Annotated in this window: 82 protein-coding genes and 2 pseudogenes (1 of these 84 running past the window's edge); 37 read left to right on the forward strand and 47 right to left on the reverse strand. The window is 73.1% G+C overall.

The window, feature by feature from the left end; genetic code table 11:
* The 4 genes from IG05_RS0127595 to IG05_RS0127610 all read left to right on the forward strand — a co-directional run.
* Window positions 1–2,170, forward strand: the 3' portion of a protein-coding gene (locus IG05_RS0127595) for a glycoside hydrolase family 48 protein (protein ID WP_030346715.1). It extends 746 nt beyond the left edge of the window; 2,170 of the gene's 2,916 nt are visible here — the last part of the coding sequence; its start codon lies beyond the left edge, outside the window; the stop codon is at window positions 2,168–2,170.
* A 141-nt stretch (window positions 2,171–2,311) separates the two neighbouring features.
* Window positions 2,312–4,990 carry a cellulose binding domain-containing protein gene (locus IG05_RS0127600; protein ID WP_030346716.1) on the forward strand — a complete coding sequence of 893 codons (2,679 nt, stop codon included), beginning with the start codon at window positions 2,312–2,314 and terminating at the stop codon, window positions 4,988–4,990.
* Window positions 4,991–5,374: 384 nt separating this feature from the next.
* On the forward strand, window positions 5,375–5,833 hold the full coding sequence (locus tag IG05_RS0127605) for a Crp/Fnr family transcriptional regulator (protein ID WP_030346717.1): 459 nt from the start codon (window positions 5,375–5,377) through the stop codon (window positions 5,831–5,833).
* Between the two features lie 5 nt (window positions 5,834–5,838).
* On the forward strand, window positions 5,839–6,201 hold the full coding sequence (locus tag IG05_RS0127610; RefSeq protein ID WP_051790314.1) for an STAS domain-containing protein: 363 nt from the start codon (window positions 5,839–5,841) through the stop codon (window positions 6,199–6,201).
* Here IG05_RS0127610 and IG05_RS0127615 read toward each other — a convergent pair.
* On the reverse strand, window positions 6,198–6,971 hold the full coding sequence (locus IG05_RS0127615; RefSeq protein ID WP_030346719.1) for a class I SAM-dependent methyltransferase: 774 nt from the start codon (window positions 6,969–6,971) through the stop codon (window positions 6,198–6,200). The genes IG05_RS0127610 and IG05_RS0127615 overlap by 4 nt on opposite strands.
* A gap of 5 nt (window positions 6,972–6,976) precedes the next feature.
* Window positions 6,977–7,282, reverse strand: coding sequence for a 4a-hydroxytetrahydrobiopterin dehydratase (locus tag IG05_RS0127620; RefSeq protein ID WP_030346720.1), 306 nt, complete (start codon window positions 7,280–7,282; stop codon window positions 6,977–6,979).
* 180 nt (window positions 7,283–7,462) lie between these two features.
* On the opposite strand from IG05_RS0127620, the gene IG05_RS0127625 reads away from it, so the two are divergent.
* From IG05_RS0127625 to narJ, 3 genes are all read left to right on the forward strand, one after another.
* A complete protein-coding gene (locus IG05_RS0127625) occupies window positions 7,463–8,287 on the forward strand; it encodes a helix-turn-helix domain-containing protein (RefSeq protein ID WP_030346721.1) in 825 nt (274 codons plus the stop codon).
* Between the two features lie 99 nt (window positions 8,288–8,386).
* Entirely contained in the window at window positions 8,387–9,250 is an 864-nt protein-coding gene (locus IG05_RS0127630) for a helix-turn-helix domain-containing protein (protein WP_030346722.1), read from the forward strand.
* 156 nt (window positions 9,251–9,406) lie between these two features.
* Window positions 9,407–9,901, forward strand: coding sequence for a nitrate reductase molybdenum cofactor assembly chaperone (gene narJ / locus IG05_RS0127635; protein ID WP_030346723.1), 495 nt, complete (start codon window positions 9,407–9,409; stop codon window positions 9,899–9,901).
* A gap of 95 nt (window positions 9,902–9,996) precedes the next feature.
* Here the strand turns inward: narJ and IG05_RS0127640 are convergent, their stop codons facing one another.
* The 4 genes and pseudogenes from IG05_RS0127640 to IG05_RS0127650 all read right to left on the reverse strand — a co-directional run bounded on the left by IG05_RS0127640 (window position 9,997) and on the right by IG05_RS0127650 (window position 13,525).
* Window positions 9,997–10,422: an OsmC family protein gene (locus IG05_RS0127640; RefSeq protein WP_030346724.1), complete on the reverse strand. Its 426-nt coding sequence runs from the start codon at window positions 10,420–10,422 to the stop codon at window positions 9,997–9,999.
* A 66-nt stretch (window positions 10,423–10,488) separates the two neighbouring features.
* A pseudogene (locus tag IG05_RS49505) lies at window positions 10,489–10,715 on the reverse strand (hypothetical protein); the annotation flags it as partial.
* Window positions 10,716–10,742: 27 nt separating this feature from the next.
* Window positions 10,743–12,980, reverse strand: coding sequence for a phage holin family protein (locus IG05_RS0127645; RefSeq protein ID WP_030346725.1), 2,238 nt, complete (start codon window positions 12,978–12,980; stop codon window positions 10,743–10,745).
* Between the two features lie 113 nt (window positions 12,981–13,093).
* The gene (locus IG05_RS0127650; protein WP_051790317.1) at window positions 13,094–13,525 is read right to left on the reverse strand and encodes a hypothetical protein; all 432 of its coding nucleotides are present in this window, start codon (window positions 13,523–13,525) and stop codon (window positions 13,094–13,096) included.
* 84 nt (window positions 13,526–13,609) lie between these two features.
* Between IG05_RS0127650 and IG05_RS0127655 the strand changes: the two genes are divergently transcribed.
* On the forward strand, window positions 13,610–14,383 hold the full coding sequence (locus IG05_RS0127655; RefSeq protein WP_030346727.1) for an MBL fold metallo-hydrolase: 774 nt from the start codon (window positions 13,610–13,612) through the stop codon (window positions 14,381–14,383).
* Window positions 14,380–14,997: a DedA family protein gene (locus tag IG05_RS0127660; protein WP_030346728.1), complete on the forward strand. Its 618-nt coding sequence runs from the start codon at window positions 14,380–14,382 to the stop codon at window positions 14,995–14,997. Before IG05_RS0127655 ends, IG05_RS0127660 begins: the two co-directional genes overlap by 4 nt.
* Window positions 14,998–15,033: 36 nt before the next feature.
* Here IG05_RS0127660 and IG05_RS0127665 read toward each other — a convergent pair whose 3' ends face one another.
* The 3 genes from IG05_RS0127665 to IG05_RS0127675 all read right to left on the reverse strand — a co-directional run bounded on the left by IG05_RS0127665 (window position 15,034) and on the right by IG05_RS0127675 (window position 18,492).
* Window positions 15,034–16,143, reverse strand: coding sequence for an MBL fold metallo-hydrolase (locus tag IG05_RS0127665; protein WP_030346729.1), 1,110 nt, complete (start codon window positions 16,141–16,143; stop codon window positions 15,034–15,036).
* Window positions 16,140–17,399 (reverse strand): aminotransferase class I/II-fold pyridoxal phosphate-dependent enzyme, encoded by a 1,260-nt coding sequence (locus tag IG05_RS0127670; RefSeq protein ID WP_030346730.1) that lies wholly within the window; start codon window positions 17,397–17,399, stop codon window positions 16,140–16,142. The genes IG05_RS0127665 and IG05_RS0127670 overlap by 4 nt, the downstream gene beginning before the upstream one ends.
* A gap of 184 nt (window positions 17,400–17,583) precedes the next feature.
* Window positions 17,584–18,492, reverse strand: a complete 909-nt coding sequence (locus IG05_RS0127675) for a hypothetical protein (RefSeq protein ID WP_030346731.1) — start codon at window positions 18,490–18,492, stop codon at window positions 17,584–17,586.
* 314 nt (window positions 18,493–18,806) lie between these two features.
* On the opposite strand from IG05_RS0127675, the gene IG05_RS0127680 reads away from it, so the two are divergent.
* The 4 genes from IG05_RS0127680 to IG05_RS0127695 all read left to right on the forward strand — a co-directional run bounded on the left by IG05_RS0127680 (window position 18,807) and on the right by IG05_RS0127695 (window position 22,256).
* Window positions 18,807–20,603 (forward strand): thiamine pyrophosphate-requiring protein, encoded by a 1,797-nt coding sequence (locus IG05_RS0127680; protein ID WP_030346732.1) that lies wholly within the window; start codon window positions 18,807–18,809, stop codon window positions 20,601–20,603.
* A 77-nt stretch (window positions 20,604–20,680) separates the two neighbouring features.
* Window positions 20,681–21,058, forward strand: a complete 378-nt coding sequence (locus tag IG05_RS0127685) for a DUF2795 domain-containing protein (RefSeq protein WP_030346733.1) — start codon at window positions 20,681–20,683, stop codon at window positions 21,056–21,058.
* Between the two features lie 44 nt (window positions 21,059–21,102).
* Window positions 21,103–21,708 carry a diguanylate cyclase gene (locus IG05_RS0127690; RefSeq protein ID WP_420707631.1) on the forward strand — a complete coding sequence of 202 codons (606 nt, stop codon included), beginning with the start codon at window positions 21,103–21,105 and terminating at the stop codon, window positions 21,706–21,708.
* 5 nt (window positions 21,709–21,713) lie between these two features.
* Complete coding sequence (locus IG05_RS0127695; RefSeq protein ID WP_030346735.1) at window positions 21,714–22,256, forward strand: type 1 glutamine amidotransferase domain-containing protein; 543 nt, start codon at window positions 21,714–21,716, stop codon at window positions 22,254–22,256.
* A gap of 138 nt (window positions 22,257–22,394) precedes the next feature.
* On the opposite strand, the gene IG05_RS0127700 is transcribed toward IG05_RS0127695, so the two are convergent.
* Entirely contained in the window at window positions 22,395–22,682 is a 288-nt protein-coding gene (locus IG05_RS0127700; RefSeq protein WP_030346736.1) for a DUF6158 family protein, read from the reverse strand.
* A 171-nt stretch (window positions 22,683–22,853) separates the two neighbouring features.
* Window positions 22,854–24,473: an ABC-F family ATP-binding cassette domain-containing protein gene (locus IG05_RS0127705; protein WP_030346737.1), complete on the reverse strand. Its 1,620-nt coding sequence runs from the start codon at window positions 24,471–24,473 to the stop codon at window positions 22,854–22,856.
* A gap of 115 nt (window positions 24,474–24,588) precedes the next feature.
* Between IG05_RS0127705 and IG05_RS0127710 the strand changes: the two genes are divergently transcribed.
* Window positions 24,589–26,085 carry a bifunctional phosphatase PAP2/diacylglycerol kinase family protein gene (locus tag IG05_RS0127710; protein WP_030346738.1) on the forward strand — a complete coding sequence of 499 codons (1,497 nt, stop codon included), beginning with the start codon at window positions 24,589–24,591 and terminating at the stop codon, window positions 26,083–26,085.
* Window positions 26,086–26,446: 361 nt separating this feature from the next.
* Window positions 26,447–27,268, forward strand: coding sequence for a class I SAM-dependent methyltransferase (locus IG05_RS0127715; RefSeq protein ID WP_030346739.1), 822 nt, complete (start codon window positions 26,447–26,449; stop codon window positions 27,266–27,268).
* Between the two features lie 107 nt (window positions 27,269–27,375).
* Here the strand turns inward: IG05_RS0127715 and IG05_RS0127720 are convergent, their stop codons facing one another.
* The 13 genes from IG05_RS0127720 to IG05_RS47105 all read right to left on the reverse strand — a co-directional run bounded on the left by IG05_RS0127720 (window position 27,376) and on the right by IG05_RS47105 (window position 35,948).
* Window positions 27,376–27,666 (reverse strand): gas vesicle protein K, encoded by a 291-nt coding sequence (locus IG05_RS0127720; RefSeq protein ID WP_030346740.1) that lies wholly within the window; start codon window positions 27,664–27,666, stop codon window positions 27,376–27,378.
* Window positions 27,663–27,851 carry a gas vesicle protein gene (locus IG05_RS0127725; protein ID WP_030346741.1) on the reverse strand — a complete coding sequence of 63 codons (189 nt, stop codon included), beginning with the start codon at window positions 27,849–27,851 and terminating at the stop codon, window positions 27,663–27,665. The genes IG05_RS0127720 and IG05_RS0127725 overlap by 4 nt, the downstream gene beginning before the upstream one ends.
* Window positions 27,848–28,642 carry a GvpL/GvpF family gas vesicle protein gene (locus tag IG05_RS0127730; protein ID WP_030346742.1) on the reverse strand — a complete coding sequence of 265 codons (795 nt, stop codon included), beginning with the start codon at window positions 28,640–28,642 and terminating at the stop codon, window positions 27,848–27,850. Before IG05_RS0127730 ends, IG05_RS0127725 begins: the two co-directional genes overlap by 4 nt.
* The gene (locus IG05_RS0127735; RefSeq protein WP_030346743.1) at window positions 28,639–28,986 is read right to left on the reverse strand and encodes a gas vesicle protein; all 348 of its coding nucleotides are present in this window, start codon (window positions 28,984–28,986) and stop codon (window positions 28,639–28,641) included. Before IG05_RS0127735 ends, IG05_RS0127730 begins: the two co-directional genes overlap by 4 nt.
* Complete coding sequence (locus tag IG05_RS0127740; protein WP_030346744.1) at window positions 28,983–30,227, reverse strand: SRPBCC family protein; 1,245 nt, start codon at window positions 30,225–30,227, stop codon at window positions 28,983–28,985. Before IG05_RS0127740 ends, IG05_RS0127735 begins: the two co-directional genes overlap by 4 nt.
* Window positions 30,224–30,871, reverse strand: a complete 648-nt coding sequence (locus IG05_RS0127745) for a hypothetical protein (RefSeq protein ID WP_030346745.1) — start codon at window positions 30,869–30,871, stop codon at window positions 30,224–30,226. The genes IG05_RS0127740 and IG05_RS0127745 overlap by 4 nt, the downstream gene beginning before the upstream one ends.
* A gap of 1 nt (window position 30,872) precedes the next feature.
* Window positions 30,873–31,130, reverse strand: coding sequence for a gas vesicle protein GvpG (locus IG05_RS0127750; RefSeq protein ID WP_030346746.1), 258 nt, complete (start codon window positions 31,128–31,130; stop codon window positions 30,873–30,875).
* Window positions 31,131–31,161: 31 nt separating this feature from the next.
* On the reverse strand, window positions 31,162–31,932 hold the full coding sequence (locus tag IG05_RS0127755) for a GvpL/GvpF family gas vesicle protein (RefSeq protein WP_030346747.1): 771 nt from the start codon (window positions 31,930–31,932) through the stop codon (window positions 31,162–31,164).
* A complete protein-coding gene (locus IG05_RS0127760) occupies window positions 31,929–32,348 on the reverse strand; it encodes a gas vesicle structural protein GvpA (protein ID WP_030346748.1) in 420 nt (139 codons plus the stop codon). Before IG05_RS0127760 ends, IG05_RS0127755 begins: the two co-directional genes overlap by 4 nt.
* A gap of 66 nt (window positions 32,349–32,414) precedes the next feature.
* Window positions 32,415–32,807 carry a gas vesicle protein gene (locus tag IG05_RS45760; protein WP_078894521.1) on the reverse strand — a complete coding sequence of 131 codons (393 nt, stop codon included), beginning with the start codon at window positions 32,805–32,807 and terminating at the stop codon, window positions 32,415–32,417.
* Window positions 32,808–32,852: 45 nt separating this feature from the next.
* Window positions 32,853–33,788 (reverse strand): non-homologous end-joining DNA ligase, encoded by a 936-nt coding sequence (gene ligD / locus IG05_RS0127770; protein WP_030346750.1) that lies wholly within the window; start codon window positions 33,786–33,788, stop codon window positions 32,853–32,855.
* Window positions 33,785–35,632, reverse strand: coding sequence for a transketolase (locus tag IG05_RS0127775; RefSeq protein ID WP_030346751.1), 1,848 nt, complete (start codon window positions 35,630–35,632; stop codon window positions 33,785–33,787). The genes ligD and IG05_RS0127775 overlap by 4 nt, the downstream gene beginning before the upstream one ends.
* Window positions 35,633–35,675: 43 nt before the next feature.
* Entirely contained in the window at window positions 35,676–35,948 is a 273-nt protein-coding gene (locus IG05_RS47105) for a hypothetical protein (RefSeq protein WP_030346752.1), read from the reverse strand.
* 544 nt (window positions 35,949–36,492) lie between these two features.
* Here IG05_RS47105 and IG05_RS0127785 point away from each other — a divergent pair.
* The gene (locus IG05_RS0127785) at window positions 36,493–37,449 is read left to right on the forward strand and encodes an LLM class F420-dependent oxidoreductase (RefSeq protein ID WP_030346753.1); all 957 of its coding nucleotides are present in this window, start codon (window positions 36,493–36,495) and stop codon (window positions 37,447–37,449) included.
* 95 nt (window positions 37,450–37,544) lie between these two features.
* Here the strand turns inward: IG05_RS0127785 and IG05_RS0127790 are convergent, their stop codons facing one another.
* The 10 genes from IG05_RS0127790 to IG05_RS0127835 form a co-directional block, all read right to left on the reverse strand.
* Entirely contained in the window at window positions 37,545–37,997 is a 453-nt protein-coding gene (locus IG05_RS0127790; protein WP_030346754.1) for a phage holin family protein, read from the reverse strand.
* A 99-nt stretch (window positions 37,998–38,096) separates the two neighbouring features.
* The gene (locus tag IG05_RS0127795) at window positions 38,097–38,660 is read right to left on the reverse strand and encodes a GNAT family N-acetyltransferase (protein ID WP_030346755.1); all 564 of its coding nucleotides are present in this window, start codon (window positions 38,658–38,660) and stop codon (window positions 38,097–38,099) included.
* Between the two features lie 17 nt (window positions 38,661–38,677).
* Window positions 38,678–39,601 carry a S66 peptidase family protein gene (locus IG05_RS0127800; protein ID WP_030346756.1) on the reverse strand — a complete coding sequence of 308 codons (924 nt, stop codon included), beginning with the start codon at window positions 39,599–39,601 and terminating at the stop codon, window positions 38,678–38,680.
* Window positions 39,598–41,553 (reverse strand): S9 family peptidase, encoded by a 1,956-nt coding sequence (locus IG05_RS0127805; RefSeq protein ID WP_199808393.1) that lies wholly within the window; start codon window positions 41,551–41,553, stop codon window positions 39,598–39,600. Before IG05_RS0127805 ends, IG05_RS0127800 begins: the two co-directional genes overlap by 4 nt.
* A gap of 15 nt (window positions 41,554–41,568) precedes the next feature.
* Complete coding sequence (locus IG05_RS0127810; protein ID WP_030346758.1) at window positions 41,569–42,885, reverse strand: M20/M25/M40 family metallo-hydrolase; 1,317 nt, start codon at window positions 42,883–42,885, stop codon at window positions 41,569–41,571.
* Complete coding sequence (locus IG05_RS0127815; RefSeq protein ID WP_030346759.1) at window positions 42,878–43,711, reverse strand: M55 family metallopeptidase; 834 nt, start codon at window positions 43,709–43,711, stop codon at window positions 42,878–42,880. Before IG05_RS0127815 ends, IG05_RS0127810 begins: the two co-directional genes overlap by 8 nt.
* 70 nt (window positions 43,712–43,781) lie before the next feature.
* Entirely contained in the window at window positions 43,782–44,501 is a 720-nt protein-coding gene (locus tag IG05_RS0127820; protein ID WP_030346760.1) for a class I SAM-dependent methyltransferase, read from the reverse strand.
* A gap of 77 nt (window positions 44,502–44,578) precedes the next feature.
* Window positions 44,579–47,029: a SpoIIE family protein phosphatase gene (locus IG05_RS0127825; RefSeq protein ID WP_030346761.1), complete on the reverse strand. Its 2,451-nt coding sequence runs from the start codon at window positions 47,027–47,029 to the stop codon at window positions 44,579–44,581.
* 143 nt (window positions 47,030–47,172) lie between these two features.
* Window positions 47,173–49,557, reverse strand: coding sequence for an MFS transporter (locus tag IG05_RS0127830; RefSeq protein ID WP_030346762.1), 2,385 nt, complete (start codon window positions 49,555–49,557; stop codon window positions 47,173–47,175).
* A 148-nt stretch (window positions 49,558–49,705) separates the two neighbouring features.
* Window positions 49,706–50,149: an SRPBCC family protein gene (locus IG05_RS0127835; RefSeq protein WP_030346763.1), complete on the reverse strand. Its 444-nt coding sequence runs from the start codon at window positions 50,147–50,149 to the stop codon at window positions 49,706–49,708.
* Window positions 50,150–50,286: 137 nt separating this feature from the next.
* Here IG05_RS0127835 and IG05_RS0127840 point away from each other — a divergent pair, with 137 nt between their 5' ends.
* From IG05_RS0127840 to IG05_RS0127855, 4 genes are all read left to right on the forward strand, one after another.
* Window positions 50,287–51,330 (forward strand): Rv2578c family radical SAM protein, encoded by a 1,044-nt coding sequence (locus IG05_RS0127840; protein ID WP_030346764.1) that lies wholly within the window; start codon window positions 50,287–50,289, stop codon window positions 51,328–51,330.
* Window positions 51,331–51,478: 148 nt separating this feature from the next.
* Window positions 51,479–53,038, forward strand: coding sequence for an alpha/beta hydrolase (locus tag IG05_RS0127845; RefSeq protein ID WP_030346765.1), 1,560 nt, complete (start codon window positions 51,479–51,481; stop codon window positions 53,036–53,038).
* 89 nt (window positions 53,039–53,127) lie between these two features.
* On the forward strand, window positions 53,128–53,526 hold the full coding sequence (locus IG05_RS0127850) for a RidA family protein (RefSeq protein WP_030346766.1): 399 nt from the start codon (window positions 53,128–53,130) through the stop codon (window positions 53,524–53,526).
* A 20-nt stretch (window positions 53,527–53,546) separates the two neighbouring features.
* Window positions 53,547–54,038, forward strand: coding sequence for a GNAT family N-acetyltransferase (locus tag IG05_RS0127855; RefSeq protein ID WP_199808395.1), 492 nt, complete (start codon window positions 53,547–53,549; stop codon window positions 54,036–54,038).
* A 7-nt stretch (window positions 54,039–54,045) separates the two neighbouring features.
* On the opposite strand, the gene IG05_RS0127860 is transcribed toward IG05_RS0127855, so the two are convergent.
* Complete coding sequence (locus IG05_RS0127860; protein ID WP_030346768.1) at window positions 54,046–54,627, reverse strand: adenylosuccinate lyase; 582 nt, start codon at window positions 54,625–54,627, stop codon at window positions 54,046–54,048.
* A gap of 389 nt (window positions 54,628–55,016) precedes the next feature.
* Between IG05_RS0127860 and IG05_RS0127865 the strand changes: the two genes are divergently transcribed.
* From IG05_RS0127865 to pssA, 9 genes are all read left to right on the forward strand, one after another.
* Window positions 55,017–56,831, forward strand: a complete 1,815-nt coding sequence (locus IG05_RS0127865) for a 3-hydroxyacyl-CoA dehydrogenase family protein (RefSeq protein WP_030346769.1) — start codon at window positions 55,017–55,019, stop codon at window positions 56,829–56,831.
* Between the two features lie 160 nt (window positions 56,832–56,991).
* Complete coding sequence (locus IG05_RS0127870) at window positions 56,992–57,804, forward strand: TetR family transcriptional regulator (protein ID WP_030346770.1); 813 nt, start codon at window positions 56,992–56,994, stop codon at window positions 57,802–57,804.
* 418 nt (window positions 57,805–58,222) lie between these two features.
* Entirely contained in the window at window positions 58,223–59,560 is a 1,338-nt protein-coding gene (gene ccrA / locus IG05_RS0127875) for a crotonyl-CoA carboxylase/reductase (RefSeq protein WP_030346771.1), read from the forward strand.
* 18 nt (window positions 59,561–59,578) lie between these two features.
* Window positions 59,579–61,606, forward strand: coding sequence for a protein meaA (locus IG05_RS0127880; RefSeq protein WP_030346772.1), 2,028 nt, complete (start codon window positions 59,579–59,581; stop codon window positions 61,604–61,606).
* Window positions 61,603–62,565: an HpcH/HpaI aldolase/citrate lyase family protein gene (locus IG05_RS0127885; RefSeq protein ID WP_030346773.1), complete on the forward strand. Its 963-nt coding sequence runs from the start codon at window positions 61,603–61,605 to the stop codon at window positions 62,563–62,565. Before IG05_RS0127880 ends, IG05_RS0127885 begins: the two co-directional genes overlap by 4 nt.
* A 5-nt stretch (window positions 62,566–62,570) precedes the next feature.
* Window positions 62,571–63,083, forward strand: a complete 513-nt coding sequence (locus IG05_RS0127890) for a MaoC family dehydratase (RefSeq protein WP_030346774.1) — start codon at window positions 62,571–62,573, stop codon at window positions 63,081–63,083.
* Between the two features lie 2 nt (window positions 63,084–63,085).
* Window positions 63,086–64,291: an acyl-CoA dehydrogenase family protein gene (locus IG05_RS0127895; RefSeq protein WP_030346775.1), complete on the forward strand. Its 1,206-nt coding sequence runs from the start codon at window positions 63,086–63,088 to the stop codon at window positions 64,289–64,291.
* A 170-nt stretch (window positions 64,292–64,461) separates the two neighbouring features.
* Window positions 64,462–65,118, forward strand: coding sequence for a phosphatidylserine decarboxylase (locus tag IG05_RS0127900; RefSeq protein ID WP_030346776.1), 657 nt, complete (start codon window positions 64,462–64,464; stop codon window positions 65,116–65,118).
* A 22-nt stretch (window positions 65,119–65,140) separates the two neighbouring features.
* Window positions 65,141–65,959: a CDP-diacylglycerol--serine O-phosphatidyltransferase gene (gene pssA, locus IG05_RS0127905; RefSeq protein WP_030346777.1), complete on the forward strand. Its 819-nt coding sequence runs from the start codon at window positions 65,141–65,143 to the stop codon at window positions 65,957–65,959.
* 162 nt (window positions 65,960–66,121) lie between these two features.
* Here pssA and IG05_RS0127910 read toward each other — a convergent pair whose 3' ends face one another.
* Window positions 66,122–67,258, reverse strand: a complete 1,137-nt coding sequence (locus IG05_RS0127910) for a glycerate kinase (RefSeq protein WP_030346778.1) — start codon at window positions 67,256–67,258, stop codon at window positions 66,122–66,124.
* A gap of 164 nt (window positions 67,259–67,422) precedes the next feature.
* Between IG05_RS0127910 and IG05_RS0127915 the strand changes: the two genes are divergently transcribed.
* The 3 genes from IG05_RS0127915 to IG05_RS0127925 all read left to right on the forward strand — a co-directional run bounded on the left by IG05_RS0127915 (window position 67,423) and on the right by IG05_RS0127925 (window position 69,822).
* Window positions 67,423–68,496: an ADP-ribosylglycohydrolase family protein gene (locus IG05_RS0127915; RefSeq protein WP_030346779.1), complete on the forward strand. Its 1,074-nt coding sequence runs from the start codon at window positions 67,423–67,425 to the stop codon at window positions 68,494–68,496.
* 28 nt (window positions 68,497–68,524) lie between these two features.
* Window positions 68,525–69,019: an NUDIX domain-containing protein gene (locus tag IG05_RS0127920; protein WP_030346780.1), complete on the forward strand. Its 495-nt coding sequence runs from the start codon at window positions 68,525–68,527 to the stop codon at window positions 69,017–69,019.
* 65 nt (window positions 69,020–69,084) lie between these two features.
* The gene (locus tag IG05_RS0127925) at window positions 69,085–69,822 is read left to right on the forward strand and encodes an SIR2 family NAD-dependent protein deacylase (RefSeq protein ID WP_030346781.1); all 738 of its coding nucleotides are present in this window, start codon (window positions 69,085–69,087) and stop codon (window positions 69,820–69,822) included.
* Between the two features lie 17 nt (window positions 69,823–69,839).
* Here the strand turns inward: IG05_RS0127925 and IG05_RS0127930 are convergent, their stop codons facing one another.
* The 9 genes from IG05_RS0127930 to IG05_RS0127970 all read right to left on the reverse strand — a co-directional run bounded on the left by IG05_RS0127930 (window position 69,840) and on the right by IG05_RS0127970 (window position 81,023).
* On the reverse strand, window positions 69,840–70,322 hold the full coding sequence (locus IG05_RS0127930; protein WP_030346782.1) for a methylated-DNA--[protein]-cysteine S-methyltransferase: 483 nt from the start codon (window positions 70,320–70,322) through the stop codon (window positions 69,840–69,842).
* 11 nt (window positions 70,323–70,333) lie between these two features.
* Window positions 70,334–71,812, reverse strand: a complete 1,479-nt coding sequence (locus tag IG05_RS0127935) for an AlkA N-terminal domain-containing protein (protein WP_030346783.1) — start codon at window positions 71,810–71,812, stop codon at window positions 70,334–70,336.
* Window positions 71,813–71,883: 71 nt separating this feature from the next.
* Window positions 71,884–72,732 carry a methylenetetrahydrofolate reductase gene (locus IG05_RS0127940; RefSeq protein WP_030346784.1) on the reverse strand — a complete coding sequence of 283 codons (849 nt, stop codon included), beginning with the start codon at window positions 72,730–72,732 and terminating at the stop codon, window positions 71,884–71,886.
* A 213-nt stretch (window positions 72,733–72,945) separates the two neighbouring features.
* The gene (locus tag IG05_RS0127945) at window positions 72,946–73,398 is read right to left on the reverse strand and encodes a DUF7144 family membrane protein (RefSeq protein WP_030346785.1); all 453 of its coding nucleotides are present in this window, start codon (window positions 73,396–73,398) and stop codon (window positions 72,946–72,948) included.
* Between the two features lie 135 nt (window positions 73,399–73,533).
* Window positions 73,534–74,043 (reverse strand): O-acetyl-ADP-ribose deacetylase, encoded by a 510-nt coding sequence (locus IG05_RS0127950; RefSeq protein ID WP_030346786.1) that lies wholly within the window; start codon window positions 74,041–74,043, stop codon window positions 73,534–73,536.
* Window positions 74,040–75,461, reverse strand: a complete 1,422-nt coding sequence (locus tag IG05_RS0127955) for a phytoene desaturase family protein (RefSeq protein WP_199808394.1) — start codon at window positions 75,459–75,461, stop codon at window positions 74,040–74,042. The genes IG05_RS0127950 and IG05_RS0127955 overlap by 4 nt, the downstream gene beginning before the upstream one ends.
* 86 nt (window positions 75,462–75,547) lie before the next feature.
* The gene (locus IG05_RS0127960; RefSeq protein WP_030346788.1) at window positions 75,548–76,393 is read right to left on the reverse strand and encodes an inositol monophosphatase family protein; all 846 of its coding nucleotides are present in this window, start codon (window positions 76,391–76,393) and stop codon (window positions 75,548–75,550) included.
* A 364-nt stretch (window positions 76,394–76,757) separates the two neighbouring features.
* Window positions 76,758–79,064 (reverse strand): BTAD domain-containing putative transcriptional regulator, encoded by a 2,307-nt coding sequence (locus IG05_RS50045; RefSeq protein ID WP_267883327.1) that lies wholly within the window; start codon window positions 79,062–79,064, stop codon window positions 76,758–76,760.
* Between the two features lie 504 nt (window positions 79,065–79,568).
* On the reverse strand, window positions 79,569–81,023 hold the full coding sequence (locus tag IG05_RS0127970; RefSeq protein WP_030346790.1) for a flavin monoamine oxidase family protein: 1,455 nt from the start codon (window positions 81,021–81,023) through the stop codon (window positions 79,569–79,571).
* A gap of 362 nt (window positions 81,024–81,385) precedes the next feature.
* Between IG05_RS0127970 and IG05_RS0127975 the strand changes: the two genes are divergently transcribed.
* Together IG05_RS0127975 and IG05_RS0127980 are read left to right on the forward strand one after the other, a co-directional pair.
* Complete coding sequence (locus IG05_RS0127975) at window positions 81,386–82,564, forward strand: acyl-CoA dehydrogenase family protein (protein ID WP_030346791.1); 1,179 nt, start codon at window positions 81,386–81,388, stop codon at window positions 82,562–82,564.
* A gap of 55 nt (window positions 82,565–82,619) precedes the next feature.
* Window positions 82,620–83,501, forward strand: coding sequence for an NAD(P)-dependent oxidoreductase (locus IG05_RS0127980; RefSeq protein WP_030346792.1), 882 nt, complete (start codon window positions 82,620–82,622; stop codon window positions 83,499–83,501).
* Between the two features lie 526 nt (window positions 83,502–84,027).
* Here IG05_RS0127980 and IG05_RS0127985 read toward each other — a convergent pair.
* Window positions 84,028–85,632 carry an aspartate aminotransferase family protein gene (locus IG05_RS0127985; protein ID WP_030346793.1) on the reverse strand — a complete coding sequence of 535 codons (1,605 nt, stop codon included), beginning with the start codon at window positions 85,630–85,632 and terminating at the stop codon, window positions 84,028–84,030.
* Between the two features lie 268 nt (window positions 85,633–85,900).
* Here IG05_RS0127985 and IG05_RS0127990 point away from each other — a divergent pair, with 268 nt between their 5' ends.
* Window positions 85,901–86,362 (forward strand): flavin reductase family protein, encoded by a 462-nt coding sequence (locus tag IG05_RS0127990; protein ID WP_234336049.1) that lies wholly within the window; start codon window positions 85,901–85,903, stop codon window positions 86,360–86,362.
* A gap of 73 nt (window positions 86,363–86,435) precedes the next feature.
* Entirely contained in the window at window positions 86,436–86,849 is a 414-nt protein-coding gene (locus IG05_RS0127995) for a YybH family protein (protein WP_234336050.1), read from the forward strand.
* 92 nt (window positions 86,850–86,941) lie between these two features.
* On the opposite strand, the gene IG05_RS0128000 is transcribed toward IG05_RS0127995, so the two are convergent.
* The gene (locus IG05_RS0128000) at window positions 86,942–87,352 is read right to left on the reverse strand and encodes a YybH family protein (RefSeq protein WP_030346796.1); all 411 of its coding nucleotides are present in this window, start codon (window positions 87,350–87,352) and stop codon (window positions 86,942–86,944) included.
* 373 nt (window positions 87,353–87,725) lie between these two features.
* Between IG05_RS0128000 and IG05_RS42570 the strand changes: the two are divergent.
* Window positions 87,726–96,398: pseudogene (locus IG05_RS42570) on the forward strand (SDR family NAD(P)-dependent oxidoreductase); the annotation flags it as partial.

The raw sequence follows: 96,398 nt of genomic DNA on the forward strand, positions 1-96,398 counted from the left end.
GGGCGTCCAGCAGGGCAAGTCGGGTTCGTTCTCGGTGAAACTGTCGGCGCAGCCGGCCGCGGATGTGACCGCGAGCGTGGCCCGTACCGGCGGTAACACGGGTCTGTCGGTGACGGCGGGTTCGTCGTTGACGTTCACGCCGTCGAACTGGGACACCGCGCAGCAGGTGACCGTCACGGCCGACTCCTCCGGTACCGGCAGTGCGACCTTCACCGCGTCGGCCACCGGCTACACCAAGGCGAGTGTGACGGTGACGGAGTTGCCGGCGTCGAAGGCGTATGACGCCCGGTTCCTGGAGCTGTACGGGAAGATCACGAGTCCGGCGAACGGGTATTTCTCGCCGGAGGGGATTCCGTATCACTCGGTGGAGACGCTGATCGTGGAGGCTCCGGATCAGGGGCATGAGACGACGTCGGAGGCGTACAGCTATCTGCTGTGGCTGCAGGCGATGTACGGCAAGGTCACCGGTGACTGGTCGAAGTTCAACGGTGCGTGGGGGCTCATGGAGAGGTACATGATTCCCTCGCATGCCGACCAGCCGACGAACTCCTTCTACAACGCCTCCAAGCCGGCGACGTACGCACCGGAACTGGACACTCCGAACGAGTATCCGGCGAAGCTGGACGGGTCGGTGTCGGTGGGGGCGGATCCGATCGCCGGTGAGCTGAAGAGTGCCTACGGTACGGACGACGTCTACGGTATGCACTGGATCCAGGACGTCGACAACGTCTACGGCTACGGCGACACCCCGGGCGGCACGTGTGAGGGCGGCCCGGGCGCGAAGGGTCCGTCCTTCATCAACACCTTCCAGCGCGGTGCGCAGGAGTCGGTGTGGGAAACGGTGCCGCAGCCCACGTGTGATGCGTTCAAATACGGCGGGAAGAACGGGTATCTGGATCTGTTCACCGGTGACTCCTCCTATGCCAGGCAGTGGAAGTACACCGATGCCCCGGACGCGGATGCGCGGGCGGTGCAGGCGGCGTACTGGGCGGATGTGTGGGCCAAGGCGCAGGGCAAGGGCGCCGATGTGTCCGCGACGGTCGCCAAGGCCGCGAAGATGGGCGACTACCTGCGGTATGCGATGTACGACAAGTACTTCAAGAAGATCGGCGGCTGCACGAGTCCGTCGTGTGCGGCCGGGACCGGCAAGGATGCCTCGCACTACCTGCTGTCCTGGTACTACGCCTGGGGCGGTGCCACCGACACCGCGGCGGGCTGGGCGTGGCGGATCGGCTCCAGCCACGTCCACGGCGGCTACCAGAACCCCCTCGCCGCCTACGCGCTCAGCTCGGTCGCCGATCTGAAGCCCAAGTCGGCCACGGGTGCTGCGGACTGGGGCAAGTCGCTGCAGCGGCAGCTGGAGTTCTACCGGTGGCTGCAGTCCGCCGAAGGCGCCATCGCCGGCGGTGCCACCAACAGCTGGGCCGGACGCTACGCCGCGCCGCCGGCCGGTACCTCCACCTTCTACGGCATGGCCTACGACTGGCAGCCCGTCTACCACGACCCGCCCTCCAACCAGTGGTTCGGCTTCCAGGCCTGGTCCATGGAACGCGTCGCGGAGTACTACCAGCAGACCGGCGACACGCAGGCCAGGACCGTGCTGGACAAGTGGGTGAAGTGGGCCCTGTCCAAGACCACGATCAACCCCGACGGCACCTACCGCATCCCCTCCACCCTGCAGTGGTCCGGCCAGCCCGACACCTGGAACCCGTCCTCGCCCGGCGCCAACAGCGCACTGCACGTCACCGTCGCCGACTACACCGACGACGTCGGCGTCGCCGCCGCCTACGCCAAGACCCTGACCTACTACGCCGCCAAGTCCGGCGACACACAGGCCAAGACCACGGCGAAGGCCCTGCTGGACGGCATGTGGAACCACCACCAGGACAGCCTCGGCATCGCCACACCCGAAACCCGCACCGACTACAGCCGCTTCAACGACACCGTCTACATCCCCGCCGGCTGGAGCGGCACCATGCCCGGCGGCGACACCATCAACCCCACCTCGACCTTCACCTCCCTGCGCTCCTTCTACAAGAACGACCCCAACTGGTCGAAGATCGAGACCTACCTCAAGGGCGGCGCCGCCCCGGTGTTCACCTACCACCGCTTCTGGGCACAAGCCGACATCGCCCTGGCCATGGGCTCGTACGCGGAACTCCTCGAATAACCCCCGCCCACCACTGCGCGTACCCGGCCCCGCCACACCACGACGGGGCCCACCAGGCCGGGCGGCCCCCACGCACTCAGGGGACCGCCCGGCCCACACACGCTCCTCCCCCGCACCGCCCCCACGGAAGGGACCCCCACCGTGCGCAGAACCCGCATGCTCGCGGCCGTGTTCACCCTCGCCGCCGGCCTGCTCGCCGGCACCCCGCCCGCACTGGCCTCGCCCGCCCCGCACACGGCCCTGGCCGCGGACACCTACACCTGGAAGAATGCCCGGATCGACGGCGGTGGTTTCGTCCCCGGGATCGTCTTCAACCGCTCCGAGAAGAACCTGGTCTACGCCCGCACCGACATCGGCGGCGCCTACCGCTGGCAGGAGTCGACGAAGACCTGGACCCCGCTGCTGGACTCGGTGGGCTGGAACGAGTGGGGCCACACCGGCGTGGTCAGCCTGGCGTCCGACCCGGTCGCGCCGGACAAGGTGTACGCGGCCGTCGGGACGTACACCAACAGCTGGGATCCGACGAACGGCGCGGTGCTGCGCTCCGCCGACCGGGGCGCGAGCTGGCAGAAGGCTGACCTGCCGTTCAAGCTGGGCGGCAACATGCCGGGCCGGGGCATGGGCGAGCGGCTGGCGATCGACCCGAACAAGGACAGCGTGCTGTACCTGGGCGCGCCCAGCGGCAAGGGGCTGTGGCGGTCGACGGACTCGGGGGCGACCTGGTCACAGGTGTCGAGCTTCCCGAATCCCGGCAACTACCAGCAGGATCCCAGCGACTCGACCGGCTACGCGAGCGACAACCAGGGCATCGTCTGGGTCACCTTCGACGAGTCGACGGGATCGTCCGGGAACGCGACGAAGACGATCTACGTGGGGGTCGCCGACAAGGACAACGCGGTGTACCGCTCGACGGACGCGGGAGCCACCTGGACGCGGCTGGCGGGCCAGCCGACGGGATACCTTCCGCACAAGGGTGTACTGGATACGAAGAACGGTTTTCTGTACATCGCATACAGCGACAAGGGCGGTCCGTACGACGGCGGCAAGGGCCGGCTGTGGCGGTACGCGACGGCGACCGGCACCTGGACGAACATCAGCCCCGTCGCGGAGGCCGACACCTCCTACGGCTTCAGCGGGTTGACGGTCGACCGTCTGCACCCGTCCACCGTCATGGCGACCGCATACAGTTCCTGGTGGCCGGACACCCAGATCTTCCGCTCCACCGACAGCGGCGCCACCTGGACGAAGGCCTGGGACTACACGTCGTATCCCGACCGCTCGAACCGGTACACGATCGACGTGTCCTCCTCCCCCTGGCTGACCTTCGGCGCGAACCCGTCCCCGCCCGAACAGACGCCGAAACTGGGGTGGATGACGGAGGCGCTGGAGATCGACCCGTTCGACTCCGCCCGCATGATGTACGGCACGGGCGCCACGCTCTACGGCACCGAGAATCTGACCGAGTGGGACAGCGGCGGCCGGTTCTCGGTGAAGCCGATGGTGCGGGGCCTGGAGGAGACGGCGGTGAACGACCTCGCGGCACCGCCCTCCGGCGGCGCCCAGTTGTTCAGCGCGCTCGGTGACATCGGCGGTTTCCGGCACACGGACCTGACCAAGGTGCCGTCGATGATGTACACCTCCCCCGCCTTCACCACGACCACCAGTCTGGACTTCGCCGAGTCCGCCCCGGGCACGGTGGTCCGTGCCGGCGACCTGGACTCCGGTCCGCACATCGCGTTCTCGACGGACAACGGCGCCAACTGGTTCGCGGGCGCGGACCCGTCGGGTGTCTCGGGCGGCGGCACGGTGGCGGCGGCCGCGGACGGCAGCCGGTTCGTCTGGAGCCCGGCCGGCACGGGCGTGCAGCACACGACCGGTTTCGGTACGACCTGGTCGGCGTCGAGCGGTATCCCGGCCGGCGCGATCGTCGAGTCGGACCGTGTCGATCCGCAGACCTTCTACGGGTTCAAGTCCGGGAGGTTCTACGTGAGCAAGGACGGCGGCGCGACGTTCACCGCCTCCTCCGCCGCGGGCCTGCCCAGCGGTGACAGCGTGCGGTTCAAGGCACTGCCCGGCACGAAGGGCGACATCTGGCTGGCGGGCGGAGCCGCGGACGGCGCGTACGGTCTGTGGCATTCCACGGACGGCGGCGCGAGCTTCGCCGAACTGTCGAACGTCGAGCAGGCCGACACGATCGGTTTCGGCAAGGCCGCGGCCGGGGCGTCGTACCAGACGCTGTACACCAGCGCGAAGATCGGCGGGGTGCGCGGCATCTTCCGTTCCACGGACAAGGGCGCCACCTGGACCCGGATCAACGACGACGCCCATCAGTGGGGCTGGACGGGTGCGGCGATCACGGGCGATCCCCGGTTGTACGGCCGGGTGTACGTCTCGACCAACGGCCGGGGCGTGATCTACGGCGACACCTCCGACCCGGGCGGCGGCGGTGACGGCGGGGGCGGCGGAGGCGGTGACGGTGGTACGACCCCGCCCCCGTCCGGTGCCTGCACCGTGACCTACAAGATCACCAATCAGTGGTCGGACGGTTTCCAGGCGGACGTCCAGCTGACCAACACCGGCTCGGCGGCCTGGAACGGCTGGTCCCTCGGCTGGGCCTTCCCGGACGGCCAGCAGATCACACAGTTGTGGAACGCCGGCTACACGCAGTCGGGGCCGGCGGTGACGGCGAAGAACGTGACCTGGAACGGCACCGTGGCGGCGGGCTCGTCGGTGGCCTTCGGGTTCACGGGGAGCTGGTCGGGCACGAACGGGAAACCGGCGTCGTTCAAGCTGGGCGACCAGACCTGTACGACCGGCTGACCCCGGCGGGGGCGCGCGCCGGCCGGGTGCGCGCCCCCGCCTGTGTGTCCACCGGGGCGGAACATGCGGCTCCGCCCTGGTGCGGCGGCGGTTCGCGTGGTGTGCTGGTGGCAGCGGGAAGGACGCGTCGACCACGCGGAGAAGCGGCCGACTGCCGTGCACCGCGCAATCCGGATCCGCGAGAAGCGGGTGGCGCCCTTCCCGTCTCCCCCTCCCGCCCTTCCCGTCTCCCCCCTCCCGCCCTGCCGTGGCGCTGCTCCCTTCGTCTGCGGGCGGACGGCTGCCCGGGCCGAAGGTCCCCGGCCGGGGCCGTGCGGCCCATGGTGCCGCCCCGCCGGCCCCGGCCAGGCTGGACGCAGGAGCCAGAGGAAGGGAGCCGGTGCGATGACCACCGCCACCACCATGACCACAGCTCTGCCGGCCGAGCGGCGGGCCGTGCTGATGCGCCTCGGCCGCGAGGTCTCCTGCGAGGCCGGCGCCCGCCTGTTCGAGGAGGGCCGGCGTGCCGACCGGTTCTGGATCGTGCGCACCGGCACCGTCGCCCTCGACCTCAGGGTGCGCGGCCGTCGGCCCGCCGTCATCGAGACCCTCGGGCACGGCGAACTGGTCGGCTGGTCCTGGCACTTCCCGCCGTACCGGTGGCAGCTGGGCGGGGAGGCGATGAGCCCGGTGCGGGCGTACGCGTTCGACGCCGGTCCCGTGCGCGACCTGTGCGCGCAGGACCCGGAGTTCGGCCGGGCGATCGCGGCCTGGGTCGGCCGCGTGGCCGCCCAGCGGCTGCACGCCGCCCGGGTCCGGCTGCTCGATCTCTACGCCCCGTACGGCAGCGGTGATCCGGTCTGACCGCCGTGTCCGCGTCCTCCCCGTTCCCGGCCGGCCCGGCGCGCGCGTGCCCCGGTCCCACGGTGCTGCCGCTGCACGGCGACATCGATCTGCTGACCGCGCTGGCCCTGTCGGCACGGCTCGACGCGCTCACCGCGCACTCCTGCCCCGACCTGGTGCTGGACCTGCGGCCGGCCGGGTTCATCGACTGCGCCGGCCTGGGTGTGCTGTGCCGGGCGCGCAACCGCGTTCTGGCCCGGCGGGGCCGGCTGCGGCTGGTCACGGACAGCGCCCGCTTCCTGCGGATGCTGCGGGCGACCGGTCTGTGGGGTGTCTTCGAGGTGCAGCCGCGGCTCCCCGAGGCCCCGGCGGCGTACGGTCCCTGCTAGCCGGGGCGTGAGGTGCCGGAGTCCTCGTCCGCCGGTCTGCGGAAGGCGCGGACGCCGAACCGGGGGTCGGGGCGCCGGCGGTCCTGGTCCGGGAGCGCGGCCAGGCGGGCCGCCAGCTCCTCGGTGCGCGGCTCGCCCGGCGGCAGCAGGGTGAACCAGCCGCGGTTCAGGTCGGCGATGGCGGTGCGGGGGCTGCGGCCCTGTCCGGTGCCGCGGAAGGTGCCGTGGCCGGCGGGCCGGAGTCCGTACCGGACGGCGTGCGCGGTGACGGTGCCGGGGGCGTCGGCGGCCGGGCGGCGCGGACGGGCCGCGAGGACGGCGTCGATGTCGCTGCCGACGTCGTGGGCGGCGGCCTTGTCGACCGTGGTGACGTAGGTTCCGCCGGGCCGCAGTACCCGGGCGCACTCGGCGACGACGGCGCGGACGTCCTCGGGGTCGGTGAGCAGGTGCAGCAGCCAGATGCTGGTGACCGCGTCGAAGGTGCCGGAGGGGAAGGGCAGCCGGCGGCTGTCGGCCCGTACGATCGCGCCGGGCAGCCGGGCCGAGGCCCTGCGGACCATGGCCCAGGTGAGGTCGGCGCCGGTCACCCGCGGCCCGGGGCGCGCGGCGGCGAGCCGCCGGGTGACGATCCCGGTGCCGCAGGCGACGTCGAGGAGGCGGCCCGGCCTGCCGGGTATCAGGCGGAGGACGGCCTGTGCGGCCTCGTGGGCGCGGGCTTCGCCGCCGCGTAAGGCGTCGTAGTCGGCGGCTTCCTTGTCGTAGTCGAGCACATCGCTCAGTGTGCTCCGTGGCCTGGGGCGATGTCCTCCACCCTGTGGGCGAGAGCGAAGTCCTTGCCGGTGACGGCGCCGCCCGCGCTGTGGGTGTTGACGCTGAGGGAGACGGTGTCGTAGCCGAGGGTGAGGTCGGAGTGGTGGTCGAGCTCGTCCTGGATGCCGGCGATGTGTACGACCAGCGCGGCGGCCGCGAAGTGCGAGCCGAGCCGGTAGGAGCGGGTGAGGCGGTCGCCGTCGACGGACCAGCCGGGCAGTTCGGCCAGCCGGTCCTCGATCTCCTTCTGCGACAGCGGTTCTACGGCCATGGCCGGGCTCCCTTCGGTGCGTGTCCCCGTGCGAGGGGGCTCCCCCGTGCGGGGGGGGGGACGGGCGGGTACGGTTCAGCCTGCCACGCCGGCGGTGCGGGCGGGGCGGCGACGCGGGCCGGCCGGGGTACGGGACGCCGGGTTGGTCGCGCCGTGGCGGCCTCGACTAGGGTCGGTGGTATGCCTGTTGTCGCGTCCGCTCCCACCGTGTCCCCCGTCGCCGGCAGGGGTGTCGGTCCGCTGTTGCGTGCCTGGCGGGAGCGGCGCCGGGTCTCCCAGCTGGAACTGGCGCTGCGTGCCGACTCCTCGGCGCGGCACATCAGTTTCGTGGAGACCGGGCGGTCCCGGCCGAGCGAGGAGATGGTGCTGCGGCTCGCCGAGCAGCTCCAGGTGCCGGTGCGGGAGCGCAACGCCCTGCTGCTGGCGGCTGGTTACGCGCCGCGCTATCCGGAGACGCCGCTGGACGATCCGGCGCTGGACGGGCTGCGCGACGGCATCGAGCGGCTCATCCGGGGCTACGAGCCCTATCCCGCGCTGGTGGTCGACGCCGGGTACACGGTCGTCGCCGCGAACCGGGGCATCGCCATGCTGCTGGAGGGCGTCCCCGAGGAGCTGACGGCCCCGGTGCCGAACGCGATGCGGCTGACCCTGCACCCGAAGGGGCTGGCGCCGCGGATCCGCAACCTGCGGGAGTGGCGCGGGCATCTGCTGGCCCAGATGGAACGGGAGATCGCCCTGCACCGCTCGGACCGGCTCCGCGTGCTGTACGAGGAGGTCGCGGCCTACCCGGTGCCCGAGGAGCCGCCGGGCACCGAACCGGCGGAGCCGGTGCCGTACTTCGCGCTGCCGCTGCGCATCGAGCACGCCGGCCGGACCCTGTCGTTCGTGTCCTCGATCTCCACGTTCAACACGCCGATGGACGTCACGGTCGCCGAACTCGCCATCGAGACGTTCCTGCCGGCGGATCCGGCGACCGCCAAGTACCTGCACACTCTGACCGGTTGACCGCCCCGGAACGGATTCGTCGCCTCGGGCACGTGTGCGAGGCGGCGACACGTGACAGACTGCTGCCCGCTTCGGTCGGCGCACAGGGGAGGGTGTGGCGTGAGTGAGCGGCGGGCGGCGCCCACCGTGGGCCAGGTGGTGCTGGGCAAGCGGTTGCAGGAGCTGCGGGAGGCGGCGGGGCTCAGCCGCGAGGAGGCCGCCCGGGTCCTCAGGGTGGCGTCGGCGACGGTACGGCGGATGGAGATGGCCGAGGTCGCGCTGAAGATTCCCTACGTGCAGGTGCTGCTGTCCACCTACGGGGTGGCCGAGGAGGAGGCCGGCGCGTTCGTGCGGCTGGCCGAGGAGGCGAACCAGCCGGGCTGGTGGCAGCGGTTCCACGACGTGCTGCCGGACTGGTTCAGCCTGTACGTCAGCCTGGAGGGCGCCGCCCGGATCATCCGCTCCTACGAGCCGCACTTCGTGCCCGGCCTGCTGCAGACCGAGGAGTACGCGCGGGCGGTGCTGGAGGCCGGGACGATCGGGCAGAGCTCGCCGGAGACGGTCGAGCGGCACGTGTCGCTGCGCATGGAACGGCAGCGGCTCCTGGAGCGCGACAACCCGCCCCACCTGTGGGTGATCATGGACGAGACGGTGCTCAGGCGCCCGGTGAGCATGCGGCCCGAGGTGCTGCGGGACCAGCTGGACCGGCTGCTGGAGTACGCCGAACGGGACCGGGTCACCCTGCAGATCGCCGAGTTCGCGGCGGGCCCGCACCCGGGGACGTACGCGCCGTTCACCCTGTTCCGGTTCGCCGAGCCGGAACTGCCGGACATGGTGTTCACCGAGTACCTGACCGGTGCCCTGTACCTGGACTCGCGCCGGGAGGTGGCCGCGCACCTGGAGGTGCTGGACCACATGACGGCCCGGGCCGCGTCCGCGCAGCGCACCCTGAAGCTGCTCCGGGAGCACCGCGAGGGCCGCTGAAGGCGTCCGGGGCGGGGCCCGCGTCCGGCCGGGGGTGACCCGTACGGGTCTGCGGACAGGTGGGTTCCCGGTGCCGCCCCTAGCTTCTGAGTACGGGGTGACCGAGGGAGCGTACGTGACCGGTGCGCGCCCACCGCCCGACGCGAAGGAGGCCCGATGCCCTCGGACGCGGTGCTGTACCAGGCGGCGGCCCTCTGCCTGACCTACCCGGACGAGGACCTCGTCGCCCGGCTGCCGCTGGTGCGGCAGGCCGCCCCGCAGCTGCGCGGGTTCACCGACCACGCGGCCCTCACCCCGCCGGCGGAACTGGCCGCACACTACGTGCACGTCTTCGGCGCCGGGGACCGGCACAGCCTGTACCTGAGCCGGTGGCACGACGGCGACAGCCGGGCGCGCGGGATGTCCGCGGCCTGGTTCGCGGACGTGTACCGCCGGCACGGGCTGGAGTGCGGCGGCGGGGAGCTGCCGGACTTCCTGCCGGCGGTGCTGGAGTTCACCGCGCGGACCGGCGACGGCATTCTGCTGACCGAACACCGCGACGGCCTGGAGCGGCTGCGTATGCGATTGACCGGCTACGGCACACCGTATGCCGGCGTGCTGGATGCCGTATGCGCCACACTGCCGACTGCATACAGCATCCGACCGCCGTGACCGCTCCCCTTCCGGCCCGCGGCCCGTGCTGCACGCGGCGGTGCCGCGCCCCCGGGCGTGGGGCGCGGCACCGTGGGACGTACGAGCGTCAGGCGTCAGGCCAGCTCGGCCGTCAGGGTGATCGTCGTACCGGTCAGGGCCTGGCTGACCGGGCAGTTCTTCTTGGCGTCCTCGGCGGCCGAACGGAAGCCCTCCTCGTCCAGGCCCGGCACCTCGCCGCGCACGGTGAGGTGGATGCCGGTGATGCCCTCGCCCGGCTGGAAGGTGACGTCGGCCTTGGTCTCCAGCCGGGTGGGCGGGGTGCCGGCGCCGGCCAGGCCGTGCGAGAGGGCCATGGAGAAGCAGCTGGAGTGGGCGGCGGCGATCAGCTCCTCGGGGCTGGTCTTGCCGTTCGCCTGCTCGGCGCGCGAGGGCCACGACACCGGCTGCTGGCCGATGCCGGAGGAGTCGAAGGTGACGACTCCGTTGCCTTCGAGCAGGTTGCCTTCCCAGACGGTGTGCGCGGTGCGCGTGGTTGCCACGATGCGTCCTTTCGCGAGTGTCGCGGTCCCGGGGTTCCCGGTGGTCCTATCCGATCACATCCGGGCTCATCGCACTCTCAGGACCGGCCCACGCGGCGTGAACGGCAGGTGACTTCCCTGCGGGATCAGGCAGGCGTGTTCCCTGCGTACCCGCGGCCCGGCCGGCGATCCCGGTGACCGGCAGGCAGCCGGCGTCGTGCGGGGCGGCGTCGCAGACCGTAGGAGGCGATCGTGCCGAGCGCCTTGCGGAGCAGTGTGGTGCCCGTCGAGCCGGAGGTGTCGAGGACCACCCCCGCCCGCGTGACCGGCCGTGCCGGGACTCAGGCGGCCTGCTCCTCCTCCGGGTCCGGGGTGAGCGGCACCCGGGGGGTGGCCAGTTCGCTCAGCCAGCGGCGCAGTACGCGGTGGATGTGCTCGGCGCCGGTGAGTTCACCGCCGTCCGCGGCGGGGGCGGACAGCTCGCGCGGGAAGAGGAGGAACGGGCGGGACTGGGCGCCGCCGAGGCCGCCGTGGGAGCCGATCTGTTCCTCGAAGGCGAGGACTTCGCCGTCGGCGGGGTCGTAGGCGGAGTTCACCATGATGTCGGCGGTGTGCGGGAAGGAGTGGGTGCGGCGGACGGCGTCGGCGGCTCCGGGGCCGAAGCGGTCCAGCGGGCCGGGCTCGTCGTCGAGCGCGGCGAGCGGGATCCGGGCGCCGTGGGCGCCGAGTACCAGGCCGTCGTGTTCCTCGCTGCGCACCAGCAGGAAGCCGATGCCGGGGTGGTTGGCGAGGGTGGTGAGCAGGCCGGGGTGGCGGGCGTCGATCTCCTCCTCGGTCATGCGGTGCGGGACGTCCGGGAAGGAGATCAGGCCGAGGTTTCCGGAGGCCAGCACGACCGGCTCGGAGCGGGGGGCGGTGCGCGGGAGTTCGTTCCGTTCCTCCACCGGCCGGCGCAGGGCGGCGCGGACGGCGGCGCGGGCCTCGGCGCCGCTGCGGGTGCGTTCCGCGCGGCGCGGGACGGGCAGCCCGCAGCCGGCGCGGACCAGATCGCCGAGGGTGAGCCCGTAACGGGAGCGGAAGGTTTCGCCTGGGCTCTGTCCGTGGTCGGAGAGGACGACGATGCGGTAGGGGCGCGGGGCGTGTTCGGCGACGCGTTCGAGGAGGGCGAGGGACCGGTCGAGGCGCTGCAGGACCTTCTCGGCGTCGCGGCTGCGCGGTCCGGAGTGGTGGGCGACCTCGTCGTAGGCAACGAGGTCGGCGTAGACGCAGGTGCGGCCGGCGAGCATGTCGCCCATGACCGCGGCGACGACGACGTCCCGTTCGACGACGGTCGCGAAGGCGCGCACGAGCGGGTAGAGGCCGCCCCGGCCGACGCGCGGGCGCTGCTTGCGCAGGCGGGCGCGGGTGGACTGGCCGATCTCGCGGGCCACCTCGGCGGTGAAGGACAGGGCGGTGCGTACGGCGTTGGCGGGGTCGGAGAAGTAGGCGAAGTAGCCGGCGCGGGACCGGTTCGCCCGTTCGCGGCGGCGGGTGGCGATGGACAGGACGAGGGCCTGTTCGCCGGCGCCGCCGCTGAAGAGGTTGCCGCGGCTGGCGCCGTCGACGGTGAGCAGTCCGCCGTCGCCGGTATGCAGTATGGCGCGGTGTTGCAGTTCGGCGGCGCTCGTCGGCCGGTTGCAGACCATCACCTCGCCGCGGTCCTTCTCGTACCAGCGGAAGGCGGGGACGTCGAAGGTGGTGCCATGCAGGATGCCGAGCTGGCTGGCGCCGGTCTGGCTGGACCAGTCGGTGCGCCAGGGGGTGAGGCGGTGGGTGGGGTGGATGCGGTGGACCGTCGGATGCGTGGTGTCGCCGGTCTGCTGTATGCAGTCGTCCGCCGACAGTGTGCCGTCCGGTGCCGACCGTATGGTGGCGCCTGTCGACTGCATGCGGTCGCCCGTACCGTCGCCCGTCGGCCGTGCGCCGCCGGCGGTCGGCTGTATGCCGTCGCCGGTGGACAGCCAGCGGCCCACCGTGGGCATCAGCCCCTTGCGGACCGCCTCCACGAGGACGTCGTGACCGACCCCGTCGAGTTGGACGCAGACCAGTCCGGGTGCGCTGGGGCACGGTGGACGGGCGTGGCGGCTGCGGGTGGCGAGGCGGTGCAGGCGGCGCCGGTAGGCCTCGTCTTCGCGTACGGCGAGGGCCGCGCCGGTGGCGGAGGCGACGGCGGACATGACGGCGGCCACGATGACGGCGGTCTCGGGGGCGGCTTCGGGGCTGCCCGAGGGGTTGATGTGCAGGGCGAGCAGCAGCAGGGAGCCGTTGAGGAAGAAGACGAGCAGGCCGAGGACGAGTGCGGGGACGAGCAGGAGGAGGCGGACCAGGAGGGGCCAGACGACGGCGGAGAGGACGGCGAAGGCGCCGGCGCCGCAGGCGGCGGTGACGGCGATACGGGTGGCGCTGTCGCCGTCGGGGGACTGGAGCTGGAAGTCGGGCAGGAGGGCGGCGAGGGCCAGCATGGTGGCCGTGGAGACCGCCCAGACGGTGAGGCTCCGTCCGGTCTGACTGGCGATCCGTCGCCACCGTACGCCGCGCACGTCCCGTACACCTCATGTCCCGGTCCTCCCCCGCCCCGGGCGGGCAGGTGGGCCCCTTCTCGCTTCGCGGGCCGCGGTCGGGCCCTGCTCCACCTTGTCATACGGGGTGGGGGTCACCGTCCGTCGTAGCCGGCCGTCGGCATGGACAGCCGCCGGTGTACGTGTGCCTTCATCTGTGCGTCGTAGGCCGGTTCGGCTCGTCCCACGGTTTCCACGCGTACGCCCCGGCGGGCGCATTCGGCGGTGAACTCCTCGACGGAGGACAGGGCCCGGCGCAGTACCCGGAGGCTGGGGGCGACGAAGAGGTCGATGCCGGGGCGGACGCCGTCCCAGAGGGCGCGGTGGTCGAAGCGCAGGCCGCCGACGAGGAGTTCGCGGGCGACGGTGTAGCCGCGTTCGGCGGCCCAGCGGGCGCACATGGCGTGCTGGCTGCGGGAGTCCACCAGGAAGGGGTCGGCCTCCAGCTCCTCCAGGGGTGTGAGGCTCGCGATGGCGGTGACCCGCACGGTCGTGAACGCGCTGAAGGCACCCCGCAGCTGTCCCATGGCGTCCCCCTCACCTCCGGGTTTCGCCGCCGACCCTACTCCTGCCCGTAGGCTTCGGGGAGTCGCGTGAAGGAGGCGAAGAAGGTGCCGGTGGAGATCACCTGGTGGGGTCACGCCACCTGCGCGGTGGAGGATGCGAACATCCGGGTGCTCACCGATCCTCTGTTCGCCGGCCGGCTGGCGCATCTGCGGCGGCGCCGGGGTGTGCTGCCGCCCGCCGGGGCCCGTCGCGCGGACGTGGTGCTGGTCTCCCATCTGCACGCCGACCATCTGCATGTGCCGTCGCTGGCCTGTTTCGGCCCGGGTACGCGCCTGCTCGTGCCTCGGGGCGCACCACGGGCGGTGCCGGGTCTGCGCCGGCTGAGGGGTCTGCGGGTCACCGAGGTGGTGCCGGGGGACGAGGTGCGGATCGGGGAGGTGCTGGTCCGGGTGGTGCCGGCGCTGCACGACGGGCGGCGGCTGCCGGTGGGTCCGCGGCGGTCCCCGGCGCTGGGTTTCGTCGTGGAGGGTGAGGCGCGGACGTATTTCGCGGGAGACACGGGGCTGTTCGACGCGATGGCCGAGCGGGTGGGGCCGGTGGACGTGGCGTTGTTGCCGGTGGGCGGCTGGGGGCCGTTTCTCGGGGAGGGGCATCTGGACGCGGGGCGGGCGGCGCGGGCGCTGGCCCGGCTGGCGCCGCGGGTGGCGGTGCCGGTGCATTACGGGACGTACTGGCCGATCGGTATGGACGCGGTGCGGCCGCACGAGTTCCATGCGCCGGGGGACGAGTTCGTGCGGCTTGCGGCGGTGGCGGCGCCGCAGGTGGCGGTGCACAGGCTGGGGCACGGGGAGAGTGTGCGGCTGGAGGTCGCGCGGTGACGTGGCTCGCCGACGTGTCGCGCACCGTGACGTCCGGGTCCGCGCAGGCGGTGGGGTATCCGTCGTTGTTCCTGCTGGTGTTGGTCGGGGCGTTGGTGCCGGTCGTGCCGACGGGGGCGCTGGTGAGTTCGGCGGCGGTGGTGGCGTTCCACCGGACGGCGCCGTTCTCGCTGGCGTTGGTGTTCGTGACGGCGTCGCTGGCCGCGTTCCTGGGGGATGCGGCGTTGTACTGGCTGGGGCGGCGCGGGATGCGGTCGAGGAACGGTTCGCGGTGGCTGAAGGCGATCCGGGACCGGGCGCCGGAGGAGCGGCTCGCGCAGGCGCGGGGGAAGCTGGCGGAGCACGGGCTCGCCGTGCTGGTGCTGTCGCGGCTCGTCCCGGCGGGACGGATACCGGTGATGCTGGCGTGTCTGATGGCGGAGTGGCCGCTGAGGCGGTTCGCGCGGGGGAATCTGCTCGCGTGTCTGGCGTGGGCGGTCACGTACCAGGTGATCGGGATTCTGGGGGGTTCGCTGTTCCGGGAGCCGTGGGAGGGCGTGGTGGTGGCGGTCGCGCTGACGGTCCTCGCCGGTGCGGCGCCCGGCGTGTGGCGGCGGGTGCGGGCTGCGGGGTGAGGCTGCGGGGTGCGGGCTGCGGGGTGAGGCCGCGTTTCACTCCAGGATCCTTGAGGCGCCGATCGGCAGGTCCCACAGGTCTTCGCGTTCCAGCCCGGCCTTCTCCCAGGCGGTCTGTACGCGGGTGAGCGGTTCCAGGACCGGTTCGGCCGAGAGGATGAAGGTGCCCCAGTGCATGGGGGCCATGCGGCGGGCGCCGAGGTCGAGGGTGGCCTGGACGGCTTCCTCGGGGTCGCAGTGGACGTCGCTCAGCCACCAGCGGGGGTCGTAGGCGCCGATGGGCATGAGGGCGAGGTCGATGCCGGGGTAGCGGCGGCCGATGCGGGAGAACCAGTGGCCGTAGCCGGTGTCGCCGGCGAAGTAGAGGCGCTGTCCGTCGGGTGCGGTGAGGACCCAGCCGCCCCACAGGCTGTGGCAGGTGTCGGTGAGGGTGCGCTTGGACCAGTGGTGTGCGGGGACGAAGTCGAAGCGGACGCCGGAGAGTTCGGAGCCTTCCCACCAGTCCAGTTCGGTGACGACGGTGAACCGGCGGCGGCGGAACCAGCCGCCGAGCCCGGCGGGTACGAACACGGGGGTGTCGCGCGGGAGTCGGCGCAGGGTGGGGGCGTCCAGGTGGTCGTAGTGGTTGTGGCTGATGACGACGGCGTCGACGTGGGGCAGGCTGTCCCAGGGCACGCCGACGGGGGTGATGCGGGCCGGGGTGCCGAGGATGCGGCGGGACCAGACGGGGTCGGTGAGGACGGTGAGTCCGCCGACGCGGACGATCCAGCTGGCGTGGCCCGCCCAGGTGACGGCGAGGGTGCGGGTGCCGACGCGGGGCAGGGGGGCCGGGGCGCAGGGCAGGCGGGCGATGTCGGCGAGGCCTTCGGGGCCGGGGCGTACGGCGCCTTCGCGGGCGAAGCGGGCGAGGGCCTTGAGGCCGGGCAGCGGCGCGGTGAGCCGGTCGTGGAAGGTGCGGGGCCATACGCGGTGTTCGCCGAGGGGGCGGGGTTCGGCCAGTGGTGGGAACGGGGGCGTGAGGGGGGCGGGGGCGTCTCTCTGCCTCGCCGTCGCGTCCGCCGTGGCCGGCTCTGTCGTGGTCGTGGCCGGCGTGGCGGTGGTGGTCGCTGTGGTGGCCGGTCCGGGCTCGTGCGTCTGCTGCGTCATCGAGGGGGCTCCTCTCGCTGAGCGTCGTCGCGGAGATCGTCGAAGGCCGACCTCAAGGAGTTCAATGCGCTTCGGACGTGCGGCAGTTCCAACGGCACGGGTGAGGCGAGGCATTCCGTGCGTTCCTCGTCCGTGCCGCCCAGCAGGGGCCCGGTGGAGAGTCGTACGCGCAGTGCGCCGAGGTCGTCGCCGAAGCGGTGGCCGCCGGGTGCGGGCATGCCGAGCCGGGCGGTGAGCAGGTCCTCCAGGTCCTGGGCGTCGCTCACCCCTCGGGCGGCGAGCGGTGCGCGCAGCGGGCTCAGGTCGGCGTACAGGTGGCGGCCGGCCTGCGGGGGCCGGGCGAGCGCGCCGGCGGCGACGACCGCGGTGTGTGCGGCGGCGGCCACGCGCGCGTGCAGCCGTACGGTGGCCTCGCGGCGTTCGGTGAGGGGCGGGGGTTCGTCGAGGGCGTAGCCGGCGGCCGCGGCGACCGGTGCGGCGATGCGTGCGCCGAGGGCGGTGAGGATGTCGAGTACGCGCGCGTGGAGGTGGCGTCCGCCGGCGGTGTCGGGGAAGCGGGCGACGGCGGCGGGCCAGCCGGGGGGCAGCAGGGAGCCGGCCAGGTCGGTGACGACGGTGACCTGGCCGGGCCACATCTCGGCGGGGCTGAGCAGGACGGTGTCGCGCGGGGTGTGCAGGGTGTCGCGCCAGGTCTCGTCGCTGACCAGGTGGAGGCCCTCGGTGGTGGCGGCCTCGACGGTCTCGTGCAGCAGTTCGGGCGGGGCGACGGTGGCGGTGGGGTCGTCGGCGACGGACAGCACGAGCAGCCGGGGGTCGCCGCCCTCGGCGCGGACCCGGCGGACGGTCTCCAGCAGGGCGTAGGGGTCGGGGACGCCGCCGCTCTCGGCGGGGGTGGGCACGTGGTAGGCGGGCCGGCCGAGCAGCCGGGCGTACGGTGCCCACCACGCGGCGCACGGCCGGGGTACGAGGACGTCGGCGCCGTCGCCGGCGAGTGCGGCGGTGAGGGCGAGCAGCAGGGCGGGGGCGCCGGGTCCGGCGGCCACCTGGTCGGGGACGGTGGGCAGTCCGCGCCGGGTCCAGTAGCCGCAGGCGGCTTCCAGGAGGGCGGGGGCGCCGCCGACGGGCTGGGCGTCGGCGCGGGCCGCGGCGGCGGCGAGTACGGCGGAGAGTTCGGGGAGGACGGGGAGGCCGTCGGCGGGGAGGGGCGGGCCGTAGCGGACGGGGCCGTGGTCCTGCCCGGGGTCCGTCCGCCGCATGTCCGCCTCCGTGCAGTCGGTGGTGCCGTGGCGCCCTGTCCGGGCCGTGCCGTCCGCTGTCCTCGCGGGCCGTGGTCCGGTGGTCCGTCGCCTCGGACGCGTGCCGTGATCTGCCGGCGGCGCCCTTGGGAGGCTGGGTACCCGCGGGACGGCTCTCCATGGGCGGCGCCGGAGGTTGCCCGGGTCACATCCCGGCGCGCCGTCCGTCCGGGGAGCGCCGGTGGCCGTACGACAGGTGGCCGTACAGCCGGTAGCCGGCGCCCGCGCAGGCGGCGGCGAGGCAGGCGGCGCCGGCGGCGAGGGCCGGGACGGAGTCGTCGAAGGTGCCGCCCCGTCCGGCGTCCACGCCGTGCTGGACGGCGGCCGGGGTGCAGCCGGTGTCGTCGTGGGAGTCGCGGCAGGAGTGGCCCTCGCCGTCCGGGCAGCGGGTCCCGCGGGATTCCCCGCAGGCGTGGTCGTCGTGGCCGCAGTCGCCCGCGCCCGCCTGCGCGCACTCCCGCCCGGCCCCCTCCTGCCGTCCGCCGTCCCGGCCGCCCCCGTCCTGCCCGGTCCCGTCCCGGCCCGCGCCGTCCCGGCCGCCCCCGTCCTGCCCGGCACCGACCTGCCCGCCGCTGTCCCGCCCGGCCCCGGCCTCGCCGCCGCTGTCCCAGCCTGCGCCCGTGTCTCCGGCGCCCCTGTCCCCCGCACCGGTCTTCCCGGCTCCGTCTCCCCCGGCGTCGTCATGTGCGACTCCCGCCGGCGCGCTCCCGTCGTTCCCGGCCCCCACCTGCCCGCCACCGTCACGCACGGCTCCGTCCGGCCCGCAGGACGCGCCGTCCGGGCCGGCGGCCGGTGCGCCGGTGCCGGGAAGGGCGCCGGGAGGGCCGGGAGGGACGGGCACCGGTCCGAGGACGGGATCGCAGACCCCGGAGAGGGCACCGGTACCGGGGCTCGCCTCGGCACCCGGGTCGGCGACAGCGACAGGGCCGGCGGGGAGTGCGGAACCGGAGGAAGCCGCGGCACCGGTGGAGAAGGCGTGGGCGGCGGGCCCCGTGAGGGCGAGCACGGCACCGGCGGCGAAGGCGGCGGGCAGGGCGCGGGCGGTGCGGCGCATGGGAGGGGCTCCTCGGCGGGCGGCGACGGTCGTACCGGTACGCCGGCGCACCGGTACGACGGCAGCGCCGTGCGGCGTCCGGGTCCGGGGGCACGGGGTGTGCCCTCGCTGCCATGACAGCCCGCGGGGGGCCGTACCGCGCGCGGCCGGAGCCCATTCGCGGGACGGGCGGGGCCGGGCGGGTGACGGCGCACGCGTGGTGCCCGCGTCCGGGGCGCCGGTGCGGGTGGCGGAGGTTTTCCGTCCCTGCCGCAGGTGACTCGGTATCCGCTGACCGGATCGTCCGCTTCGTACTTCCCCGAGGGGGTCTCTCCATGAGCACCAAGGTCTCGGACCACATTCTTGAGCGGTTGCGCGCTTGGGGCGTGGAACAGGTTTTCGGCTATCCGGGTGACGGCATCAACGGGCTGCTCGCCGCCTGGGGCCGGGCCGAGGACCGGCCGCGGTTCATCCAGTCCCGGCACGAGGAGATGTCCGCGTTCGAGGCGGTGGGGTACGCGAAGTTCAGCGGCCGTATCGGGGTGTGCGCGGCGACGTCCGGACCGGGTGCCATCCATCTGCTGAACGGGCTGTACGACGCGAAGCTGGACCACGTGCCGGTGCTGGCGATCGTCGGCCAGACCGACCGGACCGCGATGGGCGGCTCGTACCAGCAGGAGGTCGACCTGCACACGCTGTACAAGGACGTCGCCTCGGAGTTCGTGGAGACGGTGACGGTGCCCGAGCAGCTGCCGAACGTGCTGGACCGGGCGATCCGTACGGCGTACGCCCGGCGCTGTCCGACGGCGGTGATCATCCCGGGTGATGTGCAGGAGCTGGACTACTCGCCGCCGACGCACGAGTTCAAGATGGTGCCGTCGAGTCTGGGGATGAGCGACTTCACGGCGACCCCGACGGACGAGGCGCTGCGCCGGGCGGCGGACGTGCTGAACGCGGGCGACAAGGTGGCCGTGCTGATCGGGCAGGGTGCCGCGGGTGCGGTCGCGGAGGTCCGGGAGGTCGCCGAGCTGCTCGGTGCGGGCGTGGCGAAGGCCCTGCTCGGCAAGGATGTGCTCAGTGACGAGCTGCCGTATGTGACGGGGCCGATCGGGCTGCTGGGGAGCCGGCCGTCGTACGAGCTGATGCGGGACTGCGACACGCTGCTGACGGTCGGTTCGTCGTTCCCGTACACGCAGTTCATGCCGGACTTCGGCAAGGCGCGCGGGGTGCAGATCGACATCGACGCGCACATGATCGGTATGCGGTACCCGTACGAGGTGAACCTGGTCGGTGACGCCCGCGCGACGCTGCAGCGGCTGATTCCGCTGCTGAAGGCGGAGGGGCGCGGACGCGAGTGGTACGACACGGTGTGCGCGAACGTGAAGCGCTGGCACGAGACGATGGAGCGGCGGGCCGGGCTGGCGGCGGATCCGATCAACCCGGAGTACGTGGCGCGGGCGCTGGATCCGCTGCTGCCGGACAACGCGATCCTGACGTCGGACTCCGGTTCGGTGGCGAACTGGTACGCGCGGCACATCACGATGCGCCCGGGCATGCGGGGTTCGCTGTCCGGGACGCTGGCGACGATGGGCCCGGGTGTGCCGTACGCGATCGGGGCGAAGTTCGCGCACCCGGACCGGCCGGTGGTCGCGCTGGTCGGGGACGGTGCGATGCAGATGAACGGCCTGGCGGAGATGATCACGGCGGCGAAGTACCAGGACCGCTGGTCGGATCCGCGGCTGGTGGTGGCCGTGTGGAACAACCAGGACCTGAACCAGGTGACGTGGGAGATGCGGGCCATGGAGGGTGCTCCGTCGTTCCTGCCGTCGCAGTCGATCCCGGACGTGCAGTACGCGGCGTTCGCCCGGTCGCTGGGCCTGACCGGGATCCGGGTGGAGAAGCCGGAGGACGTGGAGTCGGGCTGGCGGGCCGCGCTGGCCGCGGACGGGCCGGCGGTGATCGAGTTCCTGACCGATCCCGCGGTGCCGCCGATCCCGCCGCACGCCACCTGGGAGCAGATGGAGGCGACGGCCGCGTCGATCCTGAAGGGGGACGCCGACCGGGGTTCGATGATCAAGCGGGGACTGAAGGCGAAGGTGCAGGAGTTCCTGCCCGGCCGGGACAAGCAGTGACCGTGCGGCAGGACTTCCGTGTCGGACGCGCGGCACCGGGTACGCGGTGTGGACCTTCGACCCTCTGGAGGACAGACATGCAGCGAGGCAGTGACCGGCTGAGCGTCCACCGGGACGACGAGATGAAACACGAACTGCAGGGGTTGCTCCGGTCCGGCCATCCCACGCGCGTGGAGGAATGGCACGACCCGGAGCCGGCCGCGGACGACGATCCGGAGGTGTGGAGCGGCCCGGTGGGCGGTCTGGGATCTGCGGCGTCGCTGGAGCGGACCCGGCTGGAGCTGGCCCGGCACCTGAGTCGGCACGCGTTCCCCGCGAAGCCGGGCGAGCTGGCCCGGGCGCTGCGCCGGGGCAACGCGCCGGGCGGGCTGGTCGACGCGGTGGCCGGGCTGCCGCACGGGGAACAGTACGAGAACGTGCAGCAGCTGGCCGAGGCGCTGGTGGGCGGCGCGTGAGCGGGAGCCGGTCGGCACGGATCGCGCGGGGCACCACGGACGACGTGGGGGAAGCCACCACGCGGTTTCTGCTGTACGGGCTGCTGCCCGGGTGGCTCGTGCCGGGGCTCGCCGACTGGGCGATGCACCGGCGCACCCGGATCGAGGACACGGCGGGGACGCGGGAGTCCCTGATCCACGCGCTGATGATGGCCGAGGTGGGCGCGCCGATCGCGCTCACCTTGCGGTACGAGGTCAATCCGCTGCTGCTGTCGGTGCAGCTGGGGGCGGCGGCGGTGCACGAGGCGACGGCGCTGTGGGACGTGCGGACGGCCGTGCACAGCGACCGGGAGGTCAAGCCGGTCGAGCAGCACATCCACAGTTTTCTGGAGTCGCTGCCGTTCGGCGGACTGGCGTCGCTGATGTGCCTGCACGCCGGTCAGGTGCGCTCGCTGCTGCGGGGCGGACGCGGGGATCCGGACGCGTGGCGTCTGGTGCCGCGCCGGCGCCCGCTGCCGGCGGGGTACCTGGCGGCCGTCGGGGTCGCGGTCGGCGTGGGTGTGCTGCTGCCGTACGGCGAGGAGCTGGTGCGGTGCCGGCGGGCGGCGCGGGCGCGTAAGCGGCGTGCCCGCGCCCACCGGGCGGTGCTGCGGAGAGTGAAAGGAAGTTGAGGATCATGCGTATCGCGTTTCTGGTGGCGCCCGAGGGCGTCGAGCAGGTCGAGCTGACCGAGCCGTGGAAGGCGGCTTCGGACGCCGGGCACGAGCCGGTGCTGGTGTCGACCGAATCAGGGAAGATCCAGGCGTTCAACCATCTCGACAAGGCGGACACGTTCCCGGTGGACGAGGTGGTGGGTGAGACGTCGGCCGGGTCGTTCGGCGGCCTGGTGCTGCCGGGCGGCGTCGCGAACCCGGACTTCCTGCGGATGGACGAGAAGGCCGTCGCGTTCGTGCGGGACTTCTTCGAGCAGGGCCGTCCGGTCGCGGCGATCTGCCACGCCCCGTGGACGCTGGTGGAGGCGGACGTCGTACGCGGCCGGGTGCTGACGTCGTGGCCGAGCCTGGCGACGGACATCCGCAATGCCGGCGGCACCTGGGTGGACGAGCAGGTGAAGATCTGCGACCACGGCTCCAACCAGTTGGTGACGAGCCGCAAGCCGGACGATCTGAAGGCGTTCTGCGAGGCGTTCGTGCACGTGTTCGCCGGCGAGGCCGGCTGACCCGGCCGGGGTGCGCAGCGCCCTGTGCAGGGCCCGCTGCCCGCAGAGGGAAGGGCCGGCCCGTCACCGGGCCGGCCCTTCCTCGTGCCGTGGGGAAGCCGCGCGGGCCTGGCAGCGCGGGCCTTTCCACGGGGCCGGTCAGGTGCCGGGGGTGCCCGGCGTCGCCGCCTCGCTGCTGCCGCGTTCGCGGGCGCCCTCGCGGGTGCGGGCCGCGCTCACCAGGCGGCGGGGATTGCGGCGCAGGTACTCGCCCTCCAGCTGTGCCATGCGCTCGTTGTGGGCCCGCAGCGCGTCGTTGGAGCCGTACAGGAGTGTGTCGTGGCGCGTGCGGTGGATCGTCTCCAGCTCCTTCATGAGCTGCTGGTCGTCCAGCCGGCTGGGGTCGACTCCGGTCATCGTGGTGCCCCGCTCGTCGTGTTCGTTCATGGGCTTCGAGTACCCGCCCGGCACGCACTGCCCCGGGATTTCCGGGAGGACATCTTGTGGGGCCCGCGTTCCTGCATCCACTGTACGAACATCCCGGGTCCCGGGCCCGTGCGGGCGGCCGGGGAGCCGGAGGACACCCGTGCCCGGCCCGTGCGGGAGCGGGTGCCCGGGCTACCGGGCCCGTTCGACGCGCCGTTCGTCCCAGACCGGCTCCGGGGTCTCGCGGACCCGGCCGTCGGAGCCGAAGACCAGGAAGCGGTCGAAGGAGCGGGCGAACCAGCGGTCGTGGGTGACGGCGAGGACCGTGCCGTCGAAGGCCTCCAGGCCCTCCTGGAGGGCCTCGGCGGACTCCAGGTCGAGGTTGTCGGTGGGCTCGTCCAGCAGCAGCGCGGTGGCGCCGGCCAGCTCCAGCAGCAGGATCTGGAAGCGGGCCTGCTGGCCGCCGGAGAGCCGGTCGAAGGCCTGTTCGGCCTGCTGGGTGAGTTCGTAGCGGCGCAGCCGGGACATGGCCGCGCCCCGGTCCTGGGCGTGTTCCTTCCAGAGGATGTCGAGGAGGGTGCGGCCCCGCAGCTCGGGGTGGGCGTGGGTCTGCGCGAAGTGCCCGGGCACCACGCGGGCGCCTAGTTTCCACTCCCCGGTGTGGGCGACGTCGTCGCCGGCCAGCAGGCGCAGGAAGTGGGACTTGCCGGAGCCGTTGGAGCCGAGGACGGCGACCCGTTCGCCGTAGAAGACCTCCAGGTCGAAGGGCTGCATCAGGCCGGTCAGTTCCAGGCCCTGGCAGGTGACGGCGCGCACGCCGGTACGGCCGCCCTTCAGGCGCATGGTGATGTCCTGCTCGCGGGGCGGCTCCGGCGGCGGGCCGGCCTCCTCGAACTTGCGCAGGCGGGTCTGCGCGGCCTGGTAGCGGGAGGCCATCTCGTGGCTGACGGCCGCGGCCTGACGGAGGTTCAAAACGAGCTTCTTCAGCTGGGCGTGTTTCTCGTCCCAGCGGCGGCGCAGCTCCTCGAAGCGGGCGAAGCGTTCCCGGCGGGCCTCGTGGTACGTGGCGAAGCCGCCGCCGTGCACCCAGGCGTCGGCGCCGGCCGGGCCCGGTTCGACGGAGACGATCTTCTCGGCGGCGCGGGCGAGGAGCTCGCGGTCGTGGGAGACGAACAGGACGGTCTTGCGGGTCTCCCGGAGCTGCTCCTCCAGCCACCGCTTGCCGGGCACGTCGAGGTAGTTGTCGGGCTCGTCCAGCAGCAGGACCTCGTCGGTGCCGCGCAGCAGTGCCTCCAGCACGAGCCGTTTCTGCTCGCCGCCGGAGAGGGTGTGCACCTGACGCCACTGGGCGCGTTCGTAGGGGACGCCGAGCGCGGCGGTGGTGCACATGTCCCACAGCGTCTCGGCCTCGTAGCCGCGGACCTCCGCCCAGTCCGCGAGGGCCTGCGCGTAGGCGAGCTGGGCGGTCTCGTCGTCGACGGTCATGAGGGCGTGCTCGGCCCGGTCGACGGCCTGCGCGGCCTCCCCGATGCGGGGCGGGGCGACGGACACCAGCAGGTCCCGTACGGTCGTCTCGTCCCGTACGGAGCCGATGAACTGACGCATCACGCCGAGGCCGCCGCTGACGGTGACGCTGCCGCCGTGCGGCTTCAGCTCGCCGGAGATCAGCCGCAGCAAAGTGGTCTTGCCGGCGCCGTTCGGCCCCACCAGGGCGACGGCGGCGCCTTCGCCGACCCGGAAGGACACGTCGCCGAGGAGCGTCCTCCCGTCGGGGAGGTGGTACTCCAGGTGAGCGGCTTCCAGATGTCCCATGGGGAGGCATTGTGCGAGGTGGAAGGGGCCGGGGGCAAACGCATATCCGGGTTCTCCTCCCCCGGCCGGTGTTCGGCGGGCACAAGAAACGGGCGCCGCAGGGTAAGCGCACCCCATGAGCCCAGACCTGGACCTGACCGTGCCCGCGACCGCCGCCCGGACCCCGCTGCGCAGGCTGCTCGAAGCCGACGGCCGGCTGTTCGACGCCGCCGCCGCCTGGAACTGGCCCGGCGCCGAGCGCGTCCTGCCCCGCCTGAGCCGCAGCGCCAACCACGGGGTGCTGTGGTTCGCGACGGCCGCCGCGCTGGCCGCCAGCCGCACCCCCCGGGCCCGCCGGGCGGCGGTCCGGGGCCTGGCCTCGCTCGGCCTGGCGTCGCTGACCATCAACACGCTCGGCAAGCGCTCGGTGCGCCGGGCCCGGCCGGTACTGGATCCGGTACCGCTGGTGCGGCAGCTGAAGCGGCAGCCGATCACCACGTCGTTCCCGTCCGGGCACGCGGCGTCCGCGGCGGCCTTCGCGACCGGGGTGGCGCTGGAGTCGCCGGCGTGGGGTGCGGCGGTGGCGCCGGTGGCGTTCTCGGTGGCGGCGTCCCGGGTGTACACCGGTGTGCACTTCCCGAGCGACGTGCTGGCGGGGGCGGCGCTCGGCGCGGGCGCCGCGTTCCTGGTACGGCGCCTGGTGCCGACCCGCGCCCAGCTGCTCCGGCCCGCCCGGTCCCGGGCCGAGGTGCCGGCGCTGGCCGAGGGCGAGGGCCTGGTGATGGTCGCCAACCAGGGGTCGGGGACCGCGGAGCGGGTGCGGGCGCTGCAGGACGCGCTGCCGCAGGCGGAGATCGTGGAGTGCGCGCCGGAGGAGATCGGCGACGAGCTGGCGAAGGCGGCGGCCCGGGCACGGGTGCTCGGGGTGTGCGGCGGCGACGGCACGGTGAACGCGGCCGCCATGGTCGCGCTGCGGCACGGCCTGCCGCTCGCGGTGCTGCCGGGCGGCACCCTCAACCACTTCGCCTACGACCTGGGCGTGGAGGACGAACGCCAGCTGGCCCGGGCGATCCGGCACGGCGAGGCGGTCCGGGTGGACGCGGGCCGGTTCGCCACCCGGGACACCGAGGGCCTGTTCCTCAACACGCTCAGCCTCGGCGTGTACCCGGAACTGGTCCGCGCCCGGGACCGCTGGTCGAGCCGGATCGGCGGCTGGCCGGCCGGGCTGCTCGGCGCGCTGCGCGTGCTGCGCGCCGACCGGCATCCGCTGGAGGTGGAGGTGGGCGGTGAACGGCGGCCGCTGTGGCTGCTGTTCGTCGGCAACGGCGTCTACCACCGCATGGGTCTCGCGCCGGGCCGCCGTACCGATCTGGCGGACGGCCTGCTGGACGTGCGGGTGGTGCACGGCAGCCGCAGGCCCGCGCTGCGGCTGCTCGCGGCGGCCGCGGCGGGTCCGCTGACCCGGTCGCCCGCGCACGCGGCGGTGCAGGTGAACCGGCTGCGGCTGACCGGCATCGCCCCGGACACCCCGCTGGCGTACGACGGCGAGGTCACGTCGGTGTCGGGCGAGGTGACGCTGGAGAAGCTGCCGGAGGCGCTGACGGTCTACCGGCCACTGAATCCAGGATTCTGAGGACCGGCCGGCTGCGTCCCGCAGACGGCCGACCGTCGACCGGATCCCGAAGACGGCCGACTGACGACCGGATGCTGTAGACACGCGGACGGTCGACTGGATGCTGAAGACACGCGGACGGCGGCCGGTCGACTGGATGCTGAAGACACCGGACGGCGAGTCGGCTGGATGCCGGAGACGCGGCGGCACCGGTCGACTGCATACCGAGCAACAACGTCTGGTCGACCGGATACCGGAGACATCCGTCCGTCCACATGACGAAACGCGGGTCTCAAAATACGGCATGCACGCGTACGGTGAAGGCGTGCCGGCGGACGGATGGTCCGGCCGGTCCGCCTGACCATGGTGAAGGGGTACAGCCATGCCGGAAGCGCAGGAGACCGCCGTCTACACGCACGGGCACCACGAGTCCGTGCTGCGTTCGCACACCTGGCGGACGGCCGCCAACTCCGCGGCCTACCTGCTCGGCGCGCTCAAGCCGCACATGCGGATCCTGGACGTCGGCTGCGGTCCCGGCACCATCACCGCGGACCTGGCGGAGCTGGTCCCCGACGGCCGGGTCACCGGTGTCGACCGGGCGTCCGGTGTCCTGGAGCAGGCCCGGGCCACCGCCGCGGCCCGCGGTCTGACGAACGTGGACTTCGCGGTGGCCGACGTGCACGCCCTGGACCACCCGGACGACACCTTCTGCGTGGTGCACGCCCATCAGGTGCTCCAGCACGTCGGCGACCCCGTGCGGGCGCTGCGTGAGATGCGCCGGGTGACGAAGCCGGGCGGGTTCATCGCCGTGCGGGACGCGGACTACGCGGCGATGACCTGGTACCCGGCGGTGCCCGGGCTGGACGACTGGCTGGACCTGTACGAGCGGGTGGCCCGGGCCAACGGCGGGGAGCCCGACGCCGGGCGCCGGCTGGCGGCGTGGGCGCGGGCTGCCGGTCTGAGGGACGTCACGGCCACGTCCAGCACGTGGACGTTCGCCGCTCCCGGGGAGCGGGCCTGGTGGAGCGGCCTGTGGGCGGACCGCACGGTGGCTTCCGACTACGCCGGCCGGGCCACCGCGGGCGGTCACGCCACGGCGGAGGACCTGGAGGCGGTGGCGGAGGCCTGGCGGGAGTGGGGACGGCGGGAGGACGGCTGGTTCGCGGTCCTGCACGGGGAGATCCTGTGCCGGAAGGAAGCCTGACCCGCGGTTGCCGTGGCCAGATCGGGAGGCCGGAGGGCCGGATCGGAAGGCCGGGGGCCGGATCGGGAGGCCGGATGCCGGGGACCCGCTGCCCGGGAGACGGTGTCTCACTCGCGGGGCAGCAGCGGTCCCAGGGGTCCGAGGTCCAGGTTGAGGTCCTCGGGCCGCAGGCCGTAGCGGTCCCGCAGCTCGGCCATCCGGTCCTCCAGCAGCATCAGGGTGAGCCCGATCCGCTCCTCCTGCTCCTCGGTCAGCTCGCCGGTGTCGAAGCGCCGTACGGCCTGCCGTTCCATCAGCTGGCGCAGCAGCTCGACCACGGTGAGGACGAGTTTCACCAGGTCGCGTTCGACGGTGTCGGGCTCCAGGTCGAGCCGGTTGCTCCGGCTCCGGGCGGTCATGTGAGCTCCTCGAAGGGTGACGGTACCTGCGCGTTCACCGAGCTGATCAGCGCGTTCAGGTCGATCCGGACGAGGTCGACGTCCGCGATGCGCAGCGTGATGTCGCCGGTGAGGACGACGCCGCCGGCCAGCAGCCGGTCCAGCAGGTCCACCAGCGCGATCTCGCGGCGTTCGACGACGGTCACCGGCTCTCCCCCGCTTCCGTTGCGGACTGTGCCGCGGTCTCCTCGCCGGAGAACGAGTACGCCGCCCAGGGGCCGGTGAGTTCCACCCGCATTCCCGGGGCCTCGTCCTTGGTGCGGTCCACGAGTTCGACGAACTCCTCGGAGTGCGCGCGGGGCACCAGGTAGGCGGCGTTGAGCACGTTCTGGCCCGGTGTTCCGGAGAGGGCGGAGTTCTGCGGGCGGTGGATCCGGAACTCCTCGGCCTGTTCGGCGAGGCGCTCGTGCAGGGAGTGGGCGAACCGTTCGGCCCGCTGCCACCTCTCCTCCTGCTCGTGGCTGTGGCGGCGCCGGCTGCGCAGGTAGTCCCGTCCGCTGGCGGGCCGTGCGGCCGTGGCCGGGACGGGTTCGGCGGGCTCGGGCTCCATGTACACTTTCACGCCCCATTCCACGCGGCCGTGCAGCCGGTCGAGCAGGCGGCGGAAGTCCTCCTCGCGGGCTTCGATCATGGTGCGTACGGCGCTGTCGTTGCGGAAGACGGTGGCGAGCCGCAGCGGCAGCGGGGTGGTGACGGTGGTGAGCGCGTCGACCACGCCCTGGTGGGCGCGGGCGGTGGCGGCCAGCCAGTCCAGGTTCTCCAGGTTGGACTTCAGCGCGTCCTCGCTGAAGTCCGCCTCGGGGACCGTGCTGACCACCGCCACCAGTCCGTGGTGGTGCAGCAGCGCCGGCGGGGCGCCGGCGACGCCGGTCAGCTCGGCCTGTAGGGGTGTCCCGAAGGGGCGGCAGACGGCGTACACGTATCGCAGTCCGATCATGGTGCCTCCTTCGAGGTGCGGCCCGACTCGATTTCCTCCAGCCGGGCGAGCCGTTCGCGCAGCTCGGCGTTCTCCCGGGTCAGCTCGTCGCGGCGGGCCCGGGAGGAGAGCGCCGGATCGGTCTCCCACCAGTCGATCCCCATCTCCTTGGCCTTGTCGACCGAGGCGACGATGAGCCGCAGTTTGATGGTGAGCAGTTCGATGTCGAGCAGGTTGATCCTGATGTCACCCGCGATGACGATGCCCTTGTCGAGCACCCGCTCCAGGATGTCGGCCAGGTTCGCCCCCGAGCCCTGGCCGTAGGGCTCGGGGAACCGGCCGGCTTCGGGGAAGCGACTCGTCATCGACGGCCCCCGCGCTCCGCGTACTCGGGTTCCTCTTCCTGTTCTTCCTCTTCCTCGGGTCCTTCCTCTTCCTCTTCCTCGGGTTCCTCTTCGTCCTCGTACTCGCCCTCGTACGTGTCTTCGTCGCCCTCGGCCCGGCCTTCCTCCTCGGGCTCCTCCTCGCCTTCCTCCTCGGCCTCGTCCTCGTAGGGCTCCTCTTCCTCCTCTTCCTCCTCCTCGTCGTACTCGCCCTCGTAGGGCTCCTCTTGCTCTTCCTGGCCCTCTTCGCCCTCGCCCTCGGTGCCCTCTTCGTCCTCGGGCTGCTCTTCCTCGGGCTGCTCTTCGTCGGGCTGCTCCTCGTCGGGCTGCTCCTGCTCCGACTCCTGCTCCGACTCCTCCTCGGCGATGGCGTCCTCGTGGCTGCGGACCACCTCGCCGTCACGGATCTCGCCGCGCCAGCTGTCCTCCGCCTCTCCCTTGATGGTGATGAAGCGGGCGAAGTTCTTCAGGTCCAGCCGGGCCCGGCGGCCCTGGGCGCGCCAGATGTTGCCGGTCTTCTCGAACAGGCCGGTCGGGTAGTACTCCATGACGAGCAGGACCCGGGTGAGGTTCTCCTCCAGCCGGTGGAAGGAGACGACGCCCTTGGTGGTGCCCTTGGCGCCCTCCGAGGTCCACTGGATGCGGTAGTCGGGTATCTGCTCGGTGGTCTTCGCCTTCCAGCTGCGGGTGGACCAGAAGACCTTCGCCTGCCAGTCGGAGTGGGTGTCGTCGGCGCGGTTGGCGCTCTTGACGCCCTTGGCGAAGGTGGAGAAGGACTGGTACTGGGTCCACTGGTCGTAGGCGGTGCGCTGTGGCACGCCGACGTCGACGGACTCCAGGATGACGGTGGGCTTCTTGCCCGCGCCGCTCTTCTTGCCCTTGCCGCCCCCGAGGCTCTTCAGCGCACCCATGACGTTCTCCTTGGCGCGGGAGGCGCCCAGTTCGACGGCGGTGCGCACCGGGCCCTTGCCCTCGGCGATTTTGCGTCCGCCTTCGAGGGCGAGTTTGGCGAAGCCCGGGCTGTTGCCCTCAGCGATGTCGTTGAGTTTGCCGGTGGTCTCGCCGAGCTTGCGGCCGAGGCCCGTCAGCATGCGCTGGGCCTGCGCGGACAGGTACTCCTGTACTTCTTCCTTCAGCCGGTCGGCCGCCTCACTGTGCGCGAGGTTGCTGAGCGGGCCGCCGCTGGCGTTCCCCGTGGCCTTGCCGGCCGCCGTGTCGGTCATCGGTCATCGCCGCCTTTCGACTGCCGGGAGGCGGCGCCGGAGGCCGCGTCCCCAGCCGAACCCGTCTTCTTCGCGGTCGTCTTGCGGGCCGCGCTCGCCTTCTTGGCCGCCGTCTTCTTCGCGGGGGCCGTCTTCTTGGCCGCGGCCTTCTTCTTCGCGGGGGCCTTGCGGGCCGGTTCCCGGTCGCGCGGTTCCCCGTCGCGGGACTGCTTCTCGCGCCGGTCGTCGCCGCGGTCGCCGGCGGAGCCCTGGCGGCCCTCGTCTTCCTGGCGGCCTTCCTCCTCGCCGTCCTCCTCGTCCGGTTCCTCGTCGGAGCCGGACGGCACGATGCCGGACAGCTGGTCGCGGACCTGTGCCGTACGGCCGTGCAGCCGGTCGGCGAACGCGTTCAGCTGGCGCTCGGCGACCGCGCCGGAGGCGGCCTTGCCGACGCCTCGCAGGTCCTGGCGCAGCTGGTCGCCTATCTCCTTGAACTGCGGGTTGTTCTTCAGCTGCTGGTTGACCAGGTCCGCGACCATCCGCGGACTGAGGTTCAGCTTCTTGCCCGCCACGAGGGAGCCGACCGCGAGGGCCATTTTGAGTTTTTTGGTGCGTCCGAGCAGGTATCCGGCCCCTACGGCGAGGCCCATTGCGGTTCGGTTCATGTCACGTCCCGTTGCCTGTGTTGTCGCCGGAGCGCATAGCGGTCTCCAGCCGGTCGAGAAGTTCGTCCTCGCGCTGGTCGAATTCCTCCGCGGTGATCTCGCCCGCCTCCAGCTGCTCTTCGAGGCGGGCGAGTTCGGCCCGTACGGTGGCGGGGTCGTAGTAGATCCGCTCCGCCTCGCGGAGCACGTGCCTGATGGCCCATGCACTGCCCCGCACGGGTGCGAACGGCAGCATCAGCACTTCGCCTATCAGCCCCACGGTGTTCTCCTTTCCGTCCGGGCCCAGAGCGCTACTGCGCGCCGGCGTCCGCGCCGGCCGTGCTGCCGGCGGGCTGCGCCGGGCCGGGCTCGACGAAGCTGTACGGCGGCAGCGGCCCGTTGACCCTCAAATCCAGGTGGGCGTGGCTCTTGCGGATCTGCTCGGCGATGGCGAGGAACTCCTCGGCGGTGCTCCGGGGCACCAGGAACGAGACGTTCAGCAGCCAGCCGGTGGACTCGGGGCCCACGCTGACGGCGGAGGCGGCCGGTGCGAGCAGTCCCTGTACCTCCTGGGCGTCCTCGGCTTCCTTGGCCTTGACGGCGGCGGCGACCATCTCGCCGAGGCGGATCTTGTCGTCGTAGCTGCCACCGCCGGCCTGGCGGTTGGCTTCGGCGAGGGAGCGGACGTCGGCGTTCTCGGCCATCACGCGGTGCAGGACGGCTTCCTCGACGTGTGTGGCCTTGACGTTGTACTCGACCTTGCCGTCGAGTTCGCGCAGCCGTTCCAGGTAGTGCTCGGCCCGTTCGGTGAGTACCTGGGTGACGGAGTCGTCGTCGTCGGCGACGCTGCCGAACCGCATGGGCAGCACGCAGCCGCCGGCGCCGGCCTCGGCGAGCACGTTCTGGTGCGCGAGCAGGTCCCGGCGCTTGGGGCGCAGGTCCTCGGGTGCGTCACTGACGACGGCGGCCAGGTCACCGGCGGTGAGCACGCGGACGGCGCGTGGCGGCTCGCCCACTCCGGTCATGCCCTCGGGCAGCGCCGGGTGGGACCGGGCGGTGATCCCGTAGACGTAGGTGCTCACTCCTGCTCCTCCTTACGGCGCGCCGGGGCCTTCCGGCGCGGCCTGGACTCGGTCTCCCCTTCCTGGCGCGCCTGGTTGAAGGCGTCCGATATGGTCTGCGCGGCGCCGGACAGCGCGCCCTTGGACTTGCCGCGGGCGCCGGACTCGGTGATCTCGCCGACGAGGTCGGGCAGGCCCGGGCTCTTGTGCGGACCGGATTCCAGGTCCAGGCGGTTGCACGCCTCGGCGAAGCGCAGGTACGTGTCGACGCTGGCGACGACGACGCGGACGTCGATCTTCAGGATCTCGATGCCGACCAGGGAGACGCGGACGAACGCGTCGATCACGAGTCCTCGGTCCAGGACCAGCTCAAGTACGTCGTAGAGGCCGCTGCTGCCGCCTCCGCCTCCGGTCTGCTGTGCCGGAACAACAGTCATGCCGGCGATTCCTCCTCCTGCGTAGTGGGTGCACGGTCTGCGCGGACGGGGAGCGCACGCTGTGACTCAGCGGCCACCGCGCGCGTCGGCCCTGCCGCGTTCGTAGCGGCGGACACGCCGGTACCCGGTCAGCTGGCCGTCGGGGTCCAGCTCGACCTGGTAGCTCGCCATCAGGCTCATGGTGTCGGGGACCCGGGCGAGTTCCAGGACTTCGACCTCCAGGGACCAGCCGTCGTCGGTCTCCTCGAAGGAGGAGACGGATTCCGGGGCGAGGCCGGTGAGCTCGGCGAGCTGGCTGCGCGCCTGGCGCAGCACCTCCATGGGGGTCGGTCGCCGGCTGTGGGTCTCGCGGTGGGTACCGCCCTGCGTCTTGTGCGTGTTGTCGGAGTTCTGGGAGTGCTGAGAGTCCTGTGCTTTCTGTGAACTCTGTGAGCTTGAAGTGTTGTTTGTGTTCGACATGGCCACCTCTCCCCTGCGTGTGGCCGTTCCTCCCTTGGCCAAACCTCAGGAGCGCATGTCATCGAGACGGCGTCGGGCCGGGGCCAGGGAGCGGCCACGGTGGGGCAGGTCGCCCCACGGCTCCGTCCGGGCCTGGTCGACGGCGTCGGTGATGCTCCACCGGCGGGCGTCCAGTGCCGGATCGTCCACCTGCTTCCAGGCTAGGGGCACGGCGACCGGGGCGCCCGGGCGGGCGCGCACGGTGTAGGGGGCGACGGCGGTCTGGGCGTAGCCGTTGCGCTGTACGTCCAGGTAGAGGCGGCCGGCCCGGTCCTGTTTGCGGGCGGCGGTGGTGAGCCGGTCGGGGGCCCGGGAGGCGGCGAGCGCGGCGACGTCGTGGGCGAACCGGCGGACTTCGTCGAAGTCGTGGCGGCCGTCCAGCGGGACGACGAGGTGCAGGCCGCGTGAGCCGGTGATCATGGGTGCCGCGGGCAGGCCCAGGTCGTCCAGCAGCTCGCGCATCCGGTGGGCCGCGTCCCGGACGGCGGTGAAGTCGTCGTCTGCCGGGTCGAGGTCGAAGACGAGCCGGTCGGGGTGGTGGGGGCCGCCGGCCCGGTCGGTGCGGGAGAGCCAGCGGTGCAGGGTGACGCAGGCCTGGCCGGCGAGGTGGAGGAGGGTGGCGGTGTCGTCGCAGACGACGTGTGTGACGGTGCCGCCCTCCTTGGCGACCTGGACGCGGGTGATCCAGTCCGGGTAGTGCTCCGGGGTGTTCTTCTGCCAGAACCTCGGGCCGTCGATGCCGTCCGGGCAGCGTTCCAGGGTCAGCGGGCGGCCCCGCAGGTGCGGCAGGAGGTACGGCGCGACGGACCGGTAGTAGTCGGCGAGGTCGCCTTTGGTGTACTGCCCGGTGCCCCCGCGGCCGGGGAAGAGCACCTTCCCCGGCCGCTGGATCTCCACTGTGCGGCGGCCCGCCCGGATGGTCCGGGCGTCGCCGCGGGTCATCGTACGACCGCCTCCTCGACCAGCATCCTGGCCGCCGCCGCGATGGCCGTGGCGTCGATGCCGGCGGCGTGGAGCTGCTCGTCGGGTGCGGCGGAGCCCGGCATGGTGCGCACGGCGAGGCGGACCAGGCGGGGCACCGGCCGGCCGTCCGCGAACGCCTCGGCGACGGCGTCCCCGATGCCGCCCTCGGGGTGGTGGTCCTCCACCGTGAGCAGGCAGCCGGTCTCCTCGGCCGCCCGGTGCAGGGTCTCGGCGTCGACGGGCTTGACCGAGTACAGGTCGATGACGCGTACCCGGATGCCGTCCGCGGCAAGCCGGTCGGCGGCGGCCAGCGCCTCGGGGACGGTGGTGCCGGCGGCGACGACGGTGAGCCGGTCGTCGTCGGCGGAGCGCAGCGTCTTGCTGCCGCCGACGGGGAACTCCTCGTCGGGGCCGTAGAGCACCGGGGTCTTGCCGCGGGAGGTGCGCAGGTAGCGGATGCCGTCCAGGCCGGCCATGGTGGCGACGAGCCGGGCGGTCTGGTTGGCGTCGCACGGGTACAGCACGGTGGAGCCGTACAGGGACCGGAACATCGCCAGGTCCTCCAGGCCCATCTGGGAGGGTCCGTCCTGTCCGATGGCGACACCGGCGTGCGAGCCGACCAGGTTGAGTCCGGATCCGCTGATGGAGGCCATGCGGACGAAGTCGTGGGCGCGGGAGAGGAAGGCGGCGAACGTGGAGGCGTAGGGCACCCAGCCGCGTGCGGCCATGCCGACGGCGGTGGCGACGAGCTGCTGCTCGGCGATGTAGCACTCGAAGAACCGGTCGGGGTGCTCCTTGGCGAACTCCTCGGTGCGGGTGGAGTCGCCGACCTCGCCGTCCAGGGCGACGACGTCGCCGCGGGCCGTGCCGAGTGCGGCGAGGGCCTTGCCGAAGGCGTCCCGTGTGGCGATCTCGTCGCCCTGGTCGTAGCGGGGCAGCCGGACGGGCTCGGTGGTCAGGGAGCGCAGTGCGGCGGCGGCCTGCGGCTCGGAGACGCGGACGTGCAGGTCGCGGGGGCCGCCGAGTTCGGCGATGGCGTCCTCGGCCTCGGGCAGTGGCTTGCCGTGCAGGCCCTCGCGGTCCTCGACGGCGGCGACGCCGCGGCCCTTGAGGGTGCGGGCGAGGATCACGGTGGGCTGTCCGGTGGTGGACAGTGCCTCGCCGTAGGCGCGGTCGATGGCGTCGACGTCGTGGCCGTCGATCTCGATGGTGTGCCAGTCGAAGGCCTGGAAGCGGCGGGCGTAGGCGTTCAGGTCGTGGCCGTGGCGGGTGGGGCCGCGCTGGCCGAGCCGGTTGACGTCCACGATGGCGATCAGGTTGTCGAGGTTCTCGTAGCCGGCGTGTTCGGCGGCCTCCCAGACGGAGCCCTCTGCGAGCTCGCTGTCGCCGCACAGCACCCATACCCGGTAGTCGGTGCGGTCCAGCCGTTTCCCGGCGAGGGCGATGCCGACGCCGACGGGCAGGCCCTGGCCGAGGGAGCCGGTGGCGGTCTCCACCCAGGGCAGGCGGCGGGGTGTCGGGTGGCCCTCCAGCCGGCTGCCGATCGTGCGGAAGGTGAGCAGTTCGCCGTCCTCGATCGCGCCGGCCGCCTTGTACGCGGCGTACAGCAGCGGTGAGGCGTGTCCCTTGGAGAGGACGAAGCGGTCGTTCGCGGGGTGTTCGGGGCGCTCGAAGTCGTAGCGCAGGTGGTTGGCGAGCAGGACGGCCAGCAGGTCGGCGGCGGACATGGAGGACGTGGGGTGCCCGGATCCCGCGGCGGCGGACGCCCGCACGCTGTCCACGCGGAGCTGCTGGCCCAGTTCGGCGAGTTCGTCGGTGTTCATGTGTCTCCTCGGTCTCCTTGCGCTGGGTCGCGCCGGGCGGCGCTCAGTCGGATGCGTTCGGGCGGTCCGCGGGATCGCCCGGTCCGGTGGGATCGCCCGGTCCGGCTGATTCGGGGGTGTCGGCGCGCTTGACGGGGCCGGGAGCCGGATGGTCCGGGCCGCCCTCGGCCGGCTTCCCGGCGGACTGGTTCCCGGCGGGCTCGGCGGGCTCGGCGGGCTGGTTCTTGGCCGGTTCGCCGCCGGGCTGGTTCCTGGCCGGTTCGCCGCCGGGCTGGTTCTTCGCGGGCTCGGCGGGCCGGTTGTTCTGCCGGGTCATGTGTCGTCTCCTGTCTGGACGGACGGACGGACGGACCGACGGACGGACGGCCGGTCCGGTCGCGTCCGCCCGGTACCCGCGCCGGTTCGGGTGAGCCCGAGACCGACGGCGTCCAGCGGCACGGACCAGGCCCGCAGCAGGCCCGCAGCAGGCCCGACTGGACGCCATGGCACGGGAGTCGGCGTCCGGCAGCGGGCCGGCGGCGGTCCGGGGCGGCCGCCCAGGCCGACGGAGTCGTGGGCCGGGCCGGCCGGGGCGCGGGCAGCCCGGTACCCGGGGAAACCGGCGCCGGCGATCACCACGCGAGGTCGGCTCACGGTGCGCCTCCGGCGGTCGGGCTCCTCCGAGGTCTTCCGCGTAACCGGGGCAGGTGCACCCAAACGCCGGGCGGGTCACCCGTACGCCCCCGTGAGCACCCGTACGCCGAGCCCCGTCGGCACCCTCACGTCCCCGCCGGCGGGCGCCGTACCGGCGTTTCGCCCGGTCGGGCCCGGTTACCCGGCCCGGGAACGGATCAGCCGGCTTCGCCTCCGGAGGTTTTCCCATGCCCGAGTACGGCTATTTCCTGGCGTGCGAGGAGCACGACCCCGCTGCCCTCGTCGAACAGGCCCGGATGGCCGAGCAGGCCGGTTTCCAGGCGCTGTGGATCTCCGACCACTACCACCCGTGGAACGACGCGCAGGGGCAGAGCGCGTTCGTGTGGTCGGTGATCGGCGCGCTGTCGGAGGCGGTGTCGCTGCCCATCGAGACGGCGGTGACCTGCCCGACCGTGCGGATGCACCCGGCGGTCGTGGCGCAGGCCGCGGCGACCAGCGCGGTGATGACCGGGGGCCGCTTCCGGCTGGGCGTCGGCACCGGCGAGGCGCTGAACGAGCACATCCTCGGCGACCGCTGGCCCCCGACGCAGGTGCGCCTGGAGATGCTGGAGGAGGCGATCCAGGTGATGCGCCGGCTGTTCACCGGCGAGGAGGTCACCCACCACGGCACCCACTACACCGTGGAGAACGCCCGTCTGTACACCGTGCCCGACGAGCCCGTCCCGATCGACATCTCCGGCTTCGGCCCGAAGGCGACGGCGCTGGCCGCCCGGGTGGCCGACGGTTACATCACGATGATGCCGGAGGAGGAGATGGTCACCCGGTTCCGCAAGGGCGGCGGCGGGTCCAAGCTGGTCAGCGGCGGCACGAAGGTCTGCTACGGCTCCGACCGCGACGCGTGCGTCCGTACGGTGCACAAGCTCTGGTACAACGAGCTGCTGCCCGGTGAGATGGGCCAGGTGCTGCCCTCGCCCCGGCACTTCGAGCAGCTGCAGGAGCTGGTCACCGAGGACATGGTGCGGGACAAGACGGTGTGCGGGGACGACGTGGACGAGCACGTCTCGGCCCTGCGGGCGTTCGCCGACGCCGGGTTCGACCGGGTGTACGTCAACCAGATCGGGCCGGACCAGCGCGGTTTCTTCGACTTCTACCGGACGAAGGTGCTGCCGCAGCTGACCGGGTGAGCGGGAGCGTCCGGGAGGCAGGGACGAGGGGCGGGGCGGGCGCCCCGCCCCTTCGCTGTGGGGCCCTCGCTTCCTTCGCTGCAGGGCCCGCGCCGTCAGGCCCTGTGGTGCGGGCCGTCGGGGTCGAGGGGGGTCTCGGGCGGGGTCTGCGGCATCGGCGGGTACGGCATGCCGAGGCCGCTCGGCGGGATGCCCGGCGCGGTACCGCCGAGCACGCGGTGCGCGGAGTGGTGGTCGTGGTCGTGGTCGTGGCCGTGGCCGGAGTGGGCGGCGCCGCGCAGGGCGTACGCCACCACGCCCAGGAGCGCCGCGGTGATCAGTGCCGCGGCCCAGCCGGGCAGTCCGATCGCCAGGGCGAGGCCGACGGCGAGGGCCACCGCGCCGCCCGCGTACAGGGCGGCGGCGCCCGACGCGGCGTAGAGCACGGCGGTGCGGCGCCGCTTGCGCGACTGCTCGCGCAGTTCGTCGCGTACCGTCTCGCGAGCCACCTGAGCCAGTTCTTCGACGAGGTGCTTGTCCAGATGTTCCAGGTGATCAAAGCGGTCCATACACCTGCGGGTACCCGGCGTGCACAGGGGGTAACGCCGGGGGGGCAGCGGGCCGGCGGTGTCCGCACGGCGCGGCGGTCTTCGCGTGCGCCGCGCGGTTCAGCGCGGCCGGGCCGCTCCGCCGCGCATCTCCACGGTGAGGGCCCAGCGCTCGTGGTCGCGCCAGGCGCCGTCGATGTGGATCATGTCCGGGGAGAAGCCCTCCAGGCGGAAGCCGGCGCCCCGGGCGAGGGCGATGGAGGCGGCGTTGCCGGGCTGGACGTTGATCTCCAGCCGGTGCAGGCCCAGCGGCCCGAACGCGTACCCGATCACCAGCTCCATGCCTTCGCGCATCAGGCCCCGCCCGGCCGCGTGCGCGAAGGCGCCGTAGCCGAGGGCACCGCACTGGAAGCCGCCCCGCACGATGTTGTTGATGTTGATGAAGCCGGCGATGGCGCCGCTGTCCTTCTCGCACACCAGGAAGCCGGCCCGGTCCGGGTCCGCGACGAGCCGGCCGGCGTAGTCGGCGTACGCCTCGTCGCTGTCCGGCGGGAACAGCCACGGCCGGTGCAGGTCCTTGCTCTCCCGGGCACGTGCGGTGAACTCGGGGCCGTCCTCGGGGGTGAAGGGGCGGATGGCGACGCGGGGGCCCTCGGCGAGGCGGCTGGACGGGGGGTGCGGCATGCGGCCAGCCTACGGCGTCAGCGCAGCGCCGGCTCGTGCAGCGTCAACGTGCCGGTGTCCGCGTCGAGTTCGGCCGGCACCCCGAAGGGGATCGTCAGTGCTCCCGCGCAGTGGCCGAAGCCGGCGTTCTCCAGGACCGGCACCCCTAGTCCGCCGAGGCGGTCGGCGAGGACCGGTCGCAGCCGGTCGTAGTCCCCGCACCGCTCCCAGGAGCCGAGCAGCACCCCGCGTACCCCGTCCAGCCAGCCTGAGCGCAGGAGTTGGGTGAGGTACCGGTCCAGCCGGTACGGCTCCTCGCCCACGTCCTCCAGGCAGAGCAGTCCGCCGTCGGCGGAGGGCCGGGCGTGGGGGGTGCCGAGGCCGGTGGCGAGCAGGCTGGGGCAGCCGCCGAGGGTGACGCCGCGGGCGCGGCCGGGTAGCAGGGCGGTGCCGCCGGAGGTGACGGTGCGGACCGTCTCGGGGGCGAAGAGGGTGGCCCGCAGGTGGTCCTGGGCGCGGGCGTTCTTGATGAAGTCGATGCCGGCCGCCATCGGCCCGTAGAGCGTGACCAGGCCCAGGCGGGTGGCGATGGCCTCGTGCAGCACGGTGATGTCGCTGAAGCCGACGAAGACCTTCGGTCCGGCCGCGCGCAGGGCGTCCCAGTCGAGCAGGTCGATCATGCGCTGGACGCCGTAACCGCCGCGGGCGCACAGCACGGCGTCCACGGCGGGGTCGCACCAGGCGTTCTGGAAGTCGGCGGCGCGGTCGGCGTCGGTGCCGGCGAGGTAGCCGAACTCGGGGTGCCGGTCCAGGACGTGGGGGGCGGCCACCGGGTCGAGGTCCCAGCCGCGCAGCACGTCGAGGCCCGCCTGCAGCCGCTCCTCGGGCACGGGTCCGCTGGGGGCGACGACGGCGACGCGTGCGCCGGGGGCGAGCCGGTGCGGGCGCTGGAGTTCCTTCACGGGGTCAGCTTCACCTTCGGTGGCTGCGGTGCCGGCTGGAACCCGAACACCTGGGCGTACAGGGACAGTTCGGCCTCCAGGGCGCGGATCATGGTATCGGCCCGGCGGAATCCGTGGCCCTCGCCCTCGAAGGTGAGGTAGGCGTGGGGCACGCCCCGGCCGGTGACCCGGGCGAGGAAGCGTTCGCACTGGGCGGGCGGGCAGATGACGTCGTCCAGGCCCTGGAGCAGCAGGAAGGGCACGCTCAGGCGGTCGGCGTGCGCGGTCGGGGAGCGTTCGGCGTACCGGCCGGGTACCTCGGCGAGCGGGCCGATCAGTGATTCCAGGTAGCGGGACTCGAAGTCGTGGGTCTCGCCGGGGCCCCAGGTGGCGAGGTCGAGCACCGGGTAGACGATGGTGCCGCAGGCGTAGACGTCGGTGGTGGTCAGGGAGGCGGCGGCGGTCCAGCCGCCCGCGCTGCCGCCCCGGATCGCCAGCCGGGCGGGGTCGGCGGTGCCTTCTTCGGCGAGGGCGCGGGCCACGGCCGCGCAGTCCTCGACGTCGACCACGCCCCACTGCTCGCGCAGCCGCTCCCGGTAGGCGCGGCCGTATCCGGTGGAGCCGCCGTAGTTCACCTCGGCGACCCCGATGCCCCGCGAGGTGAAGTAGGCGATCGCCAGGTCCAGTACGAGCGGCGCCCGGCTGGTGGGGCCGCCGTGCGCCCAGAGGACGTACGGCGGCAGTTCGCCGTCGGGCGCGGTCCGTGCGGGGTGGTGGGGCGGGTGGATGTGGGCGTGCACCTCGCGGCCGTCCGGGCCGGGAAAGGTGCGGGTTCGCGGCCGCGGGTAGTGGGCGGGGTCCACGGGGTCCCGGTGCCGGGCGCCGATCACGCGGGCGCGGCCGGTGGTGGTGTCCAGTTCGACCACTTCGTATGCGGTCCGCGGGCCGGCGGCGACGGTGACGGCGCGGTGGCCGTGGGTGGCGAGGGTGGGGCTGTATTCCGTCCACGGGCCGGCGGCGTCGGCCAGCTCACCGGATGCTGTATCCAATATCCCGAGTACGGTCGACCCGCGACCGTGTACGACCGCCAGGAGACCGTCGTCCAGCGGCGCGAACCAGCGCAGTCCCAGCTGCCACAGCGGCCCGCCGAACTCCTCCTCGCGCGGGCAGAGCGGGGTGCCGTCGCGGTAGAGGTTCCACCAGCCGCTGCGGTCGCTCGTGTACAGGATGCTGCCGTCCGCCGACCATTCGACCTGTGCGACGGCTTCGTCCGGTCCACCGGCGACTGTCTGCGCGTCCGTCAGCCGGCCGTCCTCTGCCACCGCGGCGACCAGCAGTTCCGTCCCGTCCCACGGCATCCGCGGATGGTCCCAGGCCAGCCATGCGGCCCGCCGGCCGTCGGGGGACAGCCGGGCGCCGGTGACGAACCGGTGCCGGGGTTCGGCCAGTGCGCGGACGGCTCCCCGGTCGCCGGCGGCCGTGCCGTCCAGCGGTACGGCGGCCGGGAGGCGCCGTACGTCGTCGGGGCCGTCCCCGGTGTACTCCTCCAGCACGCACCACACCTCGCCGCGGGCGTGGTCGAGCCGGGGCTCGGCCCAGCGCAGGCCGCGGCCCGGCGGGGAGGCGGGGGTGAGGGGGACGGGCTCGCCGCCGGGCTCGTACCGGTACAGCCGCTGGTCGGCGAAGTGCACGAAGACGATCAGCGGCCGGCCGTCCCGCACGGTCCCGGTCCAGGGCCGGCCGCCGTACTCGATGACGCGGCTGCGTACGTTCCACGGTGCCGGCAGGACGGACTCCTCGCGGCCGTCGGTGTGCCGCCGGACCAGGGCGCGGCGGCCGCCTTCGGCGGGCCGGGGTGCGGTCCACCAGATCTCGTCGCCGACGAAGTCCACCCACTCCGGCCGTCCGTCGTGCGCGGCGGCGAGCGCCGCGTCGATGGGTGACGGCCATGAGCCGTACGGCGATCGCAGCATCCGCTCCCCCACCGTCTAGGCCGTCCGCAGGAGGCGGTCCAGGACCCGGACGCCGAAGTGCAGCGCCGTCACGGGTACCCGTTCGTCCACGCCGTGGAACAGTGCCTGGTAGTCGAGGCCGGCGGGCAGCTTCAGCGGGGAGAAGCCGTAGCCGGTGATGCCGAGCCGGGAGAACTGCTTGGCGTCGGTGCCGCCCGACATGCAGTACGGCACCACGTGCCCGTCGGGGGCGAACTCCTGCACGGCGGCCCGCATCCTGGCGAAGAGCGGCGCGTCCACCGGTGCTTCCAGGGCCGCTTCGCGGTGGGTGAACTCCCATCGGACGTCCGGGCCGGTCAGTTCGTCCAGGGTGGCGGTGAACTCCTCCTCGGTGCCGGCCAGGTAGCGTCCGTCGATGTGGGCGACGGCCTCGCCTGGGATGACGTTGACCTTGTAACCGGCGTCCAGCATGGTCGGGTTGGCGCTGTTGCGGACGGTCGCCTCGACCAGCCGGGCCGCGGGGCCGAGTTTCTCCAGCAGCCGGTCGGTCTCCCGGAAGTCGGCGTCGATGCCGTAGAGGGCGGCGAGTTCGGTGAGGGCGGCCCGTACGGTCGGGGTGAGCCGCAGCGGCCACTCGTGCTCGCCGATGCGGGTGACGGCGGCGGCGAGCCGGGTCACCGCGTTCCGGGTGTTCACCCTGGAGCCGTGTCCGGCGCGGCCGTGGGCGGTGAGCTTCAGCCAGGCGGTGCCCCGCTCCCCCGCGGCGATCGGGTAGATCTCCCGGCCGGACCCGTCGTGGAAGGTGAAGGCGCCCGACTCGCCGATGCCCTCGGTGCAGCCTTCGAAGAGTTCGGGGTGCCGGTCGGCGAGGAATCCGGAGCCGTCCTCGGCGCTGGCCTCCTCGTCGGCGGTGAACGCGAGGACGAGGTCGCGGCGGGGCCGGACGCCCCGCCGGGCCCAGGAACGGACCACCGCGAGGATCATCGCGTCCATGTTCTTCATGTCGACGGCGCCGCGTCCCCACACCACGCCGTCGCGGACCTCGCCGGAGAACGGGTGGACGTGCCAGTCGGCGGCCTCGGCGGGTACGACGTCGAGGTGGCCGTGGACCAGCAGCGCGTCGGCGGACGGGTCGGTGCCCTCGATGCGGGCCACCACGTTGGTGCGGCCCGGAGTGCGTTCCAGCAGCAGGGGTTCCAGGCCGGCGCCGGCCAGCCGTTCGGCGGCGTACTCGGCGGCGGGCCGTTCCCGGCAGTCGCCGCCGCCGCGGTTGGTGGTGTCGATGCGGATCAGGCCGGAGGTGAACTCCACGACCTCGTCCAGGGACAGCTCGTCGGCCTGCTGGTCAGCCATACTGCTCCTCCACGGCGGCTGAGACGATCGTGGTGACCGCCTTGAACGTCCTGATCCCCTCGTACATCGTGGCGCTGGTGTACGCCACCTTGCGTTCCGCGATCCGTGCCACGCCGGGGACGACGGTGGCGGCCATGGCGAGGTGTTCGGCGTCGAACTCGACGGCGACCGTGAAGGGTCCGGCGTGCACGGGTTCGTGACGGACCGCCAGCCGGGCCGCCTCCTTGGCCGCCGCGCGGATGTCGGCCGCGGTCCTGGCCGGGGTCCGGCACACGGCGGCGTACCGGGAGACGTGGTCCTTGACGGCGACCTTGGGTGCCTCGGGTGCGTAGCCGAGGGCGTCTTCGCAGGCGATGTCGTCGCCGGTGACGAGGACGACGGGGACGCCGTACTCGGCGACGACGTGTGCGTTGAGCAGACCCTCGCTGGCGCGGACGTCGTTCAGCCACACCCCGGTGATCTGGTTGGCGAGGTAGGTGTGGGCGAGGACGCCCTCCATGCCGGCGCCCGCGTGGTAGCCGACGAACGCGATGCCGTCGACGTCGGCGTGCTGGACGCCTTCCACCATGGACAGCGCCTTGTGCCGGCCGGTGAGCATCTCCACCCGCTCGTCCAGCCGCTCCAGCAGCAGGTTGCGCATGGTCCAGTGGGCCTCGTTGACCAGTACCTGGTCGGCGCCGCCGTCGAAGAAGCCTTCCACGGCGGCGTTCACGTCGGAGGTGAACATCGACCGGCACCGCTCCCACTGGGGCGTCCCCGGCAGCACGTCGGCGGGCCAGGTGACGCCGGTGGCACCCTCCATGTCGGCACTGATGAGGATCTTCATGGTCCGTCACGTTACGCGCCGGGGGGCGGCCAGGCTACGACCCCGCCGGGGGACGCGGTGCCGGGTCCGGTCAGGCGCGGGCGAGGACGAACCAGCGGGCCGGCAGGTCGATGCGGGTGCCGTCGGTGAGGTGCTCGGTCTGCGGGACGGCCGTCTCGCCGTCGGCGAGGACGGTGAGGCCGGCCCCGGTGAGCAGGCGCGGGATCTCGTCGTCGGCGGCGTCGGCGGGCTTGAGCCCGTGGTGGAAGACCCGCTGGAGCTTGGGGCCGGGGCCGCCCGGCTCGGACGCGGCGCGCCCGAGGACCTCGCGGGAGCCGGAGGTGAGCTCGACCACGAAGGCGCGTCCCTCGCTGCCGAGGAGTTCGGCGACGGCGGCGGCGACCGCGGGCCGTGCGGCCGGTTCGCTCTGGTGGATGACGGCGCGCATGTAGACGTGGACGTCGCCGAGCCGCTGGTGCAGGGCGCGTACGGCGTCGGTGTCGGTGAGGTCCAGTTGGTGGAACTCGACGGGGGCGCCGTTCGCGGCGCGGCGGGCGTGTTCGACGGCCGCGTGGGAGAGGTCGACGCCGACGGCGCGGGCGAATCGGGTGGCCAGGTAGCGGGTCTGGGTGCCGTTGCCGCAGCCGAGGTCCACGATCGTGCGGTCGGGGTCGGCGTGCGGCAGCAGCAGTTCGCTGTGCGGTGCGGCGCTCAGCGAGGGATCGGAGTCCCATATCGCCTCGCCTCTGGCGTCGGAGGTTTCGCTCCAGTAACTCTCCCACGCGCTGCGGTACTTGTCCGAGACGTTCATACGATCTCCCCACGGGTCGGTTCCGTGATCGGGATATCGCGTCGACCGGTCTGGGGGCAAGGGTCGGGCGGTGACCTTCACGAGTGGGAGATGGTCTGTTCGAACCAGACGGTCTTGCGGTGGCCGGTGGCGCTGGCGCCCCATTCCCGGGCGAGGCGGCTGACCACGCGCAGGCCGCGGCCGGACTCGTCGTGGGGTCCGGCGTTCAGCATGGCGGGCAGGGTGGGTTCGTCGTCGGTGACTTCGAACAGCAGGGCGTCGGTGCGGACGACCCGCAGTCCGACCCGGTCGCCCTCGGCGTGCCGGACGGCGTTGGTGACGACCTCGCTGACCAGGAGTTCGGCGGTGTCCACGGCGTGGGGCAGGCCCCAGTCGAGGAGCTGCCGGCGGACCAGGCGGCGGGCGCGGGCGACCTCGCGGGGGTCGGTGTCGAGCTGCCAGGCGGCGACGTGGTCGTCGGGGATGCCGTTGAGGCGGGCCATGAGCAGGGCGACGTCGTCCTTGCGGCCGCCGCGGGTGTTGAGGGCGCGGATGATGGTGTCGCAGGCGTCGTCCATGCTGGCCGCGGGGTGTGCGGCGGACTCGCAGAGCGCGGCGAGGCCCTCGCCGATGTCGGAGCCGCGTACCTCGACCAGGCCGTCGGTGCACAGCACCAGCCGGTCGCCGGGCCGGACCTTGACCCGGGCGGTCTCGAAGGGGACGCCGCCGACGCCCACGGGGGCGCCGGTGGGCAGGTCGAGGAGTTCGCTGCTGCCGTCCTCGGCGCGGACCAGTACGGGCGGGATGTGGCCGGCGTTGGCGAGGGTCAGTTCGCCGCGGATCGGGTCGTAGACGGCGTACAGGCAGGTGGCGAGGTAGGTGTCGCCGAGTCTGCGGGCCAGGTCGTCGAGGCTGCGCAGCAGTTGGGCGGGCGGGGTCTCCATGGTGGCCATGGTCTGTACGGCGGTGCGCAGCTGGCCCATCATGGCGGCCGAGTTGAGGCCGTGGCCCATGACGTCGCCGACGACGAGGGCGGTGCGGGAGCCGGACAGTTTGATGGTGTCGAACCAGTCGCCGCCGATCCGGCCGAGCCGGGTGCCGGGCAGGTAGCGGGTGGCGATGTCGCAGCCGGGCATCCGCGGGTCGACCTGCGGCAGCATGCTGTCCTGGAGGGTGTCGGCGACGTTCTCCTGGTAGGTGTACATGCGGGCGTTGTCGAGGACGAGGCCGGCGCGGGCGGCGAGTTCGGCGCCGGTGGTGCGGTCCATGTCGTCGAACTGCGGGCGGTCGGGGCGGCGCATCAGCACCATGAAGCCGAGGACGACGTTGCGTGCCTTGAGCGGGACGATGAGCAGGGACCGGCCGGTGATCAGCGGGCGCAGGTCGCGTTTCTCGAACTCGCCGGAGATGCGTTCGCTCAGTTCCTCGGTGACCCGGGGGACGAGGACCGGTTCGCCGGTGCTCATGCACTGGTAGAACGGGGTGTGCTCGGGGAAGGCGAAGGCTTCGCCGACGGGTACGGTGTCGTCCCAGCGGCCCGGTTCGTCGTTGTGCTCGACCCAGACGCGGAACATCACGGTGCTGGCGTCCGGCGGTCCGTCCGGGAAGCCCTCGCCGGCGAGTACGGCGGCTCGCAGGTGGGTGCCGGCGAAGTCGGCGAACCGGGGTACGGCGGCGCTGGTGACCTCGCGGATGGTCTCGCCGAGGTCCAGGGAGGTGCCGATGCCGGAGCTGACCTCGTTGAGGAACTCCAGGCGCTCGCGGACGGCGGCGTACTCCAGGTCCTGTTCGGCGCCGGCCGGGACCGCGAGCGGGGTCCGCGGCTGGGGTACGACGGCGCGGGCGCGGGTGCGGCCGGGGCGGCGGGGCACGCCCCAGTACGGGGTCACGGGCACCCGGTCGAACTGGCTGAACTCCAGGACGGGGTAGCCGAGTTCGAGGACCTGGGAGACGATGCGGGCGCTGATTCCGGGGCCCATGTTGGGCAGGATGTCGGGCAGCCGCCGTTCGAGTTCGTCGGAGGCGGGCAGTTCGGTGTGGCGGGCGAAGCCGGGTGAGATGCGTTCGGCGGTCTCGTCGTCGTAGCCGCGTTCGTCGCGCAGCCGGGAGGCGTCGGCGGCGAGGACGAGCAGCCGGGAGGGGCCGGGGCCGACCAGTGGGTAGGCCCACCACAGCACGTCGAGCCGGTCCTCGCCGCCGGGTGTCCGCTCGGGCGGGGTGAGGCGGGCGCGGCCGGCGGTGGCGTACCCGGTCTGCCCGCCGAGGGAGGTCTCCAGGTCGGGGCCGGGTCCGTCGTGGAGCGGGTGGGCGGCCGGTGGCGCGCTCTCGTCGGGGTCGTCGGGGAGGGCGCCGGAGACCGGCAGCAGGTCGGCCGCGGGCTGTCCGACGGCGTCCTCCCTGCGTACGCCGAACAGGCGCCGTGCGCCGCTGCTCCAGTGGGACACCGTCCCGGCGCGGTCGACGACGACCACGGCCAGCGGGATCCGGCCCGCGGTGATGTCGTCGGCGCCGTGCCCGGGAGTCGTGTCCCGCTCGCTGCCACGGTCCATGGCCCAGGCCCTCTCTCCCCACGGCTGTCCGCAAACGATCTGTGCCGCCCGCCACTACGGTACGGGGACGGCCGGTCGCGATGTGTGCCAATCCTGGAATTGGTCTCACCGGTTCGCTCCGGCGCGCCGGAAGGCGCCCCGGCTCAGTCCTCGTGCCCGAGCTGGAGGTCTCGTTCGGTACGGCCACCGCCCGCGACCTGCAGCACTGTGGCGACCGGCGGGTAACCTGCGGCGATGACGGTGTACTCGCCGGAGGAGAGGTCGACGAACCGGAACGTTCCGTCGGATCCGGTGGTGAGGGTGTCGACGACGTTGCCGGCGGCGTCGAGCAGGGTCACCCGGGCGTCCTCCACGGGCCGTCCGCCGCCGGCCCGGACGGTGCCCTTCAGGACGGCGCCGCCGGCGAGTTCGATGTCCTGCCGGGTCTCCCGGGAGGCCTGCACGGTGACCGGGAGCGCGGCGGGCCGGAAGGCGGGGGCGCTGCCGGCGAGGGTGTACTCGCCGGCGACCAGTTCGGTGATGACGTAGCCGCCCTCGCGTCCGCTGCGGGTGGTGGCGACGACCTCGCCGTGGACGTTGGTGAGGGTGACGGTGGCGTCGCGGACGGGGGTGCCGTCGGCGGTGCGGACGCTGCCGGCGAGGCGGCCGGCGCCGCCGAGGACGACGTCGAGTTCGACGGGGCGTTCGCCGACGGTGACGGAGACGGCCTGCGGCTGGTGTCCGCCGGCGGCGGCGATGAGCACGTACGCCCCGGAGCCGGGCGTGCCGAGCGCGTACCGTCCGTCCTCGCCGCTGGCGCCCCGTCCGATCTGCTGCCCGGCGACGTCGATGAGGGTGAGGGCGGCGCGGGGTACGACGGTGCCGTCGGGGTGCTGCACCGTGCCGCAGACGGGGATCCCGGCGGCGTGCGGGGTCCGGGCCTGGGGGATCGGGGCGGTCATGGTCTGCGGCTCCGTTTCGGCGGTGTGGTGGGACACCAGGGGTTTCTCCTTGAGGAAGCAGGCGACGAGCAGGCCGAGGACGAGCACCGGGACGAGGTAGAGGAAGATCCGGGGCATCGCGTCGGCGTAGGCGCGGATGTAGGCGTCGCGCAGGGCCGGGGGCAGTGCGTGGACGAGCTGCGGGGTGAGCGAGTCGGCGTCGGGCAGGCCGCGGCCCGTGTGCGGGGGCAGTTCCTTGCGCAGCGAGGAGGTGAGCCGGCCGGCGAAGAGGGTGCCGAAGACGGCGGCGCCGACGCTGCCGCCGATCTGCCGGAAGTAGTTGTTGGCGCTGGTGGCGCTGCCGAGGTCGGCGGGGCGCACGGAGTTCTGCACGGCGAGCACGAGGACGGGCATGACCAGGCCGATGCCGGTGCCGAGGACGGCCATCCAGATGCTGTAGTGCAGCCGGGGTGTGCCGGTCTGGAGCCGGGACAGCAGCCACATGCCGGCGGCGGCGACCGCGCTGCCGAGCACGGGGTAGATCCTGTAGCGGCCGGTGTGGCTGATGAGCTGGCCGCCGATGACGGAGGCGCCGACGATCCCGGCCATCATGGGCAGCATCAGCAGCCCGGACTCGGTGGCGCTGGCCCCGTCGGCCATCTGCAGGAAGGTCGGCAGGTAGCTGGCGGCGCCGAACAGGGCGACGCCGATGACCAGGCCGACCAGGCCGCTGACGGTGAAGACGGAGTCGCGGAACAGCCGGAGCGGGATGAGGGGTTCGGCGGCGCGGTGTTCGGCGACGAGGAAGAGGACGCCGGCGGCGAGGGCGCCGGCGCCGAGGCCGAGGATCTGCCGGGAGTCCCAGGCGTATGCGGTGCCGCCCCAGCTGGTGAGCAGGACGAGGCAGGTGGAGGCGGTGGCGAGCAGGAGGGTGCCGAGGATGTCGAGCCGGGCGCGCACGCGGGGTCTGGGCAGGCGCAGGACGGTGGTGACGACGGCGAGGGTGACCAGGCCGAAGGGGACGTTGACGTAGAAGCACCAGCGCCAGGAGAGGTGGTCGGTGAAGTAGCCGCCGAGCAGGGGTCCGGCGACGGAGGCGAGGCCGAAGACGGCGCCGATGAGGCCCATGTAGCGGCCGCGCTGCCGGGGCGGCACGATGTCGGCGATGATCGCCTGGACGCCGATCATGAGTCCGCCGGCGCCGGTGCCCTGGACCGCGCGGAAGGCGATGAGCTGGTCCATGGTCCCGGCGCGGCCGGCGAGGGCGGAGCCGAGGACGAAGACGGCGATGGCGAACTGGAAGACGCCCTTGCGGCCGAGGAGGTCGCCGAGTTTGCCGTAGACCGGCAGGCCGACGGTGGAGGTGAGCAGGTAGGCGGTGATCGCCCAGGACATCCGGTCCAGGCCGTGGAGCTCGCCGACGATCTTGGGCAGGGCGGTGGCGACGATCATCTGGTCGAGGGCGGCCAGCAGCAGGGCCAGCATCAGAGCGGTGAAGACCAGGCGGACCCGGCGGGGGCTCGGTTCGGCGGGCCGGGCGGGCGCCGGGGCGGGGAGGCCGGGCGGCGCGGTGACCGTTTCCGTCCGCTCCAGAGTGATCCCGCTCATGTAGCGCTCCCCTCGTCACACTTGCCGCAGAAGTTGCCGCGCGATGCGACAACTCCGGGCAAGTGCGACGAGTTACGGCGCCGACCCGGTCGAGATGTGATTCCACTCGAACCGGTGAAGGGGCCAATGCCCCTTCGGTTTCGGGGACTTACTTCTCGACCTCGGCGGCGAGGTTGGCGAGCAGGGCGTCGTAGATCCGGCCGAGGCCCTTGGGCGCGAAGGTCTTCTCGAAGAAGCCGCCGATGCCGCCGGCGCCCTGCCAGGTGGTGGTGACGACGACGCGGGAGCTTCCCTCGCCGGCGGGGGTGACGCGCCAGGTGGTGACCATGGAGGAGTTGCGGTCCTTCTCGACCAGCTCGCCGTCGGTGGGCTCGGTGACCTCCAGCAGGCAGTCGCGCACCCGCTTGCTGGTGGCCTGGAGCTTCCAGTGGACGAGGGTGCCCTCGCCGTCGCCGCCCTCGCGCACCTCGTACTCGCTGAAGTGCTCGGGCAGCAGCCTCTGCCGGGTGCCGCGGTAGTCGGCGAGGGCGTCGAACACCTTCTCCGCGTCCGCCGCGACGACCCGCTCCGTAGTGGCCTCGACCTGCGCCATTGCGTTCCTCCACGACCTGGTTCCTCGGGGTTGGGGGCAAGCCAACCACCCCGGCGCCCGGCCGCCCAAATCGGGGTTCGCACGATCATGGGAACAGATGTTCTAATCTGGTGACGGGCACGAGCGAGGAGGCGTCCATGCGCTGGGAGAACCTCACGGACGACGGTGAGCACGGCCGGGCCGCCGACGCGGCCCTGTTCGGCGCGGACGCCGTGATCACGCGGACGTTCGACACGCCCGAGTTCCGCGGGATCACCTTCCACGAGGTGCGGGCGCGCTCGGTGCTCAACCGGGTGCCGGGTGCCTCGCGCATGCCGTTCGAGTGGACGGTGAATCCCTACCGTGGCTGCTCGCACGCGTGCGTGTACTGCTTCGCCCGCAAGACGCACAGCTACCTGGACCTGGACACGGGCATCGGCTTCGACACCCAGATCGTGGTCAAGGTCAACGCCCCCGAGGTGCTGGGCCGCCAGCTGGCCTCCCCCCGCTGGCAGGGCGACCACGTGGCGATGGGCACGAACGTCGACTGCTACCAGCGCGCGGAGGGCCGCTACCGGCTGATGCCGGGCATCATCTCCGCGCTCACCGACCACGCGAACCCGTTCTCGATCCTCACCAAGGGCACCCTGATCCTGCGCGACCTGGACCTCCTGGTCCGGGCGGCCGGGGTGACGGACGTCGGCGTCTCGGTCTCCGTCGGCTTCCTCGACGGCGAGCTGTGGCGCACGGTGGAGCCGGGCACGCCCGCGCCCGAGCGCCGGCTGGACGTCGTGCGCACCTTCACGGAGCACGGGATCGGCTGCGGGGTGCTGATGGCACCGGTGATCCCGTTCCTGGGCGACCACCCGGCCCAACTGCGGGCGACGGTACGGGCGATCGCGGCGGCCGGGGCGACCTCGGTCACCCCGCTGACGCTGCACCTGCGCCCGGGCGCCCGGGAATGGTTCATGGCCTGGCTCGGGCAGCACCACCCGCACCTGGTGCGGCGCTACGAGCGGCTGTACGCGGAGGGCGCCTACGCGCCCAGGTGGTACCAGCGCCGGATCACCCGTCAGGTGCACGAGCTGGCCGAGGAGTACGGCATCGGGCCCACGCGCGCGGGAACGGCCCGCCGGATCCGCCCGGCGCGGCCGGAGCAGAGCCCGGCCGATCCGGAGCCGGTCCAGCTCAGCCTCATGTGAGCCCGTCCGGAGCGTTAGGGGGCATCCCACGGCCCAATTGGGTCAACTATCGCCCCGACGCGTTCCACCGGGGTCCGATACCGGGACGATCCGGCGAGAACCGTGAGCCTCGCGGTTCGCCGTACCCCTCCGTCCCGGGAGGACCCGAATGAGAACACGCGCGGCCCTGCTGTGCGCGGCCGCGGCCGCCGCCGTCCTGGCGGCCCCGGTCACCGCCGTTCCCGCGCAGGCCGCCCGGCCGGCCGGGCTCGGCTGGACGAAGTGCGGTACCAGCGCCTACCCCCGGCTCCAGTGCGCCTCGCTGAAGGTGCCGCTGGACCACGCCAGACCGGCGGGCCGGCAGATCACGCTCGCGCTGTCCCGCGTCCCGCACACCGCCCGCGTCTCCGAGGGCCCGCTGCTGGTGAACCCCGGGGGCCCGGGCGGCAGCGGCCTGACCCTCGCCGGTTTCGTCGCCTCGGCGCTGCCGAAGAGCGTCGCCGCCCGGTACGACGTCATCGGCTTCGACCCGCGCGGGGTCGGCCGGAGCCGGCCGGCCCTGGACTGCGCGCCCGGCCACTTCACCCCGGTGCGCCCCGACTCGGTGCCGGTCACGCCCGCGCTGGAGCGGGCCAACCTCGACCGCGCGCGGGGCTTCGCCGCGGCCTGCGGCCGCAGGTACGCCGACCTCCTGCCGTATCTGGACACGGTCAGCGCCGCCCGGGACCTGGACGCCGTCCGCCGGGCCCTGGGCGCACCGCGGATCAGCTACTTCGGCTACTCCTACGGCACCTACCTGGGCGCGGTCTACGCGAAGCTGTTCCCGCAGCGCGTGCACCGCCTGGTGCTGGACTCGATCGTCGACCCGGCCGGCATCTGGTACCGGGACAACCTGGGCCAGGACTACGCCTTCGACGACCGCCACCGCGCGCTGATGGCCTGGATCGCCCGGTACGACACGACGTACGGGCTCGGCCGGGACCCCGGCGGGATCGAGGCCCGCTGGTACGCGATGCGGGCGGCGCTGGCGAAGGAGCCGGCCGGGGGCCGGGTCGGCGCCGCCGAGCTGGAGGACACCTTCGTGTCCGGTGCCTACTTCGACGGCTACTGGCCGTACCTGGCGGAGGCGTTCGCGGCCTACGTCCTGCGCGGGGACACCGGGCCGCTGGTGAAGGCGTACCGGGACATCGCCGCCGTGGACGCCGCCGGCGACAACGGCTACAGCGTCTACACGGCGGTGCAGTGCCGGGACGCGGCCTGGCCGCGCGACTGGAACCGGTGGCGTGCGGACGGCTGGGCCGTGTACGCGAAGGCGCCCCTGCTGGCCTGGAACAACGCCTGGTACAACGCGCCCTGCGCGTTCTGGCCGGCCGGACCGCGCCGGCCGGTGGACATCGCCAACGGGGCGCTGCCGCCGGCGCTGCTGTTCCAGGCGACCGGCGACGCGGCGACCCCGTACGCCGGCGGTGTCGCGGTCCACCGGCTGCTGGCCCGCTCCGGCCTGGTGGCCGAGGAGGGCGGCGGCAACCACGGTGTCACGCTGAGCGGCAACGCGTGCCTGGACGGGTACCTGGCCGCCTACCTGGACCGCGGTACGGTGCCGCGGGGCGCCGGGCCGGCCGACGCGGTCTGCGCCAGGTCCCCCGAGCCGAAGCCCCTGAAGGGCGAGCCGGCGCCGGCGGCGTCCCGCGGCTCGGCCCTGCACGGCCTGCTGGGCTTCCGCCACTAGCACCCCGGCGGGCCGGGCCCGAGCCGCCGCCCCGGGCAACCGCCCGGCCCGCCGGGGGCGTTGCCGGCGGCATGGTCCACCATGAACGCATGAGCGAACCGACCCGCATCCCCGCGCCCGCCGGAGTCTTCCCCGCCGCCCAGTACACCCATGTGGTGGCCGCGACCGGCCGTCTCGTCGCGGTCTCCGGGCAGCTGCCGCTGGACGAGGACGGCGAGCTGGTCGGGGCGGGCGATCCGGCGGCCCAGGCCCGGCAGGTGTTCGCGAACCTGCGGCGCTGCCTGGCCGCCGCGGGCGCCGGCTTCCAGGACGTGGTGAAGCTGACGTACTTCGTCACGGACATGGCCCACATGCCGGCCGTCCGCGCGGCCCGCGCCGCCCACATACCCGAGGACCGCCTGCCCGCCTCGACCGCGGTGCAGGTAGCCGCCCTGGTGGCGCCGGAGTTCCTGCTGGAGGTCGAGGCGCTGGCGGTGGTGGCCGCGTGAGGTCCCCGGCGGTCCGGGAGATGACCCTCGCCGACTGCGAGCGTGTCTCCGGGATCCGGATCCGCGGCTGGCGGCACGCCTACCGGGGGCTCGTGCCCCAGGCCTGTCTCGACGGGCTGAGCGTCACCGCGGACGCCGAGCGGCGGCGGGCGGGCTTCGGGCAGCGCCCCGACGTGGTGAACCTGGTCGCCGAGCGGGACGGCACGGTGCTCGGCTGGGCGGCGTACGGGCCGTACCGGGACGGCGAGCGGCACACCGGGGACGCCGAGCTGTACGCGCTCTACGTCGACCCGGCGCACCTCGGCGGCGGCATCGGGCGGACGCTGCTCACCGCGTCGCTCGACCGGTGTGCGGCCCGGCCGCGCATGCTGCTGTGGGTCCTCAAGGGCAACGCCCCGGCCCGGCGTTTCTACGAGCGCGCCGGGTTCCGGCCCGACGGCGCCGAGGAACCCTTCGAGGCGGCCGGCGTGTCCGTGCCCGAGGTGCGGTACGTGCGCACGCTCGCGGGCTGACCGGGTGTCACCTGGGCTGCTCCTGCGGGAGCCGCGCCAGCGCGTGCACCGCCGCTTCGGCGAGCGCGGGGTGCGCGAGGGCCTCGTTCAGGACGCGCCGGGCGCGGGGGTCGCCGAGGGCGCCCAGGCCCTCCACACAGGCGAGGGCCACCCGCCGGTAGGGGTCGTGCGGGCGCAGTCGCCGCTCCAGGGTGGTGATCAGCGCGGGCACGGACTCGGGGGCGCGCAGGGCGGCCAGGAGCCGTACCGGGTGCAGGGCGTAGGCCACGCGGAGTTCGTTGGTGGCGAGGGCGGCGGCGGCACGGGCGGTGCGCGGGTCGCCGAGCCGGGCGAGGGCGTGCGCGGCGGAGGCGCAGCGGGGCGGGTCGCGGTGGTTGAGCAGCAGCACCAGGGCCTCGAAGGCGCGCCGGTCGCCGGCGCTGCCGAGGCGGAACGCGGCCAGCTCGCGGGCCCACAGCGGCTGGCCGGGCGCGGTGAGCACCTCCGCCAGGGTGTCCGGGTCCCCGGTGGCCAGCAGGCTGTCGAAGGCGGCCGAGCCGCCGGACTCCTGCCGTAAGCGTTCCGTGAGCGATCGCGACTCTGCGTCCACGAGGTCCAGCGTAGGCGGGTGACGGCCGGTGCGGGAGGTACATCACAAAGTCGGTTTCCGCCCGGGGACTGGCGCGCTCGTTACCCGCCGGTTAAGCTCATTCGAGCGAGTAACCCTCTCGCATCTTCCGCTGGCGACGGTTTGGTGACGCAGCCGCCGTGAGCGTGTCTGTCGGTTCGGTGCACCGTGTGCACCGCAGTACGACCCGGCTTCGGGACAGAGCCGGTCGGACGTTCCGCCACTGCCGGGCGTGTGCACGCCCGCGGCACCGGCGGCCCCGGGCGTGTGCGCTCGCAGCCCGGCAACACCCGCACTCTCTCGCACCGCGGTGCGCCCTCGGGCGCACCCGGCGCGCTCCTCGTCGTCACCCTCATTCCTGGAGTCCCGCGATGGCCACTCCCCTGTCCCCCCAGTCCGGCACCTCCCTGTCCCCGCTCAGGACGATCGCCGTCGTCGGCCTCGGCACCATGGGCACCGGTATCACCGAGGTCCTCGCGCGAGCCGGCCGCGAGGTGATCGGCATCGACATCAGCGAGGCCCAGGCCGCGAAGGCGCTCGCCGCCGTGGAGGCCGCCACCGCCCGTGCCGTGGAGCGCGGCCGGCTCACCGGGGAGGAGCGCGCCGGGGCACTGGCCCGGGTGCGCACCACCACCGACCTCGCCGCGGCGGCCGACGCCGACCTCGTCATCGAGGTGGCCCCGGAGTCGTACGAGATCAAGCAGCAGATCTTCCGCGAGCTGGACGGTGTCGTGCGCCCGGAGACGATCCTGGCGACCGGCACCAACGCGCTGTCCGTGACCCGGCTGGCCGCCGGCTCGGCCCGTCCCGAGCGCGTGCTCGGCCTGCACTTCTTCAACCCCGCGCCGGCCATGAAGCTGGTCGAGGTGGTCTCCTCGGTGCTGACCGCGCCGCAGGCCGTCGCCGCGGTCACCGATCTCGCGATCGAGCTGGGCAAGGAGCCGGTCGCGGTCGGCGACCGCCCCGGTTTCGTCGCCGACGGGCTGCTGTTCGGCTACCTCAACCAGGCCGCCGCGATGTACGAGGCCCGGTACGCCTCCCGTGAGGACATCGACGCCGCCATGCGGCTCGGCTGCGGTCTGCCGATGGGGCCGCTGGCCCTGCTGGACCTGATCGGCATCGACACCGCGCGGACGGTCCTGGAGGCCATGTACGCCGAGTCCCGGGACCGGCTGCACGCGCCGGCCCCGATCCTCAGGCAGCTCAGCGAGGCGGGCCTGACCGGCCGCAAGTCCGGGCGCGGCTTCTACACGTACGAGGCCCCGGGCAGCGGCACGGTGGTGCCGGACGCGCTGACCCCGGCGGCGGACGGCTCGCTCGGCGCGGGCCGCGAGGTCGGCTCGGTCGGTGTCGCCGGTTCCGGCACCATGGCCTCCGGTATCGCCGAGGTGTTCGCCAAGGCCGGCTACCGGGTGGTGCTGGCCGCCCGCAGCGAGGAGAAGGCGCAGACGGCCAGGGCCCGGATCGGCAAGTCCCTGGCCCGGTCCGTGGACAAGGGCCGGCTGACCGCCGAGGCGGCCGCGGAGATCCTGGAGCGGATCGTCCCGGCGGGCTCCTACGAGGCCTTCGGCGAGGTGGACCTCGCCGTGGAGGCGGTCGCGGAGGACCTGGAGGTCAAGCGGCAGCTGTTCGCCACGCTGGACAAGGTGTGCAAGCCCGGCGCGGTGCTGGCCACCACCACCTCGTCGCTGCCCGTCGTCGCCTGCGCCCGCGCCACCTCGCGCCCGCAGGACGTGATCGGCATGCACTTCTTCAACCCGGCGCCGGCGATGAAGCTGGTCGAGGTGGTCCGCACCGTGCTGACCGCCGACGACGTGCACGCCACCGTGCGCGAGGTCTGCGGCCGGATCCGCAAGCACGCGGTGGACTGCGGCGACCGGGCCGGTTTCATCGTGAACGCGCTGCTGTTCCCGTACCTGAACAACGCCGTCAAGATGGTGGAGGAGCACTACGCGTCCCTGGACGAGATCGACGCGGCGATGAGGCTGGGCGGCGGCTACCCGATGGGCCCGTTCGAGCTGCTGGACGTGGTCGGTCTGGACGTGTCGCTGGCCATCGAGAAGGTGCTGCACCGCGAGTTCCGCGACCCGGGCCTGGCGCCGGCGCCGCTGCTGGAGCACCTGGTGGCCGCCGGCTGCCTCGGCCGCAAGACCGGGCGCGGCTTCCGTGAGTATGCCCGCCGCTGACGGCGCCGGCGACTGGTTCCGGACGGAGACGGACTGGGGCGGGCTGCTCGACCCGGGTGCCCCTCCCCCGCCCGCCCGGGCCGCCCCTTCCCCGCCCCGCGCGGGCGGGGAAGTGCCCGGACCTGCGCGGGGAGCTGCGCGGATGCAGTACGTTCGGGTCATGTCCCAGCCCGCCAAGTCCTCCCGTACACCAGCTACGCCCGACGCGCCGGAAAGTGCCGCAGGCAGCCGCGCGGCCGCCCAGCGGCTCAAGATGCGCCGAGAACTGGCGGCAGCAGCCATGGAGCTGTTCGCGACCAAGGGGTACGAGGGCACCACCGTCGACGAGATCGCCGCCGCCGCCGGGGTCGCCCGGCGCACCTTCTTCCGCCACTTCCGCTCCAAGGAAGAGGCGATCTTCCCGGACCACGACGACACGCTGATCCGCGCGGAGGCGGTCCTCAACGCCGCCCCGGCGCACGAGCATCCGCTCGACACCGTGTGCCGCGGCATCAAGGAAGTCATGAAGATGTACGCGGCGCGGCCGGAGATCTCGGTCGCCCGCTACAAGCTCACGCGCGAGGTCCCCACCCTGCGGGAGGCGGAGATCGCCTCCGTGGCGCGTTACGAGCGCCTGTTCACCCGCTATCTGCTCGGTCACTTCGACGAGCACGCGCACGCCGACGACGCCAACGACGACCCGCTGCTGGCCGAGGTGGCCGCCTCGGCCGTGGTCACCGCCCACAACCACGTGCTGCGGCGCTGGCTGCGGGCGGGCGGCCAGGGGGACGTGGAGGCCCAGCTGGACCACGCCTTCGCGATCGTGCGCAAGACGTTCGGCACCGGCATCGGGGCCGGCCGCGAGAGCGCTCCGCGCACCCCGCCGGCCACCGCCGCCGCCCACGGGGAGGTCCTGGTGACGGTGGCCAGGACGGACGCGCCGCTGGACGAGGTGATGCGCACCATCGAGCAGGCGCTGAAAGCACGGTCCTGACGGATCGGAGCGGGAGAAACGGGCTGGGGGTGGCACTGGGTGCCGCCCCCAGCCCGTTTCCTTTGCCCCGACCCTGATCGATCATCGCTCATTTGTTGCGTAAAGATTTCATCTGAGAGCAAGTTCTGGCACTCAGTGCCTTGCGGCCTGACACGCGGTGTCATACGTTGAAGATGTCCGGGCGGCCGGCGGGCAGAGACCTTTCGTTCGCCGGCTGTCCCCGCAAGCCGATGGCCTTGCGCGCCCGGACGCCTGCGTCACAGGCAACCTCCCGCGCCACAAAGCGCTGCCGAAGCACCACCGAGCCGAACCGACGGCACACCCCTCGAAAAACCCTCAGCAGCACTCAGCACAGCACCGACGATCCCCCAGGCGCCCCTCCCTCAGGGCGCTCACCGCCGGAGGCAACACCGTGACCGTGAAGGACATCCTGGACGCGATCCAGTCGAAGGACGCCACGTCCGCCGACTTCGCCGCCCTGCCCCTCCCCGAGTCGTACCGCGCGATCACCGTGCACAAGGACGAGACGGAGATGTTCGCGGGCCTGACGACCCGCGACAAGGACCCCCGCAAGTCGATCCACCTCGACGAGGTCCCCCTGCCCGAACTCGGTCCGGGCGAAGCCCTGGTGGCCGTCATGGCCTCCTCGGTCAACTACAACTCGGTGTGGACCTCGATCTTCGAGCCGCTGTCCACCTTCGGGTTCCTGGAGCGCTACGGCCGCACCAGCGAGCTGGCCAAGCGGCACGACCTGCCGTACCACATCATCGGCTCCGACCTCGCGGGCGTGGTCCTGCGCACCGGCCCCGGCGTCAACGCCTGGAAGCCCGGTGACGAGGTCGTCGCGCACTGCCTGTCGGTCGAGCTGGAGTCCTCCGACGGCCACAACGACACGATGCTCGACCCCGAGCAGCGCATCTGGGGCTTCGAGACGAACTTCGGCGGCCTCGCCGAGATCGCCCTGGTCAAGTCCAACCAGCTGATGCCGAAGCCGGACCACCTCAGCTGGGAGGAGGCCGCGGCCCCGGGCCTGGTCAACTCCACCGCCTACCGGCAGCTGGTCTCCCGCAACGGCGCCGGCATGAAGCAGGGCGACAACGTCCTCATCTGGGGCGCGAGCGGCGGCCTCGGCTCGTACGCCACCCAGTTCGCCCTCGCCGGCGGCGCCAACCCGGTCTGTGTCGTCTCCTCCCCGGAGAAGGCCGAGATCTGCCGGAAGATGGGCGCCGAGGCGATCATCGACCGCAACGCCGAGGGCTACCGGTTCTGGAAGGACGAGCACACCCAGGACCCCAAGGAGTGGAAGCGCTTCGGCAAGCGCATCCGCGAACTCACCGGCGGCGAGGACATCGACATCGTCTTCGAGCACCCCGGCCGCGAGACCTTCGGCGCCTCGGTCTTCGTCACCCGCAAGGGCGGCACCATCACCACCTGCGCCTCGACCTCGGGCTACATGCACGAGTACGACAACCGCTACCTGTGGATGTCGCTGAAGCGCATCATCGGCTCGCACTTCGCGAACTACCGCGAGGCGTGGGAGGCCAACCGGCTCATCGCCAAGGGCAAGATCCACCCGACCCTGTCGAAGACGTACAGCCTGGAGGAGACCGGCCAGGCGGCCTACGACGTGCACCGCAACCTGCACCAGGGCAAGGTCGGCGTGCTGTGCCTCGCGCCCGAGGAGGGCCTCGGCGTGCGCGACGAGGAGATGCGCGCCAAGCACATCGACGCCATCAACCGCTTCCGGAACGTCTGAGGGCCCGGAGAGTCACAGATGACAGAGCGTCAGAAGGACCGTCCGTGGCTCATGCGGACGTACGCCGGCCACTCCACGGCCGAGGCGTCCAACGAGCTGTACCGGCGCAATCTCGCCAAGGGCCAGACCGGTCTGTCGGTGGCGTTCGACCTGCCGACGCAGACCGGCTACGACCCCGACCACATCCTCGCGCGCGGCGAGGTCGGCCGGGTGGGCGTGCCCGTCGCGCACCTCGGTGACATGCGCCGGCTGTTCCAGGACATCCCCCTGGAGCAGATGAACACCTCGATGACGATCAACGCCACCGCCATGTGGCTGCTGGCGCTCTACCAGGTCGTCGCCGAGGAGCAGGGCGCGGACATCACCAAGCTCCAGGGCACGACCCAGAACGACATCGTCAAGGAGTACCTCTCCCGGGGCACCCACGTGTTCCCGCCGGGGCCCTCGCTCCGGCTGACGACGGACATGATCGCGTACACGGTCTCCCACATCCCGAAGTGGAACCCGATCAACATCTGCAGCTACCACCTGCAGGAGGCCGGGGCCACGCCGGTGCAGGAGATCGCGTACGCGATGTCCACCGCGATCGCCGTGCTCGACGCCGTGCGCGACTCCGGCCAGGTGCCGCAGGAGCGCATGGGTGACGTGGTCGCCCGCATCTCCTTCTTCGTGAACGCGGGAGTCCGCTTCGTCGAGGAGATGTGCAAGATGCGGGCGTTCGGCCGCATCTGGGACAAGGTCACCCGCGAGCGGTACGGCATCGAGGACGCCAAGCAGCGCCGGTTCCGCTACGGCGTCCAGGTCAACTCGCTCGGGCTGACCGAGGCGCAGCCGGAGAACAACGTCCAGCGGATCGTGCTGGAGATGCTGGCCGTGACCCTGTCCAAGGACGCCCGCGCGCGTGCCGTGCAGCTGCCCGCCTGGAACGAGGCCCTCGGTCTGCCCCGCCCCTGGGACCAGCAGTGGAGCCTGCGCATCCAGCAGGTGCTGGCCTACGAGAGCGACCTGCTGGAGTACGAGGACATCTTCGAGGGCTCGAAGGTGGTCGAGGAGAAGGTCGGCCGGCTGGTCGAGGAGGTCCTCGCCGAGATCGACCGCATCCAGGAGATGGGCGGCGCGCTGGCCGCCGTGGAGTCCGGCTACCTGAAGTCCCAGCTGGTCGCCTCGCACGCCGAGCGCCGCGCCCGGATCGAGTCCGGCGAGGAGAAGATCGTCGGCGTCAACATCTTCGAGGGCACCGAGCCGAACCCGCTCACGGCCGATCTGGACACCGCGATCCAGACGGTGGACCCGGAGGTCGAGACCCGGGTCGTGGAGGCGCTCGCCAAGTGGCGCGACACCCGCTACCAGCCCCCGTTCAACCACCCGCGGCCCTGCAAGGCGCTGGAGCGGCTGAAGGAGGCCGCCAAGGGCACCGGGAACCTGATGGAGGCCACGCTGGAGTGCGCCCGCGCCGGGGTCACCACCGGCGAGTGGGCGGGCGCCCTGCGCGAGGTGTTCGGCGAGTACCGGGCGCCCACCGGGGTCTCGTCCGCGCCGGTGGCCGTGCCCGCCGAGCAGGGCTCCGCGATGGCCGGGGTCCGCGGCAAGGTGGACGCCACCGCCCGCGACCTGGGCGTCGGCAAGCTGCGCTTCCTGGTCGGCAAGCCGGGCCTGGACGGGCACTCCAACGGCGCCGAGCAGATAGCGGTCCGTGCGCGGGACGCCGGCTTCGAGGTCGTGTACCAGGGCATCCGGCTCACCCCGGAGCAGATCGTGGACGCGGCCCTGGCCGAGGACGTGCACGCCGTCGGCCTGTCGATCCTGTCCGGCTCGCACGCCCAGCTGGTCCCGGACGTGCTCCAGCGGCTGCGTGTGGCCGGTGCCACAGATATACCGGTGATCGCAGGTGGCATCATCCCGAACGGTGACGCCGAACAGCTCAAGGCCGCCGGAGTGGCCGCGGTGTTCACCCCGAAGGACTTCGACATCACCGGGATCATCGGCCGCATCGTCGACGAGATCCGGAAAGCGAACAAGCTCGACCCCCTGGAGGTCCCCGCATGACGACCGTCAACCGCCTTCGCCCGCGGCGCTCCTGCCTGGCCGTGCCGGGCAGCAACCCGCGCTTCCTGGAGAAGGCGCAGGGCCTCCCGGCGGACCAGGTCTTCCTCGACCTGGAGGACGCGTGCGCGCCGCTCGCCAAGCCCGAGGCGCGGCACACCATCGTCAAGTTCCTCAACGAGGGCGACTGGACGGGCAAGACGCGGGTCGTGCGCGTCAACGACTGGACGACCGAGTGGACGTACCGCGACGTCGTGACGGTCGTCGAGGGCGCCGGACAGAACCTCGACTGCATCATGCTGCCGAAGGTGCAGAGCGCCGAGCAGGTCGTCGCGCTGGACCTGCTGCTGACGCAGATCGAGAAGACCATGGGCTTCGAGGTCGGCAGGATCGGCATCGAGGCGCAGATCGAGAACGCGCAGGGCCTGAACAACGTCAACGCCATCGCGCAGGCCTCCCCGCGCCTGGAGACGATCATCTTCGGCCCGGCCGACTTCATGGCCTCCATCAACATGAAGTCCCTCGTCGTGGGCGAGCAGCCGCCCGGCTACCCGGCGGACGCCTACCACTACATCCTGATGAAGATCCTGATGGCCGCCCGCGCCAACGACCTCCAGGCGATCGACGGCCCCTACCTGCAGATCCGCAACGTCGACGGCTACCGCGAGGTGGCGCAGCGGGCCGCCGCGCTCGGCTTCGACGGCAAGTGGGTGCTGCACCCGGGCCAGGTCGAGGCGTCCAACGAGATCTTCTCGCCCTCGCAGGAGGACTACGACCACGCCGAGCTGATCCTGGACGCGTACGACTACTACACGTCCGAGGCGGGCGGCAAGAAGGGCTCCGCGATGCTCGGCGACGAGATGATCGACGAGGCCAGCCGCAAGATGGCGCTGGTCATCGCCGGCAAGGGCCGGGCGGCGGGGATGACCCGTACGTCGGCGTTCGAGATCCCGGAGGCCTGAGAGCGATGCAGTTCGGACGCACGTACGAGGAGTTCGAGGTCGGGGCGACGTACAAGCACTGGCCGGGCAAGACGGTCACGGAGTACGACGACCACCTGTTCTGTCTCCTCACCATGAACCACCACCCGCTCCACATGGACACCAACTATGCGGAGAAGACGACGGACTTCGGCAAGAACGTCGTCGTCGGGAACTACATCTACTCCCTCCTGCTCGGCATGTCCGTCCCGGACATCTCCGGCAAGGCGATCGCCAACCTGGAGATCGAGTCGCTCAAGCACGTGGCGCCGACCTTCCACGGCGACACGATCTACGGCGAGACGACCGTGCTGGACAAGTGGCCGTCGAAGTCGAAGAACGACCGCGGCATCGTCTACGTCGAGACCAAGGGCTACAAGCAGGACGGCACCCTGGTGTGCGTCTTCCGCCGCAAGGTGATGGTGCCCACCGAGACGTACATCAAGGAGCGCGGCGGCGAGCAGCCCGGCCGCCCGGAGCCGAAGCAGCAGGAGAAGTAACGATGGCCCGTCTCGCCCAGACCGCCGGTCTGACCGACGTCCAGCAGGAGATCCTCTCGACGGTCCGTGACTTCGTCGACAAGGAGATCATCCCCGTCGCGACGGAGCTGGAGCACCGCGACGAGTACCCGCAGCAGATCGTGGACGGGCTCAAGGAGCTGGGCCTGTTCGGTCTGATGATCCCCGAGGAGTACGGGGGCCTGGGCGAGTCGCTGCTCACCTACGCGCTGTGCGTGGAGGAGATCGCCCGCGGCTGGATGTCGGTGTCCGGCATCATCAACACCCACTTCATCGTCGCGTACATGCTCAAGCAGCACGGCACGCAGGAGCAGAAGGACCACTTCCTGCCGCGGATGGCGGCCGGCGACATCCGGGGGGCCTTCTCGATGTCGGAGCCGGGTCTGGGCTCCGACGTGTCGGCGATCACGTCGAAGGCGGTCAGGGACGGCGACGAGTACGTCCTGAACGGCCAGAAGATGTGGCTGACCAACGGCGGCACGTCCTCGCTCGTGGCCGTCCTGGTCCGCAGTGACGAAGGACACCCCGAGGGCACGGCCCCGCACAAGTCGATGACGACCTTCCTGGTGGAGAAGGAGCCGGGCTTCGGCGAGGTCCGCCCGGGCCTCACCATCCCCGGCAAGATCGACAAGATGGGCTACAAGGGCGTCGACACCACCGAGCTGATCATGGACGGCCTGCGCGTTCCGGCCGACCGGGTGCTCGGCGGGGTCACCGGCCGAGGTTTTTACCAAATGATGGACGGCGTGGAGGTGGGCCGGGTCAACGTGGCGGCCCGGGGCTGCGGCGTCGCCCAGCGCGCCTTCGAGCTGGGCGTCCGCTACGCCCAGCAGCGGCACACCTTCGGCAAGCCGATCGCCCAGCACCAGGCCATCCAGTTCAAGCTGGCCGAGATGGCCACCAAGGTCGAGGCCGCGCATGCGATGATGGTCAACGCGGCCCGCAAAAAGGACTCCGGGGAGCGAAACGACCTGGAGGCCGGCATGGCGAAGTACCTGGCCTCCGAGTACTGCAAGGAGGTCGTGGAGGACGCCTTCCGGATCCACGGCGGCTACGGCTTCTCCAAGGAGTACGAGATCGAGCGCCTCTACCGCGAGGCCCCGATGCTGCTCATCGGTGAAGGTACCGCCGAGATCCAGAAAATGATCATCGGCCGCAGGCTGCTCGAGGAGTATCGATTCCAGGGTTGATTGTCCGGTTACGGGGTGTTTTCTTCGAGAAGAAGATCACACCCCTCCGACCGTCTTCGGCCGCCGACTCGGCTTCCTGGCTTGCCGAGTTGCGGCCCGCGCCCGGTACGATCCCGGGAAAGCCGCCGTCCCCCGTCAGAGCGCGGCATCATCCGCTACGAAGGTCATCCATGCCCCACAGCCAAACCTCTGCACACCGCGACAGCCTGGTAGGCGCACGCCTCGCGCGCGGAGCATCGCCGTGGCTTCTCCCGACCGTCGCCACCGCAGCCCTCAGCCTGGCCCGCGCCCGCCGCTCGGGCGCCGCCAAGGCCGTGGCCGTGCCCGCCACCGCGCTCGCGGCGGGCATGCTGTGGTTCTTCCGCGACCCCGAGCGCGAGATCGCCACGGGCCGGGTCATCTCGCCCGCCGACGGCGTGGTGCAGAGCATCATGCCGTGGAAGGACGGGCGCACTCGCGTCGCGATCTTCATGAGCCCGCTCAACGTGCACGTCAACCGCGCGCCCCTCGCGGGCACGGTGACGTCGGTCGAGCACATCCCCGGCGGCTTTGTTCCGGCTTTCAACAAGGAGAGCGAGAACAACGAGCGCGTAGTCTGGCATTTCGACACCGAACTCGGCGACATCGAGATGATCCAGATCGCCGGCGCGGTGGCCCGCCGCATCGTCCCCTACCTCCCGGAGGGCACGAAGGTCGAGCAGGGCGACCGAATCGGTCTGATCCGCTTCGGCTCGCGTGTCGACCTCTACCTGCCCGAGGGCGTGGAGGTCGCGGTCGAGGTCGGACAGAAGACCGTGGCTGGGGTGACTCGCATTGACCGTGATTGATCCGGAGACCCAGGCGGGCTGGGTGCCCGAGGCCGACGAGGCGGACGACGAGGAGGAGATGCCTCTCTCGCTCCGCCTGTCGATAGCGGACACCCTCACGCTGGGCAACGCCACGTGCGGCTTCATGGCGGTGTACTTCACCACCACCGGCATCCTGATCCCGCACCTGACCGGCAGCCAGGAGTCCGGCATGGCCCGCCACAGCGCGGCCACGGCGGTCATCCTGATGCTCTGCGCGGCGGTCTTCGACCTGTTCGACGGCCTGGTGGCGCGCAAGCTGCGCTCCTCGCCGATGGGCGCGGAGCTGGACAACCTGTCGGACCTGATCAGCTTCGGCCTCGCCCCCGCGTACTTCGTGCTCGTCTACGGCATGGTCGCCGACGACGCGCACCAGCGGGTGGCGGCGGTGGGCGCGATCGTGGTGCTGCTGGCCGTGGTCCTCAGACTGGCCCGGTTCAGCTGCGTGACGATGAAGGACGGCATGTTCCAGGGCATGCCCTCGCCGTTCGGCGCGCTGACCGTCGTCTCGATCGTGCTGCTGGAGCTGCCGTTCGTGGCGACGCTGCTGGCGATCCTGGGGACGGCGTGGCTGATGGTGAGCCGGGTGGAGTACCCGAAGCCGCGGGGACGGCTGGCCGGGGCGATGCTCTGCTGGATCGTGCTGTCCATGGGGCTGCTGGCGGGCTGGGCCTTCGACGCCCCCAGCGGTCAGCTGCTGCTCCAGACGGGGTGCGCGCTGCAGCTGGTCATGGGCGCGGTGATCCCGCTGTTCGCGACGGCCCGGCGGGTGAACAACTTCCGCGGCAACCGGCGTGAGGCGCGGGCGGCGCAACTGCCGTAGCGGCGCTTGGGCGCGTGGACGCTTGGACGAGGGGCCCCTACCCGGGTTGGGTAGGGGCCCCTCGCTTGTGCCGACGCCCTGGGGGCTCACTTCTCAGCCGGCCGGGTCGGGTGGTGGGCGGGCGCAGGCCGGGGTCGGGGGGCGGAGCCCCCGGCGGGGGTGTCAGCTCAGGTGGTCCTCGGCGATGCGCGCGGCGACCCGCTCCAGGATCGGGCCCGCCTCCGCGATGCACCGGGCCACGTCCGGCTCGACGGACGTCAGCGGGTACGCCTGGGAGATCCCGGCCGCCAGCAGCGCCTCCGTCGGCAGAGCCAGCCGCCCGCACACGGCCACGACCGGCTTGCCCGCGGCGCGGGCCGCCGCCGCCACCCCCGCCGGCGCCTTCCCGTGCAGCGTCTGCTCGTCCAGCGAGCCCTCTCCGGTGACGACCAGCCAGGCCCGCTCCAGGGCGGGCGCGAAGCCCAGCACGTCGAGCATGACCTCGATGCCGGGGCGGAACCGCGCGCCGAGGAGCAGCGCGCCGTAGCCGATGCCGCCCGCCGCGCCCGCCCCCGGCGACGACGCGTACTCGGCGGCCCGCGGGCCGGTCTCGGCCTCCAGCACCTTCGCGAAGTGGGCCAGCGCCGCGTCCAGCACCGCCACGTCGTCCGGCGAGGCCCCCTTCTGCGGGCCGTACACCGCCGGCGCGCCCTTCGGGCCGGTCAGCGGATTGTCGACATCGCTGGCCAGCACCAGGTCGACCGAGGACAGTCGGGGGTCGAGACCGGAGAGGTCGGCGCGGGCGAGACCGGCGAGTCCGCCGCCGCCCGGGGACACCGGCTCCCCCTCCCCGGTCAGGAACCGCGCGCCCAGCGCGGACAGCATGCCCGCGCCGCCGTCCGTCGTGGCGCTGCCGCCGACGCCGAACACGATGGTCCGCGCGCCCGCGTCCAGCGCGGCGCGCAGCAGCTCCCCGGAGCCGTACGTGGAGGCGGTCAGCGGCGCGAAGACGCCGGCCGGCAGCCGCTGCAGCCCGCTCGCCTCGGCCATCTCCACCACCGCGGTGCCGTCGCGCAGCGCGAACGCGGCCGTCACCTCCTGGCCGAGGGGCCCGGCGACCCGCACCTCCCGGCGTTCGAAACCGGCCGCGACGGCCGCGTCCACGGTCCCGTCACCGCCGTCGGCCACGGGCAGCGCCTCGACCGGGAGGTCCGGCACGACCGCGCGCAGCCCGGCCGTCACCCGCTCGGCGACCTGTACGGCTGTCAGCGAGCCCTTGAACTTGTCCGCGGCGATGAGCACCCGACGGGTCTCGTTCACTGCAGCGTCCGCCACCTTGTCTTCCCCTTGCTCTCCGGGCCCCGCACACGTCGGGGCCAGTCGCGCCGCTGTGACGATAACCGCAGGACACCCCCGCCGTCATGCCCCGCCCGAACCCTGGGAAGCCGCTGGGAGGCGCCCGGCAGAACGGGTACACCCCTGTCATGAGCACCCAGCGCCCCGGAGGGGACCTCGCCGACCGCATCCACGGCGGCTGGCTCGGCCGTATCGCGGGCAACATGCTCGGCAAGCCGGTCGAGCAGGGCGAGGTGTGGACCCGCGACCGTATCGACGGCTATCTGCGCCGGGCCGCGGCCCTGCCGCTGACCGACTACCTCCCCGAGCCCGCCGACCCCGCCGAGGCCGCCGTGCTGCGCCCGGAGTGGCGCAGCTGCGTGCGCGGCCGGATCCACGGCAGCTGCCGGGACGACGACGTCGACTACGCGATCCTCGGCCTGCACCTGCTGGAGACGCACGGCTTCGGCTTCAGCACCGAGCAGGTCGGCGACCTGTGGCTGCTGAGACTGCCGTACCTGCAGACGTTCACGGCGGAACGGGCCGCGTACCGCAACCTCGCGAGCGGGCTGAAACCGCCGGTGACGGCGACGTACGACAACCCGTACCAGGAGTGGATCGGGGCGCTGATCCGCGCCGACGTCTACGGCTGGACCTGCCCCGGCGACCCGGTCCGGGCCGCCGGTCTGGCCCGCCGGGACGCGGTGCTCTCGCACACCGGCAACGGCGTCTACGGCGCCATGTGGGCCGCCGCGCTGATCTCGGCGGCCTTCACCGCCCCGACGGTGCGGGACGCCCTGGACACCGCGCTGACGGTGATCCCGGCGAGCAGCCGGCTGGCCCGGACGGTACGGCGGGTGGCGTCCCTGCACGAGACGCGGCTGCCGTGGGAGGAGACGCTGGCCACGGTGGCCGAGGAGACCGCCGGCCTCGGCTGGATCCACACGGTGCCGAACGCCGCCGTGCTCACCGCCGGACTGCTGTACGGCGACGGCGACTTCACCCGGACCATCGCACTGACCGTGCGCGGCGGCCTCGACACCGACTCCAACGGGGCGACGGCCGGTTCGGTGGCCGGCGTCCTCACCGGGGCGGACGCGATCCCGGCGCGGTGGCGGGACCCGCTTGAGGACACGGTGCGCAGCGCGGTGTTCGGCTTCGACGGCGTCCGGATCAGCGCGCTGGCCGAACGAACCCTGCGCCTGGCGGGGACCGGGTCGTGACGGCCCGGTGGCTGGTTACCCTTCCTGAATGACCACGACGCCTGACTACGCCGCGTACATCGCGAGCCTGCCCCGTGTCCTCGCCGGCGCCGCCGCGCTCTTCCGGGACGCCGAGGGGCGGGTGCTGCTCGTCGAGCCGAACTACCGGGAGGGATGGGCACTCCCGGGCGGGACCGTCGAGTCCGACGACGGGGAGACCCCACGCCAGGGCGCCCGCCGCGAGACGCTGGAGGAGATCGGCCTCGACCGGGAACTCGGCCGGCTGCTGGCCGTGGACTGGGTGCACGGCGCGGGCCGGCCGCCGCTGGTGGCGTACCTGTACGACGGCGGTGTCCTCACCGGCGCCGACCTGAAGGCGATCCGTCTGCAGGAGGAGGAGCTGCTGTCCTGGCGCCTGGTCGGGCGCGAGGAGCTGACCGCGCACCTGCCCGGCGCGCTGGGCCTCAGGGTGCTGGCCGCCCTGGACGTCCTGACGGCCGGCTCGGGCACGGCGGAACTGGAGAACGGCCACCGCGTGGCGTGACCGCGCGGCCCCGCGGGCCGTTATCCGCTCGCGGCGGCCGGGCCGCCCGCCCTACCCTCGGTGGCATGGCCAAGCCTCTCGTCGCCCTGCTGAGCGGGGCCGGTATCTCCACCGACTCCGGGATCCCCGACTACCGCGGTCCGAACGGGCTGTGGCGGCGGGATCCGGAAGCCGAGAAGCTCGTGACGTACGAGTACTACATGGGCGACCCGGAGATCCGGCGGCGGTCCTGGCAGATGCGGCGCCGCAACCGCACCCTCGCGGCCGAGCCGAACGCGGCGCACCGGGCCGTCGCCGCACTGGAGCGGTCCGGCGTCCCGGTCCGGGTCATCACCCAGAACGTGGACGGACTGCACCAGCTCGCCGGCATGCCCGCCCGCAAGGTGCTCGAACTCCACGGCAGCGCCCGCAGCGTGGTCTGCACGCGGTGCCACGCGCGCGGCCCCATGGCGGACGCCCTGGCCCGGGTGGAGGCCGGCGAGGAGGACCCGCCGTGCCTGGAGTGCGGCGGCATCCTGAAGTCGGCGACCGTGATGTTCGGCGAGCGGCTGGACCCGGTGGTCCTCGGCGAGGCCGTGGCCATCACCAAGGCCTGCCAGGTGTTCGTCGCCGTCGGCAGCAGTCTCCAGGTGCAGCCCGCCGCCGGTCTCGTCGGCGTCGCCGCCGACCACGGCGCCCGCATCGTCATCGTCAACGCCGAACCGACCCCGTACGACGAGATCGCCGACGAGGTCGTACGGGAGCCCATCGGCACCGCGCTGCCCGTGCTGCTGGACCGGCTGGGCGCGGAGGGTGCCGGGTAGCGGGCGGGGCGGGCCGGTCAGAAGAGGGCGGTGCCGCGTTCGAAGTCCAGCAGGCGGCGCTTGCGGTCCAGGCCGCCGCCGTAGCCGGTGAGGTCCCCGCCCGCGCCGACGACCCGGTGGCAGGGCACGATGATGCCGATCGGGTTCCTGCCGTTGGCGAGGCCGACCGCGCGGGACGCCCCGGGACTGCCGAGGGCGTCGGCGAGCCGGCCGTAGGAGCGGGTCTCGCCGTACGGGATGCGGGTCAGCCCGTCCCAGACGCGGCGCTGGAACGGGGTGCCGGTCAGGCGCAGTTCGAGGGTGAACTCCGTCAACTCGCCAGCGAAGTAGGCCGTGAGCTGCTCGGTGGCCTCGGCGAACGGGGTGTCGTCGGGGCTGCCGAAGGTCTCCTGTGCCGGGCGGTGGCGCTGGTCGGTCATGTAGAGGCCGCACAGGACGCCGTCGTCGGCGACGAGCGTGAGGGGGCCGTAGGGGCTGTCGATGACGGTGTGCTGCTTCATGGTGGAGATCCTCACGCGGGCAGGTGGTTGATCGGGTGGTCGTCGGTCGCCCACAGGTACTGCACCGCGTACGCCCGCCAGGGCCGCCAGCCGGCCGCACGGGCGGTCAGCGCGGCCGGGGTGGACGGCAGGCCCAGTTCCTTCGCGGCGCGCCGGATGCCGAGGTCGGTGGGGAGGAAGGCGTCGGGGTCGCCCAGGGCGCGCATGGCGATGACGTCCACCGTCCACGGGCCGAAGCCGGGCAGCGCGAGCAGCCGGGCCCGGGCCTCGGCCCAGTCGGCCTCCACGCCCAGGTGGAGATCGCCGTCGGCGAGCCGGCGGACGAGGGTGGTGAAGGTGGTGCGCCGGGTGCGGGGCATCGCCAGGTTCCCGGGGTCGACGGCGGCGAGCGCCCCGGGGTCGGGGAAGAGGTGGGTGAGGCCGCCCTCGGGGTCGTCCAGGGGTGTGCCGTGCGCGGTGACCAGGCGGGCCGCGTGGGTGCGGGCGGCGGCCGTGGACACCTGCTGCCCGAGTACGGCCCGCACCGCGAACTCGGCCTCGTCGACCGTGCGCGGCACCCGGCGCCCGGGTGCCCGGTCGACCAGCGGGGCGAGCAGCGGATCGGTGCGCAGCCGCTCGTCGACGGCGACCGGGTCGGCGTCCAGGTCGAGCAGGCGGCGGCAGCGGCTGATGGCCACGGTCAGGTCGCGCAGGTCGCTCAGGGTGAGGCGGCAGGCGATGTGGCCGGGGCGGGGGGCGAGGGCGGCGATCCCGTGGCCGTACGGCAGGCGGAGCGTGCGCCGGTAGGCGCCGTCGCGCCACTCCTCGACCCCGGGCACGGCGGTGGCGGCGAGGTGGCCGAAGAGGTTGGACGGGTGCAGCGGGGCACGGAACGGCAGCCGCAGGGTGAGCACGCCCGGGGTGCCCGGACCGCTGCGCGGGGCGCGGGCGCGCAGCTCGCTCGGGGAGAGGGCGAAGACCTCGCGGACGGTGTCGTTGAAGGCGCGGATCGAGGAGAAGCCGGCCGCGAACGCGATCTCCGCCATGGGCAGCGTGCTGGTCTCGACGAGCAGCCGCGCGGTCTGGGCGCGCTGGGCACGGGCGAGCGCGAGGGGGCCGGCGCCCAGTTCGGCGAGGAGCTGCCGCTCCACCTGCCGGGTGCTGTAGCCGAGCCGGGCGGCGAGTCCGGGCACGCCCTCGCGGTCCACGATGCCGTCGGCGATCAGCCGCATGGCCCGGGCCACCAGGTCGGCGCGCCGGTTCCACTCCGGGGAGCCGGGGCTGGTGTCGGGGCGGCAGCGTTTGCAGGCCCGGAAGCCGGCCTGCTGGCAGGCGGCGGCGCTCGGGTGGAACGTCATGTTCTCCGCCTTGGGCGGCACGACCGGGCAGCTCGGCCGGCAGTAGATCCGGGTGGTCAGGACGGCCGTGAAGAACCATCCGTCGAACCGCGCGTCCTTGGACTGCACGGCGCGCACGCAGTGCTCCCGGTCGAGGTGCATCCCTGTCTGCATGGCTCCAGCATCGGCGACCGCGCGTCCCGGGGCTGGCGGAAATCCGACACGTACGTGGGCCTGGCCAGGTCTCAGGCCCGGGCCGGGCGCGCCTGCCGGAACCGGGTGATCCACTCGGCGGTGGCCCGCAGTCCGCCGAAGGTGTAGAAGTGCACCTTCACCGCGCCGTGCCGGGCGGGGTCGTAGCGGTCGGCCAGCGCGTGCAGGAAGCGGTCGGGGCCGGCCGTACCCACCAGGTGGGTCAGCGACAGGCCGTACTTGCGGGCGACGGAGGCGCTGGTGCCGACGCCGAACCGGGTGGCGTAGCCGAGCAGCCGGCGCACCCCCGCCGGTCCGGGGACGCCGATGCGGACGGGCAGGTGCACGCCGCGCGCGCGGAGGGCCTCCAGCCAGCCGAGGACCGGGTCGACGTCGAAGCCGAACTGGGTGATGACGTCCCCGGTGAACCGGTCGGCCCCGATGGCCGCCGCCTTGTCGGTGAGCGCCGACCACAGGGCCGGCTCGGCTATGCCGGGGTGGCCCTCGGGGTAGCCGGTGATGCCGACGTGCCGGACGCCGTGGCTGCGCAGCAGTCCGGTGCGCAGGACCGCGAGGGCGTCGGCGTAGGGGCCCTCGGGGCGGGCGGGGTCGCCGCCGACGACGAACACGTTCTCGGCGGTGCCGTCGGCCGCGAGCCCGGCGAGGAACTCCTCCAGGGCGGGCCGGGAGGGCAGGCGGCGCGCGGAGATGTGCGGTACGGGCACGAAGCCGTGCCGTTTGACCGCGCGGGCGGCCGCCAGCCGGGTCGCGGTGTCCTCGCCGGCCAGGAAGGTGATGTTGATCCGGGTGCCGGGCGGGATGCTGTCCCGCGCCTCCTCCAGACCGGGTACGTCCTTGCCGGTCATCTCCAGGGAGAAGTCGTCCAGCAGCGCAGGGTTCATGGTGCTTCTCGTGCTTCTCGTGCTTCTCGTGCTCCTGGTACGGCTCGCCCCGGCGGGAACGCCCGGCCGTGGCGCGTACGGCTCGCCCGATGATGCCACGCGGGCCACGGGGTCCGGCGGGCAGGGGCACCGGTCGCGCGGCCACCCCGCCGGGGGCCGTCTCCGGTGGGGTGGCCGGTGCGCGTGAGCGGGGCGGGCCGGCCGCCGGGCGGCTCAGGCCGTCGCTTCCCGGCGGGTCGCCAGGGCCCAGAGCAGGAAGACGTCGATCGCCATCATGACGAACGCCCAGACCGGCTGGTACGGCAGGAAGAGGAACTGCGCGACGAGGCTGAGCGAGACGACGAACAGACCGGCGAACCGGGCCCGGGCCAGGTCCATGAGCAGGCCGATGCCGATCAGCAGGACCAGGGCACCGAGGATGACGTGGATCACGCCCCAGCCGGTGAGGTTCATCTTGTAGACGTAGGCGCCCAGGCGGAAGTAGACGTCGTCCCCGGCGATCGCGGCGATGCCCTGGAGGACGGCGAGGATGCCGCTGCACACCATCAGTACGCCGGCGAACGTGACGCCGCCGGTCGCCCAGCCGCCGCCCCGGGCCGTGGGCTGCCGGGGCGGCCACGAGCCGCCCGGGGAGGCCGGTCCACCCGGCTGCGCTGCCTGGCTCATGAGCGTGTCCCTTCTGCCGCCCCGTTCGTCGGGTGCCCGGGCGCCCGACGAGGGGCACGGGGGCACTCCGAGCGTCGGCCAGGGGGCGGCCGGGCGCACCGGGTACGGGGCCGTCCGGGTGGTCCGGGGCCCGGGTCAGCCGGTCTGCCGGGCGAACGCCTCGTAGGCGCGCTCGTCGAACAGCACGAACCGGACCTCCTCCACGGCCGTCGCCGTGCTCCGTACCGTTTCGACCGCGATCCGCGCCGCGTCCTCCATCGGCCAGCGGTACACGCCGGTGGAGATCGCCGGGAACGCGACCGTGCGGGCGCCGAGTTCGTCGGCGACCCGCAGGGACTCGCGGTAGCAGGAGGCGAGCAGGTCCGAGCGGTCCTCGTGCGGGCTGTACACCGGGCCGACGGTGTGGATCACCCAGCGGGCGGGGAGTTCGCCCGCCGTGGTGGCGACCGCCTGGCCGGTGGGGAGGCCTTTTCCGTACCGGGAGGCGCGCAGGGCGCGGCACTCCGCCAGGACGGCGGGGCCGCCGCGGCGGTGGATCGCGCCGTCGACCCCGCCGCCGCCGAGGAGGGAGGAGTTGGCCGCGTTGACGAGGGCGTCGGCGTGCTGCCGGGTGATGTCGCCCTGGACGAGCGTGAGGGTGGTCACGGCGTCCGCCGCAGTCTCCGCCAGACGGCCTTGGCCGCGTTGTGGCCCGACATGCCGTGCACGCCGGGTCCGGGCGGGGTGGCCGAGGAGCAGATGAACACGGCCGGGTGGGGCGTGTGGTACGGGAACAGGGACAGCTTGGGGCGCAGCAGCAACTGGAGTCCGGAGGCCGCGCCGCAGGCGATGTCGCCGCCGACGTAGTTGGCGTTGTGGGCGGCCATCTCGGCGGGTCCGGCGGTGGCGCGGGCGAGGACGCGGTCGCGGAAGCCGGGGGCGAAGCGCTCCAGCTGGCGTTCTATGGCGTCGGTGAGGTCCCCGGACCAGCCGTTCGGCACGTGGCCGTACGCCCAGAAGACCTGCTTGCCCTCGGGGGCGCGGGTGGGGTCGGCCACGCTCGGCTGCACGGTGATCATGAACGGCTTGTCGGGGGCGCGGCCCTCGCGGGAGGCGGCGCGCAGGGCGGTGCCGATCTCGGCCCGGCTCGCGCCGATCTGCACCGTGCCGGCGGTGCGGGCCTCGGGCGCGGTCCACGGCACCGGTCCGTCCAGCGCGTAGTCGATCTTGAAGACGCCGGGGCCGTAGCGGTAGTTCGCGTAGTAGTCGCCGAAGCCGGCGATGCGGGCGAGCGCGGTGGGCGAGGTGTCGAAGACGTAGGCGCGCGCGGGCGGCAGGTCGTCCAGCCGCTTGACCTCGTAGTCGGTGTGCACGGCGCCGCCGAGGTCGGTCAGGTAGGCGGCGAGGGCGTCGGAGACGGCCTGGGAGCCGCCGCGGGGCACGGGCCAGCCGCGGGCGTGCGCGGAGAGGGCGAAGACCAGTCCGACGGCGCTGGTGGCGAGACCGTCGAGCGGCGCCATGACATGGGCGACCAGGCCCGCGAAGAGGGCCTTGAACCGCTCGTCCTTGAAGCGGCGCATCAGCCAGGTGGACGGCGGCAGGCCGGCCAGGCCGAAGCGGGCCAGGGTGACGGGGTCGCGTGGCAGCGCCGTCAGCGGCAGGGACATGAAGTCGCGTACGAGGGTGTCCCAGTGGGCGAGGAGCGGTTCGACCAGCCTGCGGTACGGCCCCGCGTCGCGCGGTCCGAAGGAGGCGGCGGTCTCGGCCACCGAGCGGGACAGCACGGCCGCGCTGCCGTCCGGGAACGGGTGGGCCATGGGCAGCGGGGCGTGCAGCCACTCCAGGCCGTACCGGTCGAGGGGCATCGCGCGGAACGCCGGGGAGTTGACGCCGAGGGGGTGGGCGGCCGAGCACGGGTCGTGCCGGAAGCCGGGGAGGGTCAGTTCCTCGGTGCGGGCGCCGCCGCCCACGGTGGGCTTCGCCTCGAACAGGGCCACGGAGAAGCCGCGGCGGGCCAGCTCCACGGCAGCGGTCAGTCCGTTCGGTCCCGCACCCACCACGACCGCATCGAGCATCGACGGCACCTTCGGACCCCTTCGTCAGCCGACGGCCATTCTGGATCAGGATATGCCGGGGAGCGGCACTCCCCCGGCCCGGGTGGCCCGGAGCGTCAGGACGCGCTGCGCAGCAGGCCGGCCACCCGGCGGGCGGTGGCGGCGTCCCGGGCGGCGGTGAACGGCAGTGCGTTGCCGCCGGTGACGCGGAACGGCTCGCCGCTCAGGGTGAGGTGCGCGCCGCCCGCCTCCTCGACCAGGAGCAGACCGGCCGCGTGGTCCCAGGCGGCCTCCCAGGAGAACGCCACGGCGTCCAGCTCGCCGCGGGCGACGGCGAGGTACTCCAGGCCGGCGGAGCCGCACGCGCGCGGGGCGAGGCCGTCGGTCCACAGCACGCGCAGCGCGCGCTTCTGCTCGTCGGTGGTGTAGTCCGGGTGGGAGGTGGCGACGACGAGGTCCCGGCCGGGCGCGGGGCTGCCCGCGGACAGCCGCTGCCCGTCGAGGAAGGCGCCGTGGCCGCGGACGGCGGTGGCGAACTGGTCGCGCGCCGCCGCGTAGGTCCACGAGGCACGTATGACACCGCGCTGGACGAGCGCCACCAGGGTGCAGAAGCCGTCGTCGCCGTGCACGAACTGGCGGGTGCCGTCGACGGGGTCGACGATCCAGACCGGGGCGTCGCCCTGGAGCGCCTCGTACACCGCGGGATCGGCGTGCACCGCTTCCTCGCCGACCACGACCGAGCCGGGCAGCAGGGCGCTGAGGTCCTCGGTGAGCCGCAGTTCGGCGAGGCGGTCGGCGTCCGTCACCAGGTCGTGCGGCCCGTTCTTCTGGTCCACCTCGTGCGCGGCGAGGCGGCGGAAGCGGGGCAGGATCTCGGCCGCGGCGGCCTTGCGGACCGCCTCCTCCACGTCGGCCGAGCAGCGGGCGAGAAACTCCTCGATGGTTTCCGTCTCTTCGATCATGTCCCCCATCAGAACACGGCCCACTGACAATCCCCGCCGCCGGCCGGTGCACGCGGGGTGGAATCGGGATGAAGAGCCGGGGCCGCCGCCGCCCCGCGCGGACGCCCCGGTGGCGCGCCCCGTGACCGACGGCGCCGCCCGGCGTCCCGCACGGGCCGGCCGCCGGCCGACGCCGTCCGGGCGGGTGATCCGGGCGGGCGGGTGCCGGGCGGGAAGCCCGGGCCGGGGACGGCCGGGCTGTCAGCGGCCGTCGGCTCGCCGGCGCCCCGGCCGTCCGTCGCGGTGCCGGCGTCCCCTCGGGGAACCGGTGCGGAAACCTTCCTGCCGGGGGGCCGACGCTGACGAGCCGGCAGGAGGAGTGGTGTCACTGGACGGGCAGGCAGTCCTCGTCCGAGCAGCTGAGGTCGTCGGACGGCTCGTCGAGCAGCACCGTGGTGGCGGAGCGCCGGTCCGAGGACCAGTCGGCGTGCCGCTGGAACTCCGGGTCGGCGCCCGCGACGACGGTGAGGGGGATGCTGCCGGGGAGCCGGGCGATGAGCCCGACCAGCTCCCTGGTCGCCGTGTCCCCGAGGTGCAGATCGTGGACGATCAGGACGATCGGACCGTCATGGGCGACGGCCTCCAGGAAGTACCGCCAGACCTCCTGCCACTCCTCGGCGCCCAGCCGCTCGGGCGAGCGGTTCGACGTCTCCAGGACCGAAGTGCAGCGGGCGACGAGCCAGTTGATGCAGCTCTTGCCCGCGTCCAGGCGCTGGACGGTCTCGCTGACCTTCCGGCGGACCGCCCACGGCGGATCGGACTTCGACAGCCCCGAGAACCTGAAGATGATCTCCCGGTGCAGGCCGAACGGGCCCGCCTCGGCGGCGTCCTGCCGGTCCCAGGTCAGCACCTGCGCCCCGTCCAGCTCCGCGGCGGCGAAGTCCTCCAGCTTGCCGAGCATCCGGCGGCGGGGGGCCTCCTCGGTGCTCAGCACGGTGATCAGGTGCGGCTGGGACCAGCGGCTGCTGTGGCTCATCACCCCTTCGAGCAGGTCGAGTTCGCGATGGTGCCCGTCGTCGTCCGCCTCGGGATCGGGTTCCACGGCGCCGAGCAGCCGCCAGCGCACGGGTGTGCCCGGGATCTCCTCGTACGCGAAGTGCTCCCTGGTCGCCTCACGCGTGCGTTCGCAGACCAGCGTCCCGTCCGAGGTCGACAGGGCCAGCAGCGCCTCGCACTCCTTCACCGTGTGGCCGTAGACCCGGGGCGGCCGGCTGCCGCCGAGCGACTGGCTCACCAGCACGGCGCCCGTCGCGACCGCCGTGCGCAGCTCCGTGCGGGCGGCCACGGGGGCGCCCGCCGTTCCGGGGGCGGAGGCGGTCAGGGCCGTGCGCAGCGCGGTGGCGGCGCGGGCGGCGCGCAGCGGGTGCTCGGTGTCGTCGGAGTCGTCGGAGTCCGCCGGGAACAGGGCGAGGGTGAGCGTGTGCAGCGAGAAGACGACCGTACCGCCGCAGAGTTCGATCTCCTGGTGGATCAGGGTGCCCACCCCGTCCATCAGGGCGTCGAGTTCACCGGCGTCGGCCAGGGCGGGGTCGGGTTCGGCCCGTACCAGCAGGAGGCTGGCCTCGCGGCGCACCGCGGAGGCGGCGTTGGGCGTGCCGACGGCCGTCGGCGGCAGGTCCCGGACGGGGGCGCGGGCCGCCGGGTCGTTCCTCGGCGCCGAACCGCTGACGGCGGACAGTGCCTTGGGGGCCGGGGCCGGGGCGGGGAGGACGGCCCTCAGCGCCGGGCGCTGGGGGCTGGGGCCGGAACCCTGGACGGGCGCCCGGGGCGCGGCCGGGGGCCTGCCGTCGGGCAGGGTGCCGGTGCCCGGAGCGGTGGGCGGGGCCTGCGCGAGGGCCAGGGCCGGGACGGGGGCGGACAGGACGCCCACCGGGTCCGGCTCGTGCGCGGGGGCCGGGTTGCGGCGGGCGGGCCGGGGCGGGTTGGGGGCCGGGCTGTCGGGGACGGGGCGCGGGCCGAAGGGCCTCGGCGCCGTCTCCGCCGGACCGTGCAGCAGGGCCGCCGTGCCCTGCACGGAATAGGGCGCGGCGGGGGCCGGCGCGAGCTGGAGGGCGGGGTCGTGGGTGAGGATCGCCTGCTGGAGCTGCTGGAGTTCCCGGCTGGGTTCGAGACCGAGCTCCTCGACCAGCCGGGCCCGCAGCCGGCTGAACACGCCCAGCGCGTCCGACTGGCGTCCGCAGCGGTACAGGGCGCGCATGAGCTGGCCGCAGGCGCGCTCGCGCAGCGGCTCGTCCTCCACCAGGGATTCCAGCTCACCGAGTACGGCGTAGTGGCGTCCGCAGGCGAGCTGGGCCTCGAAGAGGTCCTCCAGGACGTCCAGCCGCATGTTCTGCAGCGTGGTCAGCTCGGGCCAGAGCAGGCCCACTTCGGTCAGGTCCGCGAGGGCCGGGCCGCGCCACAGCTCCAGGGCGTCGCTCAGCAGCGTGGCCGCCGCGTCGGGCTGCCCCGCCTCCAGCCGGGCGCGGCCCTCGCGCACCCACCGGTAGAAGAGGTGCAGGTCCACGCGGTCGGGGGAGACGTCCAGGGAGTAGCCGGGGGGCTGGGTACGCAGCGCCACGGGCACGTCCGCGCCGTCGACGAGCTTGCGGCGCAGGCTCCAGACCGAGTTCTGCAGGATCTTGCGGGCGGTCATCGGAGCTTCTTCGACGCTCCACAGAGCCTTCAGCAACTTGCTGATCGGGACCGTCTGGTTGGGGTGGAGGAGGAGGTATCCGAGCGTCGCCCGCTGCTTGCTGCCCCCCAAGGAGATGGGCTGTCCCCCGGATATGACTTCTAACGGGCCTAACATCCTGAACCACATAGTCCCTCAGCATGGTCGACGGCCGGCGCAGGGCTCACCCCCCCATACGCCGGGAACACAACCAATGCTACTAAAAATATGAGCCAATACCACAACGATCTGTGCTCGACGCCTCACGGGGCGGCGCTTCCCGTGGAGATATGAGCGTACTTGTGTGTTCTGTGGTTGCACGGTGCTCGTCGGCTCGCCGAACTCGTGGCGACCTTCGTTCCCGGACTCCCGGCGGGCGCCGGCCGAGCGGCCGCGATCCCCCTCGACCCGTCGAGGCGCCCGGCCGGCTGCCCGTCGCCGCCCCCCGTCCCCCCGGGGAGCGAGCGGTCCGGGTCCGTTCCGGGGTCAGCTCCTCACGGAGGCGGCGGAGGCGGTCAGGCCGGCCGCGAGGCCGCCGGCCCGGACGCCGGTCTCGATGGCGCCGTCCACGTAGCCGGCCCAGCCGGTCGCGATGTCGCTGCCCGCGAAGACCAGACGGCCGTACGGCTGCCGGACGACACGCAGGGAGCCGAGCAGCTGACCGGGACGCATGAAGGTCCAACCGCCCTTGGCGTAGGCGTCCTTGCCCCAGTCCTGGCCCTTGACGGACAGCACCTTGGTGCCCGGGAGCACCTCGCTGACGGCGCCCTGCACCTGCGACACGCTGGTGACGTCCAGGTTCGGGTTGACGCTGAAGGCGATGAGCACCGTGCCCTGGGACGACTTGTCGGCGTGCGTGAGGACCAGGTCGAGCAGCGCGCCGCTCTTGCCGTTGACCAGCGGGCGGCCGATGTCGCCCTGGACCTGGATGAAGACCTTCTTGGCGGTCGGCACGCCGACGCTCTGGGTGCTCAGCCGCGAGAACTCGGCCGGCAGGCCGGAGCTGAAGTTGATGGAGTTCCAGGTGTTCACCGGTACGGCCACCACCACGGCCGCGGCGTCGTACACCAGGCCGCCCGCCGTCACCTGGACCCGCGAACCGGTGTCGGTGACCTTGGTGACCGGGGTGTTGTAGAGGACGGTGACACCGGACTCGGCGAGCATCTTGGAGACGACGGTCTTCATCCCGCCCACGGGACGGGTGACGTTGATGCCGTGGAACGTCTCGGTGTTGTAGCCGCACAGCGCCCACCAGCGGGCGAGCTGCGTGAGCGAGCCGCGCTCGAAGCCGCCGCCGTACGCGCCGGTGGTGGCGCTCACCCAGTTCGTCTCCAGCGTCGACAGCCGCAGCTGGCGCGCCCGGTCGCCGAGGGTCAGCTTGTCGAGGTCGACCAGCAGGTCCTCGCGGGAGAAGGGGTCGTAGGCGTTCGGCATGTACGTCTCGGCGCCCTCGACGAACTTCCGCAGGATGGCGTCCTGCTGGTCGAGGAAGGTCAGGTCCTGCCTGGCGTAGCCGCCGGACTCCGTGGCGAACACCGTGAAGTCGGGGTTCGGGTCGTCCACCGTGGCGATGCCCAGGCGCTGGACCTCGTTCCAGACCCGGGTCTGGCTGGGGTGGATCCAGGTCGCGCCGAACTCGATCGGCAGTCCCGAGAACGTGCTCGACCAGGCCCGGCCGCCGATGCGGTCGCGGGCTTCGAGGATCAGCGTGCGCTTCCCCTTGGCCTTGAGTTCCCGTGCCGCCGACACCCCGGCGAAGCCGCCGCCGATGACGATGGCGTCGTAGCTGCGGCCGGTCTCGGTCACCGATCCGGCCGCGGAGGCGGTGTGGGCGGAGGCGACACCGGCGGCGCCCAGCGCCCCCGCGGCAGCGCCGGCCTTGAGTATCGCGCGACGCGTGGTCCGCGCTCCCCCGAAGAGTGTCTCTTTCTTGTGCTTCATTCCAGTCCCCTTGTACACAACGTGGTCCGTTGTCCAGGAATCAAGCGCTGCTGTGGTCACCTGAACGGACAATCACCCTAGTTGCAGTTGACCGAAATCCATCCGGCTTTTGGCATTGACTGATAATCGCCTGTCTCCGCAGGTTTAAAGGTTGCCGCTGATCGGTGGGTTACCGTCCGGTGGACGCTCGGTGCCGGCCCGCGGCCGGATGTCTGGTTAGCTTGGCCGGGACGGGACGGTTACTCGCTGGTGGCCAGGGGATGGGCCGGTCTCACTTAATTTGTTCAGGCCCCGAAACGGAAACGGCGCTGACTGATCTGCGCCATGCCTTTCACCCCCGCCGAACCCACCAAGGAGCAGGGATGGCCGTCAGGTCCACTGAAGCGGAAAACATTCTCAAGGCGGTCCGGGAAATCGTGCCGACGCTGCGGGCCAACGGCCTGGCGTCCGAGGACCAGCGCTGGATAGTCCAGGAGAACATCGACCTCCTGGAGAAGGCCGGCGTCTTCCGCATCGCCGTGCCGAAGCGCTTCGGCGGCCTGGACCTCTCGCTGAAGGAACAGGTCGAGATCATCACCGAGATCTCCCGCGGCTGCGGCTCCACCGGCTGGGTGGCCGTCGCCTGGATCTCCAGCGCCTGGATGGCCACGCTGTACCCGCTGGAGGCCCAGGAGGAGATCTTCAAGGGCGGATCGGTGCGCATCTCCGGCGGCTTCACCCCGACCGCGAAGATGGTCCCCGCCGAGGGCGGCTACGTCCTCAACGGTGCCTGGCGCTTCAACTCCGGTGTCCGCGGCGCGCACTGGGACCTGCTGGCCGCCGAACTGGAGCACCCCGACGGCACCGTCGAGGAGGTGTACGCCATGGTCCCGGTGGAGCAGCTGACCATCGCCGACGACTGGCACGTCTCGGCCGCCATCGCCACCGGCAGCTCGACGTCGAGCGCGACGGACCTCTTCGTCCCCGCCCACCGGGTCGTCACCCTGGAGGACGCCGTCATGGGTACCAGCGGCGGCGGTGCCGTCACCGGCTCCCAGGGGCGCGACTACAGCCTGATCAGCTTCGTCGTCGCCGAGTCCGTCGCCGTCTACATCGGCATGGCGCGCGCCGCGTACGAGGAGCTCGTCGCCGCGGTCAAGGGCAAGCCGCTCGCGTACAGCAACGTCACCGACCAGTCGCAGCACCCGCTGACCCAGATCCAGGTCGCGCTGGCGCACAGCAAGATCGAGGCCGCCGAGGCGCTCGCCGAGACCTACCTCGGCTTCCTCCAGGAGCGCGCCGACGCGGGCGAGCAGCCGACCTGGGAGGAGAAGGCGCAGGTGCGCGGCAAGGCCGGCGCCGCGATCCTGCTCACCCAGGAGGCCCTGGAGGCCCTCCACTCCGTCAGCGGCGCCGGCCTGCTCTCCCGGAAGGCGCCGTTCCAGCGCTTCTACCGGGACCTGCAGGGCCTGTCCCGGCACGGTCTGATGGCCCCCAACATGGGGCTTGAGGTGTACGGCCGCACGCTGCTCGGCCTCGACCCCGACAGCCTCTTCCTGTAGGACGCCGCTTTTCGGCGGCGTCTTGATTCCGAGTAGATGAATGAGGAGCAAGTACATGTCGAACACGAACCAGGGCCCGGTGACCGTCCTCGGACTGGGAATGATGGGTACCGCCCTGGCCACCGCCTTTGTGAAGAACGGCAATCCCACCACCGTGTGGAACCGTTCCGCTGACAAGGCGGACGCGCTCGTCGAGCAGGGCGCGGTCTTCGCCGCCGACATCCGGCAGGCGATCGAGGCCAGCCCGGTCGTCGTGGCGTGCGTCTCCACGTACGAGGTGCTGAACGACCTGTTCGCCGGTGCCGCCGCCGAGCTCAAGGGCAAGGTGGTCATCAACCTCACCTCGGGTACCCCCGAGGACGCCCGTGCCCTCGCCGTCTGGGCCGAGCAGAACGGGGTGCGCTACCTGGACGGTGCCATCATGGCCGTCCCGCAGATGATCGGCCTGCCCCAGGCCCTGATCTTCTACGCGGGCGCCCAGGAGGTGTTCGCCGAGCACGAGGAGCTGCTGAAGCCGCTCGCCGGCAACAACGTGTACCTGGGCGCGGACACCGGTGTGGCGATGATCTACGACCTCGGCCTGCTGTCGCTGCTGTGGTCGAGCCTCGCGGGTTACTTCCACGCCGTGGCCCTCGTCAACTCGGCCGGGGTCTCGGCGGAGGCCTTCACGCCTTTCGCCCTGACCTGGATCGAGCACGTCATCACCCCGTCGATCCCGCAGAGCGCCCAGGAGATCGACTCGGCGAGCTTCGAGACCGAGGTCTCCAGCCTCGGTGTCAACAAGGCCGCGATCGAGCACCTGGTCGCGACGAGCAAGCAGCTGGGCGTCAACAGCGACTTCTCCGCCTCCATCCAGGCACTGATCGAGCGTCGCGTCGCGCAGGGCCACGCCACCCACAGCCTGGCCAGCCTGGTCGAGGCCTTCAAGCAGGGCTGACCCCCGGGCGTCCCGGCGGGACGCCCGGCGCACGGTGAGGAAGGGAACCCGCTGGGCGGGACACGGCTCGGTGCCGGGTCCCGCCCAGCGGTGTACCGGCCCGCCCAGCGGTGTACCGGACGGGGTCCCGGATCGGGTTCCGGCCGACGGGGTATCAGGAGGGGTTCGCGTGCCGGGTTCCGGCCGGCGAGGTGCGCCGGACGGGGTCTCGTACCGGGTCCAGGCCGACGGGGCACCGGACTTGGATCTCGTACCGGTCCCGGCCGACGGGGCACCGGACGGGGTTTTCGTACCGGGTTCCGGCTGGCGAGGTGCGCCGGACGGGGTTCCCGTACCGGGTTCCGGCCGGCGGGGCACCGGACGGGGCGGGGTGTACGGCGCCGCGGGGGCCGGTCCCGGTCCTCGGCCGGGCGGGCCCGGGCCGACGGGCACCGGCAGCCGGACGGTGCGGCCGGAACGGCCGAAAGCCGGTGGCCGGGACGGTGCATCCGTCCCGGCCACCGGCTCCCCCGGTTCGTCGCGTCCGTCACCCGGCGGGCAGCGCCAGAGGCCGCTGGTAGCCGCCCCGGACGATGTCGCAGGTGTCGCGCAGCGCCGTCTCCAGCCAGGCGATGTCGTCGTCCGACAGCAGGATGGACGGCTCGAAGCGCAGGGTGTTCGGGGCGCTCGCGGTCGGGAACGTACGGACCCGGTGGCCGCGCAGCAGGTGCCCCGCGACGAGGTAGCCGAACAGGCCGGCCCCGGCCGCCTCGGCGATCGCGGGGACCGGTGCTCCCGACTGGTCGTGGAACTCCAGGCCGAGGAGCAGACCACGGCCGCGGACGTCCTTGACGACCTCGGGGAAGTCCTCGCGTACGGAGCCCAGCATGGCCAGCAGCCGCTCCCCCAGCCCGGCGGCCGTGCGGTACGCGGCGCCGTCGTCGGCCTCCAGGAGCTCCAGGACCTTCAGGGCGATGCGGTTGGAGAAGCCGTCCTTGGCGAAGGTCGAGCTGTGGACCAGTTCGAACTCGCCGTGGTAGCGCGAGGCGCGCACCAGCAGCACCGAGATCTTGGCGAGGCCGCCGCCGAGGCTCTTGGCGAGGGTGTAGTAGTCGCCGCGCAGCCCCAGGCGCGTACTGGCCAGGAAGTCACCGGTGCGGCCCATGCCGCTCTGGATCTCGTCCACGACGACCGGCGCGCCGATCTCCGCGCACACCTCCTGGATCTCCCGGCCGAACTCCGCCGACAGCTCGCGGATGCCGCCCTCGCCCTGGATCGGTTCCAGGACGAACGCGCAGACGACGGGCGTCTCATGCTCCGACAGCCGGACCCGGCCGTCCTCCAGCGCCAGGCCGAACAGGGTGCCGCGTTCCTCGTCGACGATCTTGCGCAGGGCACCGGGCTGGTCGAGCGGGACGAACCGCGCCTGCGCGGCGAGCGCCTTGAACGGGAGGCGGTAGCCCTCGTTGTGGGTGAGCTGGACGGTGCCGGCCAGCTTCCCGTGGAAGGAGCCCTCCGGGGTGAGGAAGACCGGGGGGCGCCCGGCCTCGACCTCGTTGTGGGCGCCGAGGCGGTCGATCAGCTCGTCCAGCGCGGCGGGGCCCGGCAGGTCCGCGTCCACGCCGAAGCGGGCGAGGATCTCGGGGGGCACCGTCGCCGAACCGTCCCGCACGGCGTCGCGCACCGCGTCGAGGCCGCTGCCCACGGCTTCGAGGAGCGCGCCGAGGCGGACGCCCCGGTCCAGCTCGGCATGCTTGAGCGCGGCCTCGTTGGCCTCGGCGCCGGTGTTGGCGAAGACGGCGTAGAACGGCTCGTCGTCGCCGGTCTCGCGGCGGATGATCCGGTTCAGGGCGAGCGCCAGCTCGGCGGCCTCCGGGTGCAGGGAGAACTGCGAGTGCACCGGGATGCCGCTCTCCAGCAGCTCCTTCGCGTACGCGGTGATCGCCGGGTGGTTGTGGCCCAGCAGGAGGGAGCCGTATCCCCCCGCGTAGTCCACGACGGCGATCTCGCGGCCGTCCTCGTCCCGCTGGTAGAGGAGGTTCCCCTCCGCCCTGACGTATTCGGCGTCCAGGCCGGCGGAGGCCAGTACGGTCCCCAGATGGGGTTCTGCCAGCTGCGGTTGTTCGGCAGGGGCATTGGAAGCATCGGTCATGTGGCCAACATGACCGAATGCGCGGCAGTGTGCGGTAACGGCGCGGTCATCGAATGCCGTGGGCGGGGCCGAAGACCGTCGATTACTTGACGATTGAGCGCGGGAAAGTGCCGAGCGGATACGTTTTCCACCCACCCCTTTGTTGCGTAGGGGACCCTCAACCCGAATCCGAAGAGGGGAAATGACTCCTGCATCCGCAGAGCTCGAACCCGCGGCCTCGCGGACGGGGCTGCGCACGTCTGTCGGGGCCGCTTCGCTGCGGGATGTGATGTCCCAGTTCACCACCGGCGTCACCGTGCTCACGGTGGGCGGTGACCACATCCACGCCATGACGGCCAACGCCTTCAGCTCGGTGTCGCTCGATCCGCCGACCGTACTGGTCTCCATCGATCACAGCGCCGTCATGTTCGACGAGCTGACCGGTGCCGGGCACTTCGGCGTGAACATCCTGTCAGCCGGACAGCAGTCGCTCGCCCGGCACTTCGCGGACAAGAAGCGTGCCCTCGGGCTCGCCCAGTTCGACGGTCTCGAATGGGCACCGGGCGAGTACACGGGCGCTCCGCTCCTGGCCGGCGCGCTGGCCTGGCTGGAGTGCGATGTGACCGACGCGCACGTCTCGGGCGACCACACGATCTTCGTCGGCAGGGTGCTGGACTGCCGACGGGGTTGCGACGACGCCGCCCTGACGTTCTTCGACGGCAAGTTCGGCCACGCCCCGCGGGCCGCCTGACGACTCCGCGCGCCGCACGGCGCGCGGTCTCACACACCAGCCGGACACGGCGAAACACACGAAGGAGATGCACATGACCACCTCGACCCCCGACGTCGACCTCTACAGCCTGGAACTCACCGATGACCCGGAGGTCCAGAACGACGTCTTCCTGAAGATCTTCAACTCCGGTGACGGCGCCGCCTTCGACAACCTCTACCGCGACGACGCCATCTCCAACCTGACGGGCGCCCCGCTGACCGGTGAGGCGCGCACGAAGGGCATCATCGAGCTGCTCGCCAAGGGCCCGACGCTGAAGTCCGTCGTCAAGCACTCCTACACCGCCGACGACGTCACGCTCATCGTGGTCGACTTCGAGCTGGGGCTGCCCGGCGAGGACGGCGAACTGGTCCAGATCAAGGGTTCCTGCACGGATGTCATCCGCCGTGTCGAGGGCGGCAAGTGGCTGATGGCGGTGGACCGTCCGGTCGCCGACATCACCGTCTGACCGCACCGCGGTACGGCACGACGGACGAGGCCGGGCTCCCCCCAGGGGGCCCGGCCTCTTCTCGTGTGCCCGCTCGCCGGCGGTCCGTCGCGTCAGTCGCGCGGCTCCTCGCCGAACGGGTCGTCGACGGCGTACAGCCACGAGCCGTCCGCCTGCTTGCGCAGGACGTCCAGGCCGACGCCGCGCAGGTGCTCGCGGCCCGCGCCGCTCGCCGTGTTGACCTCCATGGTCCAGTCGACGACCAGCAGGGCCGTGTCGCCGGTGACGTACGCCTCCCGGACCTCGGTCTCGATGTGCGGCTGCATGGTGGCGAGGAATTCGGTGATGGCGGCCCGGCGGTCCGCGCCGCTCACCGGATTGCCCTTCTCCCACACGATGATGCCGGCTTCGGTGTAATGGGCGTTGACGCTCTCGGCGTCGCCCGAGTTGAAGGCGGCCACATAGCTTTCGAGGTGCGCCTCAAGCTCCTTGGGGAGTTCGACGGCGGTGGCGGTGTTCGACATTCTTCTGTCCTCCGGAAAGTGAGGAATGAAAGAGCGATGAGGGTGACAACTACGCCGAAAAGCTATCCGCAGGCCGGAAACCCGGGGCTCACCGTGGGGTAACGCCGGGCACCGCGGCGCGGTGCCCGGGCACCGATTACCGGTCCGTGATCAGTCGTTGGATCTTCGGAAGACCCCGGCTACATAACGTCGGTGGCAGGCCGCGCCGAGCCGTCCGGGCTCCGAATGCGCAGGCGGACGTCTTGGACCGTTGCGATACGCAGTACGGAAAGGGCACCCGACAGTGACGACCAGCGAGCACGACACCCACGCAGCACCCACCTGGGAGGGCGGCGCGGCCGGGGACCGGGCGGAGCCCATTGCTGTCATCGGCATGTCCTGCCGGCTCCCGGGGGCCGGTTCCCCGGCCGCGTTCTGGGACCTGCTCACCCGTGGCGCCGACGCCATCACCCCCGTTCCGGAGGGACGCTGGGGCCCGGACGGCCGTTCCCTCGGCGCCGGGCGCGGCGGCTTCCTCGACGCGGTCGACGGGTTCGACGCGCCGTTCTTCGGCATCTCCCCGCGTGAGGCGGCGGCGATGGACCCGCAGCAGCGGCTCGTGCTGGAACTCGCCTGGGAGGCGCTGGAGGACGCCGGGGTGGTCCCCGCCTCCCTGCGCGGCAGCAGGACGGCCGTCTTCGTCGGCACCCTGCGCGACGACTACACCAGCCTGATGTACCTGCACGGTGCCGAGGCCGTCACCCAGCACACGATGACCGGCGTCAACCGCGGTGTCATCGCCAACCGCGTCTCGTACCACCTGGGTCTGCACGGTCCGAGCATGACCGTGGACTCCGCCCAGTCGTCCTCCCTGGTGGCCGTCCACCTGGCCTGTGAGAGCCTGCGCGCCGGCGAGGCCGACAGCGCGCTCGTGGCGGGCGTGAACCTCAACCTGCTCGCCGAGAACGTTGTCACCGAGTCCCGTTTCGGCGCGCTGTCGCCCGACGGGACCACCTACACCTTCGACGCCCGCGCCAACGGCTTCGTGCCCGGCGAGGGCGGCGGCGTGGTCATCCTCAAGCCGCTGAGCCGGGCCCTGGCCGACCAGGACCGGATCTACGGCGTCATCCGCTCCAGTGCCGTCAACAACGACGGCGCCACCGACGGGCTCACCGTGCCGAGCCCGGCCGCCCAGGAGGCGGTGCTGCGCGAGGCGTACGAGCGTGCCGGGATCGCCCCCGGCGAGGTGCAGTACGTCGAACTGCACGGCACCGGCACCCCCGTCGGCGACCCGCTGGAGGCGGCGGCGCTCGGCGCCGCGCTCGGCCGCGGCCGCACGGCCGGCACCGCGCTGCGCGTCGGCTCCGTGAAGACCAACATCGGCCACCTCGAAGGCGCCGCGGGCATCGCAGGCCTGATCAAGACGCTGCTCAGCCTGCACCACCGGCGGCTCCCGGCCAGCCTGAACTTCGAGGCCCCGCACCCGCGGATCGCACCGGACGAGCTGGGCATCGCCGTGCAGCGCGAGCTGACGGGCTGGCCGGACGAGGAGCGGGCGCTGATCGCCGGTGTCAGCTCCTTCGGCATGGGCGGCACCAACGCCCACGTCGTCGTCTCCGAGGCCCCCGAGCGTCCGGCCGCCGGCTCCGACGGCGCCGACCCGGCGGCCGTCACCCCGCTGCCCTGGATCGTCACCGGGCACGACGAGGACGCGCTGCGTGCCCAGGCCGCGAAGCTGCGTGACTTCGCCGCCGAGCACCCCGGGCAGCCGGCCGCGGACATCAGCCGGGCGCTGGCCACCACCCGCACCTTCCTGGGCCACCGCGCCGTCGTCGTCGCCGACGGCCGCGACGCGCTGCTCGCCGGCCTGGACGCGCTCGCCGCCGGCTCCCCCGCCGCCTCCGTCGTCTCCGGGAGCGTACGGCCCGGCGGGCTGGCGTTCCTCTTCACCGGTCAGGGCGCCCAGCGCACCGGCATGGGCCGGGAGCTGTACGCGACGTTCCCGGTCTACGCCGCCGCCTTCGACGAGGTCGCCGCGCACCTGGATCCGCTCCTGCCGCGCCCGCTCGCCGAACTCGTCGCCGACGGCACGGCACTGCACGAGACGGGTGTCACCCAGCCCGCGCTGTTCGCCGTCGAGGTCGCCCTCTTCCGCCTCGTCGAGAGCTGGGGGCTGCGGCCCGACCGGCTCGCCGGCCACTCCGTCGGCGAGCTCGCCGCCGCCCATGTCGCGGGCGTGCTCTCCCTGGCCGACGCCGCGCGCCTGGTCGCCGCCCGGGCCCGGCTGATGCAGGCGCTGCCCACGGGCGGCGCGATGATCGCGGTGGAGGCCGGCGAGGACGAGGTGCTGCCGCTCCTCACGGGACGCGAGGGCACACTCGCCGTGGCCGCCGTCAACGGCCCCCGCTCCCTCGTGCTCTCCGGTGACGCCGACGCGGCCGAGGAGGTCGCCGCCGCGCTCAGGGACGGCGGCCACCGCACGAAGCGCCTGACCGTCTCGCACGCCTTCCACTCCCCGCACATGGATCCGATGCTGGCGGAGTTCCGCGCGGTGGCGGCCTCGCTCGACTACTCGGAGCCGGTAATTCCGGTCGTCTCCACGGTCACCGGGGAGCCGGTGGCCGCCGGGCAGTTCACCTCGCCCGACTACTGGGTCGAACAGGTCCGCCGTCCGGTGCGCTTCCTCGACGCCTTCCGCACCCTGGAGAGCGCCGGCGTGCGCACCTTCCTGGAGCTCGGGCCCGAGGGCGTCCTCTCCTCCCTCGCCGAGGACTGCGCCGCGGACGCCGCCGCCATCGCCGCCGTACCGCTGCTGCGCGCCGGGCGTTCCGAGCCGCTGACCGCCCTGGCCGCTCTGGCCACCGCGTTCACCCGGGGCGCCGAGCCCGACTGGACCGCCCTGTACGGCGACCGCCCCGCGCGTCACGTCGGGCTGCCGACGTACGCCTTCCAGCGCCGCCCCTACTGGCTGGGGGGTGCCCGCGGGGCCGCCGTCCCGCTGCCGGACGCGCTGCCCGAGGCCGCCTCCGCCGCCCCCGCGGCCGCCACCCCGCGCGGTGAACTGGGCCGCCGCCTGGCCTCGCTCGGCGAGCCGGAACGCAGGCGCAGCGTCGAGGACCTGCTGCAGACCCACATCGCCGCGGTCCTGGAGTACGAGCCCGGCCACCGCGTGCCCGGCCACACCCCCTTCCGGGACCTCGGCTTCAGCTCCCTGATGGCCACCGAACTGCGGGCCACGCTCGCCAGGGCCACCGGTCTGCAGCTGCCCGGCGGCCTGCTCTTCGACCACCCGACCCCGCAGGCCCTCGCCGAGTTCCTGGAGGCCGAACTCCTCGGTCAGGCCGCCGTCGCGGACGAGACGTCGGCGGCCGCCGACGGCGAGGCCGTCGCCGTCGTCGCCATGGCCTGCCGCTACCCCGGCGGCGTGGCCTCGCCCGAGGACCTGTGGCGCCTCGTAGCCGCCGGCGGCGACGCCATCACCGCGTTCCCCGCCGACCGCGGCTGGCCCGAGGACCTGTACGACCCGGACCCGGACCGGCCCGGCCACAGCTCCGTGCGGCACGGCGGGTTCCTGCACGACGCGGGGGACTTCGACGCCGCGTTCTTCGGGATCTCCCCGCGCGAGGCCCTGGCCATGGACCCGCAGCAGCGCCTCCTGCTGGAGACCGCGTGGGAGAGCGTCGAGCGCGCCGGGATCGACCCCGCGCGGCTGCGCGGCACCCGCACCGGGGTGTTCGTCGGCGCCACCGCCCTGGAGTACGGGCCGCGGATGGACGACGCCCCCGAGTCCGTCCAGGGCGGCGTGCTGACCGGCACCACCTCCAGTGTCATGTCCGGCCGCATCGCCTACCAGCTGGGCCTGGTCGGCCCGGCGATCACGGTGGACACGGCCTGCTCCTCCTCCCTGGTCGCCCTGCACCTGGCGATCCGCTCCCTGCGCTCCGGCGAGACCAACCTCGCCCTCGCGGGCGGCGCCACCGTCATGTCCTCGCCCGGCATGTTCGTGGAGTTCTCCCGCCAGCGCGGGCTGGCCCCCGACGGCCGCTGCAAGGCCTTCTCCGACGGCGCCGACGGCACCGGCTGGTCCGAGGGGGTCGGCCTGCTCCTGCTGGAGAGGCTGTCCGACGCGCAGAAGAACGGCCACCCCGTCCTGGCCGTGCTCCGGGGCTCCGCCGTCAACCAGGACGGTGCCAGCAACGGGCTCACGGCTCCCAACGGCCCGTCGCAGCAGCGCGTCATCCAGCAGGCCCTGGCCGACTCCGGGCTGACCGCCGCGGACGTGGACGCCGTCGAGGCCCACGGCACGGGAACCCGCCTCGGCGACCCCATCGAGGCGGAGGCCCTCAAGGCCGTCTACGGCCCCGGACACGACAGCGACCACCCCCTCCACCTCGGCTCGCTGAAGTCCAACATCGGTCACGCGCAGGCCGCCGCCGGCGTCGGCGGTGTCATCAAGATGGTCCAGGCGATGCGGCACGGCGTGCTGCCCAGGACGCTCCACGTGGACCGGCCGAGCAGCCATGTCGACTGGTCCGACGGCACCATCGCCCTCCTCACCGAGGAACGGCCCTGGCCCGGGACCGGCCGTCCCCGGCGCGCTGCGGTCTCCTCCTTCGGCATCAGCGGCACCAACGCCCACCTCGTCGTCGAGGAGGCGCCACCGGTCACCGCCCCCGCCCCGGCCGGCACCGCCGTCCCCGCCGCCGTGCCCGCGCCGTACGTCGTCACCGCCCGCGACCCGGAGGCGCTGCGCGAGCGGGCCGCCCGCCTGGCCGCGCACGTCACCGACTCCGGTGCCGATCTCGCCGACCTCGGCTTCTCCCTCGCCACGACCCGCACCGCCTTCGAGCACCGCGCCGTGGTCCTCGCCGCCGGCACCGAGGACCTGCTCGCCGGTCTGACGGGGCTCGCCACGGGCACCGGCGCCCCGAACACCGTCACCGGCACCGCGGACGCCCCGGCCCGCACCGCGTTCCTGTTCACCGGCCAGGGCGCGCAGCGCGCCGGCGCGGGCCGCGAACTGTACGCCGCCCACCCGGTGTTCGCCGCCGCCCTCGACGAGGTGTGCGCCGCCTTCGACGGTCTGCTGGAGGTGCCGCTGCGCGACGTGCTGTTCGGCGAGGGCGACGGCGCGGGGCTGATCGACCGCACCGCCTACACCCAGCCGTCGCTGTTCGCCGTCGAGGTGGCCCTCTTCCGGCTGCTGGCCCACCACGGACTGGCACCCGACCTGCTCGCCGGGCACTCGATCGGTGAACTCGCCGCCGCCCACGCCGCCGGGGTCCTCTCCCTGGAGGACGCCGCGGTCCTGGTCGCCGCCCGCGGCCGGCTCATGCAGTCCGCACCGGCCGGCGGCGCGATGACCGCCGTCGAGGGCACCGAGGAGGAGATCGCCGCGTCGCTCGCCGGCCGGGAGTCCGCCGTGTCCGTCGCCGCCGTCAACTCCCCGTCGTCCGTGGTGATCTCCGGTGACGCCGAAGCCGTGGCGGAGGCCGCCCGCGACTGGCAGGCGGCGGGCCGCCGCACCCACCGGCTGACGGTCTCGCACGCCTTCCACTCCCCGCACATGGACGGCATCCTGGAGGAGTTCCGGGCCGTGGCCGCCGGGCTCACCTTCCACCGCCCGCGCATCCCGATCGTCTCGACGGTGACCGGCGAGATCGCCACCGCCGAGCAGCTCGCCTCGCCCGACTACTGGGCGCGGCAGATCCGCGAGACCGTCCGGTTCGCCGCCGCCACCGAGCGCCTCGCGGCCGAGGGGGCCACCGTCCTCGTCGAGGTCGGACCGGACGCCGTGCTGACGGCGCTGGCCCGGCGCACCCTGGAGGGCACCGCGGCCGCGGTCACCGCCGTCCCGGTGCTGCGCTCCGGCCGGCCCGAGGCGGACACCTTCGCCACCGCGGCGGCCACGGCGTACGCCCAGGGCGCCCCGCTCGACGTCGCCTCCTTCTTCCCCGGCGCGGCCCGCACCGACCTGCCGGTCTACCCCTTCCAGCGCACCCGTTACTGGCTGAACGCCACGCCGCGCGGTGACGCCCGCAGCCTGGGCCTCGACCCGGCCGGGCACCCGCTGCTGACGACCGCCGTGGAGTTCGCCGAGCGCGAGGACGCGCTGTTCACCAGCGTCCTGTCGCGTGCCGCCCAGCCCTGGCTGGCCGACCACGCGATCGTCGGCACCGTCATCGCACCGGGCACCGCGTTCCTCGAACTCGCCGTCGCCGCGGGCGGGCACCTCGGCGCCCCGCACGTGGTGGAGCTGGCGCTGGAGGCGCCGCTGCCGCTGCCGGAGCGCGGGGCCGTCCGCGTCCAGGTGGCGGTCGACGCGCCCGACCGGGACGGCCGGCGCCCGTTCACCGTCCACGCGCGCCCCGACACCGCCGACCGCGCCCTGCCGTGGACCCGGCACGCCACCGGTCTGCTCGCCCCGGCCGCCGCGGCACCCGCCGCCGACGCCGACCTCGTCTCCTGGCCCCCCGCCGGCGCCACCGCCGAGAACCTCGACGACGTGTACGACCGGCTGGCCGCCCTCGGCTACGACTACGGCCCCGCCTTCCAGGCGCTGCGTGCCGTCTGGCGGCGCGGCACCGACGTCTTCGCCGAGGTGGCCCTGCCCGACGCGCAGGCCGAGGGCGCTGCGGCGTACGGCCTGCACCCCGCGCTGCTCGACGCCGTGCTGCACCCGCTGGTGCTGGACGCCGGCGCCGACACGGACCCGGCGCAGATCCGGCTGCCGTTCGCCTGGAACGACGTCACCCTGCACGCGGCGGGCGCCTCGGAGCTGCGCGCCCGGATCTCGCCCGCCGGCCCCGGGCGGGCCGCCATCGCCGTCGCCGACGGCACCGGCACCCCCGTCGCCGACCTGGACCTCGCCCTGCGTGCCGTCCCCAGGGACCGCCTCGCGGCGGCGCCGGAGGCCGGCGCCGGTGCCCTGTTCGCCGTGGAGTGGCACGAACTGCCGTCGCCCGCCCCGGACACCTCCCTGACCTGGACCGAGGCCGGCGACCTGGCCGACTCCGCGGCGCCGGCGGACATCGTCGTCCTCCGGGTGCCCACCGCCCCGGACGACGCGGGCGACCCGCGGCCCGCCACCCTCGAGGTGCTGCACCACGTCCAGCGGTGGCTGGCCGACGAGCGGTTCACGGACTCCCGGCTCGCGCTGGTGACCCGGCGCGCCGTCGCCGCACGCCCCACCGACGACGTGGACCTCGCGGTCGCGTCCGTCTGGGGCCTGATCCGCTCGGCGCAGTCGGAGCACCCCGGCCGACTGGTACTGATCGACCTCGACGACGACCCGGCGGCGGACTCCCTGCTGCCCGCTGCGCTCGCCGTCGAGGAGCCGCAGCTGGCCGTGCGCGACGGCCGGCTGCACGCGCCCCGGCTCGCCCGCACCCTCCGGGCGGCCGGGGCGCCCACCCCCCGCTTCGACCCGGACGGCACGGTCCTCGTCACCGGCGGCACCGGTGGGCTCGGCGCGCTGTTCGCCCGCCACCTGGTGACCGGGCACGGCGTGCGGCACCTGCTGCTGAGCAGCCGCCGGGGTCCCGCCGCGCCCGGCGCCGCCGAACTGGCCGGGGAACTGACCGCGCTCGGCGCCGAGGTGACCGTCACGGCCGCCGACGTCGCCGACCGGGACGCCGTCGCGGCCCTGGTCTCCTCGGTCCCGGCCGAGCACCCGCTGACCGCCGTCGTGCACACGGCCGGCGTCCTGGACGACGCGACCCTGGAGTCGCTGACCGAGGCGCAGCTGGACGCCGTGCTGCGGCCCAAGGCGGACGCGGCCCGGCACCTCCACGAACTGACCCGGGGGCTGGACCTGACGGCCTTCGTGCTGTTCTCGTCCGTGTCCGGTCTCACCGGCACCGCGGGCCAGGCCAACTACGCCGCGGCGAACACCTACCTGGACGCGCTCGCCCAGCACCGCGCCGCGCAGGGCCTCCCCGCCACCTCGCTGGCCTGGGGCCTGTGGGACGCCACGCACGGCATGGGGGCGTCCCTCACCGACACCGACCTCGCCCGCTGGGCACGCGCGGGCATGACCCCGCTCACCCCGGAACAGGGTCTCGCGCTGTTCGACCTGGCGCTGGCCGGCGACGAGCCGCTGCTGGCACCCGTGGTCCTGGACCCGGGCAGGCTCGCGGCGGACGCGGCGGCACCGGTCCCGGCGCTGTACCGCGGCCTGGTGCGCCCGCGTCCGCGCCGGGCCGCGCAGGCCGGCCCGTCCGGCGGCGCCGGCTCCGACTGGGCACGGCAGATCGCCGGCCTGCCGGAGGCCAAGCGGGGCGACGCCGTACTGACCATGGTGCGGGCCACCGTGGCCTCGGTGCTCGGCCACCCGGGCGCCGCCGCCGTGGACCCGGCCCGTGCCTTCAACGACCTCGGTTTCGACTCGATGGCCGGTGTCGACCTGCGCAACCGGCTGACCGCCGCCACCGGTCTGCGGCTGCCCAGCACGGCGGTCTTCGACCACCCGACACCGAACGCGCTCGCCGCGTACCTGCTGGCCGAGGCGGTGTCCACCCAGGCCCCCGCGGGCCGGGACCGGCGCGAGCGCGTCGGGGCCCGCACCGACGAGCCGATCGCGATCGTCGGCATGGCGTGCCGGTACCCGGGCGGTGTGTCCTCTCCCGAGGACCTGTGGCAGCTGGTCGCGGGCGGGGTCGACGCCATCAGCGAGTTCCCGTCCAACCGGGGCTGGGACATCGAGAAGCTGTACGACCCGGACCCGGACCGGGTGGGCACGTCGTACGTCCGCGAAGGCGGCTTCCTGCACGACGCCGACCTGTTCGACCGGGAGTTCTTCGGCATGTCGCCGCGCGAGGCGACCGCCACCGACCCCCAGCAGCGCCTGCTGCTGCGACACGGCCTGCTCCTCCTCGCTCGTCGCCATGCACATGGCCGTCAACGCCCTGCGCAACGGCGAGTGCGATCTGGCGCTGGCGGGCGGTGTCACGGTGATGAACAGCCCGAACACGTTCGTGGAGTTCTCGCGTCAGCGCGGTCTGTCCGCCGACGGCCGCTGCAAGTCCTTCTCCGACGACGCCGACGGCACCGGCTGGTCCGAGGGCGT

It is taken from the genome of Streptomyces sp. NRRL S-1022 (assembly GCF_000720135.1).
In the GTDB taxonomy this organism is placed as follows: Bacteria; Actinomycetota; Actinomycetes; order Streptomycetales; family Streptomycetaceae; genus Streptomyces.

What these genes read in the sequence shown, in the direction of transcription:
- IG05_RS0127605 (WP_030346717.1), top strand. Translation starts at nt 5,375, where the DNA reads ATGACCACCGCCACCACCATGACCACAGCTCTGCCGGCCGAGCGGCGG.
- IG05_RS0127620 (WP_030346720.1), bottom strand. Translation starts at nt 7,282, where the DNA reads ATGGCCGTAGAACCGCTGTCGCAGAAGGAGATCGAGGACCGGCTGGCC.
- IG05_RS0127625 (WP_030346721.1), top strand. Translation starts at nt 7,463, where the DNA reads ATGCCTGTTGTCGCGTCCGCTCCCACCGTGTCCCCCGTCGCCGGCAGG.
- narJ (WP_030346723.1), top strand. Translation starts at nt 9,407, where the DNA reads ATGCCCTCGGACGCGGTGCTGTACCAGGCGGCGGCCCTCTGCCTGACC.
- IG05_RS0127650 (WP_051790317.1), bottom strand. Translation starts at nt 13,525, where the DNA reads ATGGGACAGCTGCGGGGTGCCTTCAGCGCGTTCACGACCGTGCGGGTC.
- IG05_RS0127665 (WP_030346729.1), bottom strand. Translation starts at nt 16,143, where the DNA reads ATGACGCAGCAGACGCACGAGCCCGGACCGGCCACCACAGCGACCACC.
- IG05_RS0127670 (WP_030346730.1), bottom strand. Translation starts at nt 17,399, where the DNA reads ATGCGGCGGACGGACCCCGGGCAGGACCACGGCCCCGTCCGCTACGGC.
- IG05_RS0127675 (WP_030346731.1), bottom strand. Translation starts at nt 18,492, where the DNA reads ATGCGCCGCACCGCCCGCGCCCTGCCCGCCGCCTTCGCCGCCGGTGCC.
- IG05_RS0127680 (WP_030346732.1), top strand. Translation starts at nt 18,807, where the DNA reads ATGAGCACCAAGGTCTCGGACCACATTCTTGAGCGGTTGCGCGCTTGG.
- IG05_RS0127685 (WP_030346733.1), top strand. Translation starts at nt 20,681, where the DNA reads ATGCAGCGAGGCAGTGACCGGCTGAGCGTCCACCGGGACGACGAGATG.
- IG05_RS0127695 (WP_030346735.1), top strand. Translation starts at nt 21,714, where the DNA reads ATGCGTATCGCGTTTCTGGTGGCGCCCGAGGGCGTCGAGCAGGTCGAG.
- IG05_RS0127700 (WP_030346736.1), bottom strand. Translation starts at nt 22,682, where the DNA reads ATGAACGAACACGACGAGCGGGGCACCACGATGACCGGAGTCGACCCC.
- IG05_RS0127705 (WP_030346737.1), bottom strand. Translation starts at nt 24,473, where the DNA reads ATGGGACATCTGGAAGCCGCTCACCTGGAGTACCACCTCCCCGACGGG.
- IG05_RS0127710 (WP_030346738.1), top strand. Translation starts at nt 24,589, where the DNA reads ATGAGCCCAGACCTGGACCTGACCGTGCCCGCGACCGCCGCCCGGACC.
- IG05_RS0127715 (WP_030346739.1), top strand. Translation starts at nt 26,447, where the DNA reads ATGCCGGAAGCGCAGGAGACCGCCGTCTACACGCACGGGCACCACGAG.
- IG05_RS0127720 (WP_030346740.1), bottom strand. Translation starts at nt 27,666, where the DNA reads ATGACCGCCCGGAGCCGGAGCAACCGGCTCGACCTGGAGCCCGACACC.
- IG05_RS0127730 (WP_030346742.1), bottom strand. Translation starts at nt 28,642, where the DNA reads ATGATCGGACTGCGATACGTGTACGCCGTCTGCCGCCCCTTCGGGACA.
- IG05_RS0127735 (WP_030346743.1), bottom strand. Translation starts at nt 28,986, where the DNA reads ATGACGAGTCGCTTCCCCGAAGCCGGCCGGTTCCCCGAGCCCTACGGC.
- IG05_RS0127740 (WP_030346744.1), bottom strand. Translation starts at nt 30,227, where the DNA reads ATGACCGACACGGCGGCCGGCAAGGCCACGGGGAACGCCAGCGGCGGC.
- IG05_RS0127745 (WP_030346745.1), bottom strand. Translation starts at nt 30,871, where the DNA reads ATGAACCGAACCGCAATGGGCCTCGCCGTAGGGGCCGGATACCTGCTC.
- IG05_RS0127760 (WP_030346748.1), bottom strand. Translation starts at nt 32,348, where the DNA reads ATGACTGTTGTTCCGGCACAGCAGACCGGAGGCGGAGGCGGCAGCAGC.
- IG05_RS45760 (WP_078894521.1), bottom strand. Translation starts at nt 32,807, where the DNA reads ATGTCGAACACAAACAACACTTCAAGCTCACAGAGTTCACAGAAAGCA.
- ligD (WP_030346750.1), bottom strand. Translation starts at nt 33,788, where the DNA reads ATGACCCGCGGCGACGCCCGGACCATCCGGGCGGGCCGCCGCACAGTG.
- IG05_RS0127775 (WP_030346751.1), bottom strand. Translation starts at nt 35,632, where the DNA reads ATGAACACCGACGAACTCGCCGAACTGGGCCAGCAGCTCCGCGTGGAC.
- IG05_RS47105 (WP_030346752.1), bottom strand. Translation starts at nt 35,948, where the DNA reads ATGACCCGGCAGAACAACCGGCCCGCCGAGCCCGCGAAGAACCAGCCC.
- IG05_RS0127785 (WP_030346753.1), top strand. Translation starts at nt 36,493, where the DNA reads ATGCCCGAGTACGGCTATTTCCTGGCGTGCGAGGAGCACGACCCCGCT.
- IG05_RS0127790 (WP_030346754.1), bottom strand. Translation starts at nt 37,997, where the DNA reads ATGGACCGCTTTGATCACCTGGAACATCTGGACAAGCACCTCGTCGAA.
- IG05_RS0127795 (WP_030346755.1), bottom strand. Translation starts at nt 38,660, where the DNA reads ATGCCGCACCCCCCGTCCAGCCGCCTCGCCGAGGGCCCCCGCGTCGCC.
- IG05_RS0127805 (WP_199808393.1), bottom strand. Translation starts at nt 41,553, where the DNA reads ATGCTGCGATCGCCGTACGGCTCATGGCCGTCACCCATCGACGCGGCG.
- IG05_RS0127810 (WP_030346758.1), bottom strand. Translation starts at nt 42,885, where the DNA reads ATGGCTGACCAGCAGGCCGACGAGCTGTCCCTGGACGAGGTCGTGGAG.
- IG05_RS0127815 (WP_030346759.1), bottom strand. Translation starts at nt 43,711, where the DNA reads ATGAAGATCCTCATCAGTGCCGACATGGAGGGTGCCACCGGCGTCACC.
- IG05_RS0127820 (WP_030346760.1), bottom strand. Translation starts at nt 44,501, where the DNA reads ATGAACGTCTCGGACAAGTACCGCAGCGCGTGGGAGAGTTACTGGAGC.
- IG05_RS0127825 (WP_030346761.1), bottom strand. Translation starts at nt 47,029, where the DNA reads ATGGACCGTGGCAGCGAGCGGGACACGACTCCCGGGCACGGCGCCGAC.
- IG05_RS0127830 (WP_030346762.1), bottom strand. Translation starts at nt 49,557, where the DNA reads ATGAGCGGGATCACTCTGGAGCGGACGGAAACGGTCACCGCGCCGCCC.
- IG05_RS0127835 (WP_030346763.1), bottom strand. Translation starts at nt 50,149, where the DNA reads ATGGCGCAGGTCGAGGCCACTACGGAGCGGGTCGTCGCGGCGGACGCG.
- IG05_RS0127840 (WP_030346764.1), top strand. Translation starts at nt 50,287, where the DNA reads ATGCGCTGGGAGAACCTCACGGACGACGGTGAGCACGGCCGGGCCGCC.
- IG05_RS0127845 (WP_030346765.1), top strand. Translation starts at nt 51,479, where the DNA reads ATGAGAACACGCGCGGCCCTGCTGTGCGCGGCCGCGGCCGCCGCCGTC.
- IG05_RS0127850 (WP_030346766.1), top strand. Translation starts at nt 53,128, where the DNA reads ATGAGCGAACCGACCCGCATCCCCGCGCCCGCCGGAGTCTTCCCCGCC.
- IG05_RS0127855 (WP_199808395.1), top strand. Translation starts at nt 53,547, where the DNA reads ATGACCCTCGCCGACTGCGAGCGTGTCTCCGGGATCCGGATCCGCGGC.
- IG05_RS0127865 (WP_030346769.1), top strand. Translation starts at nt 55,017, where the DNA reads ATGGCCACTCCCCTGTCCCCCCAGTCCGGCACCTCCCTGTCCCCGCTC.
- IG05_RS0127870 (WP_030346770.1), top strand. Translation starts at nt 56,992, where the DNA reads ATGTCCCAGCCCGCCAAGTCCTCCCGTACACCAGCTACGCCCGACGCG.
- IG05_RS0127880 (WP_030346772.1), top strand. Translation starts at nt 59,579, where the DNA reads ATGACAGAGCGTCAGAAGGACCGTCCGTGGCTCATGCGGACGTACGCC.
- IG05_RS0127885 (WP_030346773.1), top strand. Translation starts at nt 61,603, where the DNA reads ATGACGACCGTCAACCGCCTTCGCCCGCGGCGCTCCTGCCTGGCCGTG.
- IG05_RS0127890 (WP_030346774.1), top strand. Translation starts at nt 62,571, where the DNA reads ATGCAGTTCGGACGCACGTACGAGGAGTTCGAGGTCGGGGCGACGTAC.
- IG05_RS0127895 (WP_030346775.1), top strand. Translation starts at nt 63,086, where the DNA reads ATGGCCCGTCTCGCCCAGACCGCCGGTCTGACCGACGTCCAGCAGGAG.
- IG05_RS0127900 (WP_030346776.1), top strand. Translation starts at nt 64,462, where the DNA reads ATGCCCCACAGCCAAACCTCTGCACACCGCGACAGCCTGGTAGGCGCA.
- IG05_RS0127915 (WP_030346779.1), top strand. Translation starts at nt 67,423, where the DNA reads ATGAGCACCCAGCGCCCCGGAGGGGACCTCGCCGACCGCATCCACGGC.
- IG05_RS0127920 (WP_030346780.1), top strand. Translation starts at nt 68,525, where the DNA reads ATGACCACGACGCCTGACTACGCCGCGTACATCGCGAGCCTGCCCCGT.
- IG05_RS0127925 (WP_030346781.1), top strand. Translation starts at nt 69,085, where the DNA reads ATGGCCAAGCCTCTCGTCGCCCTGCTGAGCGGGGCCGGTATCTCCACC.
- IG05_RS0127930 (WP_030346782.1), bottom strand. Translation starts at nt 70,322, where the DNA reads ATGAAGCAGCACACCGTCATCGACAGCCCCTACGGCCCCCTCACGCTC.
- IG05_RS0127935 (WP_030346783.1), bottom strand. Translation starts at nt 71,812, where the DNA reads ATGCAGACAGGGATGCACCTCGACCGGGAGCACTGCGTGCGCGCCGTG.
- IG05_RS0127940 (WP_030346784.1), bottom strand. Translation starts at nt 72,732, where the DNA reads ATGAACCCTGCGCTGCTGGACGACTTCTCCCTGGAGATGACCGGCAAG.
- IG05_RS0127945 (WP_030346785.1), bottom strand. Translation starts at nt 73,398, where the DNA reads ATGAGCCAGGCAGCGCAGCCGGGTGGACCGGCCTCCCCGGGCGGCTCG.
- IG05_RS0127960 (WP_030346788.1), bottom strand. Translation starts at nt 76,393, where the DNA reads ATGATCGAAGAGACGGAAACCATCGAGGAGTTTCTCGCCCGCTGCTCG.
- IG05_RS50045 (WP_267883327.1), bottom strand. Translation starts at nt 79,064, where the DNA reads ATGACCGCCCGCAAGATCCTGCAGAACTCGGTCTGGAGCCTGCGCCGC.
- IG05_RS0127970 (WP_030346790.1), bottom strand. Translation starts at nt 81,023, where the DNA reads ATGAAGCACAAGAAAGAGACACTCTTCGGGGGAGCGCGGACCACGCGT.
- IG05_RS0127975 (WP_030346791.1), top strand. Translation starts at nt 81,386, where the DNA reads ATGGCCGTCAGGTCCACTGAAGCGGAAAACATTCTCAAGGCGGTCCGG.
- IG05_RS0127980 (WP_030346792.1), top strand. Translation starts at nt 82,620, where the DNA reads ATGTCGAACACGAACCAGGGCCCGGTGACCGTCCTCGGACTGGGAATG.
- IG05_RS0127985 (WP_030346793.1), bottom strand. Translation starts at nt 85,632, where the DNA reads ATGACCGATGCTTCCAATGCCCCTGCCGAACAACCGCAGCTGGCAGAA.
- IG05_RS0127990 (WP_234336049.1), top strand. Translation starts at nt 85,901, where the DNA reads ATGTCCCAGTTCACCACCGGCGTCACCGTGCTCACGGTGGGCGGTGAC.
- IG05_RS0127995 (WP_234336050.1), top strand. Translation starts at nt 86,436, where the DNA reads ATGACCACCTCGACCCCCGACGTCGACCTCTACAGCCTGGAACTCACC.
- IG05_RS0128000 (WP_030346796.1), bottom strand. Translation starts at nt 87,352, where the DNA reads ATGTCGAACACCGCCACCGCCGTCGAACTCCCCAAGGAGCTTGAGGCG.